Annotated in this window: 97 protein-coding genes, 4 tRNA genes and 1 pseudogene (1 of these 102 running past the window's edge); 54 read left to right on the forward strand and 48 right to left on the reverse strand. The window is 68.6% G+C overall.

The genetic code is table 11. The annotated features are described in order from the left end of the window. From WFH44_RS15690 to WFH44_RS15705, 4 genes are all read right to left on the reverse strand, one after another. A partial coding sequence (locus WFH44_RS15690) for a VOC family protein (protein ID WP_336714861.1) occupies window positions 1-471 on the reverse strand: 471 nt, incomplete at its 3' end. A gap of 29 nt (window positions 472-500) precedes the next feature. Beyond that, window positions 501-2030 carry a 5-carboxymethyl-2-hydroxymuconate semialdehyde dehydrogenase gene (hpaE, locus tag WFH44_RS15695; protein WP_336714863.1) on the reverse strand — a complete coding sequence of 510 codons (1530 nt, stop codon included), beginning with the start codon at window positions 2028-2030 and terminating at the stop codon, window positions 501-503. A gap of 48 nt (window positions 2031-2078) precedes the next feature. Beyond that, window positions 2079-2756: a GntR family transcriptional regulator gene (locus WFH44_RS15700; protein ID WP_336714864.1), complete on the reverse strand. Its 678-nt coding sequence runs from the start codon at window positions 2754-2756 to the stop codon at window positions 2079-2081. Window positions 2757-2758: 2 nt separating this feature from the next. After that, window positions 2759-4276 carry a fumarylacetoacetate hydrolase family protein gene (locus tag WFH44_RS15705; RefSeq protein WP_442892923.1) on the reverse strand — a complete coding sequence of 506 codons (1518 nt, stop codon included), beginning with the start codon at window positions 4274-4276 and terminating at the stop codon, window positions 2759-2761. A 287-nt stretch (window positions 4277-4563) separates the two neighbouring features. On the opposite strand from WFH44_RS15705, the gene WFH44_RS15710 reads away from it, so the two are divergent. Continuing rightward, the gene (locus WFH44_RS15710; RefSeq protein WP_336714865.1) at window positions 4564-6474 is read left to right on the forward strand and encodes an HNH endonuclease; all 1911 of its coding nucleotides are present in this window, start codon (window positions 4564-4566) and stop codon (window positions 6472-6474) included. Window positions 6475-6604: 130 nt separating this feature from the next. Here the strand turns inward: WFH44_RS15710 and WFH44_RS15715 are convergent, their stop codons facing one another. The 6 genes from WFH44_RS15715 to WFH44_RS15740 all read right to left on the reverse strand — a co-directional run bounded on the left by WFH44_RS15715 (window position 6605) and on the right by WFH44_RS15740 (window position 12754). Next, the gene (locus WFH44_RS15715; RefSeq protein WP_336714866.1) at window positions 6605-7588 is read right to left on the reverse strand and encodes a serine/threonine-protein kinase; all 984 of its coding nucleotides are present in this window, start codon (window positions 7586-7588) and stop codon (window positions 6605-6607) included. 270 nt (window positions 7589-7858) lie between these two features. Then, window positions 7859-8665: an alpha/beta fold hydrolase gene (locus WFH44_RS15720; RefSeq protein ID WP_336714867.1), complete on the reverse strand. Its 807-nt coding sequence runs from the start codon at window positions 8663-8665 to the stop codon at window positions 7859-7861. Between the two features lie 5 nt (window positions 8666-8670). Beyond that, the gene (locus tag WFH44_RS15725) at window positions 8671-9000 is read right to left on the reverse strand and encodes a biotin/lipoyl-containing protein (RefSeq protein ID WP_336714868.1); all 330 of its coding nucleotides are present in this window, start codon (window positions 8998-9000) and stop codon (window positions 8671-8673) included. Continuing rightward, window positions 8993-9961, reverse strand: a complete 969-nt coding sequence (locus tag WFH44_RS15730; RefSeq protein ID WP_336715203.1) for an alpha-ketoacid dehydrogenase subunit beta — start codon at window positions 9959-9961, stop codon at window positions 8993-8995. Before WFH44_RS15730 ends, WFH44_RS15725 begins: the two co-directional genes overlap by 8 nt. Window positions 9962-10136: 175 nt before the next feature. After that, window positions 10137-11165: a thiamine pyrophosphate-dependent enzyme gene (locus WFH44_RS15735; RefSeq protein WP_336714869.1), complete on the reverse strand. Its 1029-nt coding sequence runs from the start codon at window positions 11163-11165 to the stop codon at window positions 10137-10139. A gap of 179 nt (window positions 11166-11344) precedes the next feature. Then, on the reverse strand, window positions 11345-12754 hold the full coding sequence (locus WFH44_RS15740; RefSeq protein WP_336714870.1) for an amino acid permease: 1410 nt from the start codon (window positions 12752-12754) through the stop codon (window positions 11345-11347). A gap of 146 nt (window positions 12755-12900) precedes the next feature. Here WFH44_RS15740 and WFH44_RS15745 point away from each other — a divergent pair, with 146 nt between their 5' ends. The 8 genes from WFH44_RS15745 to WFH44_RS15780 all read left to right on the forward strand — a co-directional run bounded on the left by WFH44_RS15745 (window position 12901) and on the right by WFH44_RS15780 (window position 21300). After that, window positions 12901-13392, forward strand: a complete 492-nt coding sequence (locus WFH44_RS15745) for an Lrp/AsnC family transcriptional regulator (protein ID WP_336714871.1) — start codon at window positions 12901-12903, stop codon at window positions 13390-13392. Between the two features lie 180 nt (window positions 13393-13572). Beyond that, window positions 13573-14274, forward strand: a complete 702-nt coding sequence (locus WFH44_RS15750; RefSeq protein WP_336714872.1) for an NUDIX hydrolase — start codon at window positions 13573-13575, stop codon at window positions 14272-14274. A gap of 48 nt (window positions 14275-14322) precedes the next feature. Further along, window positions 14323-15630, forward strand: coding sequence for a quinolinate synthase NadA (gene nadA / locus WFH44_RS15755; protein ID WP_336714873.1), 1308 nt, complete (start codon window positions 14323-14325; stop codon window positions 15628-15630). Further along, window positions 15627-17444: an L-aspartate oxidase gene (gene nadB / locus WFH44_RS15760; RefSeq protein WP_336714874.1), complete on the forward strand. Its 1818-nt coding sequence runs from the start codon at window positions 15627-15629 to the stop codon at window positions 17442-17444. The genes nadA and nadB overlap by 4 nt, the downstream gene beginning before the upstream one ends. Then, entirely contained in the window at window positions 17441-18310 is an 870-nt protein-coding gene (gene nadC / locus WFH44_RS15765; RefSeq protein WP_336714875.1) for a carboxylating nicotinate-nucleotide diphosphorylase, read from the forward strand. The genes nadB and nadC overlap by 4 nt, the downstream gene beginning before the upstream one ends. Further along, complete coding sequence (locus WFH44_RS15770) at window positions 18307-19449, forward strand: cysteine desulfurase family protein (protein ID WP_336714876.1); 1143 nt, start codon at window positions 18307-18309, stop codon at window positions 19447-19449. Before nadC ends, WFH44_RS15770 begins: the two co-directional genes overlap by 4 nt. Before the next feature lie 108 nt (window positions 19450-19557). Next, window positions 19558-20364 (forward strand): transglutaminase-like domain-containing protein, encoded by an 807-nt coding sequence (locus WFH44_RS15775; RefSeq protein WP_336714877.1) that lies wholly within the window; start codon window positions 19558-19560, stop codon window positions 20362-20364. 171 nt (window positions 20365-20535) lie between these two features. Continuing rightward, window positions 20536-21300 (forward strand): hypothetical protein, encoded by a 765-nt coding sequence (locus tag WFH44_RS15780; protein WP_336714878.1) that lies wholly within the window; start codon window positions 20536-20538, stop codon window positions 21298-21300. 112 nt (window positions 21301-21412) lie between these two features. On the opposite strand, the gene WFH44_RS15785 is transcribed toward WFH44_RS15780, so the two are convergent. The 5 genes from WFH44_RS15785 to WFH44_RS15805 all read right to left on the reverse strand — a co-directional run bounded on the left by WFH44_RS15785 (window position 21413) and on the right by WFH44_RS15805 (window position 29755). Continuing rightward, on the reverse strand, window positions 21413-21865 hold the full coding sequence (locus WFH44_RS15785) for a MarR family winged helix-turn-helix transcriptional regulator (protein ID WP_336714879.1): 453 nt from the start codon (window positions 21863-21865) through the stop codon (window positions 21413-21415). Next, a complete protein-coding gene (locus tag WFH44_RS15790) occupies window positions 21858-22955 on the reverse strand; it encodes an LLM class flavin-dependent oxidoreductase (protein WP_336714880.1) in 1098 nt (365 codons plus the stop codon). The genes WFH44_RS15785 and WFH44_RS15790 overlap by 8 nt, the downstream gene beginning before the upstream one ends. A gap of 131 nt (window positions 22956-23086) precedes the next feature. Then, window positions 23087-26440 carry an efflux RND transporter permease subunit gene (locus WFH44_RS15795; protein ID WP_336714881.1) on the reverse strand — a complete coding sequence of 1118 codons (3354 nt, stop codon included), beginning with the start codon at window positions 26438-26440 and terminating at the stop codon, window positions 23087-23089. A gap of 9 nt (window positions 26441-26449) precedes the next feature. Beyond that, on the reverse strand, window positions 26450-27943 hold the full coding sequence (locus tag WFH44_RS15800) for a malate:quinone oxidoreductase (RefSeq protein WP_336714882.1): 1494 nt from the start codon (window positions 27941-27943) through the stop codon (window positions 26450-26452). A 138-nt stretch (window positions 27944-28081) separates the two neighbouring features. Further along, window positions 28082-29755, reverse strand: a complete 1674-nt coding sequence (locus WFH44_RS15805) for an ABC transporter substrate-binding protein (RefSeq protein ID WP_336714883.1) — start codon at window positions 29753-29755, stop codon at window positions 28082-28084. 127 nt (window positions 29756-29882) lie between these two features. On the opposite strand from WFH44_RS15805, the gene WFH44_RS15810 reads away from it, so the two are divergent. Next, window positions 29883-31643: an ABC transporter ATP-binding protein gene (locus WFH44_RS15810; RefSeq protein ID WP_336714884.1), complete on the forward strand. Its 1761-nt coding sequence runs from the start codon at window positions 29883-29885 to the stop codon at window positions 31641-31643. After that, on the forward strand, window positions 31618-31902 hold the full coding sequence (locus tag WFH44_RS15815) for a hypothetical protein (RefSeq protein WP_336714885.1): 285 nt from the start codon (window positions 31618-31620) through the stop codon (window positions 31900-31902). Before WFH44_RS15810 ends, WFH44_RS15815 begins: the two co-directional genes overlap by 26 nt. A 41-nt stretch (window positions 31903-31943) precedes the next feature. Here the strand turns inward: WFH44_RS15815 and WFH44_RS15820 are convergent, their stop codons facing one another. From WFH44_RS15820 to bcp, 5 genes are all read right to left on the reverse strand, one after another. After that, window positions 31944-32885, reverse strand: coding sequence for an ABC transporter permease (locus tag WFH44_RS15820; RefSeq protein ID WP_336714886.1), 942 nt, complete (start codon window positions 32883-32885; stop codon window positions 31944-31946). After that, window positions 32882-33886: an ABC transporter permease gene (locus tag WFH44_RS15825; RefSeq protein WP_336714887.1), complete on the reverse strand. Its 1005-nt coding sequence runs from the start codon at window positions 33884-33886 to the stop codon at window positions 32882-32884. The genes WFH44_RS15820 and WFH44_RS15825 overlap by 4 nt, the downstream gene beginning before the upstream one ends. An 87-nt stretch (window positions 33887-33973) precedes the next feature. Beyond that, window positions 33974-35662, reverse strand: coding sequence for an ABC transporter substrate-binding protein (locus WFH44_RS15830; protein WP_336714888.1), 1689 nt, complete (start codon window positions 35660-35662; stop codon window positions 33974-33976). 265 nt (window positions 35663-35927) lie between these two features. Continuing rightward, window positions 35928-36009 (reverse strand) — tRNA-Leu (locus WFH44_RS15835). A gap of 62 nt (window positions 36010-36071) precedes the next feature. Continuing rightward, on the reverse strand, window positions 36072-36554 hold the full coding sequence (bcp, locus tag WFH44_RS15840; RefSeq protein ID WP_336714889.1) for a thioredoxin-dependent thiol peroxidase: 483 nt from the start codon (window positions 36552-36554) through the stop codon (window positions 36072-36074). Window positions 36555-36649: 95 nt separating this feature from the next. Here bcp and WFH44_RS15845 point away from each other — a divergent pair, with 95 nt between their 5' ends. From WFH44_RS15845 to WFH44_RS15860, 4 genes are all read left to right on the forward strand, one after another. Then, a complete protein-coding gene (locus WFH44_RS15845) occupies window positions 36650-37132 on the forward strand; it encodes a MarR family winged helix-turn-helix transcriptional regulator (protein ID WP_336714890.1) in 483 nt (160 codons plus the stop codon). Between the two features lie 248 nt (window positions 37133-37380). Then, window positions 37381-38244 carry a hypothetical protein gene (locus WFH44_RS15850; protein ID WP_336714891.1) on the forward strand — a complete coding sequence of 288 codons (864 nt, stop codon included), beginning with the start codon at window positions 37381-37383 and terminating at the stop codon, window positions 38242-38244. Between the two features lie 352 nt (window positions 38245-38596). Beyond that, complete coding sequence (locus WFH44_RS15855; protein ID WP_336714892.1) at window positions 38597-39520, forward strand: ketopantoate reductase family protein; 924 nt, start codon at window positions 38597-38599, stop codon at window positions 39518-39520. 84 nt (window positions 39521-39604) lie between these two features. Further along, complete coding sequence (locus tag WFH44_RS15860; RefSeq protein ID WP_336714893.1) at window positions 39605-40432, forward strand: putative protein N(5)-glutamine methyltransferase; 828 nt, start codon at window positions 39605-39607, stop codon at window positions 40430-40432. Window positions 40433-40809: 377 nt separating this feature from the next. Here the strand turns inward: WFH44_RS15860 and WFH44_RS15865 are convergent, their stop codons facing one another. From WFH44_RS15865 to WFH44_RS15885, 5 genes are all read right to left on the reverse strand, one after another. Then, complete coding sequence (locus WFH44_RS15865) at window positions 40810-41205, reverse strand: hypothetical protein (protein ID WP_336714894.1); 396 nt, start codon at window positions 41203-41205, stop codon at window positions 40810-40812. Between the two features lie 86 nt (window positions 41206-41291). Continuing rightward, entirely contained in the window at window positions 41292-41465 is a 174-nt protein-coding gene (locus WFH44_RS15870; RefSeq protein WP_336714895.1) for a hypothetical protein, read from the reverse strand. Between the two features lie 229 nt (window positions 41466-41694). Continuing rightward, complete coding sequence (locus WFH44_RS15875; protein WP_336714896.1) at window positions 41695-42882, reverse strand: PP2C family protein-serine/threonine phosphatase; 1188 nt, start codon at window positions 42880-42882, stop codon at window positions 41695-41697. A 31-nt stretch (window positions 42883-42913) separates the two neighbouring features. Continuing rightward, window positions 42914-43090 (reverse strand): hypothetical protein, encoded by a 177-nt coding sequence (locus WFH44_RS15880; protein ID WP_336714897.1) that lies wholly within the window; start codon window positions 43088-43090, stop codon window positions 42914-42916. A 150-nt stretch (window positions 43091-43240) separates the two neighbouring features. Beyond that, window positions 43241-43462, reverse strand: coding sequence for a hypothetical protein (locus tag WFH44_RS15885; RefSeq protein ID WP_336714898.1), 222 nt, complete (start codon window positions 43460-43462; stop codon window positions 43241-43243). Between the two features lie 413 nt (window positions 43463-43875). On the opposite strand from WFH44_RS15885, the gene WFH44_RS15890 reads away from it, so the two are divergent. Then, window positions 43876-45198 (forward strand): heparan-alpha-glucosaminide N-acetyltransferase domain-containing protein, encoded by a 1323-nt coding sequence (locus tag WFH44_RS15890; protein ID WP_336714899.1) that lies wholly within the window; start codon window positions 43876-43878, stop codon window positions 45196-45198. Window positions 45199-45330: 132 nt separating this feature from the next. On the opposite strand, the gene WFH44_RS15895 is transcribed toward WFH44_RS15890, so the two are convergent. The 4 genes from WFH44_RS15895 to WFH44_RS15910 all read right to left on the reverse strand — a co-directional run bounded on the left by WFH44_RS15895 (window position 45331) and on the right by WFH44_RS15910 (window position 47633). Next, window positions 45331-45403: transfer RNA gene (locus tag WFH44_RS15895), tRNA-Lys, on the reverse strand. Between the two features lie 110 nt (window positions 45404-45513). After that, window positions 45514-46590 carry a PQQ-dependent sugar dehydrogenase gene (locus WFH44_RS15900; protein WP_336714900.1) on the reverse strand — a complete coding sequence of 359 codons (1077 nt, stop codon included), beginning with the start codon at window positions 46588-46590 and terminating at the stop codon, window positions 45514-45516. After that, window positions 46571-47002 carry a hypothetical protein gene (locus WFH44_RS15905; RefSeq protein ID WP_336714901.1) on the reverse strand — a complete coding sequence of 144 codons (432 nt, stop codon included), beginning with the start codon at window positions 47000-47002 and terminating at the stop codon, window positions 46571-46573. Before WFH44_RS15905 ends, WFH44_RS15900 begins: the two co-directional genes overlap by 20 nt. Before the next feature lie 145 nt (window positions 47003-47147). Further along, window positions 47148-47633, reverse strand: a complete 486-nt coding sequence (locus WFH44_RS15910; protein WP_336714903.1) for a hypothetical protein — start codon at window positions 47631-47633, stop codon at window positions 47148-47150. A 114-nt stretch (window positions 47634-47747) separates the two neighbouring features. Between WFH44_RS15910 and ilvD the strand changes: the two genes are divergently transcribed. From ilvD to metG, 8 genes are all read left to right on the forward strand, one after another. Continuing rightward, window positions 47748-49451: a dihydroxy-acid dehydratase gene (ilvD, locus tag WFH44_RS15915; RefSeq protein ID WP_336714904.1), complete on the forward strand. Its 1704-nt coding sequence runs from the start codon at window positions 47748-47750 to the stop codon at window positions 49449-49451. Between the two features lie 341 nt (window positions 49452-49792). After that, on the forward strand, window positions 49793-51694 hold the full coding sequence (locus WFH44_RS15920; RefSeq protein ID WP_336714905.1) for an acetolactate synthase large subunit: 1902 nt from the start codon (window positions 49793-49795) through the stop codon (window positions 51692-51694). A gap of 3 nt (window positions 51695-51697) precedes the next feature. Beyond that, complete coding sequence (ilvN, locus tag WFH44_RS15925; RefSeq protein WP_336714906.1) at window positions 51698-52210, forward strand: acetolactate synthase small subunit; 513 nt, start codon at window positions 51698-51700, stop codon at window positions 52208-52210. A gap of 47 nt (window positions 52211-52257) precedes the next feature. Beyond that, window positions 52258-53283, forward strand: a complete 1026-nt coding sequence (ilvC, locus tag WFH44_RS15930) for a ketol-acid reductoisomerase (protein WP_336714907.1) — start codon at window positions 52258-52260, stop codon at window positions 53281-53283. 224 nt (window positions 53284-53507) lie between these two features. Next, entirely contained in the window at window positions 53508-55097 is a 1590-nt protein-coding gene (gene serA / locus WFH44_RS15935; protein WP_336714908.1) for a phosphoglycerate dehydrogenase, read from the forward strand. 99 nt (window positions 55098-55196) lie between these two features. Next, entirely contained in the window at window positions 55197-58004 is a 2808-nt protein-coding gene (locus WFH44_RS15940; protein WP_336714909.1) for an ABC transporter permease, read from the forward strand. Beyond that, window positions 58001-58705: an ABC transporter ATP-binding protein gene (locus WFH44_RS15945; protein ID WP_336714910.1), complete on the forward strand. Its 705-nt coding sequence runs from the start codon at window positions 58001-58003 to the stop codon at window positions 58703-58705. Before WFH44_RS15940 ends, WFH44_RS15945 begins: the two co-directional genes overlap by 4 nt. Window positions 58706-58757: 52 nt before the next feature. Then, complete coding sequence (gene metG, locus WFH44_RS15950) at window positions 58758-60320, forward strand: methionine--tRNA ligase (RefSeq protein WP_336714911.1); 1563 nt, start codon at window positions 58758-58760, stop codon at window positions 60318-60320. Window positions 60321-60424: 104 nt separating this feature from the next. Here metG and WFH44_RS15955 read toward each other — a convergent pair whose 3' ends face one another. The 6 genes from WFH44_RS15955 to WFH44_RS15980 all read right to left on the reverse strand — a co-directional run bounded on the left by WFH44_RS15955 (window position 60425) and on the right by WFH44_RS15980 (window position 68058). Next, the gene (locus WFH44_RS15955) at window positions 60425-60937 is read right to left on the reverse strand and encodes a hypothetical protein (RefSeq protein WP_336714912.1); all 513 of its coding nucleotides are present in this window, start codon (window positions 60935-60937) and stop codon (window positions 60425-60427) included. Between the two features lie 134 nt (window positions 60938-61071). Beyond that, window positions 61072-62478, reverse strand: a complete 1407-nt coding sequence (locus WFH44_RS15960) for an APC family permease (protein ID WP_336714913.1) — start codon at window positions 62476-62478, stop codon at window positions 61072-61074. Window positions 62479-62700: 222 nt separating this feature from the next. Further along, a complete protein-coding gene (locus WFH44_RS15965; protein ID WP_336714914.1) occupies window positions 62701-65214 on the reverse strand; it encodes an ABC transporter permease in 2514 nt (837 codons plus the stop codon). A 4-nt stretch (window positions 65215-65218) separates the two neighbouring features. Continuing rightward, on the reverse strand, window positions 65219-65998 hold the full coding sequence (locus WFH44_RS15970; protein ID WP_336714915.1) for an ABC transporter ATP-binding protein: 780 nt from the start codon (window positions 65996-65998) through the stop codon (window positions 65219-65221). Window positions 65999-66107: 109 nt separating this feature from the next. Then, the gene (locus WFH44_RS15975; RefSeq protein WP_336714916.1) at window positions 66108-66848 is read right to left on the reverse strand and encodes a response regulator transcription factor; all 741 of its coding nucleotides are present in this window, start codon (window positions 66846-66848) and stop codon (window positions 66108-66110) included. Between the two features lies 1 nt (window position 66849). Continuing rightward, window positions 66850-68058, reverse strand: coding sequence for a sensor histidine kinase (locus WFH44_RS15980; RefSeq protein WP_336714917.1), 1209 nt, complete (start codon window positions 68056-68058; stop codon window positions 66850-66852). A 169-nt stretch (window positions 68059-68227) separates the two neighbouring features. Between WFH44_RS15980 and WFH44_RS15985 the strand changes: the two genes are divergently transcribed. From WFH44_RS15985 to WFH44_RS16010, 6 genes and pseudogenes are all read left to right on the forward strand, one after another. Next, on the forward strand, window positions 68228-69295 hold the full coding sequence (locus WFH44_RS15985) for a 3-isopropylmalate dehydrogenase (RefSeq protein WP_336714918.1): 1068 nt from the start codon (window positions 68228-68230) through the stop codon (window positions 69293-69295). Window positions 69296-69350: 55 nt separating this feature from the next. Next, the gene (locus tag WFH44_RS15990) at window positions 69351-70454 is read left to right on the forward strand and encodes a branched-chain amino acid aminotransferase (RefSeq protein ID WP_336714919.1); all 1104 of its coding nucleotides are present in this window, start codon (window positions 69351-69353) and stop codon (window positions 70452-70454) included. Window positions 70455-70895: 441 nt separating this feature from the next. Then, window positions 70896-71929: pseudogene (locus WFH44_RS15995) on the forward strand (M14 family zinc carboxypeptidase). A 91-nt stretch (window positions 71930-72020) separates the two neighbouring features. Continuing rightward, window positions 72021-72803 carry an MBL fold metallo-hydrolase gene (locus WFH44_RS16000; RefSeq protein ID WP_336714920.1) on the forward strand — a complete coding sequence of 261 codons (783 nt, stop codon included), beginning with the start codon at window positions 72021-72023 and terminating at the stop codon, window positions 72801-72803. Between the two features lie 71 nt (window positions 72804-72874). Then, a complete protein-coding gene (locus WFH44_RS16005) occupies window positions 72875-73648 on the forward strand; it encodes a fumarylacetoacetate hydrolase family protein (RefSeq protein WP_336714921.1) in 774 nt (257 codons plus the stop codon). Beyond that, a complete protein-coding gene (locus tag WFH44_RS16010) occupies window positions 73649-74248 on the forward strand; it encodes a hypothetical protein (protein ID WP_336714922.1) in 600 nt (199 codons plus the stop codon). Between the two features lie 116 nt (window positions 74249-74364). Here WFH44_RS16010 and WFH44_RS16015 read toward each other — a convergent pair whose 3' ends face one another. Then, window positions 74365-76185 (reverse strand): ABC transporter ATP-binding protein, encoded by a 1821-nt coding sequence (locus tag WFH44_RS16015; RefSeq protein WP_336714923.1) that lies wholly within the window; start codon window positions 76183-76185, stop codon window positions 74365-74367. Window positions 76186-76295: 110 nt separating this feature from the next. Here WFH44_RS16015 and WFH44_RS16020 point away from each other — a divergent pair, with 110 nt between their 5' ends. The 6 genes from WFH44_RS16020 to WFH44_RS16045 all read left to right on the forward strand — a co-directional run bounded on the left by WFH44_RS16020 (window position 76296) and on the right by WFH44_RS16045 (window position 82269). After that, window positions 76296-76742 carry a MarR family winged helix-turn-helix transcriptional regulator gene (locus tag WFH44_RS16020; RefSeq protein ID WP_336714924.1) on the forward strand — a complete coding sequence of 149 codons (447 nt, stop codon included), beginning with the start codon at window positions 76296-76298 and terminating at the stop codon, window positions 76740-76742. Between the two features lie 32 nt (window positions 76743-76774). Beyond that, window positions 76775-78277 (forward strand): glutamate--tRNA ligase, encoded by a 1503-nt coding sequence (gltX, locus tag WFH44_RS16025; RefSeq protein WP_336714925.1) that lies wholly within the window; start codon window positions 76775-76777, stop codon window positions 78275-78277. Window positions 78278-78429: 152 nt separating this feature from the next. Next, window positions 78430-78501 (forward strand) — tRNA-Gln (locus WFH44_RS16030). 120 nt (window positions 78502-78621) lie between these two features. Beyond that, window positions 78622-78694, forward strand: a tRNA-Glu gene (locus tag WFH44_RS16035). A 177-nt stretch (window positions 78695-78871) separates the two neighbouring features. Further along, on the forward strand, window positions 78872-80632 hold the full coding sequence (locus WFH44_RS16040; protein ID WP_336715205.1) for a GTPase domain-containing protein: 1761 nt from the start codon (window positions 78872-78874) through the stop codon (window positions 80630-80632). Continuing rightward, window positions 80629-82269, forward strand: a complete 1641-nt coding sequence (locus tag WFH44_RS16045) for a GTPase family protein (protein WP_336714926.1) — start codon at window positions 80629-80631, stop codon at window positions 82267-82269. The genes WFH44_RS16040 and WFH44_RS16045 overlap by 4 nt, the downstream gene beginning before the upstream one ends. Here WFH44_RS16045 and WFH44_RS16050 read toward each other — a convergent pair. Continuing rightward, window positions 82262-82789, reverse strand: a complete 528-nt coding sequence (locus WFH44_RS16050) for a DUF1697 domain-containing protein (RefSeq protein ID WP_336714927.1) — start codon at window positions 82787-82789, stop codon at window positions 82262-82264. The two genes, WFH44_RS16045 and WFH44_RS16050, sit on opposite strands and share 8 nt — an antisense overlap. Window positions 82790-82935: 146 nt before the next feature. Between WFH44_RS16050 and WFH44_RS16055 the strand changes: the two genes are divergently transcribed. Then, a complete protein-coding gene (locus WFH44_RS16055) occupies window positions 82936-83934 on the forward strand; it encodes a thiamine-phosphate kinase (protein WP_336714928.1) in 999 nt (332 codons plus the stop codon). 58 nt (window positions 83935-83992) lie between these two features. Here the strand turns inward: WFH44_RS16055 and WFH44_RS16060 are convergent, their stop codons facing one another. Then, on the reverse strand, window positions 83993-84712 hold the full coding sequence (locus WFH44_RS16060) for an IclR family transcriptional regulator (protein ID WP_336714929.1): 720 nt from the start codon (window positions 84710-84712) through the stop codon (window positions 83993-83995). Window positions 84713-84871: 159 nt separating this feature from the next. Between WFH44_RS16060 and leuC the strand changes: the two genes are divergently transcribed. The 6 genes from leuC (at window position 84872) to WFH44_RS16090 (ending at window position 91344) form a co-directional block, all read left to right on the forward strand. Continuing rightward, on the forward strand, window positions 84872-86338 hold the full coding sequence (gene leuC, locus WFH44_RS16065) for a 3-isopropylmalate dehydratase large subunit (RefSeq protein ID WP_336714930.1): 1467 nt from the start codon (window positions 84872-84874) through the stop codon (window positions 86336-86338). A gap of 15 nt (window positions 86339-86353) precedes the next feature. Then, the gene (leuD, locus tag WFH44_RS16070) at window positions 86354-86953 is read left to right on the forward strand and encodes a 3-isopropylmalate dehydratase small subunit (RefSeq protein WP_336714931.1); all 600 of its coding nucleotides are present in this window, start codon (window positions 86354-86356) and stop codon (window positions 86951-86953) included. A 114-nt stretch (window positions 86954-87067) separates the two neighbouring features. Beyond that, window positions 87068-88384, forward strand: a complete 1317-nt coding sequence (gene murA, locus WFH44_RS16075) for a UDP-N-acetylglucosamine 1-carboxyvinyltransferase (RefSeq protein ID WP_336714932.1) — start codon at window positions 87068-87070, stop codon at window positions 88382-88384. Window positions 88385-88400: 16 nt separating this feature from the next. Beyond that, on the forward strand, window positions 88401-89165 hold the full coding sequence (locus WFH44_RS16080; protein ID WP_336714933.1) for a lysophospholipid acyltransferase family protein: 765 nt from the start codon (window positions 88401-88403) through the stop codon (window positions 89163-89165). After that, the gene (locus WFH44_RS16085; RefSeq protein ID WP_336714934.1) at window positions 89162-90199 is read left to right on the forward strand and encodes an NAD(P)H-dependent glycerol-3-phosphate dehydrogenase; all 1038 of its coding nucleotides are present in this window, start codon (window positions 89162-89164) and stop codon (window positions 90197-90199) included. The genes WFH44_RS16080 and WFH44_RS16085 overlap by 4 nt, the downstream gene beginning before the upstream one ends. Beyond that, window positions 90196-91344 (forward strand): D-alanine--D-alanine ligase family protein, encoded by a 1149-nt coding sequence (locus WFH44_RS16090; RefSeq protein ID WP_336714935.1) that lies wholly within the window; start codon window positions 90196-90198, stop codon window positions 91342-91344. Before WFH44_RS16085 ends, WFH44_RS16090 begins: the two co-directional genes overlap by 4 nt. Window positions 91345-91445: 101 nt before the next feature. Here WFH44_RS16090 and WFH44_RS16095 read toward each other — a convergent pair whose 3' ends face one another. Further along, window positions 91446-91931 carry a DUF3515 domain-containing protein gene (locus tag WFH44_RS16095; RefSeq protein ID WP_336714936.1) on the reverse strand — a complete coding sequence of 162 codons (486 nt, stop codon included), beginning with the start codon at window positions 91929-91931 and terminating at the stop codon, window positions 91446-91448. A 199-nt stretch (window positions 91932-92130) separates the two neighbouring features. On the opposite strand from WFH44_RS16095, the gene WFH44_RS16100 reads away from it, so the two are divergent. Genes WFH44_RS16100 through rsmD form a run of 3 tightly spaced genes read left to right on the forward strand, consistent with a single transcriptional unit; the run spans window position 92131 to window position 95860 of the window. Continuing rightward, window positions 92131-93069: a DAK2 domain-containing protein gene (locus WFH44_RS16100; protein ID WP_336715207.1), complete on the forward strand. Its 939-nt coding sequence runs from the start codon at window positions 92131-92133 to the stop codon at window positions 93067-93069. After that, entirely contained in the window at window positions 93062-95269 is a 2208-nt protein-coding gene (locus WFH44_RS16105) for an ATP-dependent DNA helicase RecG (protein WP_336714937.1), read from the forward strand. Before WFH44_RS16100 ends, WFH44_RS16105 begins: the two co-directional genes overlap by 8 nt. A 3-nt stretch (window positions 95270-95272) precedes the next feature. Then, complete coding sequence (rsmD, locus tag WFH44_RS16110; protein WP_336714938.1) at window positions 95273-95860, forward strand: 16S rRNA (guanine(966)-N(2))-methyltransferase RsmD; 588 nt, start codon at window positions 95273-95275, stop codon at window positions 95858-95860. Here the strand turns inward: rsmD and WFH44_RS16115 are convergent. Both WFH44_RS16115 and WFH44_RS16120 read right to left on the reverse strand, forming a co-directional pair. Continuing rightward, the gene (locus WFH44_RS16115) at window positions 95841-96608 is read right to left on the reverse strand and encodes a spermidine synthase (protein ID WP_336714939.1); all 768 of its coding nucleotides are present in this window, start codon (window positions 96606-96608) and stop codon (window positions 95841-95843) included. The genes rsmD and WFH44_RS16115 overlap by 20 nt on opposite strands. A 3-nt stretch (window positions 96609-96611) precedes the next feature. Then, complete coding sequence (locus tag WFH44_RS16120; RefSeq protein ID WP_336714940.1) at window positions 96612-97853, reverse strand: aminotransferase class I/II-fold pyridoxal phosphate-dependent enzyme; 1242 nt, start codon at window positions 97851-97853, stop codon at window positions 96612-96614. A gap of 73 nt (window positions 97854-97926) precedes the next feature. Between WFH44_RS16120 and coaD the strand changes: the two genes are divergently transcribed. The 5 genes from coaD to mutM all read left to right on the forward strand — a co-directional run bounded on the left by coaD (window position 97927) and on the right by mutM (window position 101004). Next, window positions 97927-98406 (forward strand): pantetheine-phosphate adenylyltransferase, encoded by a 480-nt coding sequence (gene coaD / locus WFH44_RS16125; protein ID WP_264796585.1) that lies wholly within the window; start codon window positions 97927-97929, stop codon window positions 98404-98406. Window positions 98407-98521: 115 nt separating this feature from the next. After that, window positions 98522-99097, forward strand: a complete 576-nt coding sequence (locus WFH44_RS16130; RefSeq protein ID WP_336714941.1) for a YceD family protein — start codon at window positions 98522-98524, stop codon at window positions 99095-99097. A gap of 2 nt (window positions 99098-99099) precedes the next feature. Then, a complete protein-coding gene (gene rpmF, locus WFH44_RS16135) occupies window positions 99100-99303 on the forward strand; it encodes a 50S ribosomal protein L32 (protein ID WP_055240805.1) in 204 nt (67 codons plus the stop codon). Window positions 99304-99314: 11 nt separating this feature from the next. Further along, window positions 99315-100010: a ribonuclease III gene (gene rnc, locus WFH44_RS16140; protein WP_336714942.1), complete on the forward strand. Its 696-nt coding sequence runs from the start codon at window positions 99315-99317 to the stop codon at window positions 100008-100010. Then, window positions 100003-101004 carry a bifunctional DNA-formamidopyrimidine glycosylase/DNA-(apurinic or apyrimidinic site) lyase gene (gene mutM, locus WFH44_RS16145; protein ID WP_336714943.1) on the forward strand — a complete coding sequence of 334 codons (1002 nt, stop codon included), beginning with the start codon at window positions 100003-100005 and terminating at the stop codon, window positions 101002-101004. The genes rnc and mutM overlap by 8 nt, the downstream gene beginning before the upstream one ends. Before the next feature lie 134 nt (window positions 101005-101138). Here the strand turns inward: mutM and WFH44_RS16150 are convergent, their stop codons facing one another. From WFH44_RS16150 to WFH44_RS16165, 4 genes are read right to left on the reverse strand one after another with little or no spacing between them, the layout of a single operon-like run. Then, complete coding sequence (locus WFH44_RS16150) at window positions 101139-101954, reverse strand: serine hydrolase domain-containing protein (protein WP_336714944.1); 816 nt, start codon at window positions 101952-101954, stop codon at window positions 101139-101141. 11 nt (window positions 101955-101965) lie between these two features. Continuing rightward, window positions 101966-103048 (reverse strand): NAD-dependent epimerase/dehydratase family protein, encoded by a 1083-nt coding sequence (locus WFH44_RS16155; protein WP_336714945.1) that lies wholly within the window; start codon window positions 103046-103048, stop codon window positions 101966-101968. Continuing rightward, entirely contained in the window at window positions 103045-105726 is a 2682-nt protein-coding gene (locus WFH44_RS16160; protein ID WP_336714946.1) for an alpha/beta fold hydrolase, read from the reverse strand. Before WFH44_RS16160 ends, WFH44_RS16155 begins: the two co-directional genes overlap by 4 nt. Next, complete coding sequence (locus WFH44_RS16165; RefSeq protein WP_336714947.1) at window positions 105720-106745, reverse strand: 3-oxoacyl-ACP synthase III; 1026 nt, start codon at window positions 106743-106745, stop codon at window positions 105720-105722. Before WFH44_RS16165 ends, WFH44_RS16160 begins: the two co-directional genes overlap by 7 nt. 255 nt (window positions 106746-107000) lie before the next feature. Here WFH44_RS16165 and smc point away from each other — a divergent pair, with 255 nt between their 5' ends. Further along, the gene (smc, locus tag WFH44_RS16170; RefSeq protein WP_336714948.1) at window positions 107001-110639 is read left to right on the forward strand and encodes a chromosome segregation protein SMC; all 3639 of its coding nucleotides are present in this window, start codon (window positions 107001-107003) and stop codon (window positions 110637-110639) included. A gap of 64 nt (window positions 110640-110703) precedes the next feature. Here smc and WFH44_RS16175 read toward each other — a convergent pair whose 3' ends face one another. Both WFH44_RS16175 and WFH44_RS16180 read right to left on the reverse strand, forming a co-directional pair. Further along, window positions 110704-111435, reverse strand: coding sequence for a glutamine amidotransferase (locus WFH44_RS16175; RefSeq protein WP_336714949.1), 732 nt, complete (start codon window positions 111433-111435; stop codon window positions 110704-110706). Between the two features lie 38 nt (window positions 111436-111473). Further along, window positions 111474-113021, reverse strand: coding sequence for a CYTH and CHAD domain-containing protein (locus WFH44_RS16180; RefSeq protein ID WP_336714950.1), 1548 nt, complete (start codon window positions 113019-113021; stop codon window positions 111474-111476). 135 nt (window positions 113022-113156) lie between these two features. Here WFH44_RS16180 and WFH44_RS16185 point away from each other — a divergent pair, with 135 nt between their 5' ends. After that, window positions 113157-113384, forward strand: coding sequence for a hypothetical protein (locus WFH44_RS16185; protein ID WP_336714951.1), 228 nt, complete (start codon window positions 113157-113159; stop codon window positions 113382-113384). A 211-nt stretch (window positions 113385-113595) separates the two neighbouring features. Further along, entirely contained in the window at window positions 113596-114807 is a 1212-nt protein-coding gene (ftsY, locus tag WFH44_RS16190) for a signal recognition particle-docking protein FtsY (protein ID WP_336714952.1), read from the forward strand. Between the two features lie 108 nt (window positions 114808-114915). On the opposite strand, the gene WFH44_RS16195 is transcribed toward ftsY, so the two are convergent. After that, window positions 114916-115343, reverse strand: partial view of a dioxygenase family protein gene (locus tag WFH44_RS16195; protein ID WP_336714954.1) — the 3' portion only. 370 nt of this gene lie beyond the right edge of the window; only the last 428 of its 798 coding nucleotides appear in the window; the start codon falls outside the window, past its right edge; its stop codon occupies window positions 114916-114918.

The following is a 115343-nucleotide window of genomic DNA, read 5'->3' on the forward strand; positions in this document are numbered from 1 at the left end:
GTTGAAGTGGTCCAGGCGGACGAGTTCGCCGGCGGAGTAGAGGTCGTAGCGCATGTGCAGGCGCTCGACGTGCTCGGTCTCGTGGAAGAACTCGTAGGGGAAGCCCAGCGGATCCTCGACGCGGAGCGAGTCGCCGATGCCCTTGACGAAGCCTTCCTTGCGGCGCTCGGTGCGGCAGCCGAGCTCCCGGTAGTAGGCCTCGGCCTTGTCCACGTCCTCGGGGCTGCGCACGCGGTAGGCGAAGGCGGCGACGGCGGCCACGGGGCCCTTGCGGAGCACCAGGTTGTGGTGGATGAATTCCTCGAAGGAGCGCAGGTAGATCGCGTTCTCGTCTTCTTCGGTCACGTGCAGGCCGAGCAGGTCGACGTAGAAGGCGCGGGACTTGGCGAGGTCGGTGACGACGATTTCCATGTACGCGCAGCGCAGGATGTCGGGCGCCGGGACAGAGGGCTTGGGAATCTCGTTGCTCATTGTTCTCTCCTTTGGGATGGGTCTGGGGGCTAGCTGTCGCTGACGGCGCCGGCGTCCTCGGCCTTGCCGAAGACCGGGTTGTGCACCTCGCCGAGGTTGATGTGGACGGCCTGCTGGTCGGTGTAGAAGTCGATGGAGCGGTAGCCGCCCTCGTGGCCCAGGCCGGAGGCCTTGACGCCGCCGAAGGGGGTGCGCAGGTCGCGGACGTTGTTGGAGTTCAGCCACACCATGCCGGCTTCGACGTTCTGGGCGAAGTTGTGGGCCCGCTTGAGGTCATTGGTCCAGATGTAGGCCGCGAGGCCGTACTTCGTGTTGTTGGCCAGTTCGAGGGCCTCCTCGTCCGAATCGAACGGGGTAATGGCGACGACGGGGCCGAAGATTTCCTCCTGGAAGATCCGGGCGTCCGGTGCGACGTCGGCGAAGACGGTCGGCTGGATGAAGTTGCCTTCGGGGAAGGCCTCCGGGCGGCCGCCGCCGGCGGTCAGGCGTGCCTCCTGCTTGCCGATCTCCACGTAGGACATGACCTTTTCGAAGTGCTCCGGGTGGACCAGGGCGCCGACCTCGGTCGCCTCGTCGTGGGGGTAGCCGACCTTCACGCGCTTGGCCTGGGCGGAGTAGCGCTCCACGAATTCGTCGTAGATGCTCCGCTCGACCAGGATGCGGGACCCGGCGGTGCACCGCTCACCGTTCAGGCTGAACACGCCGAAGACGGTCGCGTCGATGGCGGCCTCCAGGTCGGCATCGGCGAAGACGACGGCGGGGGACTTGCCGCCCAGCTCCATGGACAGGCCCTTCAGGTAGGGAGCCGCGTTGCCGAAGATGATCTGGCCGGTGCGGGACTCGCCGGTGAAGGAGATCAGCGGGACATCCGGGTGCTTGACCAGGGAGTCGCCGGCGTAGCCCTCTTCGCCGAAGCCGTGGACGATGTTGAAGACGCCCTCCGGCAGGCCGGCCTCTTCGAAGATCCCCGGCCACAGGGAGGCGGAGAGCGGGGTGAACTCGGCCGGCTTCAGGACCACGGTGTTGCCGGTCGCCAGAGCCGGTCCCAGCTTCCAGGACTCAAGCATGAAGGGGGTGTTCCACGGCGTGATCAGGCCGGCCACGCCGATGGGCTTGCGGTTGACGTAGTTGGCCTGGCGGCCGGGGACTTTGAAGGCGTCATCGTGCTGGGCAACGATCAGGTCGGCGAAGAAACGGAAGTTCTCTGCCGCGCGGCGGGCCTGGCCCAGGGCCTGCTTGATCGGCAGGCCGGTGTCGAAGCACTCCATCTCGGCGAGCTCCTGGCCGCGGGACTCGACGATGTCGGCGATGCGGTGCAGTACCCGGGAGCGCTCGCGGGGAAGCATTGTCGGCCAGGGGCCGTTTTCGAAAGCGTCCTTGGCGGCGGTGACTGCCGCGGCGACGTCGGCGACCTTGCCGGATGCGGCCTTGATGTACGGCTTGTTGGTCACCGGATCCAGCACGTCGAAGGTATCGCCGTCGATCGAGTCGACGAGCTTGCCGCCGATGTAGTGCTGGAGGTGGGTGGGCAGGTTCTCGGGCACAAAGTGGTCGGCCATGATCTACCTTTCGTTGTTGGCCAGCTCGTTGCGGGCTGGCGGAGGTTGCTAAAGGAGGGAGGGCGGTTGGTTCCTCTGGGCCATATAGGCGTTGAGAGTGCCCGTCCGGTGGGCCCGGGCGGCCATCTCGATCTGGTGCGGGCTGGCTTTGGCATCCAGCAGTTCGAGAAGCCCTTCGTGTTCTGCGACGGACTCCCGCGCCCTGCCGGGCACGAGGTCGAAGCTGGAGGCACGCATCGCGTTCAATCGGTTCCAGCCGCGGTGCACCAGGTCCAAGATGTGCGGATTGGGGCAGCGGCCGTAGAGGATGGCGTGGAATTCGTTGTTCAGCCGCGTGAAGCGGACCGGTTCGAAGTTCTCCAGGCACTCGCGCAGCTGGTTGTTCAGCTCGCGCGCCCGGCGAAGGTCCTCGTCGGTGATGAGGTGGGCGGCCAGGCCCGTCGCGGCGCCCTCGACGATGCTCAGGGTCTGCATGGTGTGCAGGTAGAGCGTGGCGTCGATGGAAGCGACCGTTGCTCCGACGTTCCGCTCGAAGGTGACGAGTCCTTCGGCCTCGAGCCGTCGGATCGCTTCCCGGACCGGTACTACGCTGCAGCCGAGCTCGTCGGCGATGCTGCTCAGCACCAGGCGGTAGCCCGGCACCAGCTGGCCGTTGCCGATCCGCTCATGGAGCAGCTGGTAGGCCCGTTCCGACTTCGAGGCGGTCGTCGTCGCGGCGGTCGACACGGTCAGGCCCCGTTGCCTTCTGCAACCCACTGCTGGTACTTGGCCAGCCAGTCGGCGTTCATCGGGAACAGACCATCGATCTTGTGGCCTTCCTTGACCATCTGGAACACGAAGCTGTCGCGGCGTTCCTGCTCGACGACCTCGTCGGCGATTTCGGCGGCCAGGGCCGGCGGGATCACCAGGATGCCGTTGTCGTCCGCGACGATGATGTCGCCGGGCTGGATCGTGGCGCCGCCGCAGCCGATGGTCACGTCGTAGTCCCACGGGACGTGCTTGCGCCCGAGCACTGCGGGATGGGCTCCGTTGTAGAAAGTCGGGATGTCCAGGGCCGCAACCTCCGAAAGGTCACGGACGCCGCCGTCGGTAATGATGGCTTCGGCGCCGCGCACCTGGGCGCGCATGGCGAGAATGTCGCCGAGCGTGCCCGAACCCTTTTCGCCGCGCGCCTCCATGACCAGGATCTCGCCGGGTCCGACGGCGTCGATGATCCGCTTCTGGGCGTTGTAGCCCCCGCCGTGGCTCTTGAACAGGTCCTCGCGGTTGGGGACGTAGCGCAGCGTCCGGGCGGTGCCGATGGCTTTCTGGCCCGGTTTGGTGGCCAGCAGCCCGTCGACGCTGACGTTGTTGAGGCCGCGCTTGCGCAGTGCGCCGGAAATCGTGGCCGTGGCGACCGAGAGCAGCTTAGCCTTGACATCGTCCGTCAGTGCCGACTTGCCGGTTACGGCCGGAGCCAGGCCGGCCGCTTCTTCGCTGCCGAAGGCGTCGATGCGGTCCTTGTCCGTGATCTTCGGGGTGTCGCCGAAGGACGCGAAGCCATGCTCTCCCTGGACGACGGTAGTCGCCAGGCGTCCGGTGCTCAGCCCCGCTGCTTCGTCGGCGACCTCGACCTCCACGACATCGCCTGGAACGATGACCGAGGAGCCGGCAGGCGTCCCGGTGAGGATGACGTCACCCGGCTGCAGGGTCATCAGCTGGGACAGGTCGGCTACGATTCGGGCGAAGGAGAAGATGAGTCCCGCGGTCGTGTCGTCCTGGACGGCCTCGCCGTTGACCCATGTGCGGATGCGCAGCCCGTCCGGATTGACGTCCGCAGCCGGCAGCAGGGCCGGTCCGAACGGCGTGAAGCCGTCGCCCGACTTGGAGCGGATGTTAGAACCCTTGTCGGCGTACTTGATGTCGTAGACGCCGAGGTCATTGCTGGCGGTCACGAAGCCGACGTGTCCCCAGGCGTCCTCGACCGAAACCCGGCGGGCTGCGGTGCCGATCACCAAGGCGACTTCGCCCTCGAAGGCCAGGAGTTCGGTGCCGGCCGGGCGTTCGACGGTCCCGCCCGTCAGGGCCAGCGACGACGAGGCCTTCATGAAGTAGGACGGGTTGGAAGGAATACGGCCGCGCTGTTCGGCGCGCGAGCGGTAGGAGAGGTGGACCGCCAGGACCTTGCCGGCCTCATTGATCGTCCGGGCGTCCACTTGCTGCAAAGTGGCCTGCGCGGTGCTTCGGGCGTTGTTGCCGTCGGACAAAGCTCCTCCTGATGTGATGTACGAAATCGTATACGATCCATCATGGCCTGTGCGGCCGGTCACGTCAACCCTTGGAGGGAACATTTCCTAACGGCCGGTCATTTGGGCCCTTGGGGGCGCGGCGGCGCTCCTGCGTGCGGCGTGAAGCCGGCGCGGCGGGCTCCTGTTTGGGGCCGGATCCCGTCGGCGGCCGGTCAGCCGTGATCCCCACTGGACCTACACACCGCCTGTTTTTGCTCGCCCTCGAATGCCTGTACTCATAGTGTGGCGGCATGGCACTCACCTCGTTGGACGCGACCGAAGAGATGGAAACATCCATCTTCGGAATCCGGGAGCGCCTGTTGGAATTGGCCGAGCGGTTCCAAGCCGAGGCAGCCGCTTTGCCGCCTCTCGACTTGGCGGCAGTAGTAGCAGCCGTCGAAGATGTATCGAAGGTCGTTGACTTCTTCCAAGTCGTGGGCGCCCACGCTGTCGAGCAGGCCGACCTGGCCGCCTCGCTTGGTCAAACCGCTGCGCCCAGGCCGCCAATGGGGGCCGACTCGGGCATCACTGCATGGGCCGACCCTGCGACCGCCATCGGGATGCAGGACCCATCCGGATTATCGGAGCTGGCAGCAGGGGGCCGCAAACGGCGGAAGACCGAGTTTGCCAACAACGCGGAGTATCTGCGCTCGCGGTTAGGGATCGGAATTGTAGAGGCTCGGCGCCGGATCAGGGTCGGAAAGGCCATCATCGCGCCCGTTCGGCTTGACGGGGAAGCCGGCGCGCCGGACCTGCCGGCGCTCGCCGAAGCGATGGGCGCCGGTGAGGTCAGCGGCTACGCTGCCGCCCTGGTGACCGACTCGCTCGCCCGGGCTGCCTGCGTTGCCGACGACGGGACGTTGGAAGCCATGGAAGCCTCCTTGGTCCAGCAGGCTGTCGAAACGAATGCCGACACCCTGGGCATGGTGGCCAAGACTTGGGAAACCGCGGTCGACCAGAATGGAGCCGAGCCGAGCGAGGAAGAGCTCAAGGCCCGTCAAGGCGTCTTCTACCGCGGTCGCCGACGGGGGCTGCACCAGTTCGTCATCAACACCACGGACGAACAGTACGAGGCCATGGCGACAGCCATGAACACTGCGACTAACCCGCGCATTCGACCGGACGCGATCGGAGTCGCTGCCGACGGGGGAGCTGAAGCGGCCGGTGCCGGTGCGGGCCGGGGAGCTGCGGCTGTCGGGGCTGATACGGAAGCTGATTCGGTAGGGGCGTCCGGCGCCGGCCGGAGAGCTGCGGGTGTCGGGGTGGCCGGTCTCGCCGCAGGAGCTGAAGCCGGCGGTGCTGATGCGGAAGCTGATTCGGTCGGGGTGGCCGGTGCGGGCCGGGGAGCTGCGGCCGGAGTGGCCCGTGCCGGCCGGGGCGCTGAAGCAGCCCGGTCGGCTGGGCTCGCCGGGGGAGTAGGGGCCGAAAGTGGCGGCGTGGGTGGGCAACCCCGCGCCGACGACGAAAGGCGGGCCGATCAGGCGGACGCTGTCTTGGCCTCGGACCTAACATCGGAGAAGCCGGCTCTGCCGCCGAGCGTGCTGGCAGGGCTGGACGGCTGCACCCGGGCACAGAAACTGCTCGCTGGACTCATCGGCACGTGCAAGATTGCCCTGAAGACCGGCCGGCTTCCGGATTCCGGCGGACACCGGGCTCAAGTCGTCGTCACCACCGGATACGAACAACTCGCCGGGCTTCTGACAGGCGGCGCGAATGCGGTTTTCAACGGACCCGTTTCGGCGACGGCAGTCCGTCGCATGGCCTGCGATGCGGAAATCATCCCTGCCGTTCTCGGGTCCCGAGGGGAAGTCCTGGACCTGGGTCGCTCACAGCGGTTCTTCAGCCGAGCCACACGCAGAGCGCTCGTGGCCAGGGACAAGGGCTGCGCGTTCCCCGGGTGCACTATGCCGGCCTTCTGGACCGAAGCGCACCACATCGTTCCGTGGTGGGCCGGCGGGCACACGAGTGTCTCCAACGGCGTCTGCCTGTGCATCCTGCACCATGATTTGATCGAGCAAGGCAACTGGACGATCAAGGTCGAAGAGGGGATTCCTTGGTTCACCCCGCCCGCCTACGTCGATCCGGACCGAAGACCATTGCGCAACACGTATTGGCAGACGAGCCTCCCGCCTGGACCGCAGTCACACGGTCAGCAGCTACTTCCTGTGAGACAGTAGCCCCGTCCAGAAACGGCATCGCCGGCCCCTGGGCGCCGGCGATGAAAGGCAGAGCGGCGAAGCCCGGGTCCGTTGAGGTTGGACCGGCCGGTCGAGCTGCGGGAAAGTTTGTTGCCGCAGCCGACATGGTTCACCCGACGCTGGGCGCCCGGTTCGGCGGGGTGGGGATCACGACGTTGCCAGTGGTGACATTGCCGGTGTCGGGACTGGCGGCGCTGATACGGTGCAGCTGTGCCTCAACGGGAGCGGGAGGAGAGGACTCCCGGGTTACCGCGTTCGGGGGCAGAACGACGGTTTCGGTCCAGGACCGTAGCTGCAGCGCGACTTCGTGCGCCGTAGGCCGGCGGTCGGGTTCGCGTGCAGTCATCCGGCCCAGGAGTTCCTGCCAGTCGGCGCCGATGGTTTCGGGGATCGGCGGATCCTTCAGCAGCCTGGCGACGGCGGACTCGACGATGGGTCCGGGAAAGGCCTTCTCCCCGGTAATGCATTCCAAGAGCACCAAGCCGAGGGAGTAGATGTCCGAGCCCGGCGTGACGGGCTGGCTGAGGGCCTGTTCCGGGCTGAGGTAGTTGGCCGTGCCGATGGTCGCTCCATGTACGGTGGCTACCGAGGCATCGACGACGCGGGCGATGCCGAAGTCCGACAGCTTCGGGTGCAGCCGGGTGTCCAGGCTGCCGGTGTTGGCCATCAGGATATTGGCGGGCTTGATATCCCGGTGCACGACGCCGTTTTCATGAATGTAGTTGAGCGCATCGGCCAGGTCCGCCCCGATGTTGGCGACGGCTGCCGGCGCAAGCGGGCCGCCCGTGAGCATCTTGCGCAGGTCCTGGCCCTCGATGAGTTCCATCACCAGATAGTTGCTCATGGTGCCGCTGGAATCCTCGTACAAGCCGGCGTCGAGCAGGGTGACCAGCACGGGGTGGCTCAAGGTGGCCAGCAGCAGGGTCTCGGTGTGCTGACGCCGGTATGCGTCGTCGTCGGGAGTTGTGGGCGTGAACATTTTGACCGCCACGTCCCTGTGCAACGTTTCGTCGAGTGCGCGGAACACGGTGGCCGCGCCGCCCGTGCCGATGAGTTCGCCAGTCCTGTAGCGACCCCCAAGGAGAATGTCCACCAAGCCTCCACGCCCAGGATGTAAGTCTGCTGATTTTTCTTAATTCTACGGTACGGCCGCGGCGCCGGGGACCATGTCCCGGCATCGTGAGCAGCTCCGCATTGTCCGCGAGGCGACTCACTAGGTGCTGTCAGTGCCACGGCGGTGCAGCGGAACGGGTCGGGGACATCGTGGACGTGGCGCGGTTGGGCCGCCGCGCCGCATGAGAACAGCGGACAGCGTCACTTGGAGTCCGCCCATCGCGGCTGGCTGCGGCGAGGAGGCGCCCGCTTAGCCGGCGAGGAAGTCGATGGCGGCCGTCTTGAAGACCCGGCTGGTGACCGCGTTGGCGTGGGTCCGGGCCGGGAGCCACTGCAGCTCGGCGCGGGGAGCCAGCTTGGCCAGTTCTGGCGCCGTCTGCGCCAGCTCGTCCCGTTCACCCGCCACCAGCAGCACGGGCATCCGCGGGACGGCCTCGGAGGGGACGAACGGCTCCGTCTTGATGGCTTCGATCATCGTCAACAGGGCAAAGACGTTATTGCCGGGCACCAGCTGGGCCATACGCAGCAGCTCGGCCGTGGACGGATCGGCGATTTCCGAGCCGTCCGCCAGGTAACGCTGGGCGGCCGGCAGGTCGAAGTCGGCCAGGGGGTCGTGGGCGCCGGGCCCGCCCAGCACGATCCTGCGGACCAGTTCGGGCTGGGTAGCGCCGAACTCCCACGCCAGACGTGCGCCCAGCGAATAGCCGATCAGGTCCACGCCGGTGGAATCGTCGTCGTCCTTCAACGGACGCACGTGCGCATTGAGGATCAGCTGCAGCAGGTCCGCGCGGATCCGGCTGGGCGAGTAGGCGTCCATCTCCTCCGGTGCGGGGCTCCCGCCGTGGCCGGGCAGGTCCACGGTCACGACGCGCCGCCCGGCCTGGGTCAGCGCGGTGATCCAGCCGGCGTCCTCCCAGTTGAGCTTGGCGGAGGACGCGAAGCCGTGGAGCAGGATGACCGGGCGGTGCGGACCGGTGGTTCCCGGCGCGGCCTCGTGGACCTGCACGTTCAGGTGCGGGTCCACGCCCTCCACGGTCTGGTCGCGGTGCCTGCCCATGCCGGTCAGTCCTCGTCCAGGTTGGCGGTCAACCGGACGCGGCGCTTGGGCGCCTGCTCCTGGGGCACCGTCCCGACGATGCCGGCGGTGTCGTCCGGGACTTCGAAGACGATCAGCGGCTCGCCGACTTTGATGATGTCGCCGGGTTCGCCGTAGACCCGCACGACCTTACCGGCCTGCGGGGAGGGGAGTTCCACGGCGGATTTGGTGGTTTCGACCTCGACCAGGGGGTGGTTCCGCTCGATCTGTTCGCCCTCGGCGACGAGCCACTCCAGCACGGTCGCCTCGATCAGGCCCTCGCCCAGGTCCGGCAGGGGAAAGGAAATTTCAGCCACGTCGATACTCCAATACTCGCTGGATCCCGAACAGGATGCGGTCAATGTTGGGAATGTACTCGTCCTCGAGGTCTCCTGATGGATACGGTACGTCGAAACCTGTAACCCGCTCAACGGGTGCCTTCAGTGTGGCGAAGCAGTTCTGGGTAATCAGCGCGGCTACTTCCGCCCCAAGGCCGGAGGTCAGGGGCGCTTCGTGGACGACGACGGCGCGGCGCGTCTTGGTCACGGAGGCGGCCAGTGCTTCGGCGTCGATCGGCTTGAGCCAGCGTAGGTCCAGCACTTCGATGTCGATTCCGTCTTCGGCTGCGAGCTCGGCAACCTGCAGGCAGCGGGCGACCATGGCGCCCCAGGCCACCAGCGTCAGATGCCGGCCCTCGCGCACAACCCGGGCGCCTTCGGGGGAGTAGCCGGTGCCGGCGGTGTCCACGGGGCCCTTCTGCCAGTAGCGGGACTTCGGCTCCATGAAGACCACCGGGTCAGGCCTGCCGGCGGCGAACTTGAGCAGGTGGTACGCCTCGTGCGGGCTCGACGGCGAGACCACCTTGAGCCCGGGTACGTGGGCGAAGAGCGCCTCGAGTGACTCCCCGTGGTGCTCAGGGGCGCGGATGCCGCCGAAGCTCGGCACGCGCAGGGTGATGGGCATGGGCAGCTTGCCGCGGCTGCGGTAGTTCATGCGGCCGACCTGGCAGATGATCTGGTTGACCGCAGGGTAGGCGAAACCGTCGAACTGCACTTCGGGAATGGGGTGGTAGCCGGCCATGGCCAGGCCGACGGACATGCCGAGGATGCCGGATTCGGCGAGCGGGGTGTCGAAGACCCGGTTTTCGCCGTACTTGCGCTGCAGGCCGTCGGTGATGCGGAAGACGCCGCCGAGCTGGCCGACGTCCTCGCCCAGGACTATGGCCTTGGGGTCGGCGTCGAGGACCTCGGAGAGGGCGCGGTTGAGGGCCTGCTGCATGGCCAGGGTCTCGAACGCCGGTTCGACCGCCAGCTCTGCAGCAGGGCGCCCGACGGCGGCCGGTGCCTGGCGCGCGCCGCCTGCCGCGGGTTCGATGGTCTCGACGGATTCCAGCTGCGCGGCGGCCTCCCGGGTGTTGTCGCGCGCCGCTTCGAGGTCGCTGAGGGTGGTGCGCTCAGACATGTTCGGACTCCTCCCGCCAGGCGCGGGCCTGGGCCTTCAAAGCTGTTGTCGGTTCCTGGTAGACGAAGTCGAACATCTCCGTGCCCGGGCGTGGTCCAAGTTCGATAATGCCCTCGCGGATGCGTTCCTCTTCCGCCTTGGCCGCGGCGAGCGCTTCGTCGAAGAAGGCCTCGTCGGCAAGGCCCGACGCGGTGAGGTGCGCGCGCATGCGCTGGATCGAGTCCTCGCCTGCGTCGGCGCGCTCGGCCTCAAGGGTGCGGTACCGCCCCGGGTCGTCGCTGGTGGAGTGAGGTCCGCGGCGGTAGGTCATGGCCTCGACGATGGCCGGTCCCTTGCCCGAGCGGGCGTGCGCAAGTGCGGCCGCCGTCGCCTCGGCGACGGCAATGACGTCGTTCCCGTCAACCTGCAGCGAAGGAATGCCGTACCCGGCTGCCCGGGCCGCGACCGCCCCGCCAGCGACCTGGCGTTCCGTGGGGACGGAAATGGCCCAGCCGTTGTTCTGGATGAAGAAGACCACCGGTGCCTTCATGACGGCAGCGAAGTTCATCGCCTCGTGGACGTCGCCCTGGGAGCTGGCGCCGTCGCCGAAGTATGTGATGGCGGCGCCGCCGGTTCCGTCCATGGTCTGGGCATGGGCCCATCCGACGGCGTGCAGCACGGAGCCCGCGACGACAGCCTGGATCGGCGCGAAGCGCGACGCCGCCGGGTCGTAAAGCCCGCCGTGCCAGGTGGCCTTGTGCGTAGCCATGTACTCCACCATGTCAACGCCGACGGTGCGGGCCACGCCCATCTCGCGGTAGGTGGGGAATACGAAGTCGCGGGACATGTCCAGCACGTAGCCGCTGCCGACCTGCGCCGCCTCCTGCCCCAGTTCCGGGGCGTAACCGGGGATCAGGCCCTGCCGCTGCCAGCGGATGGCCGATTCGTCCAGGTGGCGTACGGCCACCATGAGCCGGTAGAGCTTGCGCTGGTCGTCGTCGGCCAGGACAGCGTGGTCAAGGCCAGGCAATTCATCCGCCATGCTGGTTCCTCCGGGGTCGACAAGGCAGGCCGGCGGCGCTGGAACCAGCGCCGCCGGAAGCCGTTGCGGTTTCTGCCAGTGACCCTAATCACCAACACCAGGAGGGGCAACGAGAACAACTAATGCCATGCAGAGTGTGCAATCAGCGACGTTTGAAGCCCTGTCTGCGCGGCAATTTGTCAGCCCTGGTGGACGGGAGCAGCGATCCGCTGCCTCCGGTTGACGGCGACTTTGCTGAGTAGGGCAATCACGGCGATCAGGGCGGCGGTGCTGCCGAGCTGGACCGCTGTAGCCGGCGAGAAGAGGCCGATGACGATAATCCCGGCCAGCAGCGCGAGGCCGATGCCGCTTGTCCAGGGGTATCCGGGGAGCTTCATCGGCAGCGGTTCGCCGTCGCGCGCAGCTCGCCTGCGGAGGATGAGCTGGGACAGCAGCACCATTCCCCATACGGCCAGGCAGGTCGAGCCGACAAAGTTCAGCAGCACCGGGAGCACCTTTTCCGGGAATACAAGCTCCAGCACTGTGGCGGCGAAGCCGAAGGCCACCGAGGCGAGCACGGCGGGGACGGGGACGCCGCGGGAGGTGATGTTCTGCAGCCTGGCCGGGGCGTCCCGGCGCCGGGACAGCGAGAAGATCATCCGGGACGCGCCGTACAGGTTCGCGTTGAGGGCGGACAACAGGGCGATGGCGGCGATCAGCGTGATGGCGACGTCCGCGCCGGGGATGCGGGCTTCGGCCAGGACCGCCGCGAAGGGCGAGGCCAGGGCCGGCGAGTCCCACGGCACCACCAGCGTGATGACCAGGACGGAGCCGACGTAGAACACCAGGATGCGCCACACCACCGTCTTGACCGCCCGGGCCACGCTGCGCTGCGGGTTCCTGGTCTCGGCGGCGGCCACGGCGACGATCTCGGTGCCGCCGAAGGCGAAGATGACCACCAGCAGGCCGGTGGCGATGCCCCCGAGGCCGGCCGGAGCGAACCCGTCCGTGCCGAGGATGTTCGTCAGGCCGGGCGACGGTGACTGGGGCAGCCAGCCGGCCATCAAGGCTACGCCGACCGCCAGGAAGGCCAGGATGGCGGCAACCTTGATGATGGCGAACCAGAATTCGAACTCGCCATAGTTGTTCACGCCGAGCAGGTTGACGGCCGTGAAGACAACCATGAATGCCAAGGCCAGCAGCCACACGGGCAGCCCCGGCCAGACGGAGGCGATCAGTCCGGCGGCACCCACCGCTTCCGCCGCGATCACAATGACCAGCTGGCCCCACCAGAGCCAGCCGATGGTGGCGCCCGCCGTCGGACCCAGTGCCTTCTCCGCATACGTGGAGAAGGCTCCGCTGCTGGGGTGTGCGGCGGCCATCTCGCCCAGGGCCCCCATCACGATAATCACCAGGGTCCCGGCGATCAGGTAGGACACCAGCACAGCGGGCCCTGCAGCCTGGACGCCTGCTCCGGAGCCGAGGAAAAGGCCCGCACCGATGGCGCTGCCGAGTCCCATCATGATCAGCTGCCGCGGCTTCATGGACTGGCCGAGGCCGGCGGGATGGGCGCCGGTAGACTGCCCGGACGCACGGGGGAATCTCGTCATTGTGAATTTCCTGTCATCACCCTGCCGCGGTGGCGGCAGGCAGCGGGCGGGCCCTCACCGCTGCATTTGGTCCAGCCGGCGGCCCGGATGACAATTTGTATGTCCCGCAGCCGAATGGCTGGTCAAACCGAAAGAGGTTTCAACGGATGAATATCGATTCGCTGGATTCGGATATCGTCACGCTGTTCAGTCAGGACCCGAGAATGTCCGTCCTGGAAGCCTCCCGGGTCCTCAAAGTGGCCCGTGCCACGGTACAGGCCCGGCTCGACAAGATGCAACGTGCCGGGGTGATCGCGGGGTGGGGGCCGCGCCTGGAACCGGCCGAACTCGGCTACGTCGTGAAGGCCTACTGCTCGCTCGTCATCCGGCAGGAGATCGGCCACGACGCCGTCGCTGCGGCGCTTGCACGTATTCCCGAGGTCCTGGAACTGCACACCGTATCCGGCGAGAGCGACCTACTCGCCTGCGTCGTCGCCAGATCCAACGCCGACCTGCAGCGCGTGCTGGACGAAATCACCGGCACCAATACCGTGCTTCGGTCCTCCTCGGTGATTGTCCTGAATAGCCACTTCGACAGCCGGACGCTGCCTTTGGTGCAGGCTGCGGCCGGGAAGCCGGACGCCGGGCCGCAGGGATAGCATCACGGTCTGGCGCCCCGAAAGTCACGACTTCGGCCTGCGGCGTCAGAACACTGGCGTCACAGAACGCCGAGATCCGGCAAGAGATTGGGTCAGAAAGACTTTAACCCGCTACAATGAGTTCTGGTCATTCTGACCTTTACCTACGACGGCGGCGCGAAGCCGGAAGGGAGCGGCACCATGGACTATGCAGCCAACGTGTCCGAGCGCCGCCGGCAGCCGCCGGAGCTGGCGATTTCCACCGTGATCTTCGCGCTGCGGGGCGACGGCGAGGCGTCGAGGCCGACGCTCTGGATGCCGCTGGTCCGGCGCACCCGCCAGCCGTACCAGGATTTGTGGGCTTTGCCCGGCGGGCCGCTGAGTGCGGCCGAATCCCTGCAGGACGCAGCGGCCAGGAATCTCCAGGAGACCACGGGACTGCAGCCGGACTATTTGGAGCAGCTCTACGCCTTCGGCGGGCTGGATCGATCCCCGGCCCAGCGCGTCGTCTCCATCGTCTATTGGGCGCTCGTCAAGCCGGACGAGGCCGCTCTCGCGCAGGAAACGGACAATGTCCGGTGGTTCCGGGCGGACGGGGTGGGCCAGCTCGCCTTCGACCACAACCAGATCGTCGACTATGCGCTCTGGAGGCTTCGGAACAAGGTTGCCTACAGCTCCATCGCCTACGCGTTCCTCGGCGAGAAGTTCACCCTGGCCCAGGTCCGCGAGGTCTACGAGGCGGTGCTCGGCAAGACCCTCGACCCGGCCAACTTCCGGCGGCAGCTGCGGGCGGCGCCGGATATCGAGGCGACCGACGAATACCTGCAGGGCGGCCGGCACCGTCCGCCCCGGCTCTTCCGCTACACCGGTTCGACCGGTCCCAAAAACGGCCCGCTCGCCTGAGCCGGCCTCCTTCTACAGCCAGCGACAGCCAGATTAACGGAGAAACCCATGGCATCGATCAGCAGCACCATCGACCTCATGACCCGGCCCGAGGCCGAGGCGGCCGCGGCGTCCGGCGGTACCTGCAGCCCTGACCTGGTGAAGGCGCCGTGGAATTTCGACGGCGGCGCGCTGCCGGCGTACGGGCCAGGTGCGTCGATGGCGGACAGCGCGCCGGCGGCCACGCCGCGGCAGGGGCAGATCCCCGAGGAGTACCGGCTGGCCTCGGACGAAGAACTCGATGCCCGGATCCTCGCCGCGAAGGGGAAGCTGGGGGACAAGCTGGTCATCCTCGGGCACTTCTACCAGCGTGACGAGGTCGTCAAGTACGCGGACTTCGTCGGCGACTCCTTCCAACTGGCGCAGGCGGCCAAGGAGAAGCCCGAGGCCGAGGTCATCGTCTTCTGCGGCGTGCACTTCATGGCCGAGACCGCCGACATGCTCTCCGGCGAGGACCAGGCGGTGATCCTGCCGAACCTGGCCGCAGGCTGCTCCATGGCGGACATGGCGGACTCCGATTCGGTCGAGGCCTGCTGGGACCAGCTGAGCGGCATCTTCGGCACCGAGCCGGACGAGGACGGCAAGATCCCGGTCATGCCGGTGACGTACATGAACTGCTCGGCCGCGCTGAAGGCCTTCGTGGGGGAGCACGGCGGCATCGTCTGCACCTCCTCCAACGCTGCCACGGTGCTGGAATGGGCCTTTCAGCGCGCACAGCGGGTGCTGTTCTTCCCGGACCAGCACCTGGGCCGCAACACCGCCAAGGCCATGGGCGTCCCGCTGGAGCAGATGCCGATGTGGAACCCGCGCCAGGCCCTGGGCGGCAATGAGGAGCAGGCCCTGCTCGATTCGCGCGTGATCCTCTGGCACGGGTTCTGCTCCGTGCACAAGCGCTTCACCGTGGACCAGATCGAGAAGGCCCGCGCCGACTACCCGGGAGTGCGGGTCATCGTGCACCCGGAGTGCCCGATGCCGGTGGTCGACGCCGCGGACGAGTCGGGTTCCACCGACTACATCCGCAAGGCCATCGCCGCCGCCAAGGAGCCCACGGTTTTCGCCGTCGGCACCGAGATCAACATGGTCAACCGGCTCGCGGCCGAGTACCCGCAGCACACCATCTTCTGCCTGGACCCGGTGGTCTGCCCCTGCTCCACGATGTACCGGATCCATCCGGGCTACCTGGCGTGGGTGCTGGAGGCCTACGCGGGCACGGGCTCGCTGCCCGGCGGCGAGATCCTCAACCGCATCACCGTGCCCGAGTCTGTGGCGGTCCCGGCCCGCGTGGCGCTCGAGCGGATGCTGGCCGCACGGCCATGACCGCGGCCGCTAGCGCAAGCCCGCTGCGCGCCGTCGTCGTTGGTTCCGGCATTGCGGGACTGTACGCCGCCGCACTGGCCGCCGAGCAGCCGGGCGTCGAGGTAACCCTGCTGGCCAAGGGCGCGCTGGAAACGAGCAACACGTGGTTCGCCCAGGGCGGCATCACCGCCGTCACGGCCCAGGGCGCGGCGGCCGGCGATTCGGTGCAGGCTCACGCCGCGGATACCTTCCGTGCGGGCGCTGGCATGAACGACGACGACGCGGTGCAGCTCCTGTGTTCGGCCGCTGCCGGCGAGATCGCGGTCCTGCGGGACTGGGGCGTGGCCTTCGACCTGGACGGAGGCCGGCTGGCCCTCGGGCTGGAGGGAGCGCACTCGGCCGCGCGCATCCTGCACGCGGGCGGCGACAGCACCGGCGCCCGCATCGCCCGGGTCCTGGTCGACCGGGTGCGCGCGCTCGCCGACGCCGGCCGGCTGCGAATCCGCGAGCACGCCTACGTGCAGCGGCTGCTGCTGGACGGCAACCGCGTCACGGGGGTCGAAGTGCTCGAAGGGCCGCAGAACACACGGCCCACCGAGGCGGCGGCCGACGTCGTAATCCTCGCGACGGGGGGCGCTGGGCAGCTCTTCGAGGCCACCACTAATCCGGCCTCGGCCACGGGGGACGGAGTGGCGCTGGCGTGGGAGGCCGGCGCGGTGCTCGCGGACCTCGAGTTCATCCAGTTCCACCCCACGCTGCTGGATCCAGCGGCAACCGGCGGCGCTGCCTTCATGATCTCCGAGGCGGTGCGGGGCGAAGGCGCCCTGCTGGTGGACTCCTCCGGGCGGCGGTTCATGGCTGATTACGACGAGCGGGCCGAATTGGCCCCCCGGGACGTGGTCTCGCGCGCCATCTGCCAGCAGCTGCGGCTGCTCGAAGGCCGGGGCGACGAACCGCAGGTCTACCTGGACGCCACAGGGATCGCCGCGCGGCGCGGTCCGGACTTTTTGGCTCGACGGTTCCCGACCATCGACCGGACCGTTAAGTCCCTCGGCTTCGACTGGAACACCGTGCCGCTGCCCGTTGTGCCGGCGTCGCACTACTGGATGGGCGGGATCCGCACGGACACGTCGGGGCGGACGTCCCTGCCGGGCCTGTTTGCGGTCGGGGAAACGGCGTGCACCGGGGTGCATGGTGCCAACCGGCTGGCCTCGAATTCCCTCCTGGAAGGGCTGGTCTTCGCCCGCCGCGCCGTCGATGCGCTGCAGGTGGGGAACGGCAGCACGCCGGTCTTCGCGGCCATGCCGCTGGAGCTGCAGGACGGGACCGTCGAGTGCACGCCGGCCCAGGTGCGAGCCCTGATGTCGGAGGCCGCGGGCGTCACGCGCGATGCTGCCGGGCTCGAGCTGGCGGCGAAGCAGCTCCGGCAGTGGCGCGCGCCCGGTCCCTGCTCGGCCGGAACGGAGGCGGCCGAAGCCGGCCCGGCCGCGGCGGAACACCGCAACCTGCTCATCAACGCCCGGCTGGTGGTCGCCGCCGCCGCCGCGCGGCGCGATTCGGTCGGCGCCCACTTCCGCACCGACTTCGGCCAGCCGCCGGCGGGCACGGACAGCCTGCACTTCATCAACGCCGGCGCGGCCAGCTCGATTAGCACTGCCGGCGCGGCCATCGCCTTGGCGAGCCATGCCGTCGCGGCCGGCTCGATTAGCAATGCCGGCGCGGCCACCTCGGTGAGCCACGCCGAGGCGGTCAGCTCGGACAGCGTCGAGCTGATCGGCACCCAAGCCATCAACGCCCACGCGGCCGCGCGCCGCCTCGTCAAGGAGCCTGCATGAGCCCCATTCTTCCGCCCGACCAGTCCGCCGTGGAGCGCATCGTCGCCGCCGCGCTCGCCGAGGACGCGCCGTGGGGCGACGTCACTTCCAACGCGCTGATTCCAGCGACGGCCGGCGCGACGGCGGAGCTCACCGCCCGCGAGGCCGGCGTGTTTGCCGGTTCTCCGGTGCTGCAGACCGTGTTCCGCCAGGTGGATTCCGCCGTTGCCGTGGAGCTCAAGGTGCAGGACGGGGAACGGTTCGAGGCCGGCCAGGTGCTGGCTGTCGCGAGCGGCAGCGCGCGCTCCATCCTGCTCGCCGAGCGGGTGGGCCTGAACCTGCTGCAGCGGTTGTGCGGCATCGCTACGCAGACCGCCGCGTTCGTGGCGCGGACCGAGGGCACCAAGGCCCGGATCGCCGACACCCGCAAGACCACCCCGGGCCTGCGTGCGCTGGAGCGGTACGCCGTGCGCTGCGGCGGCGGGCACAATCACCGCTACTCGCTTTCGGACGCCGTGCTGGCGAAGGACAACCATTTGGCCGTCATCACCGAGGGCGGGCGGCGGGACCTGACGGAGGCACTCCTGGAGGCGAGGGCCGGCCTGCCGCATACGGTCCATTTCGAGGTCGAGGTGGACCGGGCGGAGCAGATCGAGCCGGTGCTGGCGGGCGGAGTGGATACCATCATGCTGGACAACTTCACCGTCGACCAGCTGCGTGCCGGCGTCGCACAGGTGGCCGGCCGCGCGCTGGTGGAGGCCAGCGGCAACGTCCGGCTCGACACCGTCGCGGACATCGCCGCCACCGGCGTCGACATCATCTCCTCCGGGGCGCTGACCCACAGCGTCCGCTCGCTCGACCTCGGACTGGACATCAACATCCCATGATCTACCTCGATGCCGCCGCCACCGCTCCGGTCCGCCGGGAGGTCCTGGAAGCGATGTGGCCGGCCCTGACCCAGGACTTCGGCAATCCCTCGAGCCACCACACGGTCGGGGAAGCGGCGGCGCGTGCCCTGGACTATGCGCGGACGACGGCGGCATCCGTGCTGGGGTGCCGGGCCGGCGAGATCGTTTTCACCTCCGGCGGGACGGAATCGAACAACCTGGCCATCAAGGGGATCAGCCTCGCGAAGCCGCGGGACCGGCACGTGGTGACGTCCGCCGTCGAACATCCCTCCGTGCTTGAGGCCACGGATTACCTGGAGCGGTTCCACGGCTTCCGCGTGACGCGTGTGGGCGTGGATGCAGACGGCGTCGTGGACCTCGCGCAGTTGGCCGGGGCGCTGACGGCGGGGACGACGCTGTGCACCGTGATGTACGCGAATAACGAGGTCGGGACCGTCCAGCCGGTGGCCCGGATCGCCGAACTGTGCCGCGAGGCCGGTGTTCCGTTCCACACGGATGCGGTCCAGGCCGCCGGCTGGCTGCCGCTCGACGCGGCCGCGCTGGGTGCCGACGCCATCAGCATTTCAGGCCACAAGCTGGGCGCGCCCAAGGGCTGCGGGCTGTTGTACATCGCCGGGCGGCTGCCGCTTGAGCCGGTGCTGCACGGCGGCGGCCAGGAACGCGGGCGCCGCTCGGGCACCGAGAACGTCGCCGGGGCCGTCGGCGTCGCCACCGCGCTGAAACTGGCCGAGGCCGAGCGTCCGGAGTCGGCCGACCGTCTCCGGGGCTACCGGGACTACCTGATCGACACGGTGCTCAAGGCCGTGCCGGACGCATTCGTGACCGGCCACCGGACCGAACGTCTCCCCGCCAGCGCTTCCTTCTGCTTCCCGGGAACCTCCGGCGAGGCCGTGCTGCTGGAGCTGGAGCGGCGGGGCGTGGTGTGTTCCAGCGGGTCGGCCTGCGCGGCCGGTTCCGACGAGCCCTCCACCGTCCTGCTGGCCATGGGCATCGATCCCGACGTGGCCCGGACGGCGGTGCGGCTGACCTTCACGTCCGCTGTCAAGGAGGCCGAGATTGCGCTGGCGGCCAGATCGGTTGTGAGTGCGGTGCAGTCGGTCAGGTCCCTCGCCCGCTGACACCGGGCAGGGCCGGTCCGGATTCAGCCCGCCGTGCCGGAACCGATAGTGTTGGCGAATGGGGCGACCCGCAGCGGGTCGCCGCACAGCCACCCCAGAGGAGCCTCCATGAAACGAGCGGTCTCGGCCCGCCTTGTTGCCAAAACCGCCGCCAATACGTCGCTGGTATTCGCCGTAGCCATTGCCCGTCCGCAGAGCTTCGCGTCCTGCGACGAGGAGTTTGTCCTCACGGTCGACGGCGAACCGGCCGAACTGCAGGAGCACGCCGATGACCACGGCGGACGCCTGCACACGCTGCAGGTGGAGGATCCCGCCGTCGTCCAACTGGATTACCGGGCCACCGTGCTCGGCGAGGCCGCTCCCGAGGCGGCCCGGCCCACGGAACTGATCAAGTACGTGCGGCCCAGCCGCTACTGCGAGTCCGACAAGCTGCTGCCGACGTCCTACGCAGAGTTCGGGTCCCGGCGGGGAACCGAGCTGATCGGCAGCGTGCGCGAGTGGGTTGCACAGGAGCTGAGCTATGTCAGCGGTTCGTCGCGGTTCACCGACGGCGCCGTCGAGACCCTGCTGGCGCGCCGCGGGGTCTGCCGCGATTACGCGCACCTGGTGATTTCGCTGCTGCGCGCCAAGGACGTTCCGGCCCGCCTTGCCGCCGTATACGCGCCCGGGCTGCAGCCGATGGACTTCCATGCCGTGGCCGAGGCCTATGTCGACGGCGCGTGGCACATGGTGGATGCCACGGGCATGGCGCCGCGCGGCTCGATGCTGCGGATTGCCACGGGAAGGGATACGGCGGACACGGCGTTCCTGTCGACCGTTGGCGGTAGCTTGAGGCTGCAGGAAATGCGGGTCACGGCCGAAGCCGAGGGCTTTCCCTCCGAGGAGGATCCCTCGCTGCCGTTCCAGCTGGGCTGACCGGTCGCAACACTTGGACACGGGGTCCCCGCCTATACCGGACTGATCCCCTCCCTCGGTACCGTTGACTCCAAGCGCATCGACTGCGCGGAGGTCGCCTCGGGCCAGCATGGACCGGGCGCTTGCCGGGCGGCGGTGGGCCGGGTCGGCTTTTGGGGAAAGGGGAGCGGCATGCGGATCACGGAGAGCCGGTACCGGCGGGTTGCGGCGGCTGTACTGTGCCTTGCGCTGCTCTCGGGCTGCGCCGCGGGAGAACCGGACGGCAAGCCGTCCGGCAGCGCCGCTGCCACGGCGTCGTCCTCGGCGGCGGCCGGCCAGGCCTCCGGGGCGGCACCGCTGCCGAAGGCCTCCGTCAAGGGCTGGAAGGTGTATTCCGATCCGGACCGGACCGTCAGCTTCGAGCTGCCGGCGGACTGGATCGTGCAGCGCCAGGCCAAACCGACGATGCCGTCAGACGGAGGCCTCCACCTGAACGTGCGGGATGCCTCGGGCAAGGTAGTCGCGGAGCTGCACACCCGGCTGAAGGTGCCGAAGGAAAAATGCGGTCCGGGAGAGGCCAAGGAATATTCGGTCGTCCTCACGGAATCCGCCAAGGTGGCCTCGGCCGGCGGCAAGGATTCGCTCAAGCCGCTGTTCGTGTTCCGGACGCTGCTGGGCTATCAGTACTTCGGCTCCTATGGGCTTACCGACCAGGCCGGCGGTGACGGGATTTTCGCGTGCCGCCTGCAGAACACCGTGGCGGGTCCGAAGCCGGTCGGCGTGTACTCCTTCGCCAATGCCGCCGTGCACGGGGCTCCGGCGCCGGGCAAGGACACGGGAGCGCTGGAGATGTTCGGCCTGATTTCGGAGGCCAAGGCGTTCACGCAGACGGAGCGCTTCAAGACGATCAAGCAGGTCATCAAGTCCCTGAAGGTCCATCAGGAGGGCAAGGCCTGACCCCGCCCCGGGCGGCACGGGCCGGGGACTGCCCGCCGAAGCGGCCGCTTGGCAGCCCCGGCGGGCAGCCCCCTGCACCTTGGAGATCCGGCAGGCCAACGCTGCCCCGGGCCTAGCTGTTCTTGAGTCCGGCCCGAAGCTTGTCCGTCAGCTCGTGCAGCTGACGGAACTCGGCCTCGCTCAGCCGCGGCGCGAGCATCTCGTGCAGATGCCGGACGTGCTCCCGCCCGATCTCCTGCTGCAGCTTCGCGCCGGCCTCGGTCAGCGAGATCTCGATGCCGCGCTGGTCCGCCTCGGCGGTGCGCCGCCGGACCAGTCCCTTGGCCTCGAGGCGCTCCACCATTCGGCTCAGGCTCGGCTGGCTGATCAGCAGGGCTTCGTTGAGCTCGTTCAGCCGTGTCCAGCCGGTGGGGCAGTTGCTGAGATTGAACAGGACATCGTACTCGCGCATGGCCAGCTTCTTGAATTCCGGCAGCTGCTGGAGCCGCCGCATCACGGCTACTTGGGTCCGGAAGAGGGACTCCCAGGCTTCTGTCGTGGTGCGGATCTGCGGCTGGTTAGCCATGCGCTACTGCCTCGGCTTCCTTGCGGGCAGCCTTGCGGCTGGCGTGGGTCGGCGCATCCGGCACATGGGCGGGCCGGCGGGCTGCGAACTCGCGCTTGAGTACCGGCAGGACTTCCTCGCCGAAGAGGTCGAGCTGCTCGAGCACCGTCTTCAGCGGCAGGCCGGCGTGGTCGATCAGGAAGAGCTGGCGCTGGTAGTCGCCGAAGGAATCGGCGAAGCTGAACGTCTTCTCGATGACCTGCTGGGGGCTGCCGACGGTCAACGGCGTCTGCGCGGTGAAGTCCTCCATCGAGGGTCCGTGGCCGTAGACCGGAGCGTTGTCGAAGTACGGGCGGAACTCATTGACCGCGTCCTGCGAGTTCTTCCGCATGAAGAACTGTCCGCCGAGCCCGACGATCGCCTGGTCCGCCTTGCCGTGGCCGTAGTGCTCGTAGCGCTCCCGGTAGAGGCCGATGAGCTGCATGTAGTGCTCCTTCGGCCAGAAGATGTTGTTGGCGAAGAAGCCGTCGCCGTAGTAGGCGGCGAGTTCCGCGATCTGCGGCGTGCGGATGGAACCGTGCCAGACGAAGGGGGCGACGCCGTCGAGCGGACGCGGAGTGGAGGTGAAGTTCTGCAGGGGGGTGCGGTGCTTGCCCTGCCAGCTGACCACGTCCTCGTCCCAGAGCTTGCGCAGCAGCGCGTAGTTCTCCACCGTCAGCTCCAGCGAGTCCTGGATGTTCTTGCCGAACCACGGGTACACGGGGGCGGTGTTGCCGCGGCCCAGGACCAGGTCCACGCGGCCGTCGGAGACGTGCTGCAGCATCGCGAAGTCCTCGGCGATCTTCACCGGGTCGTTCGTGGTGATCAGCGTCGTTGCCGTGGAGAGCGTGATCCGCTCGGTCTGCGCGGCGATGTAGCCCAGCAGCGTGGTGGGGGAGCTGGAGAAGAAGGGTTCGTTGTGGTGCTCGCCGATGGCGTAGACGTCCATCCCGATTTCTTCCACCTTCTTGGCGATGGCGATGGATGCCTTGATCCGCTCCGCCTCGGTGGGCATGCTGCCGTTGGTCGGGTCCCGGGTGATGTCCGAAACGCTGAAGACGCCGATTTCCATGGTGGCGGGTCCTTTCATGATGAGGCCGGTGCGCGGCTGCTATCCATATTACATGCAATTGCATCTATGGACTGAACCGCGGAGCGGCCCCATTCATTCCCGGCCAGGAAATCCCTGGCGCGCACGCCCGGTCAGACAGCGGCCGGCTCGGGCACTTTCTCCACGGGCTGCTGCCGGGCAGCGGCGCGGCGCTCGCGCCTGCCTTCCACCAGGCGGTACAGGACCGGGACCAGGATCAGCGTCAGGGCCGTGGAGGAGACCAGTCCGCCAATAACGACGACGGCGAGCGGCTGGGCGATGAATCCTCCTCCGCCGGTCAGTCCCAATGCCATGGGCGTCAGCGCGAACACAGTGGCCAGGGCGGTCATGAGGATCGGGCGGAGGCGCTGGCGGGCGCCATGCTCGATGGCCTCTGCCACGGGCAGGCCGGGCCGGCCGTCGTGCGGCGCGCGGTACTGGTTGATCAGGTCGATCAGCACGATGGCGTTGGTCACCACGATGCCGACGAGCATCAGCATGCCGATGAGTGACGGCAGGCCGAGCGGGATCTGCGTGATGACGAGCAGCCCGATGGCGCCGGTGGCCGCGAACGGTACGGAGACGAGCAGGATCAGCGGCTGGAGGAGGCTCTTGAAGGCCGCGACCATGATGACGTAGACGATTGCCACCGCGGCGAGGAGGGCCAGGCCGAGCTGTTCGAAGGATTCGGCCTGCTGGGTCGCCGCGCCGCCGAGCGTCGCGTCGACACCTGCCGGCAGCTCCAGGCCGTCAAGGGCGGACTGCACCTCGCGGCTGAGGGCGCCGAGGTCGTCACCGGCGGCGGTGACGGAAATGACCGCGGTGCGTTCCCCTCCCGACGCGGTGATCGAGGTCGGCACCGCGACTTCCTCGACGGTGGCGACGTCGGTCAGCGGGACCGGGCCTGCGGCCGTGGGAATCTCCACGTCGCCCAGCTGTTCGAGGCTGGTCAGCGGCGTTCCCTCACCGACCTGCACCGGGAAATCGGTCGTGCCGATCCGCACCGTGCCGCCCGGCAGCGGGCTGATGGTGGAGGCGACCAGCCCGGCGATCTGCTCCTCGTTGAGCCCCGCGTCGATTGCCTTGGCCCGGTCCACGGAAACCTCGATCACCGGTTCCGATGCCGCCAGGTTGCTCGATACTTCCGCCGCGCCGGGGACCTCGCGGAGCGCGGCAGCAACGGTATCCGAGGCGGCCTGAAGCTGCTCCGGGTCGGCGGCGGAGAGATCGACGTCCACGGTTCCGGAGGTGCCGAAGCCGCCGCCTTGCGTGCTCAGCGTGATGGTGCCGGCGTCCGGCAGGTCCGCGACCAGGCTGCGGACGCCCGCCCGCAGGGCCTCCTGGTCCGCCCCTTCCTCGGTGATGACGGTGTACTGCGCCACCGACGCGCCGGCGGAGCGGAACGCGCCCACGCCGTCGACGCTGTTGCCTATGGTGACCTGGACATCCCGCACGCCGTCGGTTCCGGACAGCAGATCTTCGACGTCCTGCGCGGCCCGGTCCGTGGCCTCGAGGCTGGTTCCCGGCGGAAGCTCCTGGCGGAGGCTGAAGCTGTTCTGTCCCGAGTCGCCCAGCAGGTTGGTCTGCATGAGGGGGACCATGGCCACGGTTCCGGCGAGGAGGAGGACGGCGGCCACGCACGTGATGACGGGGTGCCGCTGCGTACCGGCCAGCAGCGGCAGGTAGCCCCGCTGCAGTCGCGAGCGCTTCTCCGACTCGGTGGCGCGGGCACGTACCGCCTCGGGATCCTCCCGCTGGGGCCCGGACTTCACGAACCAGAAGGCGAGCACCGGAACGATGGTCAGCGACACGAGCAGCGAGGCCAGCAGGGCCAGGGCGGTGGTGATGGCGAAGGGTCGGAAGAGCTCGCCGGCCAGGTCCTGGACAAACGCGATCGGGAGGAAGACCGCCACCGTGGTCAGCGTGGAGGCGGTGATCGCTCCGGCCACTTCGCGGACCGCCGTTAGGATCGCGGTGCGCTTGTCTTCCCCGTAGCCCAGGTGTCGTTTGATGTTTTCGACGACGACGATCGAGTCGTCGACCACGCGGCCGATGGCGATGGTCAGGGCGCCGAGGGTGAGGATGTTGAGCGAGTAGCCGAACGCCGAGAGGCCGATGAACGTGACCAGCAGCGACAGCGGAATGGAGATGGCTGTTATCAGGGTCGAGCGGACCGAGAGCAGGAAGACGAGGATGACCAGGACGGCAAAGCCGAGGCCCAGCAGACCCTCGGTGGTGAGGTCCTTGATGGACTTCTCGATGAAGGGGGCCTGGTCGAACACGGTGGTGAACTTGGCGCCGTGCCCGATTTCGGCTTCGAGTTCGGGCAGCAGGTCGGCGACGGCGTGGGAGAGACCGACGGTGTCGCCGTCCGGCGTCTTGGTGATCGACAGGGCCAGGGTCTCGACGCCGTTGGTGCGGGTGATGGAGGTGCGCGCATCGTCGGCGATGCTGACTTTGGCAACCTCGCCGATGGTGGCCGGGGCCGCGGAATCACCCTGCGGTGCGGTCTCGGCAGGGGCTGCGGTCCCGGCCGGGGGCGCGGTCTGCGATTCGCCGGGAACCCGGCCCGGAACCTGCCCCGATGTCTCCGGTGACCCGCCCGCGGCCGGTGGATCCGCCGTCGTACTTCCCGCCGGGGGAGCCGCGGCACCCGGTGCCGGCGCCGTGGAATCCCCGGTCGGCGCCCCGTCCGCCGCGGCCGCGGACTGCGCCGACGAGCTCTCCGCCGGGGCCAGCGGCAGGGCTTCGATGGCCTTAATGCTGTCCAGGGGGCTGCCGATCTGCACCGAGATGCTTCGGCCGTCCGGTTCGACGGTGCCTGCCGGGACGAGGCCGCCGCTGTTCTGCAGGCTGTCGACGATGGAACCGGCGGTCAGGCCGCGCTCTGCCAGTGACCCCTCGTCGGGGAGGATGGAGACGTGGCGGCGCGCGCCGCCGGAAACGTCGGCGCTGCGAACGCCCTCGAGCTTCTGCAGGCGCGGGACGGTAAGCCGGCTCAGCTCGGTGTTGAGCTCGCTGAGCTCAAGGTCGGAGGACACGGCCAGGAAGACGACGGGGAAGTCGCTGATGCTCCCGGCCAGCGATTGCGGGGCAACGTCGTCGGGCAGCAATTGGCGGGCATTGGAGATGGCCCGGTCCACCTGGCTGCGCGCGCGGTCCAGGTTGGTGCCGTAGGCGAACGTCAGATTGACCGTGGACAGCCCGGTACGCGACGTCGCCGCCGTGGATTCGAGACCCTCGACGGCGTTGAGCGCGGATTCCAGCGGTTCGCTGACCTGTTTGTCCACTACTTCCGGGGAAGCTCCCGGCATCGCCGAGACGACGGTGATGCGCGGGAACTCCAGTGACGGAATCAGCTCTTGCTTGAGCGAGCCCATGGTGATCACCCCGAAGACCGCGGCAAACACGGTAATCAGGGCGATCAGGGCCCGGTTGCCCAGCGACAGCGAAGCCAGCTTGTGCACGGGCGGGCGTCAGCCGAGTTCCAGCACCCGGTCGGTGTCCGCGGTGATGTCGGAGAGCAGCGAGGGGTTCTCGTTGAGCTTCGCGCCGAAACCGGGGATCATGCCCTTGAGCTTGGGCTCCCAGTTCTTGAACTCGGCGGGGAAGCAGCGCTGCAGCACCTGGATCATGATCGGAGCCGCGGTGGAGGCTCCGGGCGAGGCGCCGAGCAGGCCGCTGATGCTGCCGTCGGCCGAGGTGATGACCTCGGTGCCGAACTGCAGCACGCCGCCGCTCTTCGGATCCTTCTTGATGACCTGGACGCGCTGGCCGGCGGTGATCAGTTCCCAGGCGTCTCCGACGACGTCGGGGTAGAAGTCCCGCAGCGCGGCAATCTTCTTCGGCCGGCTCTTGAGGACCTCGGTGACCAGGTACTTGACCAGGCTCATGTTGTCCTTGGCGACGGCCAGCATCGGAATGAGGTTGTGCGTGCGGACCGAGAGCGGCAGGTCCAGGAAGGAGCCGGACTTCAGGAAGTTCGGGGAGAATCCGCCGTACGGGCCGAAGAGCAGGGAGCGCTTGCCGTCCACGAAACGGGTGTCCAGGTGCGGTACGGACATGGGCGGGGCGCCGACCGAGGCCTGGCCGTAGACCTTGGCGTTGTGGCGCGCGATGACGGACTCGTCGGTCGAGCGCAGGAACTGGCCGGAAACCGGGAAACCGCCGAAGCCCTTGGCCTCGGGAATGCCGGCGCGCTGCAGGAGGTGCAGGGCCCCGCCGCCGGCGCCGACGAAGACGAAGCGGGCCGAGACCGTGCTGGTCTCGCCGGTCGAGTTGTTCTTGACCTTGAGGTCCCAGCGGCCGTTGCTGGCGCGGCTGACATTCAGGACCTTGTGACCGTAGTTCAGGTCGGCGCCGTTGGCGCCCATGTAACCGGCAAGCTTGCGGCTCAGCGTGCCGAAATCGACGTCGGTTCCGGCGACCACGCGGGAGCCGGCCACGCGCTGGCTGGGGTCGCGGCCCTCCATGACGAGCGGGACCCAGTCGGCGAGTTCGGCATGGTCCTCGCTGTATTCGATCTTTTCGAACAGCGGCTCGGCGCGCAGGGCTTCGTAACGGCGCTTGAGGTAATCCGAATGCTCGTCGCCCCAGACAAAGCTCATGTGCGGCAGCGGGTTGATGAAGTCCTTCGGCGAGCCGATGTGTCCCTCGGACACCATGTGGGCCCAGAACTGGCGGGAAACGTGGAACTGTTCGTTAATTCCCACGGCCTTCGCGGTCGGGACGGAGCCGTCCGCCGCGGCCGGGGTGTAGTTCAGTTCGCACAGCGCGGCGTGGCCGGTGCCTGCGTTGTTCCAGGGATCGGAGCTCTCAAGCCCGGCCTGGGCGAGGTTCTCGTAGAGGGAGATGCTCCACGTGGGCTGCAGCTGCTTGAGCAGGGAGCCGAGCGTGGTGCTCATGATGCCGCCGCCGATCAGCGCAACGTCAATGTTTTTGGATGATCCCGAAGGGTTAATTGCAGTCAACTTCCATCTCCCGTAGCAGCTTCGCCAGCGCTTAGAAGATTACCCCGCCCCGGCATCGACTCTAAAATTCCGCCGTCAGGATGTGACCCGAAAGACAGACGTGAAAGCGGGTTCCGGCTAGGATGCGACGCCCGGATCCTAGGCTTCGGAGCGGATGCGGACCAGGTTGCAGGGCTCGTCCAGTCTAGGGCTGGCCGGGTAGCTCTCGACCCGCGGCCCCATGGCCAGGGCCGATACCGGGAACGCCAGCGGGACCGCCGGCAGCAGCCGTGCGAGCTGCTCGTTGATCTGCAGGTAGGCCGCGGTCCGTTCCTCGCCGGGCTCCAATGTCCGCGCCCGCGCCAGCCTGCTGGTCAGCTGCGCGCTCTCCAGCCCGAACTCGCTCGACTCCGTCCCAAAGAGCGTGCCCAGGAAGTTGTCCGGATCCCGGTAGCTGCCGTTCATGCCGCCGAGATGGAGGGCCTGGTCCTTGCTTTCGCGCACCCGGTCCAGGTAGCCGTCCGACCAGGCCACCGGCATGGGCCGGATGTTGAAGCCGGCCGCCGTCAGCTGGCGGCTCAGTTCGGCGTAGATCTTCTCCGGGGCGGGCAGGTAGGCCCGGGTGACATCCAGCGGATAGTAGAACGGCAGCTCCGCGCCGTCGTACTCGGCCTCCGCGAGCAGTTCCCTGGCGCGGTCCGGCGCGTACTCGTAGTAGGGGATGTCCTCGCTGTTGACGCCAAGGCTCGGCGGCACGAACTGCTTGGCCTCGACCGATCCCTGCAGGAAGAAGGACTTCAGCAGCGTGTCCCGGTCGATCGCGTGGGCGATGGCTTGGCGGATGCGGACGTCATCCAGCGGGCCGAACGCCTTGTTGATGCCCAGGTAGGTCACGGCGAACGGGTCGCGCTGGAGGATCTGCATGCCGCTCCGGACCAGCCCGGCGTAGGTTTCCGGCGTCGCCAGGTCGTAGCCGTCGATGTCGCCGGCCCTTAGCTCGCGGAGCCGGGCGGCCGGATGCGAGAGCGTGGTGAACTCCACCGTGCCGACCTGCGCGGCCGGTCCCCAGTACCGGTCGAACTCTTCCAGCAGGACCTTGCCCGTCTTGAACTCCTTCAGCCGGTAGGGGCCGGTCCCCACGGGGTGCAGCGCGAAGGCGGACAGCCTCCTTCCGCCGCGTTCCTCGGTCAGCTTGTCCGCCGTTTTCGCCTCCAGCGCAGCCGGTGAGGCGATGGCAAAGGACGGCATCGAGAGCGCGGCCACCAACCCGGTGTAGCGGCGGTTGAGTTCCAGCCTGATCTCCAGCGGGCCCAGCACTTCGCAGCCACGGTAGACGGACTCGGGCTCCTCATCGGCGAAGGACCCGAAGACTGCGCTGTAAGGCAGGCTCCCGTTGCCTGGCCGGAGGGCCCGGGGCAGCCTGAACCAGCGCTCGAAGTTGGCGCGCACGGCCTCGGCATCGAAGGTGGTGCCGTCGTGGAACGTGACGCCCTCGCGGAGCTTGAACACGTAGGCGCGGCCGTCGGCCTCCTCCGTGAATTCGGTGGCCAGTCCGGGCGCCGGAACCCCGGTGTCCCGGTTGGCGCCCACCAGGGTTTCCATGATCTGGCGGGTGACGCGGAAGGATTCGGTGTCGACGGCCAGGACCGGATCGAGGACGGCCGGGTCCGCGGCGGTGCCCATGGTGAATTTCAGGTGCGCGGGCAGCGGCGCCCGCGATGTCGTCGCCGTCGAACGCGCTGCGCCCGGCTGCGCGGTGCAACCGGTGAGCACCAGTGCCGCAGCCGCCGCGCCGGCCTTGAGGAACGTGCGCCGCGCAGGCAAATCTCGCACTCGTGCTCCTCATGGACCGCTCGGAATTGGGAATGTTCAGTCTAGTTGACCCGCCGGAAAATAAAGAAGCCGCAAACCATTCGCCGAACGTGGCCGGGATCACGCTTCCATGCGGCACGATAGTCCCATGACCGATATCGCCCAGCCGCTGCTTGAGATCCGCAACCTCGCGGTCGACTTCCGCACGACCTATGGCAATGTCTCCGCCGTCAAGGACGCCAGCCTCAGCCTGGCGGAGGGCCAGACGCTGGCCATCGTGGGGGAGTCCGGTTCCGGGAAATCGACGACGGCGATGGCGGCCATAGGGCTATTGCCGCGGAACGGCGGGGTCAGTTCCGGGAGCATCCTGTTCGACGGCGAGGAGCTCGTGGGGATGCCCGAGCAACGGATGCGGCGGATCCGCGGACGGCAGATCGGGCTCGTGCCTCAGGACCCTATGTCCAACCTGAATCCCGTCACGCGGATCGGTACTCAGGTCGCCGAAACGTTGCTGGTGCACGGCATGGCTACGCCGCGCAATGTCGAGGCCAGGGTTGTGGAGACGCTCGAGGCGGCGGGCCTGCCGGACGCCCGGGAACGCGCCAGGCAGTACCCGCACGAATTTTCCGGGGGCATGCGGCAGCGCGCGCTGATCGCCATCGGCCTGGCCTGCCGGCCGCGGCTGCTGATCGCCGACGAGCCCACGTCCGCGCTGGACGTCACTGTCCAGCGGACCATCCTGGACCAGATTGATCGGATGACCGAAGAGCTCGGCACCGCGGTGCTGCTGATCACGCACGACCTGGGCCTGGCCGCCGAGCGGGCCGAGCAGCTGGTTGTCATGCACCGCGGCCTAGTGGTCGAGGCGGGACCTGCCGAACAGCTCCTCGAAGACCCTCGGCACCCCTATACCCAGTCGCTGGTTAAGGCGGCCCCCAGCGTTGCTGCCGTGCGGCTCCGGCCGGGGGCGTACGCGGCCAGCATCAGCGAACGGACCATGCAGGCGGAGGGAAACTTCGCCGTCAAGCCGGAGGCGGTGAAGTCGAGTGCACTGAAGTCGAGCGCAGTGACGCCGGAAGCGGTGTCGATGGTGCGGGACACCGATAACATCGTGGAACTGCGGGACCTGACCAAGGCCTACAAGATCCGCGGCCGGGCGGAGGATTTCTATGCGGCCAGGAATGTGACCCTAGGGGTTCCTCGCGGGAGCACTGTCGCTCTCGTCGGCGAGTCCGGCTCCGGCAAGACCACTACGGCCCGCATGCTCCTGAAGCTGATCGAACCGACGAGCGGGAGCATGACCTTCGACGGCATGGACGTCGCCAGCCTGGGCAAGGAGCAGCTGCGCGACTTCCGGCAGCGGGTCCAGCCCGTCTTCCAGGACCCGTACTCCTCGTTGAACCCGATGTTCACGGTCGGACGGATCGTCGAGGAGCCCCTCAGCACCTACAAGCGCGGGAATGCCCGGGAACGTGACGCCCGCGTGCGGGAGCTGATGGACCAGGTGGCGCTGCCGCACTCCATGCTCCGCCGGTACCCGTCCGAGCTCTCCGGCGGACAGCGCCAGCGCGTGGCCATCGCCCGGGCACTGGCGCTGAAGCCCGAGCTGCTGGTTTGCGATGAACCCGTCTCCGCGCTCGACGTCCTGGTCCAGGCCCAGATCCTGAAGCTGCTCGGCGACCTGCAGGCCGAGCTGGGCCTGAGCTACCTCTTCATCTCCCACGACCTTGCCGTGGTCCGCCTCATCTCCGACTACGTGTGCGTAATGAAAGACGGCGAACTGGTGGAGGCGGCGTCGTCGGAAGAAGTGTTCACCAACGCGCGCCACCCCTACACCCGCCGCCTGCTGGCCTCCATCCCGGGCAACGAACTGGAGATCTACGATGACGACCCCGACATCGCCTCGTGACGAGCCGCCCCGGCCGGAGGGATTCGGCTTCCGGACCGGGGTGCGCAGTGAAGCCGTGGCGATTGGCTTCGCCGTGTTCGTGCTGTCCCTGGGGACGGCGCTGCTGGCGATCGGCGCGCTGATCCTCGCGGACGCAGGCCGCTGGGGCTACGTGCTGGCCCTGGTGGTGCTGGAGCTGCTGTTCATCGCGGGTTTTGGTGCGATGGTCCACATGGCACGCCAGAGGCACCGCCCTCACGGTATGCCTCCGCCGGCCTGACCCGGCGCGGGGGCCAGCCGCCGTCGCCGGCTCCGAACGGACTATTTCTGCCGCGACTTCGGATCGAGCGCTTCGCGGAGCGATTCGCCGAGCAGCGTGAAGCCCAGTGCTGTGATGGCAATGCAGATGCCGGGGAAGAAGGCCAGCTGCGGTGCGATGCCGAGCTCGTTCTGCGCGTAGGTCAGCATGCGGCCCCACTCAGCGGTCTGCGGCCTTCCGCCGCCGAGACCTAGGAAGGACAGCGCGGCGGCGTCGATGACCGCCGTGGCCAGAGTCAGCGTTGCCTGCACGATCACCGGACCCACGCTGTTGGGCAGCACGTGGTTCATCGTGATGGTCCCCTTGCTGAGGCCCAGTGTCCGGGCGGCCAGGACGTAGTCGGCACTGCGCTGGGAGAGCATCGAGGAGCGCAGCAGCCGCGCGAAGATGGGCACCTGCGCGACGCCGATGGCGATCATCACCGCGTAGGGGCCCTGGCCGAGGACCGCGGCGATCGAGACGGCCAGCAGCAGGTTCGGCACGGACAGCAGGATGTCCACAACGCGCATGATGACGTTGTCCACCCAGCCGCCGAAGCCGCCCGCCAGGATGCCTAGCAGCATGCCGCCGACCAGGCCCATGGCCGTCGAAATGATGCCGATCAGCAACGAGGCCTGGGCACCCCAGATGAGCTTGCTCAGCAGGTCGCCGCCGAACCGGTCCAGCCCCAGCACGAACCCGGGGGCTTCTCCCGGACCCGGGATATGCGTTGGCGTGATGCTCGTGCGGCCGGGAAGGTCCTCGCCGCCGTAGGGAGCCAGGACGGGTGCCAGCACGGCCACCAGCAGGAACAGTGCCACGATGACGGCACCCGCGATGGCCTGCGGATTGCGCCGCAGCCGGTGGAAGGCATCGTGGAAGAGGCTGGTGCCGGCGGTCCCCGGTGTCTCGGGATTGGGGCTCGGGGCGGTCGGACCGCTGGCGGGAGGAAGCGTTGTGGTCATTGGACACGCACCCTGGGATCGATGACGCTGTAGGTCACGTCGACGACGAGGTTGATCAGTGAATAGAGGATCGCGATGAAGATGATGAAGCCCTGCAGCACCGGGTAGTCGAGGTTGAAGATCGCGTCCCGCAGGAAGCGGCCGATGCCGCTGAAGGCGAAGACGGTTTCGGTCAGGACGGCTCCGGAGATCAGCAGGCCCAGCTGGAGGCCGATGGTCGTGGTCACTGGCAGCATGGCGTTGCGCAGGATGAAGCGCTTGCGGATGGTCCGCTCCATCAGTCCCTTGGCTCGGGCGGTACGTACGTAGTCGGCGTTCTGGACCTCCAGCACGGAGGCCCGCGTGATGCGCACGATGATGGCCAGCGGGATGGTGCCGAGCGCGATGCCGGGCAGGATCAGATGCAGGAAGGCGTCCCAGGCGGCATCCCATTCGCGGGTGAGGAGGCCGTCCAGCACGTAGAAGTCGGTCACATGCGTGGCATCGATCCGCGGATTCTGCCGGCCGTCCGTCGGGAGCAGCGGCAGCTGGATCGCGAAGAGCCACTTGAGGATGAACGCCAGGAAGAAGACCGGGACGGTGATGCCGATCAGGCTCAGCACGACTGAACTATGGTCCGGCCAGCGGCCGTAGTGCCTGGCGGCCCAGTAGCCCAGCGGGATGCCGAGCCCCACCGCGAACACCAGCGCCACGATGGCCAGCTCCACCGTGGCGGGAAAGCGGGTGGTGAACTCCTCCAGGACGGGACGGCCGGTCAGCAGCGAGGTGCCGAAGTCGCCCTGCAGGAGCTTGCCCATGTAGATGAAGTACTGCTCGATCAGCGGGCGGTTGAAACCGTACAGCTCGTTGATCCTGGCAACGGCTTCCGGCGTTGCGCGGTCGCCCAGCAGTGCGGTGGCCGGGCCGCCGGGCAGGCTGCGGACCCAGAGGAACAGCAGGACCGACAGTCCCAGCAGGGTGGGAATGAGCAGCGCTATGCGCTTGCCGATGACTCTTAACACAGCGTCCTTTCGCGTGTCGCCGTCCCGCTCGGGGACGCGGCGGCTGCGGCTGACCCGGGCTGGGGGCAGCCGCAGCCGATGCCGCTGCTATTCGCTGAGCTTGACCATGTTGTAGACCTCGTCATTGACCGGGCTCGCCGGGTAGGACGTCACCCGCGGCGCGAAGGCCAGCGACGGGGCCGGATGGGCCAGCGGAATGGCCGGGACATACTTGGCGATGTCCTCGTTGATCTGCTCGTACAGCGGGGTTTGCTCCTCGAGGACGCTCTCCTGCCGTGCTTCGTCCAGTGCCTTGAACAGCTCCGGGTTGTCGAAGCCGAACTCCGGCTTCTCGTGGCCGAAGAAGACTCCGACGAAGTTGTCGGTGTCGTTGTAGTCTCCGGTCCAGCCCAGCAGGTGGATGTCGTGCTTCGCGCTCGCCTGCACGCGGTCCAGGTAGTCCGGCGACCACTTGTCCGGTGCAGCCTTGATGGTGATGCCGACGTCCTCCAGCTGCGCACTGAGGTTCGTGAAGACCTGCTCCGGCGTCGGCATGTAGGGCCGCGAGACGCCGGTCGGGTAGTTGAACTCCAGGGTCAGCCCGTCCGCGTAGCCCGCCTGCTTCAGCAATTCGCGGGCCTTCTCCGGGTTGTAGTCGTACGTTGTGACGTCCTTGTTGTACCCGTTGACGATCGGCGGAATGAACTGGCTGGCGACTTCGGTACCCTCGGGCAGGGTCTGGCGCACGAGGGCATCCTTGTCGATCGCATAGGCCAGCGCCTGGCGGACCTCCGGCTTGGCCAGCGCCTCGTTCTTCTGGTTGATGCCCAGGTAGAGGATCGTGAACGGATCGCGGTTCACGATGTTGAAGCCCGCGTCGGCGAGGGCCTTGGTGTCGGCCGGAGCCACCAGGTCGTAGCCGTCGATGTCCCCCGACTCCAGCGACTGCCGGCGGGCCTGCGGATCGTCGATCACCCGGAAGATGACCTTTTGGACCTGGCCCTGTTCGCCCCAGTAATCCCCGTAGGCCGATACCTCGATCTGCTGCCCGACGTCCCACTTGTCGAACTTGAACGGGCCGGTGCCCACCGGATGGCCCTGCGCGTACTCGCTGAGCACGGGCGCTTCCTCGGAGCCGCCGATCTCGTCGGCCTTGAACTCCTGCAGGGCGGACGGGCTCTGCATGGCGAAGGCGGGCAGCGACAAGGCCGCGATGAACCCGGCGAAGGGCTTCGCGAGGTTCACGGTTACTTCGGTTTCGCTGGTTGCGTCGCAGGACTTGTACACCGCAGTATCCGGCGTGTCCGCAAAGCCGCGGAACAAGGAACCGTAGTAGTAGGCCACGGACTCGGACTGCTGGAGCCCCTTGAAGTTGTACCAGCGGTCGAAGTTGAAGCACACGGCCTCGGCATTGAAGTCCGTGCCGTCGTGGAATTTCACCCCGTCCTTGAGCTTGAACGTGTAGGACAGCCCGTCCTTGGACGTCTCCCAGGATTCGGCGAGCAGCGGGGCCGGGTCCGCCGTTCCGGGTTCCACTCCGACGAGTCCCTCGAAGATCTGCCGGCTCACGCGGAAGGATTCGCCGTCGCTGGCGAACGCAGGATCCAGGGACTTAGGATCCGACGAGGCCGCGAAGATGAAGGTCGAGTTGACCGAGGCGTCCCCGGTCCCTTCCGCATCACCGCGCTGGCTTTGGGCACAACCGCTCAGGATGAGCGCGCCGGCGGCGAGGCCCGCGGCAATGGCGGCAAACCGCCGAGGCCTGCGCCGCGCGGGTGTAGGACCACTGAAAGACATGAATCGCTCCTCGTCAACGAGTGATGGCTGGGCGGTGCGGGGTGCGGCACGCCCGGGCAACAGCGCGGTTAGCGCAACCGCCTGATGAGAGCCTAATCACATGAAGCGGTTAAAGCATCGCCTCGCTCCAGCTCGGTCGGGGAAATCCATCACAATACGGTCACGCCGGCGGAGTGCCCCGCGCGTGGCTTAGGCCAGGGCGGGGGCGTTGTCCGTTAACGGCACGGGGAGCCGCGGCCGATGCCGCAGCTCCCCGTCGATGAGGTGCGCAAGGCGGGACTTGAACCCGCACGTCCGAAGACACTGGAACCTAAATCCAGCGCGTCTGCCAATTTCGCCACTCGCGCAGTCGGCCGGCGGGAGTGCCGCAGGCCGAGGTCAATTGTACCTGTTCGGGACTCGCCCTTGGCTACTTGCCTGCCGCTTCGAGGCCCAGATCGCGGCGTAGTTTGGCCACGTGGCCGGTGGCTCGCACGTTGTACTGGGCCAGCGCGACCTTGCCGTCGGGGTCGACGACGATCGTCGAGCGAATCAGGCCTTCATATGTTTTGCCGTAGTTTTTCTTTTCGCCCCAGGCGCCGTAGGCCTCGGCAACGGCGTGGTCCGTGTCGGACAACAGCGGGAAATTCAACTGCTCCGCCTCGGCGAACTTCACGAGCTTGGGCGCGGCATCGGGTGAGATGCCCAGGACGTCGTACCCCGAGCCGGCCAGGGAGGAGAGGCTATCGCGGAAGTCGCAGGCCTCCTTCGTGCACCCTGGCGTAGACGCGGCGGGATAGAAGTAGACAACGACATGGCGTCCGCGGAAGTCGGTGAGCGACACGTCCTTACCCGTCGAATCCTGCAGCGTGAAGGCCGGCGCGGTGTCGCCGGTTGCCAAACGTTGGGCCATCTGATGCTCCTGGGGTAGTCCCGGAAGCCGCGGTGGAGGCCTCCGGATTCGTCATTTCGTCCTCGACCGGCAAGCCTACTGGCTATAATCAAATAATGCCGGATTTACAGAACTGGCCTACCGCCCGGTTGCTTTCAACCGCGGCCCGGCTGGTCGAACATGCTTGGAACGAGAAGCTCGCCTCGCTTGGGTTGACCCATGCGGGCGTAATTGCGTTGGAGGTCCTCGACGCAGAGGGTGCCTTGGCGCAGGCCCAACTTGCGGCGAAGGTGCGGGTCCAGGCGCAGACAATGGGTAAGACCTTGTCGCGGCTCGAGGTCCACGGGCACATCACACGGGTCAGGAGCCAGTCGGATCGCCGGTCCCAACTTGTCAGCATCTCCGATCTGGGAAAACAGGCGCTCGAGTCCTCCCGCGAACTGGAGCGCAATCTCACCCCGGGCGGCGATGCGGGGGCGGATGACCTGCGCGACCGGCTCGCGTCCGTGATCCGGCGCCTGGGGACGAGCCGTTGGGGCGGCCCCGTGCCCGAGCCTATGGAACTTGCCGGCAACGAGGGGCTCTCCGACCACGGCTAGCCCGCGCTGCCGACATCAATCCTGGCGTAGGACCCGGACCCATGCGGTCCGGGTCCTGCAGTCTTTCGTGACGCGGGAATGCTTCTCGGCGGGGCGCGGGCATGGCGCCGCCAGGCATCATCGCAGGTCCAGCCCATACGGGCCCAGAGGGTGATCAACGTCTCATGACAAACCGGCCTTCGGCGGGAACTCGGCCCCATATGATGCCGTTACCTCTCCGTAATCTCTCCCGGACGAAATGAAGCAGTATGCCTGAAGACTCTCCTACCGTCGCCAAGCCGTTCCTGGGGCTTAGCGGCACCCAGACCATGGGGTCGGCGCTCGCAGCGGTGACCTCCGCCGTCGTTGGTTCCTTCCTTGGTGTAGCCGGAACCCTGATCGGGGCGGCCCTGGGCTCAATTGTGGCCACGATCGCCGGCGCGCTCTACGCCCGCACCCTGGATTCCGCTGCGGGTGTGGCGAAGCGGAAGCTTGAGAGCTCGCGCAGCAATTTCGGGCGGCGACGGCCCGCGGAGGACCCGCTGGAGGACACCCCGCTTTCGCTGGCCAACGCCGTTGCCTCAGAGAAGGACAAGGCACGGAAACTCACTCCGAAGGCCTGGATCAGGATCGCATCGGTCAGCGCTGCGGCGTTCGCAGTGGCGATTATCGGTATCACAGCGTTCGAATTCGGCACCAGCAAGCCGATCTCGAGCCTCGTCACCGCGAGCAGTACCTCGTCCGAGGACGGAGCCGTCCGGACAACCCTTGGCGCGGCCCTGACCGGACAGCAGACGGTATCGGATGACTCGGAGCCGCCTGCCGAGGAGAACCAGCAAGCCCCGGCCGAGGGCGATGGGAACGGCGGAACCGAGGGTAGCACCGTCGAAGAAACCTCCCCTGCGCCCGTGGATGACGTGAACACGGACCCCGCCGTGCCGGGAACGGACGTTCCGGACGCCACGCAGCCGGCGGACCCGGGAACCGATACCGGCACTGGCACCGAAACGGTGCCTGCCACCGAGCCGGTTCCGGAAGACGGCACCGGGACGGACCAGTCCTCCGGCCTCGACGCGCCGTCGGACCTCGGCGGGGTCCAGGGCCCCGCGGACGGCACTGGAGCAGGGCAGTAACGAACTGACCAAAAGGCGGCGCCGACCGTTGGGTCATCCGGCTATTGCCAGCCAAAACGCTCAAGCCCTGTTGCGGACCACGGGGAAGCCCGTCTGTTCGCAAACGAGGACGGAAGCCCACTCTCACGGGCTTCCGTCCTCAGCCGTTTAAACCTTCCCCGAAGCAGTTTGTTTTCCGGCTCCGGCGGACATGCCGATCGGTCGGAGCCGGCCGGGTGTCCGACGGGCCGCTTCGCGTCGCCTGGCGGCAGCCCAAAGGCTTGATATCCACTGCCATTTGGCCTTCACCAGCCCGGATCCGGACGAGTATGGTTTTGGCTGATCCGGACGTGACCACGTGGAGGGAACAGCCATGAAGATCCTTATTGTCGGGGCGGGAGCAACCGGGGGATACTTCGGCACACGACTGGCGCAAGCCGGCCGCGACATCACTTTCCTGGTCCACCCGCACCGAGCCGAGCAATTGCGCGGCGGGCTCCGCGTCCATGGGCCGGGCTACGACGAGACGGTGCCCGTTCGTGCTGTCACCGCAGGAGAATTGGACGGCCAGTACGATCTGGTCCTCCTGATGGTGAAGGCCTGGTCCTTGGAGGCTGCGCTCCACGACCTGGCCCCCGCGGTCGGCCCCGGGACCACCATTCTTCCGCTGCTCAACGGTATGGCCCATCTCCAGACGCTGAACGAACGCTTCGGCAGCGAGGCCGTGCTGGGCGGTATCGTCCGCGTGGTCTGCACAGTCACGCCGGACGGCGCCGTCCTGCAGATGAAGCCGCACGCCTCGATGACGTTCGGGGCCCAGGACCGGCGGCCAACCCGCCGCCTGGAGCAGATTGGCGAGGCCATGGCAGTGCCCGGCTTCAGCAGGGTCATCTCGGACAATGTGCTGGCCTCCATGTGGCACAAGTGGGCATTCATCACCGCCGGCGGTGTCATTACGCTGACGATGCGCGGCGCCATTGGTAACATCATCGCGGTTCCCGGCGGCAAGGAGTTCATCCAAGACGTCATCGAGGAGACCGAGCGGGTGGCGGAAGCGGCGGGGTACACGGTGTCGGCCGGCGCGCACGCGGCGAGCCTCGAAATGTTCACCGAAGAGGGTTCGGTCTTCACCTCGTCGCTGTACCGTGACGTGATGGCCGGTGCGCCCCACGAAGGGGAACACCTGATCGGGCAATACGTCGCTGCGGCCGAGTCCCTGGGCGTGGACGTGCCGCTGACCCGGATCGCACTGACCCAGCTGCGTGTCCATGACCGCACGCGTGCATCGGTGCGCTGAACGCGGCGGCGCTCCCGGACGGGAGCCATCCCGAGCCGGAGCGGCTACGGTTGAGGGGCCAGCTGCCACCACGGAAGAAGCCAGATGCCACCATCGCCCGTTCCGCTGACTGAGAGTTCCATCGTCCCCGTTCTCCGCGCCGCCGGCTGCGTGTTCGCCGAGGAGGAAGCGAGGCTGCTCGTTGCGGCTGCAGCCGATACGCGCGAGCTGGCGGCCCTGGTGCATCGCCGGACGGAGGGCTTACCGCTCGAGCACATTCTCGGGTACGTGGAATTCTGCGGACTGCGGTTGGAGATCGACGCCGGGGTCTTTGTTCCCCGCCGCCGCACGGAGTTGTTGGCCAGGGAGGCGATCAGCCGGACCCGGCCCGGTGCAACCGTGCTGGACCTGTGCTGCGGCTGTGGTGCCCTCGGGGCCGCGGTTGCGTCGGCCGTACCCGGGATCGAACTATACGCCTCCGATATCGAATCCGCAGCGGTGGCCTGTGCCCGCCGGAACCTTGTACCGCGCGGCGGCCACGTGTTCCAAGGCAACCTTTTTGATCCCCTGTCCCCGGACCTGCGCGGCCGCGTCGATGTCCTGATCAGCAATGCACCGTACGTGCCGACGGGCAGCATCCCGATGATGCCGCCGGAGGCACGGCTGCACGAACCATTGGTCGCCCTCGATGGGGGAGCGGACGGCCTCGATATCCAGCGCCGGGTGGTCGTGGAGGCCAGTCAGTGGCTCGCCCCGGGCGGCCACCTCCTGGTGGAAGCCAGCGCGGCCCAGGCTCCGGTGTCGGCGGGCTTTTTTGCCGAGCAAGGGCTGCGGCCGGCGATCATCGCCTCAGGCGAGATGGACGCCACGATCATCGTAGGAACGCGCGCGGAGCCGTCGGACACATCACGCCGGAGGATGCATATTGGATGAGCGTGTACCGGTTGCGGCAGTAGTGGCCTGCGCCGTAGTGATGGTCGGATCGGCGCTGCTCGTCCATGTTCTAGGAGTACGGACCGCCGATGGCCGGCTTGGGCGGAATCAGATGGTCGGAATTCGGCTCCCGGCGACGCTTTCCAGTGACTAGGCTTGGCTCGCGGGGCATAAGGCGGCGCGGCGGTCCACCGGGATCGGTGCTGCCGGCATGGGTGTGGCAGGTCTGCTGGCGGTCCTTCTCCACGGGAGCAAGACGGGGTTTGTGACGTCCGTGTTCCTTGGCGCCGCGTGGTTGCTGGTGTGGGTCTTCATAGGGGCGAAGAAGGCGGCGGCCGCGGCCGGGTCCGCGTCGTCCCCGTCAGCGCCCTAACGGTTCAGTCGCCGCCGCCACCACCATCACCGCAGTCGCCTCCGCTCCATCCGCCACTGTCGCCGCCAGAACCGGAGTTTCCGCCGCCCGGCCCCGACTCGGTCTTCATGGTGCCGAGCAGCAGCATGTTGCCGCCGCCGGAAAAGTGGCGAGCGGCGGCCCCCAGTTCTGCTTTGCGTTTTAGGCCGGCGCGGTAGGTGAGCCATAGGAACAGCGCGAGGGAGACCGTCACCGTTGCGACCTGCACGATGTTCTCACCGGCTGGATCTGTGATGCCGAGGATCGAGACGATGACCCCGGTCGCAAAGAGCGCGATAAGGATGGTCAGGGCCGTTCGGGACACAAGCCGCAGGATCAGCGGTGCCTTCCGGATCGGAGTGCGCTTTAGCGTCTTCACCATGTGGAGCCTACTAATGCGCCGCCGGGCCCCGCACCGGTTCCATCCATGAACATACGCCGGCCATCTATTGGGCCGCCGCCCACGGGTCAGTTGGTCGCGCCGGTGGCCTGTTCCGTTACGCCGAGGGACTGGAAAACGGTGCCGAGCAACCCGTCGAGAATACTGTCGTCGACGATCCCCAGGTTCTCGAACAGGCGACCCGCCATGGAAACGACCAGCAGCCAAAGCACGGCCATCAGGCCGAACTTCATAGTCTCCATGCCCGTCTCCTAGCGTTCGATTGCGAGGGCGTCCGTGGTCACGGTAGGCGGGACGTGTTGGATATTTGCTGTGATCCGCCAGGACTGGACGTCAACGAAAGCTGTGGAACCTCGGGTAGGCAAGCCACGAGGCTGCCGCGGGCCGCGCCGAACGCCAGGCCGAAATCGAGCCTGGCCTAGTAGGAACCAGCGCCTGTCGCTGAACCGGGCGCCGGCATCAGCCATACCGTCACCCTGCCGGGGCGGCGCAGCGCCGGAGGGCGACGACGGTGACGTCGTCCTGCTGGCCGCTGGCGTTCGTGAACGAGATAGCCCGCGCCACCAGCTCGGCCGGCGGCAGTGCGGGGAGCCCGGCGGCCAGGGCCTGCTGGAGGGTTTCCTCCAGGGTGGGGAAGAAATCGAGGAAGCCGTCGGAAACAATGACCAGGGTTTCACCCGGTTCCAGCACGGTGCGGTGGAGGTCCCAGCGTTGGTCGGGCAGAATGCCCACCGGCGGCCCGGACTGCGACAGCCGGCAGTACCCGTCGCCACCGAAGATGAAGGCGAGGCCGTGCCCGGCGTCTACGTATTCCAGAGTCCCGGTGGCCGGGTCGAGCCGGGCGGAGAAAAGGGTGACGAAGGAACCTGTGTCGGAGAGCAGCTGCTCCGCGCCGGCCGCGGCCTTGTGGACGGTGTCGGCCTGGCTATTGAATTGTGCGGCACCCGAGAGCATGGCGCGCACGGACGCGGCAATGAGGGCTGCCGGGATGCCGTGGCCCATCACGTCGGCGACGTGCAGCTGTAGCCGGCCGTCAGGCAGGGTGTGCCAGGTGTAGAAGTCACCGCCGATGGCCGCGGAGGGCACGCAGCGGGCCGCGAGCTCATAACCCGGCAGGGCCGGGACGGTGCGCGGCAGCAGAACCCGCTGCACCTCGGCGGCATGGTCCATCTCCTGCTGCAGCGACAGTTCGCGTTCGACCCACTCGGCCATGTCCGCCAGTACCTTCGCCTCCCGGTCGTCGAGCTCGCGCGGCTCGGTGTCCAGGATGCACAGCGAACCGACGGGCTCCCCGCCTGGGGCCCTCAGCGGCTGGCCCGCGTAAAACCGGATGTGCGGGTCCCCGGCCACCGAGGGGATGTTTCGGAAGCGCTCATCCTCGGAAGCGTCCGGCACTACCAGCAGAGTGCCCTGCCGGACCGTCTGCGGGCAGATGGCTTCCTCGAGCGGCGTGTCCTCGGGCCCGGGCAGTCCGATCTCGGCTTTCGTCCATTGCCGGTCCGTGTCCACGAGGTTCACGGCGGCCATCGGCACGTTGAAGATATTGCGGGCGGTGCGCACAATGCGGTCGAACCGTTCCTCCCGCGGGGTGTCGAGGATGTTCAGGGCATGCAGCGCCTCGGCTCGGGCATCGGTCCCGGAGGTTAAACGTGTCGGCATGGGGCCATCCTAGCCAGTAGCCGGAGGGACGCTAGTTGAGGAACAGGGCTATGCCGGTGAGGACGAGCAGCAGTCCGATCACGCTGCAGGAGAGCATAACGGTGCGGATGGGCCCGAAGGGTTCGCCGGCCTGCCGCGGCCGTGAATGCCGGTACATGGCCGTCGGCAGGACCAGCAGGATCCCTGGCACGATGAGTGCGGCTGCCACGGCCCCAGCGTAGAACGGTATCGGCGGCCGGTGGCGGCGGTCAGCGGTTCCGGCGTGCGGGTAGGGGAGCGCCGGCCAGGAGCGCCTCGTCCTCGGAGCACAGGCCTGCATCGACTCCGGGCTGCTGGCCGCTGTAGCGTCCGTCCGCTGTCAACACTGCCCGTCGTAGCTGTCCCGCATCGCCTGCGCCACGAACCGCCAGCCCTCGATCAGCGGGGTCAGGTTGTTCTCCGCAGGCGCCCTGCCTAGCTCGCCGATCAGCTCTGTCTCAGCTGAAATGAAGGCGGCCATCCGGTCCGCGTAGTCGATCAGGTCCCTGACCTTCTCCGAGGGAAGGGCGGGCGGTTCCGGGGGCGGCGGCATGTCGATCATGGCGGTTATTTTGCTCTCCTTGAGGCGGATCGGCCAGAGCCGGAGGCCCTGCAGAAGCAACCCGACACAGGCAACCCCGCTCGCGAGCTCTACCGTTCCCAGCTCCGCAGGCCGCGGCTTACGCCCAGCAGACCCGTGACCGCTGGTACATCGACAGCTCGAGGTCGAACTGACCGGCGTCCACGATCCGCTGCCTAGGGGGCCGAAAAAGATTGGCTAGCAGCGATAAGACGTTCCGGCTAGGGCCGATGACACCTGGATCATGGGGCGATAACGCAGCTGTGACGAGGACCTAACAGCAGCGCCAAAAGAATGGTCTGCAGGGGGAGAGCACATCTGCAATCTAGACCGCTACAGGGGTCCCCCATGAACGTTTGCGTGCAGGGGCAGCGAGTTCTGCCATGACTGCCGGAATGTACCAACCACTCCCTGGCTCCTGGCCGCTCTCTGCCTTCACACCGGCCGCCGCGATACCGAAGCCAGGGCCGAACCAGCCGACCCGCACCAAACGGGCGATCGGTATCGACGTTGCGCGATCCATCGCCCTGATTGGCATGGTGACCGTCCACGTCTTTCCGGAGACGGATGCGAATAACCAAGCGACCTGGGCTTTTGCTATCTTCGGCGGCCGCTCCGCCGCGCTCTTCGCCTTGCTGGCTGGAGTGTCCATTGCGTTCGTGGAGAGGCGGTCTCGGGGTAGGCTGTACGGCCGGACACTCTGGGCGGACCGGGGAGCCCTCGTCATACGGGGCCTGCTCATTATGCTGGCCGGCCTGCTGCTGGGCTATCTGGACGGCTGGGTGGCGACGATCCTTCCCTACTTCGGCGCCCTGTTCCTGCTGGCCATTCCGTTATATGGCCGGTCCAACCGGGTGCTGCTCATCGCCGGAGTCCTGTGCGCCACCCTGGGCCCGCTCCTGTTGTTCCTCTTCGGCCACAGTTTCCCGGAACAGCCCGATCCGGCATCGGACTACACGCTGAAAGACATGTTCCAATATCCCGTGCCGTTCCTGTCCGACATCCTGCTCACCGGCTACTATCCCACGCTGCTCTGGATGGCCTACATCTGCGTCGGCATAGTCATCGGCCGCCAGGTCCTGACGTCGAAGAAGGTCGCGCTCGTCATCGCCGTCTGGGGCGCGGGACTGGCCTTGGCCACGTGGCACCTCTCCCACCTTTTGCTCGGAGCAGCCGGAGGTTTCCAGCGCCTGGTGGAAGCGACGCCGAACATGACCAGTGCCGAGATCAGTGATTTCCTGGCGCACGGGCCCGACGTGACGCTGATGCCGGACACCACCGGGTGGTGGCTGGCCGCCGTCGGACCTTACACAAACAGCCCGCTGAACGTGGTGCATAACCTCGGCTGCGCGATGGCATTGACGGGCGTGGTCCTGATACTGACGCATTCCGGCGGCAGGATCTTCTCGCCGTTCGCAGCCGTCGGCGCCATGACGCTGACCCTCTATTCTGCGCACGTAACTATTGTGGCGATCGAGGTGCTGGACGAAGATCGGCCAATGGTTTCACTGTGGATCCAGATTATCTCGTTCATGCTGTTCGCCCTCGTCTGGCGAAGCGCGATGGGCAGGGGCCCCCTGGAGCAAATCATCTCGGATTCCAGCGACTGGGTCCGCGATCTGATCCACCATCCGCAGGAAAAGCGGTGGCTGCGCCGCAGGCAGGCCAGGGGCCTAATACGGACGCAGGTGCTCCCGCCGCCGAGCGGTCGCGGATGATGGTGGTCGATTTCGTTGCGCGGCACGCCGGCTTCTGTCGTTGGCGGCAAAGAACTCGCCCGTGCAGTACCTGTCTGCATAACGAAAAACCCCGCCTGACCAAGCGTTTCGCTAGTCAGACGGGGTCTGAAGTGCACCCCCCGGGACTCGAACCCGGAACCCATTGATTAAGAGTCAATTGCTCTGCCAGTTGAGCTAGAGGTGCAGTGTTTTCGAGGACTTTCAGAAGCTTTCCGCTTCGTCTCTGTCCCCCGCAACGACATGTAACTCTACATGCTCTTTCGGAGAAAGTGAAATCGAAAGGGCGAATGTCGCCTACTTCACAGAAACCGCGAGAATCCGGTCCGGATTGCCGCCGTTGGTGAGCACCCAGAGCCGCCCGTCCGGTGCGGCCTCGACGTCGCGAAGCCGGCCGTACTCGCCCTGCAGCAGGGCGGTGGGCTTGCCCGCCTTCTCGCCGGAGAGCTGGACCCGCCACAGCCGTTGCCCACGCAGGGCGGCCAGCCACGCGACGTCGTCGACAATGGCCAATCCGCTGGGGGATGCCTCCGCGGTGGAGGGCCACACCACTACCGCGTCGACGAAGCGATCGTCGCCGGGCGCTCCGGTGACCTCCGGCCAACCGTAGTTCTTGCCCGCTTCGATGAGGTTGAGCTCGTCATCCCGGTCGGGCCCGAATTCCGAGGCCCACATCCGTCCCTCGGAGTCCCAGGCCATTCCCTGCACATTCCGATGGCCATAGGTGTAGACGGGGCTGTCCGGGAACGGGTTCCCGGGAGCAGGGTCGCCGTCCCGGGTGACGCGCAGGATCTTTCCGCCCAGGGAGGCCAGGTCCTGGGACAGCTCGCGCTGCCCGGCTTCCCCGGTGGAGATGTAGAGATAGCCGTCCGGCCCGAATTCCAGGCGCCCGCCGTTATGGATGCGCGATTTGGGAATGCCTGTCACAACCTCGCGGCCGCCGGTCAGCTCTCCGTCCTCCCAACGGTAGCTGAGGACCCGGTTGTCCTGCGGTGTCGTGAGGTATACGAAGAGCCGGTTGTCCTTGGCGAAATCCTGGCTGACGGCGAGGCCCAGGAGGCCGCCCTCGCCGGTTGTCTCCAGTTCCGCGGGCACGGGGACTGCGGCAACGGTCCGGCGATCCTTCAACTGCTTGATCAGCCCCGTATTGTTCTCGGAGACCAGGGCGCTTCCGTCCGGCAGGAAAGCGATGGACCACGGGTCGGCCAGCCCTTCGGCAACGGTCGACACCCCGGAGCCGCTGCCGGTGCTGACCGATCCGGGTGTGGCGGGCGGTGCGGTGCAGGCCGCGGACCCTGCGGCAAGGGAGAGAACGACGGCGGCGCGCAGGTTGCGAAGGGCCGTCCGCTGAGTTTCAGCCCGCCCGCCGGCCATGTTCCTCGCCGTCGACGGGGTCGACCTTGGGTTCGACGACGGTCTCGCCGGTGTGCGGACCCCATTCCGTGCCGTCATACAGCGGCGGCTTGCCCCGGTCTTCCGCCGGCAGGTCTTCGATGTAGGTGTCTTCGGTCGCGGGATCGTAGTGCGCGGTTTCGGCGGCGCTCTCGGTCCAGCCGTCGATGGGCTCGGGCTCTTCCGGCGCAGCCGGCAACCTGTCCGGGCGCGCCGAGGGGCCGGGTTGCCCGGCGTCGGGGGAGCGGCCGTCCCGCTCAGCCGGCCGCGGCGCCGTGGTGGACGAGGAACCCTTGGTGAAGAGCCACACCAGGAGGGCCGCGATCACGGCAATGATGCCAATCCAGATCAGCCACTCCACGGCTGGCCCCTTCCCATGGCGGCGGTTGCTCATGATGCGTACGTTAGTTTCCGTCGGATGGTCTGTCCATAGTGGAACCTGCCTCGGCCGGAACCCCGTCCTCCGTGCTGCCAGAGTCCTTCGCTCGCCGTGCAGCCGATCCCGTTCCGCCGGCGACGTCTGGTTTGCGCAGCCGGTCCTAGGCGGCCGCGATCAAGCCGTCCATGAATCGGCTGAAATCGGCACTGTCCTCGTCCTGCTCCACGACGTAGCCTGCTGCCGGAAGCTGCCCGCGCGGCTGCACGCCGAAGCGGAACGTGGTCCCGGTATTGGTGCCGACCTCGTAGCCGCCGCCGTTCAGTTCGACGGCGTGCGACAGGTTGGTCATGTTGATGGCAGACGGGGTGCCTCCCGCGGTCAGCCGGTTGCCGTCGAAGGGGGCGATGACCAGCTCCAGGGGCCGCCACCGGTACCCGATGACGAAGGACTTGCCCTTCCAGGGAGCCGGGTTCCGCCAGCAGTGATGGCCGGTGCTGCCGAAGACCAGGTTGTAGTCGCCGTGGTTCGGGATCTGCGAATCGAAGATCCGGCTGAGGATCTCCTTGAGCTTGTCGCTGCTGGGCCGGCTGCCGGGTTGGCCGTCGGGTTCGGTGCTGGGCGGGGTGCTGGCTTGGCTGGGAGGCATATGGTCCAGTCTAGGAAACCGGTCCGACAGATTACGGCACGTTGCCCCGCCCCCGCCGTCGTTCCCATGTCACATGGTCATGGGTCGCCGCGGGCTGGTCATAGAATCGAAGCCATGAGCGCCGACGCAACTCCAGATATCAAGCCCCGCAGCCGGGTAGTCACCGACGGCATTCACGCAGCCCCGGCCCGCGGAATGTTCCGAGCAGTTGGAATGGGGGACGACGATTTCGCGAAGCCGCAGATCGGCGTCGCCAGTTCCTGGAATGAAATCACCCCCTGCAACCTGTCCCTGAACCGCCTGGCCCAGGGCGCCAAGGAAGGCGTGCACGCCGGCGGCGGTTTCCCGATGCAGTTCGGGACCATTTCCGTGTCGGACGGCATTTCCATGGGCCACGAGGGCATGCACTTCTCCCTTGTCTCCCGCGAGGTCATCGCAGACTCCGTGGAGACGGTCATGCAGGCCGAGCGGATCGATGGGTCCGTCCTGCTGGCCGGCTGCGACAAGTCGCTGCCTGGCATGCTGATGGCCGCCGCACGGCTGGATCTCGCCAGCGTGTTCCTGTACGCCGGCTCGATCATGCCCGGTTGGGTCAAGCTGGAGGACGGCTCCGAAAAGGAAGTCACGCTGATCGACGCGTTCGAGGCAGTCGGCGCGTGCGCGGCAGGCAAGATGAGCCGCGAGGACCTGGACCGTATCGAGAAGGCCATCTGTCCTGGCGAGGGTGCCTGCGGCGGCATGTACACCGCCAACACCATGGCCTGCATCGGCGAGGCTTTGGGCATGTCCCTGCCCGGCTCTGCGGCTCCGCCCTCGGCAGACCGCCGTCGCGACGAATTCGCCCGCAAGTCCGGCGAAGCCGTGGTCAACCTGCTGCGCCTGGGCATCACCGCCCGCGACATCATGACCAAGAAGGCCTTCGAAAACGCCATCGCCGTCACCATGGCCTTCGGCGGATCCACGAACGCCGTCCTGCACCTGCTTGCGATCGCCCGCGAGGCAGAGGTCGAACTGACCCTGGATGATTTCAACCGCATCGGCGACAAGATCCCGCACCTGGGCGACCTGAAGCCGTTCGGCCGCTACGTCATGACCGACGTCGACAAGATCGGCGGCGTGCCGGTGATCATGAAGGCCCTGCTCGACGCCGGCCTGCTGCACGGCGACTGCCTCACCGTTACGGGCAAGACCGTCGCCGAAAACCTCGCGGCCATCAACCCGCCGGATGTCGACGGCAAGATCCTGCGCGCCATGGACAATCCGATCCACAAGACCGGCGGCATCACCATCCTGCACGGTTCCATGGCTCCCGAGGGAGCCGTGGTCAAGAGCGCCGGCTTCGACGCCGATGTCTTCGAGGGCACCGCCCGCGTGTTTGAACGTGAGCAGGGCGCCCTGGAAGCGCTGGACAACGGACAGATCAAGGCGGGCGACGTCGTCGTTATCCGCTACGAAGGCCCCAAGGGCGGTCCCGGCATGCGCGAAATGCTTGCGATCACCGGTGCGATCAAGGGCGCCGGGCTCGGCAAGGACGTCCTGCTGCTCACCGACGGGCGCTTCTCGGGCGGGACCACCGGTCTGTGTATCGGGCACGTCGCGCCGGAAGCGGTCGACGGCGGCCCCATCGCCTTCGTCAAGGATGGTGACCGTATCCGCGTGGACATCGCGGCCCGCTCCTTCGACCTGCTGGTCGACGAGGCGGAGCTCGAAGCACGCAAGGTCGGCTGGGCGCCGCTGCCGGCGAAATTCACCTCCGGCGTGCTGGCTAAGTACGCCAAGCTCGTCAACTCGGCGTCCACGGGCGCCTACTGCGGCTGACGAGTCTCCTGGAGGCCGCCGCGTTCCGGCGGCCTCCAGGGCCTCCCGCTTCAGCGTTGTCTCAAAACACGGACATTATGTCCGTATAATGAGACAAGGGGTTCCCTGGTTGACACCAATATCCGTCGGCCAGCAGACTGAAGCCATGCAAATCGTAGTCGTGGTCGTCCTTATTGAGCGCGTGGCGTAAGCCCGTCAGGTCCAGACCACGTCACGCGCGGAACCCCATCGGAGCCAACCGGCTCGGCGGGGTTTTTTTATTGCAGAAGAGAACAGAGCCGGGCGCCTCGCGGCGCGCGGCAGGCACATCCGAATAACCACAGATCCGCGAAGGAATTTCGATGAGTAAGGGATCGCCGATCAGCCCCTCGCTGATGGCCAATAAGGCGCCGGCCCAGGCCGACGCCACCAAGAACAAAGATGTCGCTGCTTCTGTCTCTTCCATCGTGGACGCGGTCAGCCCTGTCCAGGGGCCCAACAACATCGTGCCGCCCACAGAAATGACCGGCTCACAAGCCGTAGTCCGTTCACTGGAAGAACTGGGCGTCGACGACGTCTTCGGGTTGCCGGGCGGGGCCATCCTCCCCACCTACGACCCGCTCATGGATTCCGCCAAGATCAACCACATCCTGGTGCGCCATGAACAGGGAGCAGGCCACGCCGCCCAAGGCTATGCGATGGTCACCGGCAGGGCCGGCGTCTGCATTGCCACCTCGGGTCCGGGCGCCACCAACCTGGTCACCGCCATCGCCGATGCCCACATGGACTCGGTGCCGATGGTCGCCATTACGGGCCAGGTTTCCAGCGCCGTGATCGGGTCCGACGCCTTCCAGGAGGCGGACATCGTCGGCATCACGATGCCGGTCACGAAGCATTCCTACCTGGTGACTAAGGCCGCCGACATCCCGCGCGTGCTGGCCGAGGCCTTCCACATTGCGACCACGGGCCGCCCCGGTCCGGTGCTGGTCGACATCACCAAGGATGCCCAGCAGAGCAAGATGACCTTCTCCTGGCCACCGAAGATCGATCTTCCGGGCTACCGCACGGTGGTTCGCGGCCATTCCAAGCAGGTGCGGGAAGCGGCCAAGCTGATCGCGGCCGCCGAACGCCCCGTGTTCTACGTGGGCGGCGGCGTGGTCAAGGCGCACGCAGCCGCCGAGCTGCGGGAGCTGGCCGAGTTCGTCGGTGCCCCGGTCACGACCACGCTGATGGCCCGCGGCGTCTTCCCGGATTCGCACCCGCAACATGTGGGCATGCCGGGCATGCACGGTTCGGTGAGCGCGGTGACCGCCCTCCAGCAGGCGGACCTCCTGGTCACGCTGGGCGCACGCTTCGATGACCGCGTGACCGGCGTGCTGAGCAGCTTCGCCCCGGGCGCCAAGGTGATCCACGCGGACATCGATCCGGCAGAGATCTCCAAGAACCGCACGGCGGACGTGCCGATCGTGGGTTCGGTCAAGGAGATCCTGCCCGAGCTGCTCCAGGCCTGCCGCGAACGCTTCGCCGAGGAGGGCGCGCCCGACCTGGCCGACTGGCGGACGCAGCTGGACCGGCTCAAGGAGACCTACCCGCTCGGTTTCACCGAGCCGGACGACGGCCTGATGGCGCCTCAGCGGGTCATCGAGCGGATCGGCGAACTGACGGGCCCCGAGGGGGTCTACGTGGCCGGCGTCGGCCAGCACCAGATGTGGAGCGCGCAGTTCATCAAGTACGAGCGCCCGCACGCCTGGCTGAACTCGGGCGGCCTGGGGACCATGGGCTACTCCGTGCCCGCGGCCATGGGCGCGAAGGTGGGCAACCCGGACCGCGTGGTCTGGTCCATCGACGGCGACGGCTGCTTCCAGATGACCAACCAGGAACTGGCCACGTGCGCGTTGAACAACATCCCGATCAAGGTCGCGGTGATCAACAACTCCTCGCTGGGCATGGTGCGGCAGTGGCAGACGCTGTTCTACGACGGCCGCTACTCCAACACCGACCTGCACACCGGCCATGAGACGGTCCGGATCCCGGACTTCGTGAAGATGGCCGACGCGTACGGCTGCGTCGGGCTGCGCTGCGAGCGTGCCGAGGATATCGACGCCACGATCAAGCAGGCGCTGGAGATCAACGACAGGCCGGTCATCATCGACTTCGTGGTCAGCCCGAACTCGATGGTCTGGCCCATGGTGCCGGCCGGGGTCAGCAATGACCTGATCCAGATCGCCCGCAACATGACCCCGGACTGGGAAGAAGAGGACTAGCCCATGGCACGCCATACCCTTTCTGTGCTCGTTGAAGATGTGCCGGGCGTCCTGACGCGCGTCGCCAGCCTCTTCGCCCGGCGGGCCTTCAATATCCATTCTTTGGCCGTCGGCCCGACGGAAGTTGACGGGTTCTCCCGCATCACCGTCGTGGTCGAGGCCGAGGGCGACCTGCTTGAGCAGGTCACCAAGCAACTCAACAAGCTCATCAACGTCATCAAGATCGTCGAGCTTGTTCCCGAGTCTTCCGTGCAACGCGACCACATCTTGGTCAAGGTTCGCGCGGATGCCGCAACACGGCTGCAGGTAACCCAGGCAGCAGATCTGTTCCGCGCTTCAGTGGTCGACGTCTCTACCGACTCGCTGGTCATCGAAGCCACCGGCACCGCCGAAAAGCTCACCGCGCTGCTGTCAGTGCTGGAGCCGTTTGGCATCCGCGAAATTGTCCAGTCCGGAACTTTGGCCATCGGCCGCGGTTCCCGGTCCATGAGCGACCGGGCCCTGCGCTCGGCCTGAGTTCCGCACCCGATCAGCAGACAAAAACCAAACAGGAGATATACAAAGTGACTAAGCTTTACTACGACGACGACGCCGACCTGTCGATCATCCAGGGCCGCAAGGTCGCCGTTATCGGCTACGGCAGCCAGGGCCACGCGCACGCCCTGAACCTGCGCGACTCCGGTGTCGACGTCCGCGTCGGACTGGCCGAAGGCTCCAAGTCCAAGGCCAAGGCCGAGGCCGAGGGCCTGCGCGTCCTCCCCGTTGCCGAGGCCACTGCCGAAGCCGACCTGATCATGATCCTCACCCCGGACCAGGTCCAGCGCTTCGTTTACGCCGAGGAAATCGCGCCGAACCTCAAGAGCGGTGACGCCCTGTTCTTCGGCCACGGCTTCAACATCCGCTTCGGCTACATCCAGCCGCCGGCCGACGTCGACGTCGCCCTGGTCGCGCCGAAGGCTCCGGGGCACACCGTGCGCCGCGAATTCGAGGCCGGCCGCGGTATTCCGGACCTGATCGCCGTCGAGCAGGACGCCTCCGGCAAGGCCAAGGAACTGGCGCTGTCCTACGCCAAGGCGATCGGCGGCACCCGCGCCGGCGTCATCGAAACCACCTTCACCGAAGAGACCGAGACCGACCTGTTCGGCGAGCAGGCTGTCCTCTGCGGCGGCACCTCCCAACTGGTGCAGTACGGCTTCGAGGTCCTGACCGAGGCCGGCTACAAGCCGGAGATCGCCTACTTCGAGGTGCTGCACGAGCTCAAGCTCATCGTCGACCTGATGTGGGAGGGCGGCATCGCCAAGCAGCGCTGGTCCGTCTCCGACACCGCAGAGTACGGCGACTACGTCTCCGGTCCGCGCGTGATCAGCCCGGAGGTCAAGGAGAACATGAAGGCCGTTCTCGCCGACATCCAGTCGGGCGCCTTCGCCAAGCGCTTCATCGACGACCAGGATGCCGGAGCTCCGGAGTTCAAGTCGCTGCGCGCCAAGGGCGAGGCACATCCGATCGAGGGCACCGGCCGCGAACTGCGCAAGCTGTTCTCCTGGGCCAAGTCCGACGACGACTACACCGAAGGCTCCGTCGCCCGCTAGCATGCGAGGCGGGTTCCCGCGCCGCACCGCGGCGCGGGAACCCGCTTTTTCGGGTCCGGGTGCGGGCCCGAGCAGGACTCTTTAGGGCCCGGACCCGGGCCCGAGCCGGAACGGAGCGTGGCCGGATTCACACTGGGACGATCGGTAACAGTGTGAGTGCACGAGTGCTCCGTCCTACACTTGATGCAACCCCGCCACTGCGACGCTGCGAAGGAATACGCTCCGTGGAAAAACCAGTAGTTCTCCTTGCCGAAGAACTCTCTCCTGCCACCGTCGAGGCCCTCGGTCCCGACTTCGAAATCCGCCAGGCCGACGGGGCTGACCGTTCCCAGCTGTTGCCCGCGATCGCGGACGTCGACGCCATCCTCGTGCGGTCGGCCACCAAGGTCGATGCCGAGGCCATTGCCGCGGCCAGGAACCTGAAGGTCATCGCCCGCGCCGGCGTCGGCCTGGACAACGTGGACATCAAGGCCGCGACCCAGGCCGGTGTCATGGTCGTCAACGCCCCCACGTCGAACATTGTCTCCGCCGCTGAACTGACCGTCGGACACATCCTCTCGCTGGCCCGCCACATTCCGGCCGCCAACGCCGCCCTTAAGAACGGCGAATGGAAGCGTTCCAAGTACACCGGTACCGAGCTCTACGAAAAGAAGATCGGCATCATCGGCCTCGGCCGCATCGGCGCCCTGATTGCGGCGCGGTTGCAGGCCTTCGAGACGCAGATCCTCGCCTATGATCCCTACGTCACCAGCGCGCGCGCCGCGCAGCTGGGCGTGCAGCTGGTGGGTCTGGACGAGCTGCTCGAGCAGTCCGACTTCATCACCATCCACATGCCCAAGACCCCCGAGACGATCGGCATGATCGGCGACGAGGCGTTCGACAAGATGAAGGAAAGCGCCTACGTCGTCAACGTCGCCCGCGGCGGGCTGATCGACGAGGACGCGCTGTACACCGCGCTGAAGGAAGGCAAGATCGCCGGCGCCGCCATCGACGTCTTCGTCACCGAGCCGAGCACGGATCTGCCGTTCTTCGGCCTGGACAACGTCGTCGTCACCCCGCACCTCGGGGCGTCCACCGATGAGGCGCAGGAGAAGGCCGGCATTTCGGTCGCCAGGTCCGTCCGCCTCGCGCTGGCCGGCGAGCTGGTGCCCGACGCGGTCAACGTCGCCGGCGGCGTCATTGCCCCGGAGGTCCGTCCGGGCATTCCGCTGATCGAAAAGCTGGGGCGCATCTTCACCGCCCTCACGCATGACTCGGTGACCCAGATCGACGTCGAAGTTGCCGGCGAAATCGCGGAGCTGGACGTCAAGGCGCTCGAACTGGCCGCGCTCAAGGGCGTGTTCAAGGACATCGTGTCCGAGCAGGTCTCGTACGTGAACGCCCCGGTCCTCGCCGAGCAGCGCGGCATCAATACCCGCCTGATCACCACGACGGAATCGGAAGAGTTCCGCAACGTGCTGACCATCCGGGGCGCCCTGTCCGACGGCAGCCAGATTTCGGTCGCCGGCACCCTGACCGGCCCGAAGCAGATCGAAAAGCTCGTCTGCGTGAACGGCTACGAAGTCGAGATCCCGATCAGCGAGCACCTGGTCGTCTTCATCTACGACGACCGCCCGGGCGTCATCGGCACCCTCGGCCAGCTGATGGGTGCGCACGACATCAACATCGCCGGCATGCAGGTCTCCCGCAACGAGGACAGCAAGCAGGCCCTCGCCCTGCTGACCGTGGACAGCTCGGTTCCGCAGGAGGTGCTTGAAAAGCTGCGCGATACGATCGGAGCTTCACTGGCCAGAGAGGTCGACCTCCAGGACTAGACTGGATGAGGTCAAGGCCCGTTGAGCCGCAGAAGTTCGGCTCAACGGGCCTTCATTCTTGTATTTTCTTATCAGTTCCTGGCTTAGGGGATTCTTTCGTTGAATGCAGCAGCACGCTTTCTACGCAGCCGCTCGCTTGTCATCACAGTCGTCGTTCTCGTCGCAGCCATGCTGCTGTCGGTCTTCATCCAGGATCGCGCCCAGTCTTCGCTGGGCCGGGTCGTGGACACCAACTCTCGTGGCCTCTACGACATCCTTGTCCTTCCCGCCGGCAAGGGCGGTGAAGGCAAAACCCTGAAGCAGCCGGACTACCTCTCCGGTGCCGGCGGCATCACGAACGAACAGCTGGAAGAAATCCGCAACCTGTCAGGGATCGGCGTCGCAGCCCCGGTGAGCCTGGTATCCAAGGTCGTCCAGGACATCGAGTTCCCGCAGCTGAAGGCTACGGACTACGTCGGCTACAACGAAAACATTGCCACCTACCTCGAGCAGCAGAACATCAAGGACGCCGTCCCGGCGTCGGAATGGCCGGAACCGGATTCCGTCCTGAGCGAGGACCCGAAAAACTACCGGATCACCGCCAAAGCGGTCACGTCCGACGGCGTCAAGGACACCGTGCTCTTCGAAACGGCTGCGGAGGGCTCGCTCGGGCAGGCCAAGCTGAAGGAACTCGATGTGCCGGGCGGCAAAAGCCTGCGCACCGTCGCTCCGGAGGGGGAGACCGGCATCAAGTTCCCGGATCCCGCCGGTGGAAGCTCGCACGGCGACTTCGACGTAACCATCGCGCTGCCGATGCTGCCGCAGATCAGCGAGACCGTCGTCGCCGTCGACCCCGCCGCGGAGCAGGCGCTGCTGGGCGATGCAGGCGGTTTCCTGGCGCCGCTGACCGAGGCGCCCAGCGCGGCCGGACGCAACGCAATGGAGGTCGGTCAGGAGTTCTCCGGCCAGATGACCCCGGGTCTGTTCAGCGGGGGCACGGAGTCCGCAGAGATCGACGGGCATCCGTTCGCGTTCTGGAGCCCGTTCGTCATGCAGTACCAGTCAGCCATGGAGGCCGGCTCGCTGACCGAGGACTCCCAGGTCATTCCGCTCGTGGTCCGGTCCGGCACCGCGCTGGACCTTACTTATTCGGTGCAGATCGAGGAAATCGACGACGCCGGCAATAAGATCGCGGACGTAGGTACCGTCAGCAAGGCGCTGGGGGAGGAGTACCTGCCGTTCGCCTCGACCAAGCCCTTCCAGCTGCGCTGGCCCGGCGGCGAGGACTACAACAACCTGCTCGGGTCCGGCGGTGTGCAGGTCGTTGCCGGCCTGCACCAGCCGGCCAGCTGGAGCACGGACTTCGTCTCCACGCCGGAGTACGTGGCCGGCGCGGCCAACCCGGACGGCAGCGTCGAACAGACCGTGACTCCGCAGGGCTGGGTCCAGGTGAACAAGCTGCCGGAGAAGACCTTGCAGTGGCAGCTGGAACCGGACCAGAGCCAGCGCAAGCCCGTCAACGAGCAGTCCTACCGGACCAATCTCGACGGCGCGGGAGACGCCGCCGCGCCGCTGCCGTTCGTGCACGGTACCTTCGACGCCAACGCTGTCCGAGACGCCGCGGGCGACGTCAACTACCTCCCGCTCGGCGGCTACGACCCCACGCCCGTCAAGCTCACCCAGGACGCGGACGGCGAGGCCGTCGAACCGGTCGAACTGCAGCCGGGCCTGAGCGGCGCGGGACTCTCCGTCCAGTCCGCCGGCGCCATAACCGATTACAGCGGCCTCGCGGCCGTGCGCGGCACCTCGGCCGAGGATGCCGTCATCGACGCAGTCCGGGTCAAGGTCGACGCAGGCGGCAGCTGGGCGGACGCAGCGGGCCAGATCGATGCCGCCGCGGCGGCCATCGAAAAGCTCGGCCTGGACGTCCAGGTCGTCGCCGGTTCCGCCCGTGAAGACGCCTCCATCTACGTGCCCGAGTACCGGCAGGATGGCTCCGGTACGGCATCGGATCTTGGCACCGTCAGCCAGTCCTGGTTCCGCCAGGGCGCCGCTTCGGCGGTGCAGACCTCGCTGAGCCAGGCGAGCTCCGTCCTGCTGATGCTCACCCTCGGCGGCGCCGCCCTGCTCACCGCGGCGAGCACCGTCGCCTTCACCCGGGCGCGGCGCACGGAAGCCGTCACCCTGCGGGCCATGGGCTGGAACCGGCCGCGGATCCGTTCCTGGTTCCTCTCGGAGCTGTTGGTCGGAGCCGCCGGACTGCTTCTCGTTGCGGTCATCGTCAACGCCTTTAGCCGGACGCTGACCACGCTGCTGGTGTCCGCCGTCGTACTGGTGGTCTACCTGGCCGCCGCCTTCGTCTCCGCTGCGCTGCTGAAACCGCACCCGCCGGCCGCGGACGGGCAGCCGGGCGCCACCGGCGTACCGCTGGTGGATTCGCCGCTGAAGTTCGCCGCGCGGCAGCTGCGGACCAACCGGTTCAACACCGGAGCCGTAGCCGTCGGCGTCGGCGTGCTGGGTGCGGCCGCCGGTGCGCTGGTTGCGGTCATCCTGGACCTGCCGCGCGCCGCCGGCAGCACGGCGCTGGGTTCGCTTGCGCTGAGCCAGGTCGCCGGGGTCAACGTGGCCCTGGCGGTGCTTGGGGTAGTCACGGCCCTGGTCCTGACGCTGATCACCAGCCGGTTCGACCTGGCCCGCAAGCGCGAGCAGTGGGACATCCTCGAAGCCATGGGGTGGGGGCCGGGACTGCTGCTGGGCCTGCGCCGGAGCGAGGCCGGCATCCTGGCCGCCATGGCTCTGCCGCTGGCCATCCTCGGAGCCGTCGGTGTCTCGCTGGCCGTCGCGCCGCACGCGGCCTTCCGGGCCGCGATCGCGGGCGTGCTGGCAGTGATTCTCTGGTTTATCTTGATGACAAGGACACGGAAATGATTGAAGAGCCCCAGACACGTGCCGAAAAGATCGGCCGGACGGCGGACCACGCCATGCCGCTGGAGCTTCGCGGCATTACCATCCGCTACGACGGCGGCGGGGGAGAGCCCCTGGTCGTGGCGCAGGATTTCGATCTGGGCCTCGAGGCCGGCACCATGCACTGCCTCGCCGGCCGCAGCGGTTCCGGCAAGACCAGTATCCTGACCGTGGCCGCGGGCCTGACGCTGCCCACGTCCGGCGAGGTCTTCTGGCAGGGAGATTCGCTGGATGCCATGTCGGATGACGAGATCTCGGATCGCCGCCGCGCCCTGATCGGCTACGTGGACCAGGGCGGGGCGCTGATCGACGGGATGAGCGCGCTGGAGAACGTGCTGCTGCCCGCCGTGCCGGACAAGCAGGTCGAGGCCAAGACCGAAATGGCCAAGGACCTGCTGGACCTGGTCGGATTGGGCCGCCGCATGCGGCACCGGCCGGCGCAGCTCTCGGGCGGGGAGCGCCAGCGCGTCGCCATCGCGCGGGCGCTGATCCTGGGCACCAAGGTTCTGGTCGTCGACGAGCCGACCGCCAGCCTGGACCGCGAGCACGCCAACCAGATCATCGGCATCCTGAAAGACACCACGAAGGACGGCATCGCGGTCCTCGTCGCCACCCACGACCAGGAGCTCATCAACGTCGCGGACAGCCGCACCTTGATGAACTAGGAAGGCCGCGTGCGTTTCGACATCCGCCGAGCGCACGCGGTAACTTCTATGGGTGACGTCTGAAGTTTCCCAGCCCCCGTATTACATCACCACGGCGATTTCCTACCCCAACGGTGTGCCCCACATCGGCCACGCCTACGAGTTCATCGCCACGGATGCCATGGCCCGTTTCAAGCGGTTGGACGGCTACGACGTCTTCTTGCTGACCGGCACGGACGAGCACGGCCAGAAGATGCTGCACACCGCGCAGAAGGAGGGCATCACGCCCCTCGAGCTGGCCAAGCGGAACTCGGATGTCTTCCAGTCCACGCAGGACGGGCTCGGGATCAGCTACGACCGGTTCATCCGCACTACCGACGCCGACCACTACACCGCCGCGCAGGCCATCTGGACGCGGATGGAAGAGGCCGGGGACATCTACCTCGACAAATACGAGGGCTGGTATTCGGTCCGCGACGAAGCCTACTACGGCGAGGACGAGACCGAGGTCCGCGAGGACGGCAAGCGCTACTCCATCCAGACGGACACCGAGGTGACCTGGACCGAGGAGGAGTCCTACTTCTTCCGGCTCTCGGCCTACCAGGACAAGCTGCTCAAGCTCTACGAGGACCAGCCGGAGTTCGCGGCGCCGCGCACCCGCTTCAACGAAGTGATCAGCTTCGTCAAGCACGGCCTCACCGACCTGTCGATTTCCCGGACCACGTTCGACTGGGGCGTCCCCGTTCCGGGCAATCCCAAGCACGTGATGTACGTCTGGGTCGACGCCCTGACCAACTATCTGACCGGCGTGGGCTTCCCCGACACCGAGGCCGAGTTCTTCCGCAAGTGGTGGCCGGCCGACGTCCACGTCATCGGCAAGGACATCTCCCGCTTCCACGCCATCTACTGGCCGGCCTTCCTGATGTCCGCCGGGCTGGAGCTGCCGCGCCGCGTGATGATCCACGGCCACCTGTACAACCAGGGCATCAAGATGTCGAAGTCGCTGGGCAACGTCATCGCCCCCTCCGACTGGGTGGACCAGTACGGGCTGGACCAGATGCGCTTCTTCCTGCTGCGCGAAGTGCCCTTCGGTGCCGACGGCTCATACAGCCACGACGCCATCGTCGGCCGGATGAACTCGGACCTGGCCAACAACCTCGGCAACCTCGCCCAGCGCTCCTTGTCCATGGTGGCCAAGAACTGCGAGGGCAAGGTCCCGCAGCCCGGCACGCTGGCCCCGGAAGACCACGAACTCCTGGCCCGGGCGGAGCGGCTGCTCGAAAAGTCCCGTACTGCCTACGAGGCGCAGGACTTCCACGCCTCGCTCGAGGCGATCTGGACCGTCCTCGGCGACACCAACGCCTACTTCGCGGAGCAGGCGCCGTGGGTGCTGCGGAAGACGGACGTGGAGCGCATGAACACCGTGCTGTATGTAACGCTCGAGGTGCTGCGGATCGTCGCGATCCTGATCCAGCCCGTGATGCCGGGTTCCGCCGCCAAGCTGCTGGACGTCCTGGGACAGGACGACGGCGGCGCCCGCGGCTTCGCTGCCATCGCGACGGCTATCGTGCCCGGCACAGTCCTGCCCGCGCCGGCGCCCATCTTCCCCAAGTACGAGGAACCAGCCGCGCAGTAACGGGGCCGCGCTGTAACGGACGCGTGGTGCAGGCCGCAGGAGGCCGCAGGTCCCGGGAAGGCGCTACGCCTTCGTCGGTCGGCGCCCGACCGCTTTAGGGCTGGCTACTGCAGGAACCGGGCCTCGGCCGTGGAGTCCATGATCTCCGCGACGGTGCCCAGCTGCCGCTGTACCTGCTTCTCCAGCTGGGCGAGCCGCTCCCGGTCGAGCCGTGGTTCGTGTTCGGCAAGAAGCTGGAGCGTCCGCCACAGGCACTCCTGGCCCCGCAGCATCGACTGCAGCGTCTCAAGTTCCAGCTGCGCCCCGGCATGCCCGCGCGTGCGGAGCGGGTTGAGCGGATTGAGTTTGCCGGCCAGCGCGCCCAGCAGGCCGGAGACCCTCTTCGCGGCGCTTCTGCGATAGCCGCAGCGGTTGAACAGGACCTTCAGCTCCCGGCGCGCCGCGACCACCTCGTCCTTGATGTGCCGGAGCCGGTCCTCCTGTCCGGTGCCTTCCAGGGAACCGACGGCGGAATCGAAGAAGCGGATGCCCGCCTTGGCGCCCAGGAGGTGGGCATCCAGGTAGGCGGCCAGGTCATGCTGGTTGAGCCTTGCCTCAGAGGAACTCGAGTACGTCACGCCATCTCCTTCACACGCCAACAACCACGAGGGAACCGCCCCCAAGTCCAGCTTTCAGTATGCTTGGCCGCCCCGCAGATAGGAACCGCCGGACGGGATTCCGCCGGCAGGCGAACGCGCTGGCCGGGGCAGGATCAGCCGCCCAGATCCTCCGGATGCCGGATGCGGGTCTGCTTGGCCCGGACGGCCCGGTTCCAGATCCAGGTGAGAGCCCACAGCAGGACGCCCAGGCCGATGAGGAAGCCCGCGATCTGGTACTCGACCGGGTCCTGTGCCCAGGGGCCTACCAGGTACGCACAGGTCAGGACGCCCAGGTAAGGAAGGAAGCGCGGGGCACGGAAATGCTCGCGGTCCACCGGCGTGCGCCGGAGAACGAGGACGGCAACGTTGACGATGGTGAACACGCACAGGAGCAGGAGCGCCGTGGTGCCGCCGAGCGCGGCGACGGTTTCCTCGCCCATGAAGTTCGTGACGGTGATGATCAGCGCGAAGGCGATGAGCGTGGTGAAGATGATGGCGCTCCACGGAGAGCGCCTGTTCGGCAGGACCTTGCCGAGCGAGCGGGGGAGGACGTCCTGGTGCGCCATGCCGTAGAGCAGCCGGCTGGCCATGAGCATGTTGATGAGGGCGGTGTTGGCCACCGCGAACATGGACAGGAACGGATAGATGACGTCCATGGGCAGGTCCGGCGCCCCGGCACGAACCACCTCGAGCAGCGGGGTCTGGCTGTCCGCGAGGGTGCCGACCGGGACAATCGAGACGGCGGCGACGGAAACCAGCACGTAGACAACGGCGGTGATGCACAGGCCCGTCAGCATCACCCGGGGGAAGACCTTGACCGGGTCCTTGGTCTCCTCGGCCATATTGACCGAGTCCTCGAACCCGACCATGGAGAAGAACGCCAGGGAGGTGGCCGCGGTCAGGGAGAGGAAGACGCCCTTGTCTTCGGCCGTCTCGAAGATCATGATGCGGCTGAAATCGACGTTGCCCTGGGCCATCGCCCAGAAGCCGATGAAGATGACGATCAGCAGGCCGGTGAGCTCGACGAGGGTCAGCACCACGTTGAACTTCAGGCTTTCGCTCACGCCCCGGAGGTTGATGAGCGCCAGGACCGCCATGAAGGTGATCGCAACCCACGTGACGCCGCCCTGGTCCCAATCAAGGTTGAACCCCACGATGAAGTTCTCGGCCAGGAACTTGGAGGCGGTCGAGGCAGAGGTTATGCCGGAACTCAGGACGGCGAACGTCACGAGGAACGTCAGGAAGTGGATGCCGAAGGCCTTGTGCGTGTAGAGGGCGGCGCCGGCCGCCTGCGGGTACTTGGTCACAAGTTCGAGGTAGGAAAAGGCCGTGATCGTTGCGACGGCGAAGGCCAGCAGCAGCGGAGCCCAGGCGGCGCCGCCGACTTCGCCGGCGACCTGGCCGGTGAGCGCATAGACGCCGGTGCCGAGGATGTCGCCGACGATGAACAGGAGCAGGAGCTTGGGCCCGATCGCCCGTTTCAGCTCGGGCTGGTCCCGGGTGACTGTGGATTCCGCCATCACTGATCTCCGTCCGGCCAGGCTCCGATGCCGCACCATACCGCGGAGCAAACAGGATGAGGAGTGGCAGGCACACTGGCGCGGTTTCGTCTCCCGTGCCGTCTTGGCCAACCTAGCATTCGGTGCTGCGGTTGTCTCCAGACTGGGACAAGAAGGCCCGGGCGGGCGCAGATTGGCCCCGCCCGGGCAGGCGGGGCCAATCTGCTGCGCGCCCCGCCGTGGTCAGGCGATGGCCAGTCCTTCCACCGGCGACAGCCGGGCGGCGCGGCGTGCCGGCAGGACCGAGGCGAGCAGGCCTGCGATGACCGCGACGGCCAGCACCGAGCCCAGCTGGAGCCAGGGAACGTCGGGGGCTACCGTCGCGAAGGCTCCCAGGGCGGACTGCGCGCCGAGCCAGCCGTACAGCACGCCGAGCGCGATGCCGATCAGGGCCGCGACGCCGGCAATCAGGACGGCCTCCAGCGCGAGCATTCCGCGCAGCTGTCCGCGGGTCAGCCCCAGCGCCCGAAGCAACGCGGACTCCCTGGTGCGCTCGAGCACGGACAGGGACAGGGTGTTGGCCACGCCGACCAGCGCAATCAGCACGGCGACGGCGAGCAGCCCGGTCACCACGAGCAGCAGCACGTCGATCACTTGGTTGAAGGCAGCGCGTTCGATCGCGGCGCCGCTGAGCTGGTACTCCTCGACTCCCAGGCCTGCGGCCAGGTCGGCACGCAGCTGCATCAAGTCGGCGGCGTCCAGGTCCCGGTCCACGGCGAGCCAGAGCTGCGGGAGGGCGTCCGGCGTGCCGGCCGCCGGCGCGCCGATCTCTTCGGCCACGGCTGCCGAGATCAGCGGCGGGAAGGCCATGCTTCCCGTTTCCACCACGGCCAGTTCCTTCTCTCCCCGGCTGCCCGCGACGGTCAACGTCTTGAGCCCGGATCCTTCCGCCATCAGCACCGACTCGTCATCCAGCGCCAGCGCCTGGTCCTGCAGCAGCCGCTTCTGCTCCGGCAGCAGCCGGTAGACCCCGGTGCGCATGCCATCGACCTCTGCGAACCCGCCCGGCGTGACCAGGCCGGCGGCAGCAACGCCGTCGTACTCCGCGGCCGCCGCCGCGTCCCGGGCGTCAAGTGCGGTGCCGTCCATGGCCGGGCCGGCAATGCTGACGTCGACCGGGTACTGCGTGGCCAGCTCTGAGTCGAAGGCGGTGCGCGCCGTCTGGGCGCCGGTCATCATCATGGCCACGAGGGTCACGCCGATGAGCAGGGCGGTGGCCGTCGCGGAGGTGCGGCCGGGGTTGCGGACGGCGTTGACGGCGGCCAGCCTGCCGGGCACGCCGAGGGCCCGCGCCGGGGCGCCGACCGCGCTCACCAGCGGCGGTACGAAGACGCTCGCGCACATCAGGAGCCCAACGAAGGAGAGCAGGCCCCCGGGGAGCGCCACGAGCAGGTTGGCGCCGGCGGCGCCCAGGCCAAGTACGACGGCGCCGCCGGCCGTGAGCGCCAGACCGATCCACAGCCTGGCCCTGCCTTTCCGGTTCCCGGCGCGGGCCTCCTCGAAGGGGCGGAGCGCGGCCAGCGGTGCGACGGCGGTGGCAGCGCGGGCGGGCGCCAAGGCAGCCAGCACGGTCATCAGGATGCCGGCGCCGGCCCCGAGGGGAACCGCAAACGGCGGGATCGCGAGCGTGGCGAAGGCGGTATCCGGCTGCTGCCGGAGCCAGCCGACAAGGCCGGCCATCAGGGCGATGGCGGCGAGGACGCCGGCCGCCGACGAGAGCGCGCCGACCAGCAGCGCCTCGACCAGGACCGAACGGCGGATCTGCCTCCGGTCGGCGCCGATGCAGCGCAGCAAGGCGAGATCGCGGGTACGCTGGGCGACCAGCACCGAGAAGGTGTTCGCCACGACCAGGCCGCAGACGAAGATCGCGACGAGGGCGAACGCCAGCAGTACGGGAGTGATCGGGTCCGAGCCGCCGGTGAGGCCGGCGACCAGCTCCTTGGTCTGCTCGGCCGCGGTATTGACCGCCGCGCCCTGGAGCCCGGCCGCAGAGACCGCGGCCGCGATGGAGTCCCGAACCTTCCCGGCATCGGCGCCGTCGGCGAGGCCGAGCTGGATGGTGAGCACGGCTGCCGGTGCTTCCGCCGGGGAGAGCCCGTCGAGGACGGCGTCGGGCGCAAGGAACTGCGGCTGGCCCATGGTGAGCGGGTCGTTGGAGGGTTCGATAATGCCGGAGACCGTCAGGTCGCGGCCGGAAGCGAGGCTCTCGGCCGCCACGCTTCCGCCGGCAGGGGCCAGCCGGAGCGTCGCTCCTTCAGCCAGCTGCAGCCGTTCGGCGGTGGCCCCGTCAACGGCGACTTCGCCTGCCGCGGGCCAGGATCCGCGCACCAGCTCGGCGGGATTCAGCCCGGCGTCCTTCGACAGGTTCTGCAGCACCCCGAATCCCGCCGTCCCGGCCGCGCCGAAGGCAATGTAGGCCTGGCGCTGGAGGTAGGTCTGTGCCACGCCGCCGGTGGCAGCGGACGCGGCGGCGGCAGCCTCGGCCGCCGCCGGTTCCAGCGGCGCATCCGGGCCGGGCGCGATGACGAGGTCGGCGTTCCTGAAGCCCGCGCCGACGGTGTTGGCCAGCGACGCTTCGGAAGACGCGTTGACCATGAGGGTGGCGGTGAGGAAGCCTACGGCCACCATGACCGCAATTCCGACGGCGATGAACCGGCGCGCGTGCGCCTTCACCTCTGCGAGTGCGACTTTCAGCATTGGTTCAGGCCCCCAGCCCGGCGAGTGCGGCGAGCACGCTGTCCGTATCCGGCCGGTCCAGGTCCCCGACCAGGCGGCCGTCGTTCATGAGGACGACGCGGTCCGCATAGGACGCTGCGACGGGGTCGTGGGTCACCATGATGATGCTTTGGCCCATCTCCTGCGAAGAACGACGCAGCAGCGCCAACACCTCGGCCCCGGAGCGGGAGTCCAGGTTGCCGGTGGGCTCGTCGCCGAAGACCACGTCGGGCCGGGTCAGCAGTGCCCGGGCCACCGCCACGCGCTGCTGCTGGCCGCCGGAGAGCTCATGCGGCCGGTGCTTGAGCCGCTCCGCCAATCCCAGCGTGGCGGTGATGTAATCCAGCCACTCGGTGTCGATCCTGCCGCCCCCTAGCGCGATGGGCAGCGTGATGTTCTGCTCGGCGGTCAGGGTCGGCACGAGGTTGAACGCCTGAAAGACGAAACCGACGCGTTCGCGGCGCAGCCGGGTCAGCTGGGCGTCGCGCAGCGCGGTGATGTCGGTGCCGCCGATCCGGATGCTCCCGGAGTCGGCGGAGTCCAGGCCCGCCAGGCAGTGCATGAGCGTGGACTTGCCCGAGCCGGAGGGCCCCATGATGGCCGTGAACTTGCCGCTTTCGAAGGCGACGGTCACCTCCTTGAGGGCCTGGACGCGGGTATCGCCGTTGCCGTAGGTCTTGCTGAGTGCGTCGGTGGCTGCGGCGGGGGCCGCATGCCCTCCGGAGGGGATGGGGAGACTGGATGATCGCTCGGTTCTGGTGGTCATACCCCTACGCTATGGAGCGCAAAGGGGCCGGCGGATCGGACCCCGGGCTGGTCTTCGGCCGCCGGGACTCATACCCAGGACTGAGATCGGCCGCCCGGGGCAGCGCGGCCTACGGGACGACGACCCCGGTCTCGTACGCGATGAGCACGGCCTGCACCCGGTCCCGGGCGTTCAGCTTGGCCAGGATGTGGCCGACGTGGGTCTTGACCGTCGCCTCGGACAGGAACAGCTCGGCCGCGATCTCCGGGTTCGACAGTCCCCGGGCGATCAGCGTGAACACTTCGCGCTCGCGGGCGGTCAGCGACTCCACCGCGGCCGTATGCCTGCTGACCTCCGGGGACCGCGTGCGCAGCAGGGGCGCCACATGGTCCAGCAGCCGGCGGGTGGTCGACGGCGCAATCACCGCGTCGCCCCGGTGCACAGTGCGGATGGCCGCGAGCAGCTCCTCCGGCGGGGCGTCCTTGAGCAGGAAACCGCTGGCCCCGGCCTGGATCGCCGAGAGCGCGTACTCGTCCAGGTCGAAGGTGGTCAGGACAACCACCTTCAGGTCGCCGCCGACCGACCCTGCGGGCCGGCGGGCGGCGCGTTCCAGCAGCGCCGCGGTGGCCTCGATGCCATCCATGCCTGGCATGCGGACATCCATGAGAACGACGTCGGCGCTCACCGTGGCCAGTGCGCCCACCGCTTCCCGGCCGTTGCCGGCCTCTGCCACGACTTCGAGGTCCGGTTGCGAATTGATGAGCATCTTGAAGCCGCCGCGGACCAGCTGCTGGTCGTCGACCAGTGCAACCCGGATGGGCCCGGTGCCAAGGTCGTCATGCTCATTGTGCCGTGGCAGCGGGGTACTCACTTCAGGCCTCCGTGTAGGGAATGAACGCGTAGACGCGGAAACCGCCGCCGTTCTTCGGGGCCGCTTCCACCGTCCCATCGTAGAGTGCCAGCCGCTCGGCCATGCCCGCGATGCCTTGGCCGCTGCCGGCGGTGGCCGGATCGGCTCCCGCACCGCGGCCGTCGTCGTTAATGTCCAATAGCAGCCCGCGGCCCGTCCACTCCAGGCGCACCGTGGCGCGGGCGTCGGGGCCCGCATGCTTGAGGACATTCGTCAGCGCCTCCTGGACCACCCGGTAGGCGGTGAGTTCGGCGCCCGCGGGCAGGGTGCGGCGCGACTGGCCTATCCACTCCAGCCCGACCTGCAGGCCGGACCGGCGAACCGTTTCGACCAGGGTTTGCACATCCGCCAAGGACGGCAGCGGGCGGGTCGAGGCAACTTCGTCGCCGCGCAGCACGCCCAGCAACCGGCGCATCTCCCGCAGGGATGAGCGGCCCGTTTCCGCGATGGTCTCCAGGGTCTGCCCTGCGATGGCCGGGGTGTGGGCGCTGGCGTAGCGGGCGCCGTCAGCCTGGGTAATGATGACGGAGAGCGAATGCGCCACGATGTCATGCATTTCGCGGGCAATGTGGCTGCGTTCGTCCGCGGCGGCGAGGTCCCGCTCCTGCTGGCGTTCGATTTCCAGCCGCCGGGCCCGGTCCTGCAGGGCCTGGAGTGCCAGCCGGCGCGTCCGCGCGAGGTCCCCGAAGGTCCAGCAGGCCAGGACGACGGCGTCGACCGCGATGAGTCCGATGATGTAGACGGGAATCAGCACGTGGATGCCGGTGCCGGCCGGGTCGAACCCGTAGCCGCTCGGGACGAACCAGTAGCGGATGACGAACAGCAGGCCGCCGATCAGCGCCGCGATGAGCCCGCCGACGCTGGCCCAGCGGGGAGCATACGCGGCCAGCGAATAGACGGTGACCAGCACCACGATGTCGGCGGGGAGCGGCTCGGCGAGCAGGACCACTTGGGCCAGGCAGGCGAGTGCGGTGGCCAAGCCGGACTGCCAGGGGTGCGTGCGGCGCCAGGCCAGCGGCAGCACGATCGCGGCGGATACCGCAAAGCCCGCCGGGTCGCCGACCAGCAGGAACGGCAGGACAAGGGCGACGACGGCCACCAGCATGGCAATCAGGTCGACCTTGCCCGGGTTGTCCTGGAGCCAGCGGTAGATTTTGTGGTGAACGCGCATGATGACTCCGACTTTAGGGCCAGCCGCGCGCCGGGCGCGTCATGCCGGAGTCTGACCTTTCGTGAGGCCGGACCCCTCCGGGCCGCTTGGCCGGACTGTGTCCCTTTCAAAGTGTCCACTTAGTGAGATGCCTTGCTCAGAATGTGGGACGAGTTCCTAAACTAGGGGTATGAACGCAGCAGATTCCAAGGCAATTTCTCTGGCAGTCATTCCCGGCGACGGCATCGGTCCCGAGGTCATCGCTGAAGCGGTCAAGGTCCTGCAGGCCGCCACGGCGCAGGAGCCCGTGGAGTTCGACCTCCGGGAGTACCGGCTGGGAGCCGAGCACTGGCTGGCCACGGGGGAGACGCTGCCCAACGAAACCCTGGACCAGTTGCGTAGCCATGATGCCATCTTGTTCGGCGCGATCGGCGCCGCCCCGGGCGACACCCGGATCCCTTCCGGGCTGATCGAACGTGAACTGCTGCTGAAGCTGCGTTTCAGCCTCGACCACTTCATCAACCTCCGGCCGGCCAAGCTCTTCGCCGGTGTGCAGAGTCCGCTGGCCAACCCCGGCGCGATCGACTTCCTGGTGGTCCGCGAAGGCACCGAGGGTCCGTATGTCGGCAACGGCGGCGCGCTGCGGGTGGGAACGCCGCACGAGATTGCCACCGAGGTTTCGGTCAACACCGGCTACGGTGTCGAACGGGTGGTCCGCGATGCTTTCCGCCGCGCACAGCAGCGCCGCAGGAAGCTGACCCTGGTGCACAAGCACAACGTGCTGGTCCACGCCGGACACCTGTGGCGGAGGACTGTCGAAGCAGTCGCGCGTGAATACCCGGAAGTCGCCGTCGACTACCTGCACATTGATGCGGCAACGATCTTCATGGTGACCGACCCGTCCCGGTTCGACGTCATCGTCACCGACAATCTGTTCGGCGACATCATCACCGACCTCGCCGCCGCGGTGACCGGCGGCATCGGCCTGGCGGCCAGCGGCAACATCAATATGGAGGGCACGGCGCCGTCGATGTTCGAGCCGGTCCACGGGTCTGCGCCTGACATTGCCGGACAGCAGAAGGCGGATCCCACCGCGGCCATCCTGTCCGTGGCGCTGCTGCTGGAGCACCTCGGGCTCTCCGACGCTGCCGCCCGCGTGGAGCAGGCGGTCGAGAAGGACATCGCCGTGCGCGGCACCGGGGTACGCAGCACTGCCGAGACCGGCGATGCGATTGCGTCTCTTTTGGCAGTACGCTAGTTAGCGATCATTAACTTTTCTGCACAACGTCGTGCTGTTCAGACGTGGAGGACCAATGACAACAACGCTGGAATTCACCCAGCAACTCTCCGATCACCCGAAGAGCGACGAAGAACGTGCCGCCATCCTGGCCGATCCGGGCTTCGGAAACCACTTCACGGACCACACCGTCGTCGTCGACTACAAAGTGGACATGGAGGGCAACGGCGGATGGTCCAACGCGCGGCTGGAGCCGTACGGCCCGATCATGATGGATCCCGCGTCCGCGGTCCTGCACTACGGGCAGGAAATCTTCGAAGGCATGAAGGCCTACAAGCACGCCGACGGTTCCGTCTGGACCTTCCGTCCTGAGGCCAACGCCAAGCGGATGAACCTCTCTGCGCGCCGCCTGGCGTTGCCGGAACTCCCGGAGGAAACCTTCCTGGAGTCGCTGCGCCGGCTGGTCGCCGTGGATAAGGCCTGGATCCCGAGCGGAGAAGGCGCCGCGCTGTACCTGCGGCCGTTCATGATCGCCACCGAGGCCTTCCTCGGAGTGCGCCCGGCCCGCGAAGTGTCGTTCCGCGTGATCGCCTCGCCCGCCGGCAACTACTTCGGCGGCGAACTCAAGCCGGTGTCGATCTGGCTGTCGGAGAACTACGCCCGCGCCGGCCGCGGCGGTACGGGGGAAGCCAAGTGCGGCGGCAACTACGCGGCGTCGCTGGCTCCTCAGCTGGAAGCCGAAGCCAACGGCTGCAAGCAGGTCCTGTTCCTCGATCCGTTCAACGACAATGCCGTGGAAGAACTCGGCGGCATGAACATCTTCTTCGTGTTCGCCGACGGCCGGCTGGTTACTCCCGAGCTGAACGGGAACATCCTGCACGGCGTCACCCGCGACTCCGTGATCCAGCTGGCCAAGGACCGCGGCATGGACGTCCAGGAACGTAAGATCACCATTGATGAATGGCGCAGCGGCGTCGACTCCGGCGAGATCACTGAAGTTTTCGCCTGCGGCACGGCCGCCGTCATCACGCCCATCGGCGAGCTGAAGACCAAGGATGGGTCCATCGCCTCCCCGGGCAGCGGCGCGGGCGAGGTCTCGATGTCCATCCGGAAGCAGCTGCTGGGCATCCAGACCGGCGATGTCGAGGACACCTACGGCTGGCTGACCCGGCTGGCATAACACCGACGCCTGGCCGGCCCTGGCCCAGTTCGCGCCCCTCGCCGCTGGCTCTTCGAGTCCCGGCGAATGGAAGGCGAAACGCAGGCAGAGTCCCTTTCCGCGCAAGCGGGCGGGGGCTCTGCCTTTTTCGTGCACGGATCTTCGGCCCGGGCTTTCCGCGCACACAACGCATCTTGAGGGCAGCTCATTGCGGTGCGGCACATCCTGGCATGGCACACGCCGGCGCGGTGTCATCCTGACGCGCACTGCATCCTGCCACAGCGGCTCCGAAAGGGCCAGAGCGGCGGAGTCTTTCAGCCGTATCTCCAGCTGATTGATCGATCAATCTAGCCTGATGCGGGCGGTGGACTGTAGCGTTCGAGCAGGGGGGGATTGGGAAAGCCCAATCGGGCCGGTAGCCGGTTCGTTATTCACTCGCACTGTCCACAGGAGGACCACTTCATGAGAGAGACCCTTGCCGCAGCAGCCTTGGCCGGCGCGCTCGTCGTCACCGCCGGAACGGCGGTACCCGCTGCCGCCGTCGGGGAAGGCCCAAGCTACGGCGGCAACGAGACGGTGAACACGTCCATCTTGCATACCTATGACCAGCTGGTGGCAGAACTCAAGTCCCAGGACGCCAAGCAGGAGCGGCTGGACCTTGAAGTCATCGGCCAGAGCGTCAAGGGCCGCGACCTGTACCTGGCCAAATACATCTCCAACCCGCGGACAACCCGACCATCCTCTACCTGACGCAGCAGCACGGCAACGAGCAGCTGACCACCGAGGGAGCCCTCGAGTTCATCAAGCATCTGGGCACCGGCAAGAACCAGGGCGTGCTCGACGGCGTCAACATCCTCGTCGTCCCGATGCTCAACCCGGACGGCGCCATGGGCGACGTCGACTTCTCCCTGGACGACTACATCGCCTCGGGCGGACGCCACCTGACCCGCTACAACGCCAACGAGGTCGACCTCAACCGCGACCACGTGGCGAAGGTCGAGCCGGAGACCCGTGCGCTGCACGAAAACGTCATGCGCAAATACGGTATCGACTACATGATCGACCTGCACCACCAGGGGGCACAGAGCGAACGCGACGGCCAGCTCGTTTCCGGCTCCATCCTGCATCCGACGACGCCGAACGTCGATCCCGCGGTGCTCGAGGGCTCCAAGAAGCTCGGCGCCGTGGTGTTCGACGCCATTGACCCGACCGGCTGGGGACACCTCGGCAAGTACGTCGGCGGCAGCGCGGAGACCATCAGCCGGAACGGCATCGCGGTGGAGTACGGCATCTCCACGCTGCTCTTCGAGATGCGCGGCATGAGCGACCACTCCCGCGAGGATTACGTGCTGGGCCAGAAGTCGAACGGCTACCTGATCAAGCAGACCGTGACCACGCTGGAGGCAACGGCGCGGGCCATCGCCGACGGCTCGATCGTCGACGCGGACACGTCCTTCTGGGACACCCTGGCCGAGCAGAACACCCGCAGCGAGTAGCGGCGGCCCGAGCAGGGTCCTTGGGAAACGGCTGCGGGCGCGGATCGCGAGGTCAGCGCCCGCAGCCTCCGCCGGGTGCCACAATAGAGCCGTGCATGCAGAGACGAACTCCGCCCTGGTCCGCAGCAGCGACCTCACCCGCTACCGGCTCGCGCCGAACCCGGGTCCGATGTCCCTGGACGGAACCCAGTCCTACGTCATCGCTGCCCCCGAAAGCCGCCGCGTCGCCGTCGTCGATCCCGGACCGCTGGACGAGACCCACCTGCGGGAGCTCGCCGGCACCGGGCAGGTGGAGCTCGTGCTGATCACGCACCACCACATCGACCACACGGAGGCCAGCGCCCGGTTCCGCGAGCTAACCGACGCACCGGTGCGCGCGCTGGATGCCGCGCAGTGCCATGGCGGGGAGCCGCTGCGGGACGGCGAAACCATCGAGGCGGCGGGGGTTCGGATCGACGTGCTTGCCACGCCCGGCCACACCGCGGATTCGGTCTCCTTCCACTTGCCGGAGGACGGCGCCCGCGGCTCCGTGCTGACTGGCGATACCATCCTCGGCCGCGGCACCACGATCATCGCCTACCCGGACGGGCGGCTTGGGCCCTACCTCGACTCCCTCGCGCGGCTGCAGGGGCTGGGGCCGGCCACGGTGCTGCCCGCGCACGGAGGGACCTTGCCGGACCTGGCCGCCATCTGCCGCGAATACTCCGACCACCGGTTCCAGCGGCTCGAGCAGATCCGGGCCGCTCTCGAGGTGCTGGGCGGGGAGGCCTCCGTTGCGGCCGTGACCGACCAGGTCTACTTCGACATCGACCCGTCGGTCCGCGGGGCCGCGGAAGCTTCCGTGGCGGCCCAGCTGGATTACCTGCGCGGCTGACTTCCTTCGGTAGCCAGGCGGCGGTCCGCGCCGTCGCCGCGAACCGGGCGGCAAAACGTTAGGCTAACCCCATGCGTATAGCCCGATTTGTAGTTGATTCCGACCCGGCCTTCGGCATTGTCGAGGGAGACGAAGGCAGCGAGGAAATCGCCGTCATCAGCGGCGATCCGTTCTTCACCGGCGTCCAGCCCACCGGCACCCGCCACAAGCTCGAGGATGTCCGGCTGCTGGCCCCGATCATCCCGAGGAGCAAGGTGGTGGGCATCGGGCGCAACTACGCCGAGCACATCCGGGAAATGGGCAACGAGACGCCGCCGGCTCCGCTGATGTTCCTCAAGCCAAACACCTCGGTCATCGGCCCGAACGAGCCGATGCCGCTGCCGGAGTTCTCGGACGAGGTCTCCTACGAGGCCGAACTTTGCGTGGTGATCGGCAGGATCTGCAAGGACGTGCCGGTCGACCGCGTGGACGAGGTCATTTTCGGCTACACCTGCGGCAACGACCTGACCGCGCGCGACGCCCAGCGCACCGACAACCAGTGGGCCCGCGCCAAGGGTTTCGACGGCTCGGCGCCGATCGGCCCCTGGATCGAGACGGAACTGGATCCCGAGGATCTGGCCGTGCGCGGCCGGCTCGACGGCGAGCTGAAGCAGGACGGCCGCACGTCGCAGATGATCTGGGGCGTCCGCGAGCTGGTGTCCTACGTCTCGCAGGCCTTCACGCTGCTGCCGGGCGACATCATCATGACCGGCACCCCGGCCGGCGTCGGCACCATCGAGGCCGGCCAGCGCTACGAGGTGGAGATCGAGGGGATCGGCCGCCTCTCCAATACCGCCCGCCGCTAAGTGACGACGGCGGTGCCCGCCCGGGTGCGCGCCGCCCGGCTGGTGGCGGCGGTGCTGTCGCCCGGTGTCGTGTGGGGCGCGGCGATGGTGCTGGGCGCCGCGGCCGGCTCCTCCGGGGTCCGGGCGCTGGCCTGGGGGATTGGTGCCGCCGTCCTGACCTGCCTGCTGCCGTGGCTCATCGTCACGAAGCTGGACCGGGACGGTCAGCTGCGCCAGGGGATCCGCCGTCTCGGGCTGACCCCGCTGGCCGTCTGCGCCGGCGCCCTCATGTACGGTACGCTGCGCGCGATCCGCTGGCTCGACGGGCCGCTGTCCCTGGCGGCGGTGATCTTCGCCGCCTGCGCCGGACTGGGCGCGGTCCTGCTGCTGTCCAGAGTGGTCCGGCTCGGCTGGCCGGCGGTGTCCTACGGGGCGATGGCGGTGATCCTGCCGCTCATGCTGGGCCTGCCGGGGCTGGCGGCCTGGCCGGCCGCCGCCGCGGGACTCTGGGCGCAGCATGTGCTCGGGCGCGGCACGGCGGCGGTTCTGGCCGGCTCGGCGCTGGCCGGTGCTGCGGTCTGCGGCGGGACCTACGCGTTGCTGCTGCAGGCCGTGCGCTGATCCTCCGAAGGACCCTCGAGCCAGGCACGGCTGCGGGCCGCGGGCATCCCCGGACCTGGGCCGGGCCGCCGGCGGGGCGGCTTCCGGCCGGGACTCCGTTTCCGGCCGCCGCGGTCTCAGGCCGCGAGCGCCGCGTAGCGCCCGCCGTACTCCAGCAGGGACTGGTGCGTGCCCGCCTCGGCGACCCTGCCGCCGTCGAGCACGGCGATCTGGTCCGCGTTGCGCACGGTGGAGAGCCGGTGCGCGATGGTGATGGTGGTCCGGCCGACGGACAGCTGCTCGAAGGCCTCCTGCACGGCCCGCTCGGTCCGGGTGTCCAGGGCGCTCGTGGCCTCGTCGAGGATCAGGATCCGGGGATTGCGCAGCAGCGTCCGGGCAATGGCGAGGCGCTGCTTCTCCCCGCCGGAGAACCGGTGGCCGCGCGAGCCGACCATGGTGTCGTAGCCGTCCGGCAGGGAGGTAATGAGTTCGTGGATCCGGGCCCCGCGGGCGGCCTCCACAATTTCGGCGTCGGTGGCGTCCGGCTTGGCGTAGCGCAGGTTCTCGGCGATGGTGGCGTGCATGAGGTAGGTGTCCTGGCTGACGACGCCGACGATCCGCGCCAGGTCCGCCAGCCGCAGGCTCCGGATGTCGACGCCGTCGATGGTCACCCGGCCGTCCTGGGGATCCTGCAGCCGCGCCAGGAGCGAGGCGAGCGTGCTCTTCCCGGACCCGGTGGCGCCGACCAGGGCCAGGGTGCTGCCGGCGGGAACGTCCAGGCTGACGCCGCTGAGCGCCCGGCTGGTGCTGCCCGGGTAGCTGAAACTGACGTCCTCGAAGCGGACGTCTCCGCGGACCGTAGCCGGTTCGATGGTCCTGGGCGAGGGCGGGTCGGCGATCTCTACCGGCAGGTCGAGGTACTCGAAGATCCGGGCGAAGAGCGCTAGCGAGCTGATGACCTGCACGCCGACGTTCAGCAGGCCCATCAGCGGACGGAAGAGGCCCGTCTGCAGGGTGGTGAACGCGACGACGGTGCCGATCGACAGGGCGCCGGCGGTGGCGGGAAGCCCGGCTGCGAGGTAGATGACCGCGGGGACCGCCGCGAAGATGATGCTCATGGTGGCCATGCGCCACCGTCCGGCCAGTTCCGACCGCAGTTCCAGGTCGATGAGCCGGCTCGAAGAACGGGCGAAGCGCTCCGCCAGGGCCGGGCCGGTGCCCATGGTCTTGCTCAGCTGGATACCGCTGATGGACAGGCTTTCCTCGACCGTCACGTTCAGGTCCGCCAGCTCGCGCTGCTTGGCCGCGGTGACGGCGAGCCGCAGCTGCGCGACCTTGCGGGTCAGCAGGACGGCCGGGGGCATGACGACCAGGGAGATCAGGGACAGCTGCCAGGACAGGGCTGCCATGGCCGCGGCGGTGGCAACCACGGTGGTCAGGTTCGCGGCGATGCTGGTTGCAGTGCTGGTCACGACCTGCTGCATGCCGCCGATGTCGTTGGTGATGCGCGACTGGATTTCCCCGCTGCGGGTGCGGGTGAAGAAGCCCACGGACTGGCGCTGCAGGTGGGTGAAAACCTCCGAGCGCAGCCGGTGCATCACCTGCTGGCCCACGCGCGTGCTGATCCAGGTCTGCAGGACGCCCAGCACGGCGGTCAGGATGGCGACCGCGAGCATGCCCGCGACCAGCGTCACGAGCAGCCGAAGGTTGCGGTCCGGCAGGGCATCGTCGATCACGGCGCGGAGCAGGAACGGCGAGGCCATCGAAACGATGGATGACGCCACGATGACCACGGTGACAAGGGCGAGCGCGCCACGGTGCGACCTGAAGAGCGCCGCAATCCGGCGGAGAGGGACGTGCCGGGCCTGGTCGCGCTCTGCCGCGGTGACCCCGCGGGCATTGCGGCGGCCGGAACCGCCGTCTGTCCCCGGCAGGGGACCTGGTGAGAAGGATTCCAAGGGGAATCACCCCCGTTCTGCTGAGGGGGAGCGGCGGACTGCCCGCCGCCAGTATTGATGAGGTGGCCTCACTATGAGGATACAACAGGCATTTCTGCTAGCCTATTCCCATGGCCGAAGAAAACCTGCTGGATGCATTCTGGGCGGTGGCCCGGGCCCTGCGCGGCCGCTCCCGCAGCATGCTGCAGCCCTGGGGCATCTCGCCCTGGCAGTCGCGCGCCCTGGGGGAACTCGGGCGGCACGGCCCGATGCGTCTGGGCGTCCTCTCCGAAAGGCTGCGCATCGCTGCCCGTTCCACGACCGAGGTTGTGGACGGGCTGGAGGCCCTGGGGCTGGTGGCGCGCGAACCCGACCCGGGGGACCGGCGGGCCACCGTGGTGTCGCTGACGCCTGAAGGCGAACAGCGGCGCAGGGACATCAGAGCGGCCCAGCTGGCCGAAGCCGACGAATACTTCAGCGTGCTCACGCCCGAGGAGCGGGAGTCGCTGGCACTGTCGCTGCGGAAGCTTCGTCCGGAGCGCGGCGGCGGGAACGGGGACGCCCCACCGTCGGGCTAGGGGGCGGCCCGTCTACTAAACTGGGTGGCACTATGACTACTGATGCTGCCCCCGCCTCTACTTCCGACGAAACGACTGTCCGCGTCCGGTTCTGCCCGTCGCCGACCGGAACGCCCCACGTGGGCCTCATCCGCACGGCGCTGTTCAACTGGGCGCATGCCAAGCACACCAAGGGCACGTTTGTCTTCCGCATCGAGGACACCGATGCGGCACGGGATTCGGAGGAGAGCTACCAGCAGCTGCTGGAGGCGCTGAAATGGCTCGGCATCACGTGGGACGAAGGCGTGGAGGTGGGCGGGCCGCATGAGCCGTACCGCCAGTCGCGGCGGCTGGACCTGTACAAGGATGTCGTGGCCAAGCTGCTCGAGGCGGGCTTCGCCTACGAGTCCTACTCGTCCCCGGACGAGGTCGAGGCCCGGCACAAGGCGGCCGGGCGCGACCCGAAGCTCGGCTACGACAACTTCGACCGCGACCTGACCGACGAGCAGGTCGCCGCGTTCCGGGCCGAGGGGCGCGAACCTGTGCTGCGTGTCCGGATGCCCGACGAGGATGTGACCTTCACCGACCTTGTGCGCGGTGACATCACCTTCAAGGCCGGCAGCATTCCCGACTACGTCATTGTCCGCGCCGACGGTTCACCGCTCTACACGCTGGTCAACCCGGTCGACGACGCCCTGATGGGGATCACCCACGTGCTGCGCGGCGAGGACCTGCTCTCCTCCACGCCGCGCCAGGTGGTGCTGATCCGGGCCCTGATGGAGCTGGGCATCGCCAAGTACATGCCGGAGTTCGGCCACCTGCCGTACGTCATGGGCGAGGGGAACAAGAAGCTCTCCAAGCGCGACCCGGAGTCCAACCTCTTCCTGCTGCGGGACCGCGGCTTCATTCCGGAGGGCCTGCTCAACTACCTGGCGCTGTTGGGCTGGAGCCTCTCGGCGGACGAGGACATCTTCACCGTCGAGCAGCTGATCGAGAACTTCGATGTCCACGACGTGCTGGCGAACCCCGCACGCTTCGACCTGAAGAAGGCCGAGGCGATCAACGGCACCCACGTCCGCATGCTTGAAGCCGAGGACTTCCGCAACCGGCTGGTGCCGTATCTGCAGGCGGCAGGCCTGGTCGGAGAGTCTCTGACGGACCGTGAAGACGAGATCCTCACCGAGGCCGCGCCGCTCGTCCAGGAGCGCATCGGCCTGCTGGGCGAGGCGCCCGAGATGCTGGCCTTCCTGTTCAAGGCAGACAACGAGATCGACGTCGCGGCCGACGCGCGAAAGGGCTTGCCGGAGAACCTGGCCGAGGCGCTGGACGCCGCGCTGGCCGCGCTCGAGCCGGTCGGGGAGTGGACGGCGGAGAATATCCAGCTGGCACTGCGCAGCGCGTTGGTGGACGGCCTCGGGCTCAAACCCCGGCTGGCGTTCGGCCCGGTCCGCACCGCCGTGTCCGGCCGCCGGATCTCGCCGCCGCTGTTCGAATCCATGGTCATCCTGGGCAAGGACTCCTCCCTGGCCCGCATTAAGGCCTTCCGCAACGCCTGATGAGCGGCACTTCCGGGCAGTGTGACGTACGGCTCAGCCAAAAAGGCCCCTCCCGTTTTGAAAAACAGCGGGGGCATCCGGTAGAGTAATTACTCGTGCTGAGGGGCTCAGCCGGTCAGGAAGGCCTGGCGGGCAAGGTCCGGAAGTGCCATTGGGATATGGTGTAATTGGCAACACAACGGTTTCTGGTACCGTCATTCTAGGTTCGAGTCCTGGTATCCCAGCGCTGGCAAGTCCACCGTTTAGCGGCGGATTTGAACCAAATCCACGGATTTGGCAGCCGGGCGGAAGGTATGCAATACTCTTCTAGCCCGAGCGGCGAAAGCCGGTTAGGAAAAGTGCAAGGCCCCATCGTATAGCGGCCTAGTACGCCGCCCTCTCACGGCGGTAACGCGGGTTCGAATCCCGCTGGGGTCACCGATAGCCGGTCCCGGACAGGAATGTCCGGGACCGGCTTTTTTGTATCTGTGTGCCTTTCCCGGGTTTATGCCCGAAATGTCCGCAGCCGGCGTTTTCCGTGCTCCCGTTTGCCGGTTTTTCACAGCAGCTGTTTTTCCTTGCTCTTCCCGGGTCGCGGCATCCCTGGCTGGCATGATGGTGTGCGTGGACAGGACGACGGAAGCTGCGACGGACCCCGGGCCGGAGGGCGCGGTGCTGCTGCAGGAGGTTCGGGACAGGCTCGACGCCGTGGAGCTGCCCCTCGACCTGCCGGAGGCGGCAGCTGCCCGCAGGAGTGCCCGGGCCGCGGCCGTCCAGCTCGACGACTACATCCTGCCCCGGCTGCGCAGCCTGGATGCCCCGCTGCTTGCCGTCGTCGGCGGGTCGACCGGGGCGGGCAAGTCGACCCTGGTCAACGCGCTGGTGCAGAGGCCCGTCTCCCGGGCCGGAGCCATCCGGCCCACCACCCGCCAGCCGACCCTGGTCCACCACCCCGCCGACCGGCGGTGGTTCGAGGACCAGCGCATCCTCCCGGGACTGAGCCGGCTTACGCCCGCCTCCGGAGATCAGGGAGCGGCGTCCTGTGACGGCGGTTCCCTGCGGCTGGTCGCCGACGCCGTGGTGCCGAGGGGCGTCGCCCTGCTGGACGCGCCGGACATCGACTCCGTTTCCGAGCAGAACCGGCTGCTGGCGGCGCAGCTGCTCTCGGCCGCGGACTTGTGGCTGTTCGTGACCACGGCCAACCGCTACGCCGATGCCGTACCGTGGCACCTCCTTGCGGAAGCCGCCGGACGCAACATCACGGTCGCCGTCGTACTGGACCGCGTGCCGCCGGGGGTGGAGGAGGAGGTGCGGGAGGACCTGGCCGCTATGCTGCAGCAGCGCGGCCTGGGCGCGGCCAGGCTTTTTGTTGTTGCGGAGACCGAGCTGGACGGGCGGGGGATGCTCCCGCTGGAGGCAGTGGCACCGATCCGCGAGTGGCTCGCCCGGCTCGCCGCGGACGCCCCGGTCCGGGCCGGGATCGCGCGGCGCACGCTCGGCGGCGCGGTGGGATTGCTCGGTGCCAAGGTCGCCGAGGTAGCCCGGGCCGGGGAGGAGCAGGCCGAGGCCGCCGAACGGCTTCGCACAGACGCGCTCGGCGCCTACCGGGCAGCCACGGCGCGGGCGCTGGCCGCGACCGAGGACGGGACACTGCTGCGCGGCGAGGTGCTGGCGCGGTGGCAGGACTTCGTGGGCACCGGGGAGTTCTTCCGCTCGCTGGAGAGCGGCATCGGGCGGGTGCGTGACCGCGTGGCTGCGTTCTTCAGCGGCCGCCCGGAACCGTCGGCCACGGTGGAGACGGCCATCGAGTCCGGCCTGCAGTCGGTGATCGTGGAGGAGGCCGAGAAAGCGGCCGAAGACACCCAGGCCCGCTGGCGGGACGACCCGGCCGGCCGCCAGCTGCTGGCCGGCGCGGACCTGACCGGCGCCGGAGAGGGCTTCGCCGGGAAAGCCGCCGCGCAGATCCGGGCCTGGCAGGGGGACCTGCTGGAGCTGATCCGGACCGAGGGGACGGACAAACGGTTCAAGGCGAGGATGCTCTCGTTCGGCGTGAACGGCCTGGGCGTGGCGCTGATGATCGTGGTCTTCGCGACCACCGGTGGACTCACCGGCCTGGAAGTCGGCGTGGCCGGCGGGACCGCCGTGGTGGGCCAGAAGCTGCTGGAGGCCGTGTTCGGCGACGACGCGGTGCGCCGGCTGGCGCGCAAGGCGCGTGCGGGGCTACAGCAGAGGACGCAGGAGCTGATGGACGAGGAAGCGCGGCGCTTCACGGACAGGCTGCCGGTCCCGGCGGAGGGGACGCCCGCGGAATGGCGGGAGCTTCGCGCTCGGCTGGACGACCTCGCCGCGCGCATCGGTGCGGGAGACGCGGTATGAGCCGCCATCGCGGGCCCGGGGATACCTCCACGCTGCAGCAGCGGCTGGAAGCGCTGTCCGAGGCCCGGGAGCTGGCCGGGGATAGGCTGCAGGAGCAGGAGCTGGCGCCTGTCCTGGGCGTCCTCGAGCGGGCCAGCGCACGGCGGTCGCTCTCAGCCGACCACACCGTCGTCGGCTTCTTCGGCGCCACCGGAGGCGGAAAGTCCTCGCTGTTCAACGCCGTGACCGGCGGCCGCATCGCCGTCGCGACCGCCCGCCGGCCGACGACCGCGGAGCCGCTGGCCGGCATCCGCACGCCCGAGGGGAGCGGGCCGCTGCTGGACTGGCTGGAGGTGAACCAGCGGCACGTCCTGCCGGATGACGCATCCGCGGACAGCCCGCCCGGCCTCATCCTGCTGGACTTGCCGGACTTCGATTCCACGGCGGCCGAGCACCGGCGGATCGTGGAGCGGCTCGTGGGGCAGGTGGACGTCCTTGTGTGGGTCGTGGATCCGCAGAAGTACGCCGACGCCGCGCTGCACAACGGCTTCCTGCGCCGGCTGGCCTCGCACGAGGCCGTAACCATGGTGGTGCTGAACCAGATCGACCGGCTCGCTCCCGACGAGGTGGAGCCGGTGCTGTCTTCCCTCCGGGACATCCTCGCCGCGGACGGCCTGGCCAACGTCCAGATCCATCCGGTGTCGGCGGTGACCGGGGCCGGGGTGGACGGGCTGCGCGCGGCCATCGGCGACGTGGTGCGGCAGCGCCGGGCCGGAACCGAGCGGCTCCTGGCGGACGTGGCGGCCGGCGCCGACGCCCTGGCCGGCGCCGCCGCGGACTCGGACCTGCCCGCGCCGTCGAAGGACGCCCGGCGCCGGCTCTCCAACGCGCTGTCTTCCGCTGCCGGCGTGGAACGGGTTGCCGACACGGTCGGCCGCTCGTACCGGCGGCAGGCGCACCGGCACACCGGCTGGCCGCTGACCCGCTGGCTCGGGCGGCTCCGCCGGGACCCGCTGAAGCGGCTTAACCTGGACCGCAGGGACATCGACCCGGCGCTGAGCCGGTCCTCGCTGCCCGCGCCCGGCCCGGCTCAGCGGGCCCAGACCGATGCCGCGCTGCGCGGGTTCGCCGACGCGGCCGGCCGGGGCGCCCCCGAAGCCTGGCGCGCATCGATCAGGCGGGCGGCCCGCTCCCGGGCGGACGTCCTTCCGGACGCCCTGGACCAGGCCCTGGCACACACCGATCTGGGTTCGAACCGGAAATCCTGGTGGTGGCCGCTCGTGGGCCTGCTCCAGTGGGTCGCCCTGGCTGCCGCGCTGGCCGGCGCGCTGTGGCTGCTGGGCCTGGCGGTGCTCGGCTACCTGCAGTTCGAAGTGCCGCCCGTGCCGCGCGTCGAGGGCTTCCCCGTGCCGACCCTCATGCTCGTCGCCGGCGTGCTGCTCGGCGTGCTGCTGGCGCTGCTCTCCGCGGCCGTGGCCCGCGCCGTGGCGGGATCCCGGACGGCGAAAGCGCGACGGCGGCTGCGCGCCAGCGTGGACGAGGTGGCGGAGGCCCAAGTGGTCGCCCCGGTGGCGGACGAAGTCGAGCGCTGCAACCGGTTCAGGCACGCCGTCGCAGCCGCGCGGAATGGCAGGACCGCCAAGGCCGGGCTCAGGTGATGGCGGCCAGAACCTTGTGCAGCGTCCGCACGTTGCGGGTCGTCGTCGTGCTCTTGTAGCGCTGTCTGGCGCTCAGTTTGCTCACCGGGCTCTCCAGCGTGCTTCCCTTGGCCACGGTCCACGCGCTGGCCTCCGGTCCGAGCAGGTGCTGTTCGGCTCCCGCGGCTGCGGCGGCGTCGAAGAGCTCCTTCAGCGCGGCCGGATCGGACGCCAGGGTGATGTACGCGTGCACGTCCGGCGTGTCGGCCGGGTAGGGGCAGCCGGCCACCAGCTCCGCCAGCCGCTGCGCGGTGAGCACGATGACCCAGGCGTCGTAACCGAAGCGCTCGCGCAGCTTCGCCTCCACCAGCGCCTTGACCTCGCCGGCCGGCGCCTCGCTGGAACAGACGACGTTCCCGCTGGCGAGCAGCGTCTTCACGTCGGCCAGGGGCAGCTCGGCCAGGGCCTGCCGCAGGTCCGCCATCTTGAGGTTGATGCCGCCGACATTCACGCCCCGCAGGAACACCGCATAGCTCGTCATGCGCCGGATCATACCGGGGAGCCGGCGGAGGTGTCAGCGCGCGGCGCGGCGCGGCCTGCCCGGTGGCCGGCGGCGGCTGCGTGATAGGTTCCAGTGCGGAAGCCAACCAGGCCGACAACGTAGACAGACGCGAAAGGGAGTGACGGGTGTCCGACGACCGGCGCACGGTAGCCGAACTGGATGAGGGCGGCCTGCTGGAGCTGATCTTCCCGCGGCTCGGCCCGGACGGCGCGCTGGTCGGCCCAGGCGACGACGCCGCCGTCGTCGCCGCCCCGGACGGGCGCACCGTGCTGTCCATCGATACGCTCGTGCAGGACCAGGATTTCCGGCTGGACTGGGCCGGCGGCTACCGGAGTTCCGGCTTCGACGTCGGCTGGAAGTGCGCGGCGCAGAACGTTTCCGACATCAACGCGATGGGCGCGGTTCCCACCTCCCTGGTCGTCAGCCTGACGTTGCCGGGTACGACGCCGGTGGGCTGGGTAGAGGAGCTTGCCGACGGTCTGCGCGCGGCGCTGGAGGGGCTGGGCGCGGACCGCTGCGGGGTGGTTGGCGGGGACCTGGGCAAGGGGCCGGCCGTCGTCGTGACCGCGGCGGTCACCGGTGACCTCGAAGGCCGCGCGCCGGTGCTGCGCTCGGGGGCGCGGCCGGGCGACATCCTGGCCGTCGCCGGAGCCCCGGGCTGCGCGGCCGCGGGACTCGCCCTGCTCGAGAAGGCGCCTGACTACGTCGCACTGCCGCCGGCGCTGCGCCGGCTGACCGGGCTGCAGTCCCGGCCGGTGCCGCCCCTGGCATCGGGGCCGCTGGCCGCACGGGCCGGCGTGCACGCCATGATGGACATTTCCGACGGGCTGGTCCGCGACGCCGGGCGGTTGGCCCGCGCCGGCGGCGTGGCCCTTGACCTGCATGGCGCCCTGTTGAAGGACTTCGAAGCGGAGCTGCGTCCGGCCGCCGAACTGCTGGGCGCCGACCCGCGGAACTGGGTGCTCGGCGGGGGAGAGGACCACGGGCTGCTGGCAGCCTTCGGAGCGGACTCGGAGCTGCCGGAAGGCTTCCACGCCGTCGGCTCAGTGCAGGCGGGCGCGCCGGCCGTCACCGTGGACGGCGCCGTGCCGGAAGTGCTCGGCTGGGACCACTTCCGCGGCTAGCGGCGGTCCCGGGGCCAGCGGCCAGCCCGCGGCTCAGCGCCCGGACCGGCCCCGGGCTTTAGTCGTTGTTCTTGCGCAGCGCCTCGGTGAGCTGCTGGGCGGCCTGGACAACCACCTCGGCATGGATCCGGCCCGGCTGCCGGCTCAGCCGTTCGATCGGCCCGGAGATGGAGACGGCGGCGATGACGCGTCCGGAGGGACCCCGCACCGGCGCGGACACGGAGGCGACGCCGGGCTCCCGTTCGCCCAGGCTCTGGCCCCAGCCGCGCCGCCGGACCCCGGCGAGCACGGTCGGCGTGAACCGCGCACCCCGCAGTCCCTCGAGCAGCCGCTCGTGGTCCTCCCAGGCGAGCAGGACCTGGGCCGCGGAGCCGGCCTTCATGGACAGCTGCGTCCCGACCGGGATCGTGTCGCGCAGGCCAACGGGCCGCTCCGCCGACGCGACGCAGACGCGTGCGTCGCCCTGCCGGCGGAAGACCTGGGCGCTCTCGCCGGTGGCGTCGCGCAGGCTGAGGAGCACCGGCCCGGCCGAGGCGATGAGCCGGTCCTCGCCGGCCGCTGCGGCCAGTTCCACCAGCCGCCGGCCGAGCACGAACCGTCCCTGCATGTCCCGGCTGACCAGGCGGTGGTGGACCAGCGCCAGCGCCAGCCGGTGCACCGTCGGCCGCGCGAGGCCGGTGGCCGCGACCAGCTGCGCCAGCGAAGTCGGTCCTGCTTCGAGGGTGTCCAGCACCATGACGGCCTTGTCGATGACTCCGACGCCACTTGAGTTGTCCATAAAATGATATTGACGTCTCATTATCTGAGATGCAAGTCGGCTCGCTGGCGCGCGATCGGGCGGTCCTGACAGGATTTAACTACATACTTCTGCGGTCTGAGCCGATGCGGCAATCCTGTCCTCGGGCGGCCGCGCTGTCACTGATGGAGGGAGCTGGCTATGGCCGGTACGACTGCGGGCAAGACGCTCGCCGAGAAGGTTTGGAATGCGCACGTCGTGCGCCCCGGCGAAGGCGAAGGCGCCGCACGCCAGCCCGATCTGATCTACATCGACCTCCACCTCGTGCACGAAGTGACATCCCCGCAGGCGTTCGAGGGGCTGCGGCTGGCCGGCCGCCAGCTGCGCAGGCCCGACCTGACCATCGCCACCGAGGACCACAACACCCCGACGCTGGATATCGACAAGCCGATCGCGGACCCGACCAGCCGCACGCAGATCGAGACCCTGCGCACCAACTGCAAGGAATTCGGCGTCCGGCTGCATTCCCTCGGCGACGCGGAGCAGGGCATCGTCCACGTGGTCGGCCCGCAGCTCGGCCTGACCCAGCCGGGCCTCACCGTGGTCTGCGGCGACTCCCACACCTCCACTCACGGCGCCTTCGGGGCGCTGGCGTTCGGCATCGGCACCTCCGAGGTCGAGCATGTCATGGCGACCCAGACCCTCTCGCTGAAGCCGTTCAAGACGATGGCCATCAACGTCGAAGGCACTCTGCGCCCCGGCGTCACAGCCAAGGACATCATCCTCGCCGTGATCGCCAAGATCGGCACGGGCGGCGGCCAGGGCTACGTGCTGGAGTACCGCGGCTCGGCCATCCGCTCGCTGAGCATGGAAGCGCGCATGACCATCTGCAACATGTCCATCGAGGCCGGCGCCCGCGCCGGCATGGTGGCGCCGGACGACACCACCTTCGACTACCTCAAGGGCCGCCCGCACGCGCCCGAAGGCGCGGACTGGGACGCCGCGGTCGACTACTGGCGCACGCTGCGCTCGGACGACGACGCCGAATTCGACGCCGAGGTCTTCCTGGATGCCGACACGCTGGAGCCGTTCGTGACCTGGGGGACCAACCCCGGCCAGGGCGTTTCGCTCTCGCAGGCCGTGCCTGATCCGGACGACTTCGCGGACGAGAACGCCAAGGCCGCCGCCCGGCGCGCACTGGACTACATGGCCCTGGAGGCCGGTACGCCGATGAAGGACATCCGCGTGGACACGGTCTTCCTCGGCTCCTGCACCAACAGCCGGATCGAGGACCTGCGGATCGCGGCGGACATCATCCGCGGCCGGAGCAAGGACCCCAACGTGCGGATGATGGTGGTCCCCGGCTCGGCCCGCGTGCGGCTGGAAGCCGAGGCCGAGGGGCTGGACAAGGTGTTCAAGGAGTTCGGAGCCGAATGGCGGTTCGCCGGCTGCTCGATGTGCCTGGGCATGAACCCGGACCAGCTTGCTCCGGGGGAGCGATGCGCCTCCACGTCCAACCGCAACTTCGAGGGCCGCCAGGGCAAGGGCGGACGCACCCACCTGGTCTCGCCCGTGGTCGCCGCCGCGACCGCGGTCCGCGGGACGCTGAGCTCGCCTTCGGACCTGGACCCCATTAACGACGACGCCGTGTCCCGGCCTGCTGCCTAAGGAGCTTTGAGGATTATGGAGAAGTTTTCGACCCACACCGGCATCGGCGTTCCGCTGCGCCAGTCCAACGTGGACACGGACCAGATCATCCCGGCCGTCTACCTGAAGCGGATCACCCGCAGCGGCTTCGAGGACGCCCTGTTCGCCGCCTGGCGGAAGCAGGAGACCTTCATCCTGAACCAGGAGCCGTTCAGCCGCGGTTCGGTCCTCGTGGCCGGCCCGGACTTCGGTACCGGGTCCTCGCGCGAGCACGCCGTCTGGGCGCTGAAGGACTACGGCTTCAAGGTGGTCCTCTCCTCCCGGTTCGCCGACATCTTCCGCGGCAACTCGGGGAAGCAGGGCCTGCTGGCGGCCGAGGTCGCGCAGGACGACATCGAGCTGATCTGGAAGGAGCTGGAGAACCATCCGGGCACCGAGATCACCGTGGACCTGCAGGCCAAGACCGTGGTCTGCGGAAACCTCACCGCGCCGTTCGAGATCGACGACTACACCCGCTGGCGCCTGCTTGAGGGCCTGGATGACATCGGCCTGACGCTGCAGCATGAGGGGGACATCACCACCTATGAGCAGACCCGTCCGGCCTGGAAGCCGAAGACACTGCCGGCTCGGACCTAGCGCGCCACGGTGGTGAACGCCACTGTATTTCGGGATGATTGCGGTAGCTTCTATGCTTAGCTGAGGCCTTCGCGAAGTCTCGAGGGCCCTGCCAATTTAAGGAATCAGGTGTTTATGGCAAGCGTTTTGACCATTCGCGGTGGAGTCCCGCTCACGGGAAAGGTATCCGTACGGGGAGCCAAGAACCTGGTCCCCAAGGCGATGGTCGCCTCGCTGCTCGGCAACGAGCCGTCGGTGCTCCGGAACGTGCCGGAGATCAAGGATGTCGACGTCGTCACTAGCCTGCTCCGCCTCCATGGCGTGGATGTGGTGAAGGACCCGGTCTCGGGAGACCTGACCCTGGATCCGTCGCACGTCAAGACGGCGCAGATGAAGGACATCGATGCGCACGCCGGCGATTCGCGGATCCCGATCCTGTTCTGCGGACCGCTGATCCACAGCATCGGCGAGGCCTTCATTCCGGACCTCGGCGGCTGCCGCATCGGGGACCGGCCGATCGACTACCACCTTGAGGTGCTGCGCCAGTTCGGCGCCGTCGTGGACAAGCGCGAGGGCGGCATCTCCATCTCCGCCCCGAAGGGCCTCAAGGGTGCCAAGCTCTCGCTGCCCTACCCGAGCGTCGGCGCCACGGAACAGGTCCTGCTGACCGCCACGCGCGCCGAGGGCATCACCGAGCTCAGCGGTGCGGCGATCGAGCCGGAGATCATGGACCTGATCGCGGTGCTGCAGAAGATGGGCGCGATCATCAGTGTCCAGACGGACCGCGTGATCCGGATCGAGGGCGTGGAGCAGCTGCGCGGCTTCAATCACCGGGCCCTGCCGGACCGCAACGAGGCCGCCTCGTGGGCATCGGCCGCGCTGGTGACCGAGGGCGACATCTACGTCGAGGGTGCGGTCCAGGCGGACCTGACTGCGTTCCTGAACACGTTCCGCAAGATCGGCGGCGAATTCGATATCGACGACCAGGGCATCCGCTTCCGCCACACGGGCGGCAAGCTCTCGCCGCTCGTGCTCGAGACGGACGTGCACCCGGGCTTCATGACGGACTGGCAGCAGCCGCTGGTGGTCGCCCTGACCCAGGCCGCCGGCGTGTCGATCGTGCATGAGACGGTCTACGAGAACCGCTTCGGTTTCACCCAGGCCCTGGTCCGGATGGGCGCGAACATCCAGCTGCACCGCGAGTGCCTGGGCAGCGTGCCCTGCCGCTTCGGCCAGCGCAACTTCCTGCATTCGGCCGTCATCTCCGGACCGACGCAGCTGCGCGGCGCGGACATCGACATCCCGGACCTCCGCGGCGGCTTCAGCCACCTGATCGCCGCCCTGGCCGCCACCGGAACGTCCCGCGTGACCGGCCTGGAGCTCATCAACCGCGGGTACGAACGGTTCCAGTCCAAGCTGGAAAGCCTCGGCGCGGATTTCGACATTGTCTGAGGCGCCGGCGAAAGGAATGAAAGCGGGACGCAAGGAACGTGCCACCCTCGGAACGGTGGCCGTCCTGGTCCGGCCGGTCCTGGACCTGGTGCTGGGACGGAAGTGGAGCGGCGGCGAGCACCTGCCCAAGGACCGCGGCTTCATCGTCTGCCCGAACCACAACACGGAGATCGACCCGCTGGTCGTGGGGCACTACATCTACAACCACGGCCATCTCCCGCACTTCCTCGCGAAGGCGTCGCTGTTCAAGATTCCCGTGGTCGGCACGATCCTGGGCGCGTCCCGGCAGATTCCGGTGGAGCGGAGCAGCGCCGGAGCCAATAGCTCGCTGGAGACCGCCCGCAGCGTCATGGACGAGGGCGGCGCCGTCATCATCTACCCGGAGGGCACGCTGACCCGCGATCCAGACCTCTGGCCGATGCGCGGCCGGACCGGGGCCGCGCGGCTGGCGCTCCAGACGGGGGCGCCCGTGGTACCGGTGGCGAACTGGGGCGCCAATGAACTCCTTCCGCGCTACTCGAAGAAGCTGCACCTGTTCCCGCGCAAGACCGCACGCGTCGTCGCCGGCCCCCCGGTGGACCTGAGCGAGTTCGAAGGCCTTCCGGTGACCAAGACGGTGCTCGAGGCGGCCACGAACAAGATCATGGACGCCATCACCGTGTTGCTGGAGGGGCTTCGCAACGAGGAGGCTCCGGCCACCCGCTGGGATCCGGCGCAGCGCGGGCAGAGCGCCACCGGCCGGGATTTCGAGCGGGGAGCGCTGCCGGAGGACCAGGCGTGAGCGCGCGGACGGGCCTGCCGGCCGCGGTAGCGGTGCTCGGAGCCGGCAGCTGGGGCACCACGTTCGCCAAGGTCGTTGCCGACGCGCATCCGGAACTGGAGGTCCGCCTCTGGGCCCGCCGGGCCGAGGTGGCCGAAGAGATCAATACCAGCCACCTGAACTCCAAGTACCTCAAGGACATCGTCCTGCCGGAGAACCTCGGTGCCTCCGCGGATGTCGCGAAGGTGCTCGCCGGCGCGGACCTGGTGGTCCTGGCCGTCCCGGCCCAGACCCTGCGCCCGCAGCTGGCGGGCTGGAAGCCGCTGCTGGAGGACACCGCCGTCGTTGTTTCCCTGATGAAGGGGCTGGAACGCGGCACGGACGCGCGCATGAGCGAGGTGATCAAGGAGGAGCTCGGCCTGCCGGACGAGCGCGTCGCGGTCATCTCGGGACCGAACCTGGCGATGGAGATCGCCCGGAAGGAACCCACCGCCTCCGTGGTCGCGTGCACGGACCGCGAGGTCGCCCAGTGGATCGCGAACACCTGTACCGCCCGCTACTTCCGGCCGTACACCAACACGGACGTCGTGGGCGTGGAAATCGGCGGGATCGTCAAGAACGTGATCGCGCTCTGCGTCGGCATCTGCGACGGCAAGCACATGGGCGACAATACGAAGGCCTCCGTCATCACCCGCGGCCTGGCCGAAACCACGCGGCTGACCCTCGCCCTGGGCGGGGAGGTCGAAACCATGGCCGGACTCGCCGGCCTGGGCGACCTGGTGGCGACGTGTTCCTCGCCGCTGTCGCGCAACCACACCGCCGGCCGGCTGCTGGGCGAGGGGCTGAGCCTCGACGAGGTCAACCTGCGCATGACCCAGACGGCCGAAGGCATCAAGTCCGGCCGCGCGGTGCTTGACCTGGCCAACCACATGGGCGTGGAAATGCCGATTACCGAAAGCGTGGTGGCCGTATTGGAGGGGGAGATCTCCGTGGAGGACCTCGCACCGCGGCTGCTGACGCGTGAACTCAAATCAGAAGGCGAACAGGACCAGTGACTTTGACCTCTTTCGACGCGACCGAGCCGGAACCCGGCACCAAGCCCCGCGTGGCCGTGCTGTTCGGCGGCCGTTCCAGCGAACATTCGGTCAGTTGCGTGACCGCCGCGGGCGTGCTCGCCGCCATTGACAAGGACAAGTACGACGTCGTGCCGGTCGGGATCGCGCGGAACGGCCAGTGGGTGTTGGTCAACCCAGATCCGCAGGCGTGGACGCTCACGGCCGGCCAGCTGCCGGAGGTGCCGGCCTCGGCGGAGCACGTGATGCTGGCCGCGCGGGATTCGGCCGCGGAGCTGCTGGTGCAGACCGGTCCCGAGTCGACCCGCAGCATGGGGCGGATCGATGTGGTGCTGCCGCTGCTGCACGGTCCGTTCGGCGAGGACGGCACGCTGCAGGGCATGCTGGAGATGGCGGACGTCCGCTACGTTGGCGCGGGTGTGCTCGCCTCCGCCGTGGGGATGGACAAGCACTTCATGAAGCTGGCCTTCGCCGCCGCGGGACTCGAGGTGGGACCGTACGAGGTCATCACGGACCGGCAGTGGCAGCGGGACCCGGAGGCTGCGCTGCAGCGCGCCGCAGCGCTGGGCTTCCCGGTGTTCGTCAAGCCCGCCCGGGCCGGCTCGTCCATGGGGATCACCCGGGTGACGGAGACCGCGCAGCTGCGTTCCGCCGTCGAAACCGCACGCGAACATGATCCCAAAGTGGTCGTGGAAGCCGGAATCCCCGGACGGGAGATCGAGGTCGCCGTCCTGCAGGGCCGGGGCATCGAGGACCCGCGCACGAGCCTGCCGGGCGAGATCGCGGTGCAGCCGGGCGAGCACGCCTTCTACGACTTCGAAGCCAAGTACGTGGACGGCGCGGCGGCCGCGCTGAGCTGCCCCGCCGAGCTGCCCGACGAGGCGACCGCACGGGTGCGGGAGCTGGCTGCGCGGGCCTTCGACGCAGTGGGAGCCGAAGGCCTCTCGCGGGCGGACTTCTTCTACACCCCGGACGGCGGGCTGATCATCAACGAGATCAACACGATGCCCGGCTTCACGCCGATCAGCATGTACCCGCAGATGTGGGCCAAGTCAGGGCTGCCGTACACGGAGCTGATCGACGAGCTGATCCACCTGGCGCTCAGCCGGCCCACCGGGCTGCGTTAGCCGGCGGGCCGGATCCCGGCCGGCGGGACCTGCAGCGTCGCGCTGCGGGCCCGCGGGCCCGCCCGCCCGCGGATCCGCAGGCCCAGCAACCGGGGGCGGGCCTACGGAACTTCGAGGGTGTCTCCGGCGCCCAGGCACCTGTCGGTCTGCGGGATCTTCGCCGCGGCGTCCGCCAGGTCCACCAGGATGGTGCTTTCCGCCACCTCATCCGGATTGAAGACCAGTTCGGTGGCCGGGGTGCGCCCGTAGGTGACGGCGGTCCAGGTGCCGTCGCCTTCGCGCAGCACCCAATCGATCCCGTTGACGTTGACGCACTGGTCCGTCGTGGGACCGGGGGACGGAACACCGCACCGCAGGATCACGCGGGACGGGTCTCCCCAGGCGGCGGTCGCCTGGCTGGAGGTCTCGCGGCGCGGGAAGTCGGCAACAAACTGGGGGAGTATGACCATCATGGGAGCGCAGGCGGGGTTGGCCGCATCTTCGGCAGGCTCGACATCGACAATCGGGGAACACGCGGAGGCCGCCAGGACCACTCCGGCACCGAGGAGCAGGAGGGGCACGCGCTTGGCGGACGGATTTCGGGGCATGGATCAAGCCTATCGGCTGCCGGAAGCCGAAGAATTTCGCCGCCGTTCCGCGTGGCATGCCAAAACGTTATCCCCGCCGCAGATTCTCTGCGGTAGGCTCGGTTAACGCCTCAGAACTGAAAGACGCCGCGGGCCAGCGCGCCGGCGGCCACGGGAACGGACCGACTTGCAGACAAAAGTAGCCGCGAATGCGCAGGCGTTGAAACGCTGGCTCGGCAAAGCGGAAGTAGTACTGGGCAATCACAGCGACCGGCTGAACGCGATTAACATTTTCCCGGTCGCGGACGGCGACACCGGAACCAACCTCTACCTGACCGTGCGGTCCGCGGCCCTCGCGGCCGCGGAGGCGGAGACCACGGACGTGGGCGAGCTGCTGGCAGCCGCGGGCCAGGCAGCGATGGAGGAGGCCCGGGGCAATAGCGGAACCCTGTTCTCGGTCTTCCTCTCGGCGCTGTCCGAGCCGCTGCACGGCACTACCCGGCTGACCGGCCCGCTGCTGGCCGCGGCGCTGCAGCGCGCGGAGATCCGCTGCTGGTCGGCCCTGAGCGACCCGGTTCCGGGCACCATGCTGTCCGTGATCGAGGCGGTCTCCCGTGCGGCCAACACCGGGGATCCGGCGCATGCGGGCGACCATTCGAACCACGCCCTGGCCGCCACGCTGGAGGCGGTCGTCGGCGCCGCCCTGGAAGCGGTGGTGGAGACGGAGGACCAGCTGGGCCCGCTGGCTGCCGCACAGGTGGTGGACGCCGGCGCCGTGGGCTTCCTGCTCATCCTCGATACCCTCCGGGCGAGCGCCTTGGGCGAGGAGCTCCAGCCGGAGCTGCTGGACGGGCTCCACGGGTACAGCGTGCAGGACCCGCACATCCACCTGGACCATGCCCACGAGGGTGTCGAGGTCATGTGCACCATCAACCTCAGTCCGCTGGACGCCGCGACGCTGCGGCTGCAGCTGGACGAGCTGGGGGACTCCGTGATCCTCAGCGCCGTGACGGAGGTGGAGGGCGGCTACCGCTGGCGCATCCATGCCCACGTTCCCGCAGCTGAACCCGCGCTGGCCGCGATCCGGTCCTTCGGGGAGCCGAGCAACCTGTCCGTGACGGACCTTGCGGCGGCGCCGGCCTACGAGGCCCATGACTGATCGGCACCCCCCGGAACTGGCGCTGCCCCTCGAGCGCCGGGTCGGCAAACGCACCGCCAATGTCCTGGAGAAGCACCTGGGCCTGCGGACCACCGCGGACCTGCTCAATTATTTCCCGCGCAAGTACCTCAAGCGCGGCGAGCTGACGCCCATTGCCGACCTGCCGATGGACGAAGACGTGACCCTCGTGGCGCGCGTCCTGAGCAGCCGCTCCCGCCAGATGCGCGCCCGCAAGGGGTCGATCACCGACGTCGTTGTCACCGACGGCCTCGGCGGCAGGCACAGCTCGGTCGCGCTCACCTTCTTCAACGCCTACCGTGCCGCCAAGGAGCTGACGCCGGGCACGCTGGCCATGTTCGCCGGCAAGGTCTCCACCTACCGGGACAGCCTGACGCTGACCAACCCGGAGTACGTGCTGCTCGGGGACGAATCCGAGTTCGACGCCGATGCCGCCCGCCGCCCGGTGCCGGTCTACCCCGCCACGGCCAAGGTGGCGAGCTGGCGGATCAGGTCGGCGGTCGAGGTCCTGCTGGACAGCGTCGACTTCGACAAGGTGCCGGACCCGGTGCCGGCCGACATCGCCATCCGGGACCGGCTGTACTCGCTGGGCGATGCCTACCGCAACATCCACCTGCCGGACGAGTTCGAGACCGCGCTGAAGGCCCAGGACCGGTTCCGCTACCAGGAGGCGCTGATCCTGCAGACCGCCCTGGCCCGCCGGCGCGCGCAGGCGGCGGCGGAGGAGGCCACAGCGCGCCCGCCCAGGCCCGGCGGGCTGCTGGAGCGGTTCGATGCTTCGCTGCCGTTCACGCTGACCGCAGGCCAGCGCGAGGTCGGCGAAACCCTGGCCGGGGAACTCGCCGCCGACCACCCGATGAACCGGCTGCTGCAGGGCGAGGTGGGCTCCGGCAAGACGCTGGTGGCGCTGCGGGCCATGCTGCAGGTCATCGACGCGGGCGGCCAAGCCGCGCTGCTGGCACCAACGGAGGTCCTCGCGGGCCAGCACTATGATTCGATCCGCCGCACGCTGGGGCCGCTGGCCGAGGCCGGCATGCTCGGCGGCGACGCGGACGGCACCCGGGCGGTGCTGCTCACCGGGTCGGTGACCGGCACCGCCCGGCGGAAGGCCCTGCTGGACATCGCCTCCGGCGAGGCCGGCATCATCATCGGAACCCACGCCCTGCTCTCCGACGAGGTGCAGTATTTCGACTTGGGGCTGATCGTCGTGGACGAGCAGCACCGTTTCGGCGTCGAACAGCGGGACGCCCTCCGCTCCCGCGCTGTTCGCCCGCCGCACCTGCTCGTCATGACTGCGACGCCGATCCCGCGGACCGTCGCGATGACCGTGTTCGGCGACCTGGAAACGTCGGTGCTGCGCGAGCTGCCGGCGGGCCGGGCGCCGATCGGCACCCACATGGTGGGCCTCGCCGAGCACCCGGCCTGGGGCACGCGCATCTGGGAGCGCGCCAAGGAAGAGATCGACGCCGGACGCCAGGTCTACGTGGTCTGTCCCAAGATCGGGGACGGCGAGAGCGAGGATCCCGCGTCGCTGGAGCCCACGGCGGACGACGATGAGGAAGGGCGTCCGCTGGCCTCCGTGCAGCAGACCGTCCAGTCGCTCGCCTCGCTCCCGGTGCTCTCCGGCGTGCGGATCGGTATGCTGCACGGACGGCTCGACCCGGAGGAAAAGAGCGCCACGATGGCCGCGTTCGCCGAGGGCCGGCTGGACCTGCTGGTGTCCACCACCGTGATCGAGGTCGGCGTCGACGTGCACAATGCCACGCTCATGGTGATCCAGGATGCGGACCGGTTCGGCATTTCGCAGCTCCACCAGCTGCGCGGCCGCGTCGGCCGCGGCGGGCTGCCGGGGACCTGCCTGCTGGTCACCCAGCTGGAGCCCGGCCATCCCAGCCGGGACCGGCTCCAGGCCGTGGCCTCGACGACCGACGGCTTCGCACTGTCCCAGGAAGACCTGAAACTGCGCCGCGAAGGCGACATCCTCGGCGCGACGCAGTCCGGCGGCAAGTCCACGCTGAAGCTGCTGCGGGTCATCAAGGACGAGCCCATCATCGAACAGGCGCGCCGGGATGCGGCGGCCATCATCGAGCATGACGCGCAGCTCGGAGACTACCCGGAACTGGCCGAGGCGATCGAGCTTTACCTGAACCCGGAGAAGGAGGCCTTCCTTGAGCGGGGCTGACGCATGAGCCGGATCATTGCAGGCACGGCCGGGGGGCTGGCGCTGGCGAACGTGCCGGGCTCCGCGACCAGGCCGACCACGGACCGCGTGAAGGAGGCGTTGTTCTCCAGGCTGGAGGCCTACGACGTCCTGCACGACGCGGTCGTGCTGGATCTCTATGCGGGCTCGGGGGCACTCGGCGTCGAATGCGCGAGCCGGGGCGCCGCACGGGTGGAGCTGGTCGAGCAGGCGGACAAGGCGGCGTCGGTGTGCCGGCGCAACGCGGACCAGGTCAACACCGTGCTGCGGCGCCGTGTAGTCCAGGTGCACCGCACCGGGGTCGAAGGATTCCTGTCGAAGCTGCCCGCGGGCGGCCACTACAACCTGGTGCTGATGGACCCGCCCTACCCGCTCACCGACGACAAGCTCGCCCACGTCCTCGGGCTCTTGGTGCCGGTGCTCGCGGAAGGCGCGGTCGTCGTCGTCGAACGCTCCTCCCGTTCGCCGCAGCCGCAGTGGCCCGCCGGGCTGGAGTGCTTCTCGGACCGCAAGTACGGCGAAACGCAGCTGTGGTTCGCGGAGCCGGCCGAGCTCAGCCCGCAAAGCTCCTGAGCTCGGCGCCGGTCAGCACGCCGGCCGGATGCGGCCCGGCGGCCAGCAGCGCCGCCGTCCACTCCTGCGGCCAGGGCTCGCGCCGCGCCGCGACGACCACGTTGCCGGGGTGGCGGCAGCTGAACATGGAGGCGTCGGCCAGCAGTGCGGCATGCGGCGTGGACTCGAGCACCGCGCCGAGCTGGCGCTTGGCGAAGGCGAGCGGCGGGTCGTCGCCGATGTTCACCAGCAGCACGCCCCGCGGAGACAGCAGCTCCAGCAGTTCGGCATAGAAATCCGCCGTCGTCAGGTGCTCCGGTGCATCCTCGCCCGCGAAGACATCCAGGACAACCAGGTCGAAGGGACCATCGACGTCGCCGAACGCCACCTCGTGCCGGGCGTCGCCGATGTACACGGTCAGGTCCGTGCCCTCGGGCAGCGGCAACTGGTCGACGACGAAGTCCAGCAGCTCGCGTTCGAGTTCCACTGCGTGCTGTTCGGAACCCGGCCTGGTTGCCTGCAGGTAGCGCGCCAGCGTCAGCGCCCCGGCGCCCAGGTGCAGGCAGCGCACGGGCGCCCCCGCCGGCGCCGCGAGGTCAGCGACGTTGGCGATCCGCCGCAGGTATTCGTAGAAGACCTCCTGCGGGTGCTTCAGGTTCACGTGCGACTGCTCGGCGCCGCCGATCGCCAGGATGTAGCCGCCGGGAATCCGTTCGTCGGCAAAAATCTCCGCGTGCAGGCCCGCGCCGCGCAGGAAGCGCCCGGCCACCGGCTAGAGCCGTTCCCGGAGGCCGGCGAGCCGGGACGCTGCTTCCTCGAGAACTTCCGCGCGCTTGCAGAAGGCGAAGCGCAGCAGCGACTTTGTGCGTTCGGCTCCTTCCGGGTGGCAGAAGACCGGAACCGGAATGGCGGCGACGCCGACCAGTTCGGGCAGCCGGTAGGCCAGGGCGGTGGCGTCCGTGACGCCCAGCGGCGCGGCGTCCACGTTGATGAAGTAGGTGCCCTCCGGCAGGAAGACCTCCAGGCCGGCGGCGCGCAGCCCCTCGGCGAGGATGTCCCGCTTGGCCTGCAGGCTCGAGGAGATGCCGCTGAAGAACTCCTGTTCCAGGGCTAGGCCCGCCGCCACCGCGGGCTGGAACGGAGTGCCGGAGGAATAGCTCAGGAACTGCTTGACCGTCCGGACGGCCGCCACGAGTTCGGCGGGGCCGCTGACCCAGCCGACCTTCCAGCCGGTGAAGGAGAAGGTCTTCCCCGCCGAGGAGATGGTCAGGGTGCGTTCGGCGGCTCCGGGCAGGGTGGCCACCGGAATGTGCTCGACGCCGAAGGTCAGGTGTTCGTAGACCTCGTCCGTGATGATGATGGCGTCATGCCGGTTCGCCAGCTCCACGATCCGGGTGAGTTCCGCCCGCGTGAAGACACTGCCCATCGGATTGTGGGGGTTGTTGACCAGGATGGCCCGCGTGCGGTCGCTGACTGCGGCCTCCAGCGCCTCGAGGTCCGGATGGAAGTCCGGGGCGGCCAGCGGGCTGGTGGTGTGGGTGGCGCCGCTCAGCCCTATGACCGCGCCGTAGGAATCGTAGAAGGGCTCGAAGGTCAGGACTTCATCGCCCGGACCCGTGAGCGCCAGCAGCGCCGCCGCGATCGCCTCCGTGGCGCCGGTGGTCACCACCACCTGGGTGTCGGGGTCGAGGTCCAGGCCGTAGAAGCGCTGCTGATGGGCGGCGATGGCCTCGCGCAGCGCGGGGATGCCCTTGCCCGGTGCGTACTGGTTGGCGCCGGAGGCGATGGCGTCGCGGGCCGCCTCGGCCATGACCCGGGGGCCGTCCTCATCAGGGAAGCCCTGCCCCAGGTTGATGGCCCCGGTATGGACGGCCAGCGTGGTGATCTCTTCGAAGATCGTCGCGTCGAGGCGGCCGTCGGCGCCCAGCAGGTTGGCGCCGGCTGCCGCCCGCCGCCAGGGTGCATCGGTGCTGCCGGGCCGTCCCTGGGCCAAAGTCCTGTCGGTTCTGCTCATGCTTCCCAGTAATACCACTGGTATAGGCCGCAGATGCTGCAGCGTGCCGGTTGGATGGGCTAGATTCGTAGATATGCGCCGCGCCGTCTGCCCCGGATCCTATGACCCCCTGCACAACGGACACGTCGAGATCATCGCCCGTGCCGCCAGCATGTACGACGAGGTCATCGTCGCCGTCTCGACCAATTATGCGAAGAAGTACCGCTTCGACCTGCAGACCCGCCTCCAGATGGCGACCCAGACCCTCTCCTACCTGCGGGGGGTCACGGTCGAGCCCATGGGGGAGGGGTTGCTGGCCGAGTTCTGCCGCAGCCACGGCGCGAACGTGATCCTCAAGGGCCTGCGCACCACGCAGGACTACCACTACGAACTGCCGATGGCGCACATGAACCGCCACCTCACCGGCGTCGAGACCATCTTCCTGCCGGCCGAGAGCAGCTACACCCACCTGTCCTCGACCCTGCTGAAGGAGGTGGCCGCGCTCGGCGGTGATATTTCCGAGTTCGTGCCGAAGGCGGTGCTGGAGCGGATCCGCCAGGAGAAGGCCGAGTAGGCGTGCGGCGCCCATTTGGGACTGCGCCGCAGTTCAGGCTATGATGGTTCGTCGGTCGTATGTTCAGTAGGGAGTTCGCATTAACGTGGTCATGCATCATGATCAGAATTCACGATTGATCATCGGAGTCAAGGATGTCGGGCGCAGCCCCGGCAGCATGCGGACCCTGAATGAACATGTACCAACGCCGAAGGATTTCGGTGTGGCACTCATTGGCGTGGAGGAAGGCTCCGACATGGAGCTGGAGCTCAGGCTCGAGTCTGTCCACGAAGGTGTCTTGGTCTCCGGCACCGCCAGCGTCACCGTCACCGGTGAATGCGGGCGCTGCCTGGATCCCATCGCCTACGAGCAGGCCGTTCGGGTGCAGGAACTCTTCTACTTCGAGGGATTTGATTCTCAGGATCAGGGCCCGGATGATGAAGAGGCTGAAGAGCAGCGGCGGGTTGAGCACGATTCCATCGATCTCGAACCGGTGTTGCGGGACGCAGTGGTAACAGCCCTGCCGTTCCAGCCGGTGTGCCGGGAAGACTGCCAAGGCTTGTGCCCTGAATGCGGGATGCGCCTTGAAGAGGATCCGGGTCACCACCATGAGGTCTTGGATCCTCGCTGGGCAGCCCTCGCCGGGCTGGCCGGCACGGTTGCCGACAAGGCACCAACAAGTACAGAGTCAGACGAGAGAGAAGAGAGTTAGCCGTGGCTGTTCCCAAGCGGAAGATGTCCCGCTCGAATACGCGCGCACGCCGTTCCCAGTGGAAGGCTACCGCCCCCAACCTGGTCAAGACCGTCGAAAACGGCCGCGTGACCTACAGCCTGCCGCACCAGGCCAAGGTTGTCACCGATTCGGCCGGTACTGCGCTGTTCCTTGAGTACAAGGGCCGCAAGGTCGCCGACGTCTAATCACGTCCGGCATGCCTTCAACTGAAGAGCTTTTGGAGCGTCTCGGCGTCGATATCGACGCCGGGACGCTTCGTCTTGCCCTCACGCATCGTTCCTACGCCTATGAGCACGGCGGCCTGCCCACCAACGAGCGGCTGGAGTTCCTGGGGGATTCGATCCTCGGCTTCTCCGTGACGGACGCGCTCTACCGCGACAACCCGGAATTGCCGGAAGGCGACCTGGCCAAGCGGCGCTCCGCCGTTGTCAGTACCCGGGCACTGGCCGGCATCGCCCGCGAGCTGGGCATCGGCCAGCACATCCTGCTGGGCCAGGGCGAGAAACTCACCAACGGAGCGGACAAGTCCTCGATCCTCGCCGACACCGTCGAGGCGCTGATCGGGGCCACCTACCTCACCAACGGCATCGAGGTGGCCCGGCAGATGGTCATGCGGCTCATTTCCCCGCTGCTGGCGGACGCCGAGGCCCTCGGCGCCGGCACGGACTGGAAGACGAGCATCCAGGAGCTCGCCGCGGCCAGGAAGATGGGCGGCGTGGAATACATGGTCCAGGGTTCCGGCCCGGACCACGCCCGTACCTTCGTGGCCACCCTGCACATCGGCGGCACCGCCTACGGGCAGGGCACGGGGCACTCCAAGAAGGAAGCGGAGCAGGAAGCCGCAGCCGTTTCCTGGCGCCAGCTGCGGGCGGCCGAAACCGCCGATGCCTGAACTGCCCGAGGTCGAGGTCGTCCGCCGCGGCCTCGCCCGCTGGGTGCGCGGCCGCACCATCGTCCGGGCCGAGGTCCTCGACGAGCGCACCGTCCGCCGCCACGTCCTCGGCGCCGAGGACCTGCGCGGCAATCTCGAAGGCGCCACTGTGGTCGACGCGGTCCGGCGCGGCAAATTCCTCTGGCTGCCCCTGTCCGCGGACGGCGGTACCAGCGGGGCCGTTGGGGACGTTAGGGACGGCAATAACGACGGCGGTGCGCCGCGGCTGGCGCTGATGGCCCACCTGGGCATGAGCGGCCAGCTACTGATCGAAGACGCCGACGCTCCGGACGAAAAGCACCTCAAGGTCCGACTGGGCCTGAGCCCGGCCCTGGACGCCGAGGGCCGGTCCATGCCGGCCGAACTGCGCTTCGTGGACCAGCGGATCTTCGGCGGGATGTTCCTGGCCGACTTGGTGCCCACGGCGGACGGCCACCCCGGCGGGCTGGCGGAGACCCCGCTGCCGCTGGTCCCAGTCGAGGCCGCCCACATCGCCCGCGACCCGCTGGACCCGGCATTCTCCTTCGACGATTTCTACCGGCGGCTCCGGGCCCGCAAGACGGGCATCAAGCGCGCGCTGCTGGACCAGGGGCTGATTTCCGGCGTCGGCAACATCTACGCCGACGAGGCGCTGTGGGCCGCCAAGCTCCATTTCGCCCGCCCCACGGATACGCTGCGCCGCAAGGAGGCCCTGGCGCTCGTGGAGGCGACACGGGACGTGATGAACCGGGCACTGGAGGCCGGCGGTACCAGCTTCGACTCGCTCTACGTCAACGTCAACGGCGCCTCCGGCTACTTCGCCCGGTCCCTGAATGCCTACGGGCGGGAGGGGCTGCCCTGCCAGCGCTGCGCCGGCCTGGGCCTGGACACCAGGATCCGCCGCGACTCCTTCATGAACCGCTCGTCTTATACCTGCCCGGTGTGCCAGCGCCGCCCGCGCAACGGCCGCTGGTGACCTGCTGACCGGCTCGGCCGCAAAGTACCTCCTCCGCCGCCGGCGGACCGGCGCCCGCACCTTGACCCACCGGCCGCCCGCGCAGCCGCCGCTGGTGACCGGAAGTTCCGGACCCCGGCGCCGCCGTCGTTGTCTTAGTCGGCGAGGTCCGCGAGCAGCGCGTCGGTGTATGCCGGCCAGGCCTCGGCGGCCCATGGCCCGAAATCCCGGTCCGTCAGCACCACGCACGCGGCGCCGGCTTCCGGGTCTACCCAGAGGAAGGTCCCGGACTGGCCAAAGTGCCCGAACGTCGCCGGCGAGCTAGCGGAGCCGGTCCAGTGCGGATCCTTGGCGTTGCGGATCTCGAAGCCCAGGCCCCAGTCGTTGTGCGGCTGGCGGCCGAAGCCGGGCAGGACGCCCGCGAGCCCCGGGAACACGACGGTGGTGGCCTCGGCGAGCGTCGCCGGGTCCAGCAGTTTCGGCTGCTGCAGCTCCGCCGCGAAAATCGACAGATCCGCCACCGTGGACGTTGCACCGGCCGCGGGGGAGCCGTTGAGCTCCGTGGCGCCCATGCCCAGCGGCTGCAGGACTCCTTCGCTCAGGTATTCGGCGAACGTCATGCCGGCGGCCCGCTCGAGGGTCTCGCCGAGCACGTCGAAGCCGGCGTTCGAGTAGAGCCGGCGGCTGCCGGGGGCAAAACGGACGGTCCGGTCGCCGAAGTCGTAGCCGCTGGAGTGGGCCAGCAGGTGGCGCACGGTCGAGCCCTCCGGACCCGCCGGCTGGTCCAGCTCGAGCGCGCCCTCCTCGATGGCGACCAGCACGGCGTAGGCGCTGAGCAGCTTGGTCACGGACGCCAGCCGGTAGGGCCGGTGCTGGTTGCCGTGCGCGTCCAGCACCGTGCCGTCCCTGCCTACGAGGGCGGTGGAGGCATTCGCCACCGGCCACTGGTCGATCTGGGTGACGCTGTCCATGCGTATCCTCCTCAGGCCGTCCGGCCGGGACGGCTGTAGTGTTCGGCAAGCCGGCGCAGGCCGTCGTCGATGCTGACGGCGGGGGACCAGTCGAGCACCTCGCGGGTGCGGCGCTGGTCGAACCAATGCGATGTGGAAAGCTGTTCGGCCAGGAACCGCGTCATGGGCGGCTCATCCCGGACCAGGCCGCGGCGGCCGGCGGTCAGCCAGGCGCGCTCGAGCACGGACCCGGCGCCGCGGGCGACCCGCCCGGGGACGCGCCAGGCCGGAGGCTTGACGCCGCCCGCCGCGCAGATGCCGGCCAGCAGCTCGCCGACCGTCCGCGGCTCCCCGTTGGTCACTACCAAGGCCTGCCCGTGCGCGTGCTCCATACGGTGCAGGGCGCGCACGATCGCCTCGGCGGCGTTGTCGATGTACGTGGTGTCGATCAGGGCCGCGCCGTGGTCCAGCAGCGGCAGCCGGCCGGCCTTGGCGCGTTCGAGGACGCGTTCCACGAGCTGCGTGTCACCGGGGCCCCAGACGACGTGCGGTCGGATGGCCGCGACCCGGAAGCCGGGGGCGTCGGCGCCGAGGGCGAGCAGCTCGGCGGAGGCCTTGGACCGGGCATAGAAGCCGCGGGCACGTTCCGGGTCCGCCGCCGGCGCCCCGGCCCCGGCGATCGGCTCGCCGAAGTGGGCCACGGAGGGGGAGGACACGAAGACGAGGTCCGCGACGCCCGCGGCCCGGGCACGATCCAGCAGGGTACGGGTGCCCTCGACGTTCACCGCGACGAACTCGTCCCACTCGCCGGTGAAGGAGACCTTGGCGGCCAGGTGGATCACCGCGTCCATGCCCTCGACGGCGCGGGCGACGGCGGCCGGATCGGCGAGCGAGCCGAGGACCTGCTCGGCCGCGGGAGCACCGTCCGCCCCATCCCTACCGCCGGCTCCCGCAGTCCCCGCTGCGGGACCGGATATGGCAGCCGGCCGGCGCTGGAACGTGCGGACGCGGTGGCCTTGGTCCAGCAGCAACCGGGCGACGGCGCCGCCGAGCATGCCGCTGGCGCCGGTAACCAGGACGCTGCGCCGCTCCATCCCTTCCGCGCCGCCGCTCATGGCGCGGAGATCCTGCCGCCGGCCAGGGCGCGGGACGCCCACGCGGCCAGCTTCGCCCGGTCGATCTTCGAGTTGTGCCGGATGTCGGTGGGCAGTTCCGGCAGCACCAGCACGGCGGCGAGCTCCACGCCGGTGGCCCGCGCCACGGCGGAGCGGACCTCCCGCGTCAGTTCCTGCGGGGCCGGGCCGGGCCTGCGCGTCCTGGGCACGGTTTCGACCACGGCCACGGGGACCTGGGCGCCCGCGGGACCCACACCGACGACGGCGGCCAGCCGCACGCCGTCGTGCGTTTCCGCTGCCTGTTCCGCGGCGACCGGAGTGATGACGCCGCCGGACGCGCTGATAACGTGCGCGAGGCGGCCCTCGACCCAGAGCCGGCCGTCGGCGTCGAGGTGGCCGACGTCGCCTGTGCGGTGCCACCCGGGCACCGAGGCCGAGTGGGCTTGGGTGATCCACAGGCGGTCGTAGCGGTCCTTGACGTGCGGGGCGCTGACCAGGATCTCGCCGGTGGTTCCCGGTTCGGCGGAGGGTGAGTCCGCGGGGACGCCCAGGGCGTTCAACCCGGCAATCGCCACGCGCGCGCCGACCACCGGGGTGCCGACGCAAACGCCGTTGCCGGCACCGGCCGCGCGGATACCGGGCAGGCTGATGTCCGTGACGGGCAGCGCCTCGGTCATCCCGTACGGCGTGTGCAGCGAGGCCGCCGGGACCAGCTGCTGCACCCGGGTCAGCAGGGGCTCCGGGATGGGGGCGCCGGCCGAGAGCAGCAGCTCCACCTTCTCCAGCGCGGCGCGGTGCTCCGGGCGCAGGCCGTCCGCGGTGGCCAGGACGTTGGCCAGTGCGGCGGGCGAGGCGAACACGGCGGTGGCCTGGACCGCAGCCGCCGCGTCGGCCAGTGCGGCCGCAGTCAGCGTCTTCGGTGCGGTCACGTCCATGGCCGGAGTGACGGAGGTAGCGCCCAGCGCAGGCCCGAGCAGGGCGAACGGTGCGAAGCCGGCGACCAGGGCTGTCCCGGCCTCCAGCTTGTAGGTGTCCTTGAGGGTATCCCGCATCGCCGCCAGCTGCCGGTGCGTGTAGACCACGCCCTTGGCGGGGCCGGTGGACCCGGAGGTGAACAGGACGGCCGCATCGTCGTCCGGCGCCGGCTTTTCGTCCGCCGCGGCCGGGCTGCCTGCGGAGGCACCCGCGGCCAGCAGCTCGACCAGCGTGGCCCCGACCTTGTACAGCCGCCGCTTGGCCGGGGACAGCTCCGCGACGCTGATGCGCCGGCCGGGCCAGTTGAGCAGGCGGGCACCCGCCAGGGCCCGCTCGATGCCGATGAGGAAGGCAGGACCCGCGCCCTTGATGGCGCGGCTGAGGCCGCTGGTGCCCAGGCCGGCGTCCGCTACCACCACGACGGCACCGATCCGGAGGCAGGCGTAGATGAGCGACGTCAGCTCGATCCCCGGGGGGACGAGCAGGCTGATCCGGTCGCCGGGCCGGACGCCGTGGGCCTGCAGGCCCCGGGCGAGCAGGTCCACCTGCCCGGCCAGCTCGGACCAGGAGAGGGTGCGCGGGCCCGCGTCCGGAGCCTGCAGCGGGGCCATGTCGACGACGGCGGGGGAGCGGTCCGTGCGGCGCTCGTCGAGTTCGGCGAGCATCGGGCGGTAGGGCTCTTCGGGGCCGGCTGCCGCGGTCCGCGCCGCGGCGTGGACTCCGCGGCGACGGTCGGCGGGGCTGTCCGCTTCGGACGCGGAGCCGGAGCGGGCTGGAACCACGGTGCCTTCGAGCCAGCCGAAGACCGGCTCCGCGATGTCCCGGTCTTCGGGCAGCAGGTGGCTGGCGCCCTCGAAGCGGTGCACGGCGGCGTGCGGCATCCGCTCCATCAGGTCGCGGAGGTAGCGGTCGGAGAACACCGGGTCCTTGGGGCCCCAGAGGATCAGCGCCGGGACGTCCAGCCCGCGGATGCCTTCAGAGACTTCGGCCAGGGCGGGCCAGCTGGGCGCGGACGGGTCGGCGGGGATATCGGCGACGAAATTGCCGACGCCCTGGCGGCGGGCGGGGTTCAGGTACGGAGCCATGAAGGCCCTCCGGACGCCCTTGTCCAGGGCTGGCTGCGCCAGGGCGTGGGTCACGCGCAGGAAGGCCGCCGACGTCGTCGTTCCCCATTGGTGGACGGCCGGATGCAGCGCCAGCTGCAGGGCCGCCGGCACCTCGAAGCCGCCCGGGTGCACGGCCGTGTTGGTCAGGACCACGGCGGCCAGCTGGTCGCGGTGCCGCAGCGCCCAGCCGAGCGAGATGAGGCCGCCCCAGTCGTGGCCGACCGTGACCACCGGACCTTCCAGGCCGAGTTCCGCGGTCAGGTCGCCCAAGTCCGTGATGCGGTCCGCGAGGCGGCGGAAGCGGCCGGTCCGCCGGGAGAAGCCCATGTCCAGCTGGTCGACGGCGATGACCCGCCACGGCTTGTCCCGCTTCCCGGCGGCGGCGATTACGGTCCGCCAGAGATAGGACCAGGTTGGATTGCCGTGGACGCACAGCAGCGTCCCCTCGGGTGTGATGCCGCGCTCGGCCAGCTCGGCGCCGTTGTCGAGCAGGTGCCACGCGTGGACGGTGCCGGCCGGATCCGCGGCCGAGGTGGACGGGACCCGGACACGGCGGGACCAGGCGGCCGGTACGCCGGGCCAGAGCTCTGCTACCACGCAATCTCCATCATCGTGGTGTTCAAGCCCGAACCGACGCCCATGCAGAGCACGCGGTCGCCGGCGCGGAGGGTCTGGGACTCCTGGGCGAGGGTCATCGGCAGCGAGGCGGGGCCGACGTTGCCCCACTTCGGAAAGGTGATCGGCACCCGGTCGCGGGCCAGGTTGACCGCCTTGATGATGGCGTTGGTGTAGGAGGAGGAGACCTGGTGGGTGACGTAGCGGTCCATCGACGTCCAGTCCCAGCCGCTGTCGTGGGCCTCATGCCAGGCGTTGAGCACCAGCTCGAGGCCGTTGTCGAGCAGGCCCTTGGTGTCCGTGAACATGCCGTCGTTGCCGCCGACGCACAGGGCGTGGTGCTCGGTGCCGGCGCGGGAAACGCCGCCGAGGATGCGGTGCGATCCCGGGTGGCCTTCAGCGGGGCCGATGACGGCCGCCGCGGCGCCGGAGCCAAGGGTCAGCGTGGCGAATTCGCGCAGGTAATCCTCGCGGGTCGAATCGGGGCTGTTCAGCCGCCGGAAGGTGGTCTCCTGGGTGTACTGGGCGTCTTCCCCGGCGACGATGAGGGCGTACTTGATCTGGCCGGAATCGATCATGTTGGCGGCCAGCGTAATGCCGTTGACGAAGCCGAGGCAGGCGTTCGCGAGGTCGAAGTTCATGGCCGACGACGGCAGGCCGAGCCCGTGGTGGATCTTGACCGCGACCGAAGGCTCGAGATTGCGGCGCGTCACGGACGTGTTGATCAGCAGGCCGATCTGGCCGGGCTCAATGCCGGCTTCCGCCATGGCCTTGGCGCCCGCCTCGATCGCTCCGTCGTCGAAGGACGTTCCCGGGGCCCACCAGCGGCGTTCGCTGACTCCGGCAACGCGCTCGAGGAGCCGCGTGGAAAGCCGCAGCCGCTTGAGGCTGGGGGCCAGCCGCTCATCGAACTCGGCCGAACTGACGGCTATTGGTGCCTCCACGCTCGAGACGGCCAGCAGCGCCGTGTTGTCATGTCGAAACGTCGCGTTTCCGCTCAATATCCAGCCTTTATTCGTGAGTCTGCCCGCCCCGCCGGTCCTAGCACCGATGAAGCCCCGAAACCTTAACTATGCACCCAAGGGCCTCTTTCCCGCATATGCCCGCGCGGATATGGAAACGGCCTTGTCATCCACAGTGCCACTGCGGTGGCCCACTGCGGTAGGGCATTTGTGCGACAACCAGCCCAAGTTCCCGGGCCCTCTGCGGAAACAAGATAGATTGTGTCAAGGAAAGAGTGCTGCGGGAGACACAATTTGCATCTGAAATCCCTGACTGTGCGCGGATTTAAATCATTTGCGTCTGCCACGACGTTCGAATTCGAGCCCGGCGTCACAGCGGTAGTGGGCCCCAATGGCTCGGGCAAGTCCAACGTCGTCGATGCCCTGGCCTGGGTAATGGGCGAGCAGGGGGCGAAAACCCTGCGCGGCGGAAAAATGGAGGATGTCATCTTCGCCGGGACGGCGGGCCGGGCGCCGTTGGGCCGCGCCCAGGTGTCGCTGACCATTGACAATGCCGACGGCGCCCTGCCGATCGAGTATTCGGAAGTCACCATCTCGAGGACGCTGTTTCGTGCCGGCGGCTCCGAGTACGCCATCAATGGCAGCAACTGCCGGCTGCTGGACATCCAGGAACTGCTCAGCGATTCGGGGCTGGGCCGGGAGATGCACGTCATCGTGGGGCAGGGCCAGCTGGACCGCATCCTGCACGCGACGCCGGAGGACCGGCGCGGCTTCGTCGAGGAGGCCGCCGGCATCCTGAAGCACCGCCGGCGCAAGGAGAAGACGGTCCGGAAGCTGGAGGCCATGCAGGCCAACCTGACCCGGCTCACGGACCTCACCAGCGAGATCCGGCGCCAGCTGACTCCGCTGGGCAAGCAGGCCGCCGTGGCCCGCCGCGCTCAGCAGGTCCAGTTCGAAGTCCGCGACGCGCGGGCCCGGCTGCTGGCCGACGACCTGGTCCAGTTGACCGATGCCCTGGAGCAGGACGTCGCGGACGAGGCCGCGGCAAAGGCCCGGCAGGCCGAGGTGGAGCGCGCCCTGGAGACTAAGCGCCGCCGGCTGGCCGAACTGGAGCGGCTCGCCGCGGAGGCGACGCCGCGGGTCAACGCCGCCCGGGATGCCTGGTACCGGCTCTCCTCCACCCGCGAACGGTTCCGCTCGCTGGGCAACCTGGCCAACGAGCGGCGCCGGCTGCTGGGCCGCGAGGACACCGGGCCGGAGCCGGGGCGGGATCCCGAACATTTGGAGCAGCAGGCGGCCGCCGTCCGCGAGGAGCAGGCAGAACTCGAGTTCGAGCTCGAAGAGCGCCGGATGGCCCTCGACGATGCCGTTGCAGCGCGGGCGGGCGCCGAAGAGGCGGCCGCCGCGGAGGAGCGCCGGCTGACGGCGATCCTGCGCGCAGCGGCGGACCGGCGGGAGGGGCTGGCCAAGCTCGCGGGTGCGGTCGGCGCGGCCCGCTCCCGCGTGGAGGCGGCGGAGGCAGAGCTCGGCCGCCTGCGGGCCTCCATCGCCGAGGGGGAGGAGCGGCGGCGCAAGGCCCAGGCCGAGTTCAGCGCCCTTGAATCGCAGGTGGCCGGTGCCGAGGCCGGCGAAGAAGGCCTGGACGCCGAGTATGAGGACGCCGCTGCCGTGGTGGACGGTCTGGACGCAGAACTGGAGGCACTGGCGGCCGAGGAGCGGGAAGCCGAGCGTGCCCGGGACGCGATGGCCGCGCGCAAGGAGGCGCTGGAGGTCGGCCTCGACCGCAGGGACGGCCGTTCGGCGCTGCTGGCCTCGGACGACCCCGGCCTACTCGAACCGCTGGCGGACCTGATCACCGTGGAACCAGGCTACGAAGCCGCAGTCGCGGCAGCCCTGGGGGCTGCTTCGGAGGCCATCGCCGTGGCCGATCTTCCGGCGGCGATCCGGGCGGTGGAGCTGATGAAGGCGCAGGATGCGGGCACCGTGGACCTGGTTGTCGCAGGCGGGACCGCCGATGCGGATGCTGCGGGGGATGCCCAACGCAGTGAGCCGGCCGGCCGTGAAGGCGGAAAGCCGGCGTCCGCGGAGCTGCCGGTGCCCTCGGGTGCGGTGCCGGCCGTTGGCCTGGTCCGGGCCAAAGCACCGGTCGAGGCGGCCGTGGCCGCGCTGCTGTCCGGCGTCGTCGTCGTCGAGGACCTGGACGCGGCGTCAGCCGTACTTTCGGCGCGGCCGGAACTGACGGCCGTGACGCGGGCAGGAGACGTGTTCCGCGCGCACGCGGCACGCGGGGGGTCCTCCGGCGGCCCCAGCCTGCTGGAGGTGCAGGCCGCCGTGGAGGAGACCGGCCGGCAGCTTGAAGAGGCGACGGCCAGGGCCGAGCGGGCCAAGTTCGCGATCGCCGCCGTCAAGGCCCGGCGAGCGGAGGCCGCCGTCCGGGCCGACACGGCGCTGGAACAGCTGCACGAATCGGACGCGCGGCTGGCCGCCGTGGCGGAGCGGCTCGGCCAGCTGGGCTCCGCCCTGCGCTCGGCCACCGGGGAAAGCGATCGCCTGGCCCGGCTCGTGGAGGCCGCAGAGGCGAACATCGACGCCGAACAGCAGAAGCTGGCCGAGGTCACCGAGCGGCTCGGTGCGGCGCAGGAGGCGCCGGCCGAGGAGGAGCCCTCCACCGAACGCCGCGACGCCTTGGCCGCCGCGGCGGCCCGGGCCCGGCAGGCCGAGCTGGAGGCGCGGCTGGCCCTGCGGTCCGGGGAAGAGCAGCTGAACGCCATGGGCAACCGGGCTTCCTCGCTGGAGCGCGCCGCGGCCACGGAGCGCCACGCCCGGGCGCAGGCGGCGGAGCGCGCGCGCATCCGGCAACTGCAGGCCGCCAAGGCCGCGTCGGTGGCCGCCGCCGTGGAACAGGTGCTGGCCTGGCTGGACGTGTCGGTCCAGGCCGCGGGGCTGGAACGCGACGCCGCGGAGGAGGTGCGCGCCGAATGGGAGCAGGAGCTGTCCGCCGTCCGCGGCTCCACCGATGCGCTCGCCGTGGAACTGCGCGACCTGACGGACTCCGTGCACAAGGATGAACTGGCCAGGGCGCAGCAGCGGCTCCGGATCGAGTCGCTGGAGAACCGTGCCGTCGAGGAACTCGGCATGACCGCCGACCATCTCGTGGAGGAGTACGGGCCGCACCGGCCCGTGCCCGTCGCGGCCGCGGCTTCGACGGACAAATGGGCCGAGCTGCGCGCGGAGGTGGACGAGGACGGCAACCCGGTCGTGGAAGGCATGCCCTTCGTCCGCGCCGAACAGGAGAAGCGGCTGAAGAAGGCGGAGCGGGACCTGTCGGCGCTCGGCAAGGTCAATCCGCTGGCGCTGGAGGAATTCGCCGCCCTGGAGGAACGCCACCAGTTCCTCAGCAGCCAGCTCGAAGACCTCAAGGCCAGCCGGAAGGACCTGCTGGACATCATCAAAGAGGTGGACGAACGGGTCCAGCAGGTCTTCACCGAGGCGTACGCCGACACCGCCGCCCAGTTCGAGCGCGTCTTCGGCCGGCTCTTTCCCGGCGGCGAGGGCCGGCTGGTGCTCACGGATCCGCAGGACATGCTCACCACCGGCATCGAGGTCGAGGCCCGCCCGGCCGGCAAGAAGATCAAGCGGCTCTCCCTGCTCTCCGGCGGCGAACGGTCGCTCACCGCGGTGGCCCTGCTGGTGGCGATCTTCAAGGCCCGGCCGTCGCCCTTCTACGTGATGGACGAGGTGGAAGCCGCGCTGGACGACACCAACCTCCAGCGGCTGATCACGATCTTCGAGGAACTGCGCGAGTCGAGCCAGCTCATCGTCATCACCCACCAGAAGCGCACGATGGAGGTCGCGGATGCCCTGTACGGCGTCACCATGCGGGGCGACGGCGTGTCCACCGTGATCTCGCAGCGGCTGGCTGCCCCGGCATAACGGGACACCCGAAGCGGAGCCGGGGAACGCCGTCGTCCGCGGTTCCTAGGAGTCGACCGCGGAGTCAGGAACCGTAGTGCAGGACGAAATTGCGCAGGATCAGTTGCGGCGCATGAACCTGGTGGCCGCGGACGGAGGCGACGACCTCATCGGCCTCGTCCGGCGGGAAGTAGCCGGCGTGGCGGTAGACCGAGATGCGCGTCACCAGCCCGTCCTCGTCCAGTTCCGGGTGGAACTGGGTGGCATAGACATTGCTGCCCAACCGGAACATGTGCACCGGGCAGGCCGCGGAACCAGCCAGCCGAACGGCGCCGGCGGGCAGGACCGAGCAGGCCTCCTTGTGGCCCGCGAACGCCTTGAACCGCTGCGGCACGCCGGCCAGCAGCGGATCCGCAGCCGCACCGTCCGCGAGCTCCACGTCCACGGCGCTGATCGGCTCGCCGAACCGGCCGTCCACCTGGCCGCCGCGCAGCCGGCCCAGGGTGCCAATGCCGTAGCAGGCACCGAGGAAGGGAAAGTCGGCGGCGGTCACGCGTTCGACCAGGTCCATCAGCTCCGCTTCGACGCGCAGCTGCACCCCCGACTTGCTCTCCGGCGGGTCGCTCGCCGTGAACGGGCTGCCGCCCAGGATGATGCCGCTGTAGCGGGCGAAATCGACGGCGGGCAGCGGGCCGGCCTCGAGCCGGACGCGGTGCAACCGGCCCGGCTCGAGCCCCCCGAAGCGCAGGAACGCGGCGTACTCCTCGTCGGCCGCCTTGTCCTGGGCGCGGGTGGCCAGCAGCAGGAAGGGCTTCATGCCTCGATGCTACCCACCGGCGGGGACCGTCGCGGCGGTCACCATGACTTGGCCGGGAAATCCTTCCAGCGGCGCCAGAACTTCTTCTCCGAACGGGCTGCCCTCGCCTCCTCGAGGGCGTGCAGCCGGCCGTAGCTGAAGCCGTTTTCATGCTGCCCGAAGGCCTCCACGCCGGCTTTCCGCAGCAATTGGCGGGCGACGAAGCTGTCCTGGTGGTCGCCCAGGACCTGCTGGATGCCGTGCGCGCTGTCCTCCAGTTTGAGGGCCCGCTTGCCGCCCACGGGTGCCGCGGCCTCGCAGGCGTAGCGCAGCCTCTTGGCCGTCTTGCGGGCCTCGTGCAGCGCGGGGTCGGCGGCGTCGGTGCCGCGCGTCCGCTTAGCCTCTTTCACGGCCCGGCGCACCCGTTTCAGGTCACGCCGGACAGACTTCGCGATGACCTTCGTGGCCGGCCCCTGCGCTTCCCCGGCCAGCGGCGGATCGGCGAGGAACTCGTCCAGGCTGTCCAGCAGGCGGAAATAGCGCTTCTGCTCCAGCGCCTTGAGGACCTTATCGTGGGCCGATTTGTACGCGGTGGCCAGGTCGACGTCGATCCGCTGGGCGACCGGGCCGAGCACCAGGTCCGGCGGTTCTTCGCCGATCATGGTGCGCAGCCGCTCATGCATGACCTCGGCATCACGGGCCTCGCCGAGCAGGCCGGCCAGCTGCTTGAGCTCCTCGCGCAGGGCGGCGGTTCTATCGGGGTCGAAGAGCCGGCGGTGCGTGGCCAGCGAGGAGCGCAGCCGGCGGGTGGCCACGCGCATCTGGTGGATCGCGTCCGGTGCGTCCTGCCGCACCAGCGGATCCTGCTCCTTCAGCGCCGTGGCCTGCGCCTGCAGGTAGGCGAGTACGACGTCGGCGGCCGTTGCGTCCTGCTGTGGCGGCGGGCCGGGCTCGGCTTGGGGCAGCTGCTGCCCCAAGGCTCTGGCCAGCTTCGAAGCGTGCGCGGAAGGCTCCGCACCGGCGGCACGGAACAGCTCCTCCGCGGCGTCGAGCAGGTCCCGCCGGCCGTCGGCTAGTTCGATCTCCCACTCCCGCCACCGCGACACGGGTTCCGAGGCCGGACCCTCGGACCGGCCCGCGCGCGGAAGGGCCGCGGCCTCGACGTGGTCGTCGGCGACCTCGGCGAGGACGCCGTCCGCGCCGCGCAGCCGATGCACCACGCGCCGGGTCCGGAGCCGGGCGATCCCGGCAAGCGGACGGTCGCGGACGTGCGAACGGACCAGGCGCAGCAGCGGCAGCGGGACCTTCTCCCGGTCTTTGCCGAGCGGTTCGTGCAGCTCGCGCCGCGCGTCCGTTCCGGCTGGCAGCTTCAGGTGCCAGCCCTCGTCGTCGCCGCCGGTCCTGCGGCGCAGGGTGATCCGGTGGGCCGCCAGCGTGAGGTCCTCAGTGTCGAAGTAGGTTGCCTCCAGCTGGTGCTCGACGGGCTGGTCCACGGACTGTACGCCGGGCAGATCCTGCAGCGGCGGCAGGGACGGCGACTCGTCGACGTCGTATTTCCGTTCGACCTCGACCGTCTCCTGCACGGCGTCGGTATCGGCTGTAGTCACGTCAGGACTCCGTTCCCTTGTGGATTCGGGCGGACTGCCCGGAGAATGGCCGGAAGAGTTAACACGGGGTTCATATCCGCGCAGTATCTTGAGTCATCATGAGTCGCAGGCACGCCAACCAATGGAGGGACGGCTATGGAAGCTGCACGCATCGAACAGTGGTGGGGCCGGCTGGACCCGGGCACCCAGCAGTGGCTCATGGACAATCCGGGTACCGTCATCCTGCCGCGCACGGTGGCCAACGCCATCAGGGCGTCGGTCGGCGATGCGCCCGACCAGGACCATTTCGAGGTATCCGACGCGGCCCGGTCCTTCATCCGGACCAAGGCTGAGGAGCGCCGCGCCGGGCAGAACGCAAATTGAGCCGGCGGGGGCGGCTCCCGCTCGAGACCGGTTCTCCGGCCGCTGAAGGCCATGCGACGCTCCGAGGGATCAGGCTGTGGTGCCTTCCGTCACATTGTAGCCGGGGGCCGTGAACAGCGCGTGAATAATCCGCCGGCCCTTCGCCGCGGGCCGCCGGCGGGAGTCGGGGACGCAGGTCCGCCGGCCGGGCCGCTGTGAGAAGCTAGGGTCTGTGAACGACGTAACCCTCATCATTCTGTACGCTGTCATCGCTATAGCCGTCGTCGGAACTGTTGCCATTCTCCTGCTGAAGGGCCGCAAGACCCCGCCCGGCACCTACACCACCACGCGGGACGCCAATGACCAGGCTCCCGCGGCCGGACAGGCCGCCGGGACCGACGTGTTGGAGGCGCCGCCCGAGCGTCCCGTGCCGCCTGTGCCGTCCGGGGAATCAGGCGCGACGGACGTCGAAGTCGCCGATGACCTGGCCGGCTTGGAAACGGTCGCGGTCGAGACCCCGGCTCCGGTCCAGGGGCGGCTGGCCCGGCTGCGCGCCCGCCTCGTCAAGTCGAACAACGCGCTGGGCAAGGGCCTGCTCGCCCTGCTCTCGCGCGACAACATCGACGAGGATGTCTGGGACGAGATCGAGGAGACGCTGCTGATGGCGGACCTCGGTACCGAGCCGACCATGGAGCTGGTCGACGCGCTGCGCGAGCGGGTCAAGGTGGAGGGCAGCCGCGACCCGGAGCACGTCAAGGCGATGCTGCGCGAGGAGCTGGTCAAGCTCGTCGACCCGGGCATGGACCGCTCGCTGGCCGTTGACCGCCACTCGGACCGCCCCGCCGTCGTCATGGTGGTGGGCGTCAACGGGGTCGGAAAAACCACCACGGTGGGCAAGCTGGCCCGCGTCCTGGTGGCCGAAGACAAGGACGTCCTGCTGGGTGCCGCGGACACGTTCCGCGCCGCCGCGGCGGAACAGCTGGCCACGTGGGGCCAGCGGGTGGGCGTGCCCACGGTGAAGTCCGACGTCGACGGGGCCGATCCCGCGTCCGTCGCCTTCGAAGCGGTGAAGGCGGGCATCGACCAGGAAGTCGACGTCGTCATGGTCGACACCGCCGGGCGCCTGCAGAACAAGGTCGGCCTGATGGACGAGCTGGGCAAGGTCAAGCGCGTCATCGAGAAGCAGGCGACCGTGGACGAGGTGCTGCTGGTCCTCGATGCAACGACCGGACAGAACGGGCTGAACCAGGCCAAGGTGTTTTCCGAGGTCGTCAACATCACCGGCATCGTGCTGACCAAGCTGGACGGCACGGCCAAGGGCGGCATCGTCGTGGCGATCCAGCGCAGCCTCGGCGTGCCGGTGAAGCTCATCGGCCTCGGCGAAGGGGCGGACGATCTGGCCCCGTTCGAAGCCGATGGCTTCGTCGATGCGCTGCTGAACTAGCCGCTGCGGCCTGCCGCCGCCGCGTGCGCGCAAAGGCGCCTCCTGCGAACCGCAGGAGGCGCCTTTTTTCGTGCCAGAAGGCCGGTCCCGTCCGGGTCCGGACTGGTGCTAGGTCAGCGTCCAGGACCGCTTGGAGAGGCCGAACCAGAAACCGTCGATCGCCGTCTTGGCTTCGATGCCGCTGGAGGCGTAGGCGGCACCCAGCGCAACGTAGAGGGGAGCCCAGTGCTCGGAGCGCGGATGCGCCTCCTGGGCGGCCGGGGCCTTGTGCAGGAAGTCGAGGATCGAATCGACGTCGCCGCGGGCCATGGCTTCCTCGGCCCAATGGTCGAATTCGCTCGAGGCCGCGGGCGGGGTCGTGTCCGGGCCGGCCGCGGGATTGAACCAGCGCAGGTTGTGGGTGGTGAAGCCGGAACCGACAATCAGCGTGCCGCGCTCGCGGAGCGGGGCCAGGGACTTACCGAGCTCGAACAGGCCCTGCGGATCCAGCGTCGGCATGGACATCTGGACCACCGGGACGTCCGCGTCCGGGAACA

Origin of the sequence: Arthrobacter sp. USHLN218 (assembly GCF_037144715.1) — a bacterium.
GTDB lineage: Bacteria > Actinomycetota > Actinomycetes > Actinomycetales > Micrococcaceae > Crystallibacter.

What these genes read in the sequence shown, in the direction of transcription:
- gltX (WP_336714925.1), top strand. Translation starts at nt 76,775, where the DNA reads ATGACTACTGATGCTGCCCCCGCCTCTACTTCCGACGAAACGACTGTC.
- leuC (WP_336714930.1), top strand. Translation starts at nt 84,872, where the DNA reads ATGGCCGGTACGACTGCGGGCAAGACGCTCGCCGAGAAGGTTTGGAAT.
- WFH44_RS15885 (WP_336714898.1), bottom strand. Translation starts at nt 43,462, where the DNA reads ATGATCGACATGCCGCCGCCCCCGGAACCGCCCGCCCTTCCCTCGGAG.
- WFH44_RS15905 (WP_336714901.1), bottom strand. Translation starts at nt 47,002, where the DNA reads ATGAGCAACCGCCGCCATGGGAAGGGGCCAGCCGTGGAGTGGCTGATC.
- WFH44_RS15720 (WP_336714867.1), bottom strand. Translation starts at nt 8,665, where the DNA reads ATGGGCAGGCACCGCGACCAGACCGTGGAGGGCGTGGACCCGCACCTG.
- WFH44_RS15815 (WP_336714885.1), top strand. Translation starts at nt 31,618, where the DNA reads ATGACGACCCCGACATCGCCTCGTGACGAGCCGCCCCGGCCGGAGGGA.
- WFH44_RS15790 (WP_336714880.1), bottom strand. Translation starts at nt 22,955, where the DNA reads ATGGAAATCGGCGTCTTCAGCGTTTCGGACATCACCCGGGACCCGACC.
- WFH44_RS15770 (WP_336714876.1), top strand. Translation starts at nt 18,307, where the DNA reads ATGATCTACCTCGATGCCGCCGCCACCGCTCCGGTCCGCCGGGAGGTC.
- WFH44_RS16120 (WP_336714940.1), bottom strand. Translation starts at nt 97,853, where the DNA reads ATGAGCAGAACCGACAGGACTTTGGCCCAGGGACGGCCCGGCAGCACC.
- WFH44_RS15945 (WP_336714910.1), top strand. Translation starts at nt 58,001, where the DNA reads ATGATTGAAGAGCCCCAGACACGTGCCGAAAAGATCGGCCGGACGGCG.
- WFH44_RS15860 (WP_336714893.1), top strand. Translation starts at nt 39,605, where the DNA reads ATGCCACCATCGCCCGTTCCGCTGACTGAGAGTTCCATCGTCCCCGTT.
- WFH44_RS16005 (WP_336714921.1), top strand. Translation starts at nt 72,875, where the DNA reads ATGCGTATAGCCCGATTTGTAGTTGATTCCGACCCGGCCTTCGGCATT.
- WFH44_RS16155 (WP_336714945.1), bottom strand. Translation starts at nt 103,048, where the DNA reads ATGAGCGGCGGCGCGGAAGGGATGGAGCGGCGCAGCGTCCTGGTTACC.
- murA (WP_336714932.1), top strand. Translation starts at nt 87,068, where the DNA reads ATGGCAAGCGTTTTGACCATTCGCGGTGGAGTCCCGCTCACGGGAAAG.
- WFH44_RS15810 (WP_336714884.1), top strand. Translation starts at nt 29,883, where the DNA reads ATGACCGATATCGCCCAGCCGCTGCTTGAGATCCGCAACCTCGCGGTC.
- WFH44_RS16060 (WP_336714929.1), bottom strand. Translation starts at nt 84,712, where the DNA reads ATGGACAACTCAAGTGGCGTCGGAGTCATCGACAAGGCCGTCATGGTG.
- WFH44_RS15845 (WP_336714890.1), top strand. Translation starts at nt 36,650, where the DNA reads ATGCCGGATTTACAGAACTGGCCTACCGCCCGGTTGCTTTCAACCGCG.
- nadB (WP_336714874.1), top strand. Translation starts at nt 15,627, where the DNA reads ATGACCGCGGCCGCTAGCGCAAGCCCGCTGCGCGCCGTCGTCGTTGGT.
- WFH44_RS15900 (WP_336714900.1), bottom strand. Translation starts at nt 46,590, where the DNA reads ATGGCCGGCGGGCGGGCTGAAACTCAGCGGACGGCCCTTCGCAACCTG.
- WFH44_RS15965 (WP_336714914.1), bottom strand. Translation starts at nt 65,214, where the DNA reads ATGCTGAAAGTCGCACTCGCAGAGGTGAAGGCGCACGCGCGCCGGTTC.
- WFH44_RS16095 (WP_336714936.1), bottom strand. Translation starts at nt 91,931, where the DNA reads ATGCCCCGAAATCCGTCCGCCAAGCGCGTGCCCCTCCTGCTCCTCGGT.
- WFH44_RS15910 (WP_336714903.1), bottom strand. Translation starts at nt 47,633, where the DNA reads ATGCCTCCCAGCCAAGCCAGCACCCCGCCCAGCACCGAACCCGACGGC.
- WFH44_RS16040 (WP_336715205.1), top strand. Translation starts at nt 78,872, where the DNA reads ATGGTGTGCGTGGACAGGACGACGGAAGCTGCGACGGACCCCGGGCCG.
- rnc (WP_336714942.1), top strand. Translation starts at nt 99,315, where the DNA reads ATGCCTTCAACTGAAGAGCTTTTGGAGCGTCTCGGCGTCGATATCGAC.
- WFH44_RS15785 (WP_336714879.1), bottom strand. Translation starts at nt 21,865, where the DNA reads ATGGCTAACCAGCCGCAGATCCGCACCACGACAGAAGCCTGGGAGTCC.
- WFH44_RS15735 (WP_336714869.1), bottom strand. Translation starts at nt 11,165, where the DNA reads ATGGCGGATGAATTGCCTGGCCTTGACCACGCTGTCCTGGCCGACGAC.
- WFH44_RS16105 (WP_336714937.1), top strand. Translation starts at nt 93,062, where the DNA reads ATGACTGATCGGCACCCCCCGGAACTGGCGCTGCCCCTCGAGCGCCGG.
- nadA (WP_336714873.1), top strand. Translation starts at nt 14,323, where the DNA reads ATGGCATCGATCAGCAGCACCATCGACCTCATGACCCGGCCCGAGGCC.
- WFH44_RS15980 (WP_336714917.1), bottom strand. Translation starts at nt 68,058, where the DNA reads ATGCGCGTTCACCACAAAATCTACCGCTGGCTCCAGGACAACCCGGGC.
- WFH44_RS16020 (WP_336714924.1), top strand. Translation starts at nt 76,296, where the DNA reads ATGGCCGAAGAAAACCTGCTGGATGCATTCTGGGCGGTGGCCCGGGCC.
- WFH44_RS16150 (WP_336714944.1), bottom strand. Translation starts at nt 101,954, where the DNA reads ATGGACAGCGTCACCCAGATCGACCAGTGGCCGGTGGCGAATGCCTCC.
- WFH44_RS16050 (WP_336714927.1), bottom strand. Translation starts at nt 82,789, where the DNA reads ATGACGAGCTATGCGGTGTTCCTGCGGGGCGTGAATGTCGGCGGCATC.
- WFH44_RS15745 (WP_336714871.1), top strand. Translation starts at nt 12,901, where the DNA reads ATGAATATCGATTCGCTGGATTCGGATATCGTCACGCTGTTCAGTCAG.
- WFH44_RS15750 (WP_336714872.1), top strand. Translation starts at nt 13,573, where the DNA reads ATGGACTATGCAGCCAACGTGTCCGAGCGCCGCCGGCAGCCGCCGGAG.
- WFH44_RS15920 (WP_336714905.1), top strand. Translation starts at nt 49,793, where the DNA reads ATGAGTAAGGGATCGCCGATCAGCCCCTCGCTGATGGCCAATAAGGCG.
- WFH44_RS15970 (WP_336714915.1), bottom strand. Translation starts at nt 65,998, where the DNA reads ATGACCACCAGAACCGAGCGATCATCCAGTCTCCCCATCCCCTCCGGA.
- WFH44_RS15830 (WP_336714888.1), bottom strand. Translation starts at nt 35,662, where the DNA reads ATGTCTTTCAGTGGTCCTACACCCGCGCGGCGCAGGCCTCGGCGGTTT.
- bcp (WP_336714889.1), bottom strand. Translation starts at nt 36,554, where the DNA reads ATGGCCCAACGTTTGGCAACCGGCGACACCGCGCCGGCCTTCACGCTG.
- WFH44_RS15870 (WP_336714895.1), bottom strand. Translation starts at nt 41,465, where the DNA reads ATGGAGACTATGAAGTTCGGCCTGATGGCCGTGCTTTGGCTGCTGGTC.
- WFH44_RS15740 (WP_336714870.1), bottom strand. Translation starts at nt 12,754, where the DNA reads ATGACGAGATTCCCCCGTGCGTCCGGGCAGTCTACCGGCGCCCATCCC.
- WFH44_RS16185 (WP_336714951.1), top strand. Translation starts at nt 113,157, where the DNA reads ATGGAAGCTGCACGCATCGAACAGTGGTGGGGCCGGCTGGACCCGGGC.
- WFH44_RS15960 (WP_336714913.1), bottom strand. Translation starts at nt 62,478, where the DNA reads ATGGCGGAATCCACAGTCACCCGGGACCAGCCCGAGCTGAAACGGGCG.
- WFH44_RS15850 (WP_336714891.1), top strand. Translation starts at nt 37,381, where the DNA reads ATGCCTGAAGACTCTCCTACCGTCGCCAAGCCGTTCCTGGGGCTTAGC.
- WFH44_RS15780 (WP_336714878.1), top strand. Translation starts at nt 20,536, where the DNA reads ATGCGGATCACGGAGAGCCGGTACCGGCGGGTTGCGGCGGCTGTACTG.
- WFH44_RS16175 (WP_336714949.1), bottom strand. Translation starts at nt 111,435, where the DNA reads ATGAAGCCCTTCCTGCTGCTGGCCACCCGCGCCCAGGACAAGGCGGCC.
- nadC (WP_336714875.1), top strand. Translation starts at nt 17,441, where the DNA reads ATGAGCCCCATTCTTCCGCCCGACCAGTCCGCCGTGGAGCGCATCGTC.
- WFH44_RS16045 (WP_336714926.1), top strand. Translation starts at nt 80,629, where the DNA reads ATGAGCCGCCATCGCGGGCCCGGGGATACCTCCACGCTGCAGCAGCGG.
- WFH44_RS15855 (WP_336714892.1), top strand. Translation starts at nt 38,597, where the DNA reads ATGAAGATCCTTATTGTCGGGGCGGGAGCAACCGGGGGATACTTCGGC.
- WFH44_RS15990 (WP_336714919.1), top strand. Translation starts at nt 69,351, where the DNA reads ATGACAACAACGCTGGAATTCACCCAGCAACTCTCCGATCACCCGAAG.
- ilvD (WP_336714904.1), top strand. Translation starts at nt 47,748, where the DNA reads ATGAGCGCCGACGCAACTCCAGATATCAAGCCCCGCAGCCGGGTAGTC.
- WFH44_RS15890 (WP_336714899.1), top strand. Translation starts at nt 43,876, where the DNA reads ATGTACCAACCACTCCCTGGCTCCTGGCCGCTCTCTGCCTTCACACCG.
- mutM (WP_336714943.1), top strand. Translation starts at nt 100,003, where the DNA reads ATGCCTGAACTGCCCGAGGTCGAGGTCGTCCGCCGCGGCCTCGCCCGC.
- coaD (WP_264796585.1), top strand. Translation starts at nt 97,927, where the DNA reads ATGCGCCGCGCCGTCTGCCCCGGATCCTATGACCCCCTGCACAACGGA.
- WFH44_RS15820 (WP_336714886.1), bottom strand. Translation starts at nt 32,885, where the DNA reads ATGACCACAACGCTTCCTCCCGCCAGCGGTCCGACCGCCCCGAGCCCC.
- WFH44_RS15985 (WP_336714918.1), top strand. Translation starts at nt 68,228, where the DNA reads ATGAACGCAGCAGATTCCAAGGCAATTTCTCTGGCAGTCATTCCCGGC.
- WFH44_RS15875 (WP_336714896.1), bottom strand. Translation starts at nt 42,882, where the DNA reads ATGCCGACACGTTTAACCTCCGGGACCGATGCCCGAGCCGAGGCGCTG.
- leuD (WP_336714931.1), top strand. Translation starts at nt 86,354, where the DNA reads ATGGAGAAGTTTTCGACCCACACCGGCATCGGCGTTCCGCTGCGCCAG.
- rsmD (WP_336714938.1), top strand. Translation starts at nt 95,273, where the DNA reads ATGAGCCGGATCATTGCAGGCACGGCCGGGGGGCTGGCGCTGGCGAAC.
- WFH44_RS15775 (WP_336714877.1), top strand. Translation starts at nt 19,558, where the DNA reads ATGAAACGAGCGGTCTCGGCCCGCCTTGTTGCCAAAACCGCCGCCAAT.
- WFH44_RS15730 (WP_336715203.1), bottom strand. Translation starts at nt 9,961, where the DNA reads ATGCAGCAGGCCCTCAACCGCGCCCTCTCCGAGGTCCTCGACGCCGAC.
- ilvN (WP_336714906.1), top strand. Translation starts at nt 51,698, where the DNA reads ATGGCACGCCATACCCTTTCTGTGCTCGTTGAAGATGTGCCGGGCGTC.
- WFH44_RS15865 (WP_336714894.1), bottom strand. Translation starts at nt 41,205, where the DNA reads ATGGTGAAGACGCTAAAGCGCACTCCGATCCGGAAGGCACCGCTGATC.
- WFH44_RS16080 (WP_336714933.1), top strand. Translation starts at nt 88,401, where the DNA reads ATGAAAGCGGGACGCAAGGAACGTGCCACCCTCGGAACGGTGGCCGTC.
- hpaE (WP_336714863.1), bottom strand. Translation starts at nt 2,030, where the DNA reads ATGGCCGACCACTTTGTGCCCGAGAACCTGCCCACCCACCTCCAGCAC.